108 protein-coding genes (1 of these 108 only partly in view) are annotated in these 111,051 nt (G+C 66.9%); 50 read left to right on the plus strand and 58 right to left on the minus strand.

Annotation, left to right across the window (positions count from 1 at the left end):
- Positions 1-204: 204 nt before the first annotated feature.
- The 3 genes from AC5P78_RS09730 to gspH are packed head-to-tail and all read right to left on the minus strand — an operon-like array spanning position 205 to position 1,621.
- Entirely contained in the window at positions 205-819 is a 615-nt protein-coding gene (locus tag AC5P78_RS09730) for a prepilin-type N-terminal cleavage/methylation domain-containing protein (protein ID WP_076740072.1), read from the minus strand.
- Positions 816-1,166 (minus strand): type II secretion system minor pseudopilin GspI, encoded by a 351-nt coding sequence (gspI, locus tag AC5P78_RS09735; RefSeq protein ID WP_171974439.1) that lies wholly within the window; start codon positions 1,164-1,166, stop codon positions 816-818. The genes AC5P78_RS09730 and gspI overlap by 4 nt, the downstream gene beginning before the upstream one ends.
- A gap of 8 nt (positions 1,167-1,174) precedes the next feature.
- Positions 1,175-1,621, minus strand: coding sequence for a type II secretion system minor pseudopilin GspH (gene gspH / locus AC5P78_RS09740; RefSeq protein WP_049396082.1), 447 nt, complete (start codon positions 1,619-1,621; stop codon positions 1,175-1,177).
- Between the two features lie 103 nt (positions 1,622-1,724).
- Between gspH and AC5P78_RS09745 the strand changes: the two genes are divergently transcribed.
- On the plus strand, positions 1,725-2,186 hold the full coding sequence (locus tag AC5P78_RS09745; RefSeq protein WP_183153471.1) for a general secretion pathway protein: 462 nt from the start codon (positions 1,725-1,727) through the stop codon (positions 2,184-2,186).
- Positions 2,187-2,316: 130 nt separating this feature from the next.
- On the opposite strand, the gene AC5P78_RS09750 is transcribed toward AC5P78_RS09745, so the two are convergent.
- Complete coding sequence (locus AC5P78_RS09750) at positions 2,317-2,652, minus strand: hypothetical protein (RefSeq protein WP_049396083.1); 336 nt, start codon at positions 2,650-2,652, stop codon at positions 2,317-2,319.
- 201 nt (positions 2,653-2,853) lie between these two features.
- Between AC5P78_RS09750 and AC5P78_RS09755 the strand changes: the two genes are divergently transcribed.
- The 6 genes from AC5P78_RS09755 (at position 2,854) to AC5P78_RS09780 (ending at position 9,637) form a co-directional block, all read left to right on the plus strand.
- Positions 2,854-4,470, plus strand: a complete 1,617-nt coding sequence (locus tag AC5P78_RS09755) for a ShlB/FhaC/HecB family hemolysin secretion/activation protein (RefSeq protein ID WP_049470199.1) — start codon at positions 2,854-2,856, stop codon at positions 4,468-4,470.
- 38 nt (positions 4,471-4,508) lie between these two features.
- A complete protein-coding gene (locus AC5P78_RS09760; protein ID WP_414498339.1) occupies positions 4,509-6,293 on the plus strand; it encodes a DUF2341 domain-containing protein in 1,785 nt (594 codons plus the stop codon).
- Positions 6,294-6,303: 10 nt separating this feature from the next.
- On the plus strand, positions 6,304-6,717 hold the full coding sequence (locus AC5P78_RS09765; RefSeq protein WP_005409874.1) for an ExbD/TolR family protein: 414 nt from the start codon (positions 6,304-6,306) through the stop codon (positions 6,715-6,717).
- Between the two features lie 39 nt (positions 6,718-6,756).
- Positions 6,757-7,422, plus strand: coding sequence for a cell envelope integrity protein TolA (tolA, locus tag AC5P78_RS09770; RefSeq protein ID WP_005409873.1), 666 nt, complete (start codon positions 6,757-6,759; stop codon positions 7,420-7,422).
- Between the two features lie 42 nt (positions 7,423-7,464).
- Positions 7,465-9,210, plus strand: a complete 1,746-nt coding sequence (locus AC5P78_RS09775; protein ID WP_414498340.1) for a putative porin — start codon at positions 7,465-7,467, stop codon at positions 9,208-9,210.
- 97 nt (positions 9,211-9,307) lie between these two features.
- Positions 9,308-9,637: a hypothetical protein gene (locus tag AC5P78_RS09780; protein WP_005409871.1), complete on the plus strand. Its 330-nt coding sequence runs from the start codon at positions 9,308-9,310 to the stop codon at positions 9,635-9,637.
- 42 nt (positions 9,638-9,679) lie between these two features.
- On the opposite strand, the gene AC5P78_RS09785 is transcribed toward AC5P78_RS09780, so the two are convergent.
- The 4 genes from AC5P78_RS09785 to AC5P78_RS09800 all read right to left on the minus strand — a co-directional run bounded on the left by AC5P78_RS09785 (position 9,680) and on the right by AC5P78_RS09800 (position 12,477).
- On the minus strand, positions 9,680-10,078 hold the full coding sequence (locus AC5P78_RS09785; protein WP_414498348.1) for an OsmC family protein: 399 nt from the start codon (positions 10,076-10,078) through the stop codon (positions 9,680-9,682).
- 84 nt (positions 10,079-10,162) lie between these two features.
- Positions 10,163-10,804 carry a hydrolase gene (locus AC5P78_RS09790; protein WP_065183962.1) on the minus strand — a complete coding sequence of 214 codons (642 nt, stop codon included), beginning with the start codon at positions 10,802-10,804 and terminating at the stop codon, positions 10,163-10,165.
- 53 nt (positions 10,805-10,857) lie between these two features.
- Entirely contained in the window at positions 10,858-11,538 is a 681-nt protein-coding gene (locus tag AC5P78_RS09795) for a hydrolase (protein WP_005409868.1), read from the minus strand.
- A 72-nt stretch (positions 11,539-11,610) separates the two neighbouring features.
- Positions 11,611-12,477 carry a pirin family protein gene (locus AC5P78_RS09800; protein ID WP_005409867.1) on the minus strand — a complete coding sequence of 289 codons (867 nt, stop codon included), beginning with the start codon at positions 12,475-12,477 and terminating at the stop codon, positions 11,611-11,613.
- 151 nt (positions 12,478-12,628) lie between these two features.
- Between AC5P78_RS09800 and AC5P78_RS09805 the strand changes: the two genes are divergently transcribed.
- From AC5P78_RS09805 to AC5P78_RS09855, 11 genes are all read left to right on the plus strand, one after another.
- Positions 12,629-13,555 (plus strand): LysR family transcriptional regulator, encoded by a 927-nt coding sequence (locus tag AC5P78_RS09805; protein ID WP_024956507.1) that lies wholly within the window; start codon positions 12,629-12,631, stop codon positions 13,553-13,555.
- Positions 13,556-13,740: 185 nt separating this feature from the next.
- Positions 13,741-14,244 carry an RNA polymerase sigma factor gene (locus AC5P78_RS09810; RefSeq protein ID WP_044570308.1) on the plus strand — a complete coding sequence of 168 codons (504 nt, stop codon included), beginning with the start codon at positions 13,741-13,743 and terminating at the stop codon, positions 14,242-14,244.
- Between the two features lie 82 nt (positions 14,245-14,326).
- Positions 14,327-15,283: a FecR family protein gene (locus tag AC5P78_RS09815; protein WP_414498342.1), complete on the plus strand. Its 957-nt coding sequence runs from the start codon at positions 14,327-14,329 to the stop codon at positions 15,281-15,283.
- Positions 15,284-15,465: 182 nt separating this feature from the next.
- Entirely contained in the window at positions 15,466-18,588 is a 3,123-nt protein-coding gene (locus tag AC5P78_RS09820) for a TonB-dependent receptor (RefSeq protein ID WP_414498343.1), read from the plus strand.
- A gap of 53 nt (positions 18,589-18,641) precedes the next feature.
- Complete coding sequence (locus AC5P78_RS09825; RefSeq protein ID WP_024956511.1) at positions 18,642-19,406, plus strand: Slam-dependent surface lipoprotein; 765 nt, start codon at positions 18,642-18,644, stop codon at positions 19,404-19,406.
- Between the two features lie 90 nt (positions 19,407-19,496).
- A complete protein-coding gene (locus AC5P78_RS09830) occupies positions 19,497-20,951 on the plus strand; it encodes a surface lipoprotein assembly modifier (RefSeq protein ID WP_049396090.1) in 1,455 nt (484 codons plus the stop codon).
- 136 nt (positions 20,952-21,087) lie between these two features.
- A complete protein-coding gene (locus AC5P78_RS09835) occupies positions 21,088-21,492 on the plus strand; it encodes a response regulator (RefSeq protein WP_024956513.1) in 405 nt (134 codons plus the stop codon).
- Positions 21,493-21,501: 9 nt separating this feature from the next.
- Positions 21,502-23,097: a sensor histidine kinase gene (locus AC5P78_RS09840; protein ID WP_005409859.1), complete on the plus strand. Its 1,596-nt coding sequence runs from the start codon at positions 21,502-21,504 to the stop codon at positions 23,095-23,097.
- A 70-nt stretch (positions 23,098-23,167) separates the two neighbouring features.
- A complete protein-coding gene (locus AC5P78_RS09845; protein WP_185695252.1) occupies positions 23,168-23,509 on the plus strand; it encodes a type II toxin-antitoxin system prevent-host-death family antitoxin in 342 nt (113 codons plus the stop codon).
- Between the two features lie 3 nt (positions 23,510-23,512).
- On the plus strand, positions 23,513-24,139 hold the full coding sequence (locus tag AC5P78_RS09850; protein WP_033835046.1) for an ATPase: 627 nt from the start codon (positions 23,513-23,515) through the stop codon (positions 24,137-24,139).
- 105 nt (positions 24,140-24,244) lie between these two features.
- Complete coding sequence (locus AC5P78_RS09855) at positions 24,245-24,859, plus strand: hypothetical protein (RefSeq protein WP_111189716.1); 615 nt, start codon at positions 24,245-24,247, stop codon at positions 24,857-24,859.
- Positions 24,860-24,943: 84 nt separating this feature from the next.
- Here AC5P78_RS09855 and proP read toward each other — a convergent pair whose 3' ends face one another.
- A complete protein-coding gene (gene proP, locus AC5P78_RS09860) occupies positions 24,944-26,431 on the minus strand; it encodes a glycine betaine/L-proline transporter ProP (RefSeq protein ID WP_044570299.1) in 1,488 nt (495 codons plus the stop codon).
- 480 nt (positions 26,432-26,911) lie between these two features.
- Between proP and AC5P78_RS09865 the strand changes: the two genes are divergently transcribed.
- The 3 genes from AC5P78_RS09865 to AC5P78_RS09875 all read left to right on the plus strand — a co-directional run bounded on the left by AC5P78_RS09865 (position 26,912) and on the right by AC5P78_RS09875 (position 30,105).
- Entirely contained in the window at positions 26,912-27,328 is a 417-nt protein-coding gene (locus tag AC5P78_RS09865) for a host attachment family protein (protein ID WP_005409854.1), read from the plus strand.
- Positions 27,329-27,333: 5 nt separating this feature from the next.
- Positions 27,334-27,657: a thioredoxin family protein gene (locus AC5P78_RS09870; protein ID WP_099484671.1), complete on the plus strand. Its 324-nt coding sequence runs from the start codon at positions 27,334-27,336 to the stop codon at positions 27,655-27,657.
- Between the two features lie 96 nt (positions 27,658-27,753).
- Complete coding sequence (locus tag AC5P78_RS09875; RefSeq protein WP_414498349.1) at positions 27,754-30,105, plus strand: GH92 family glycosyl hydrolase; 2,352 nt, start codon at positions 27,754-27,756, stop codon at positions 30,103-30,105.
- 75 nt (positions 30,106-30,180) lie between these two features.
- On the opposite strand, the gene AC5P78_RS09880 is transcribed toward AC5P78_RS09875, so the two are convergent.
- Together AC5P78_RS09880 and AC5P78_RS09885 are read right to left on the minus strand one after the other, a co-directional pair.
- Positions 30,181-31,560 (minus strand): sensor histidine kinase, encoded by a 1,380-nt coding sequence (locus AC5P78_RS09880; RefSeq protein WP_495217194.1) that lies wholly within the window; start codon positions 31,558-31,560, stop codon positions 30,181-30,183.
- The gene (locus AC5P78_RS09885; RefSeq protein ID WP_005413615.1) at positions 31,553-32,227 is read right to left on the minus strand and encodes a response regulator; all 675 of its coding nucleotides are present in this window, start codon (positions 32,225-32,227) and stop codon (positions 31,553-31,555) included. The genes AC5P78_RS09880 and AC5P78_RS09885 overlap by 8 nt, the downstream gene beginning before the upstream one ends.
- Positions 32,228-32,289: 62 nt before the next feature.
- Between AC5P78_RS09885 and AC5P78_RS09890 the strand changes: the two genes are divergently transcribed.
- From AC5P78_RS09890 to AC5P78_RS09900, 3 genes are read left to right on the plus strand one after another with little or no spacing between them, the layout of a single operon-like run.
- Complete coding sequence (locus tag AC5P78_RS09890) at positions 32,290-33,537, plus strand: TolC family protein (protein ID WP_099527436.1); 1,248 nt, start codon at positions 32,290-32,292, stop codon at positions 33,535-33,537.
- Positions 33,534-34,706: an efflux RND transporter periplasmic adaptor subunit gene (locus tag AC5P78_RS09895; RefSeq protein ID WP_495217195.1), complete on the plus strand. Its 1,173-nt coding sequence runs from the start codon at positions 33,534-33,536 to the stop codon at positions 34,704-34,706. The genes AC5P78_RS09890 and AC5P78_RS09895 overlap by 4 nt, the downstream gene beginning before the upstream one ends.
- The gene (locus AC5P78_RS09900) at positions 34,703-37,780 is read left to right on the plus strand and encodes an efflux RND transporter permease subunit (RefSeq protein ID WP_099527437.1); all 3,078 of its coding nucleotides are present in this window, start codon (positions 34,703-34,705) and stop codon (positions 37,778-37,780) included. The genes AC5P78_RS09895 and AC5P78_RS09900 overlap by 4 nt, the downstream gene beginning before the upstream one ends.
- 100 nt (positions 37,781-37,880) lie before the next feature.
- On the opposite strand, the gene AC5P78_RS09905 is transcribed toward AC5P78_RS09900, so the two are convergent.
- Complete coding sequence (locus tag AC5P78_RS09905) at positions 37,881-38,624, minus strand: SDR family oxidoreductase (RefSeq protein WP_062607191.1); 744 nt, start codon at positions 38,622-38,624, stop codon at positions 37,881-37,883.
- Positions 38,625-38,730: 106 nt separating this feature from the next.
- On the opposite strand from AC5P78_RS09905, the gene AC5P78_RS09910 reads away from it, so the two are divergent.
- A complete protein-coding gene (locus tag AC5P78_RS09910) occupies positions 38,731-39,672 on the plus strand; it encodes a LysR family transcriptional regulator (protein ID WP_414498345.1) in 942 nt (313 codons plus the stop codon).
- 135 nt (positions 39,673-39,807) lie between these two features.
- On the opposite strand, the gene AC5P78_RS09915 is transcribed toward AC5P78_RS09910, so the two are convergent.
- From AC5P78_RS09915 to dkgB, 8 genes are all read right to left on the minus strand, one after another.
- Entirely contained in the window at positions 39,808-41,175 is a 1,368-nt protein-coding gene (locus AC5P78_RS09915; protein WP_024956526.1) for a heavy metal sensor histidine kinase, read from the minus strand.
- Positions 41,172-41,870, minus strand: coding sequence for a heavy metal response regulator transcription factor (locus AC5P78_RS09920; protein ID WP_012480412.1), 699 nt, complete (start codon positions 41,868-41,870; stop codon positions 41,172-41,174). Before AC5P78_RS09920 ends, AC5P78_RS09915 begins: the two co-directional genes overlap by 4 nt.
- A gap of 45 nt (positions 41,871-41,915) precedes the next feature.
- Positions 41,916-42,800 carry a copper homeostasis membrane protein CopD gene (gene copD, locus AC5P78_RS09925; RefSeq protein WP_062607187.1) on the minus strand — a complete coding sequence of 295 codons (885 nt, stop codon included), beginning with the start codon at positions 42,798-42,800 and terminating at the stop codon, positions 41,916-41,918.
- Between the two features lie 10 nt (positions 42,801-42,810).
- Positions 42,811-43,188 carry a copper homeostasis periplasmic binding protein CopC gene (copC, locus tag AC5P78_RS09930; protein ID WP_012480410.1) on the minus strand — a complete coding sequence of 126 codons (378 nt, stop codon included), beginning with the start codon at positions 43,186-43,188 and terminating at the stop codon, positions 42,811-42,813.
- A 126-nt stretch (positions 43,189-43,314) separates the two neighbouring features.
- A complete protein-coding gene (locus AC5P78_RS09935; protein WP_012480409.1) occupies positions 43,315-43,638 on the minus strand; it encodes a MoaF-related domain-containing protein in 324 nt (107 codons plus the stop codon).
- The gene (locus AC5P78_RS09940) at positions 43,635-44,573 is read right to left on the minus strand and encodes a cyclase family protein (protein WP_005413604.1); all 939 of its coding nucleotides are present in this window, start codon (positions 44,571-44,573) and stop codon (positions 43,635-43,637) included. The genes AC5P78_RS09935 and AC5P78_RS09940 overlap by 4 nt, the downstream gene beginning before the upstream one ends.
- 19 nt (positions 44,574-44,592) lie before the next feature.
- A complete protein-coding gene (locus AC5P78_RS09945; RefSeq protein WP_062607185.1) occupies positions 44,593-45,540 on the minus strand; it encodes a TIGR03571 family LLM class oxidoreductase in 948 nt (315 codons plus the stop codon).
- An 11-nt stretch (positions 45,541-45,551) separates the two neighbouring features.
- On the minus strand, positions 45,552-46,355 hold the full coding sequence (gene dkgB / locus AC5P78_RS09950; protein ID WP_099561431.1) for a 2,5-didehydrogluconate reductase DkgB: 804 nt from the start codon (positions 46,353-46,355) through the stop codon (positions 45,552-45,554).
- Positions 46,356-46,473: 118 nt separating this feature from the next.
- Between dkgB and AC5P78_RS09955 the strand changes: the two genes are divergently transcribed.
- Positions 46,474-47,376 (plus strand): LysR substrate-binding domain-containing protein, encoded by a 903-nt coding sequence (locus AC5P78_RS09955; protein ID WP_495217196.1) that lies wholly within the window; start codon positions 46,474-46,476, stop codon positions 47,374-47,376.
- Between the two features lie 166 nt (positions 47,377-47,542).
- On the opposite strand, the gene AC5P78_RS09960 is transcribed toward AC5P78_RS09955, so the two are convergent.
- Complete coding sequence (locus AC5P78_RS09960; protein WP_049469593.1) at positions 47,543-48,016, minus strand: MerC domain-containing protein; 474 nt, start codon at positions 48,014-48,016, stop codon at positions 47,543-47,545.
- Positions 48,017-48,048: 32 nt separating this feature from the next.
- On the opposite strand from AC5P78_RS09960, the gene AC5P78_RS09965 reads away from it, so the two are divergent.
- The 8 genes from AC5P78_RS09965 to AC5P78_RS10000 all read left to right on the plus strand — a co-directional run bounded on the left by AC5P78_RS09965 (position 48,049) and on the right by AC5P78_RS10000 (position 54,680).
- Positions 48,049-48,582: a ZrgA family zinc uptake protein gene (locus AC5P78_RS09965; RefSeq protein ID WP_099523628.1), complete on the plus strand. Its 534-nt coding sequence runs from the start codon at positions 48,049-48,051 to the stop codon at positions 48,580-48,582.
- Complete coding sequence (locus AC5P78_RS09970) at positions 48,579-49,274, plus strand: ATP-binding cassette domain-containing protein (protein ID WP_012480404.1); 696 nt, start codon at positions 48,579-48,581, stop codon at positions 49,272-49,274. The genes AC5P78_RS09965 and AC5P78_RS09970 overlap by 4 nt, the downstream gene beginning before the upstream one ends.
- Positions 49,267-50,520 (plus strand): ABC transporter permease, encoded by a 1,254-nt coding sequence (locus tag AC5P78_RS09975; RefSeq protein ID WP_049396101.1) that lies wholly within the window; start codon positions 49,267-49,269, stop codon positions 50,518-50,520. Before AC5P78_RS09970 ends, AC5P78_RS09975 begins: the two co-directional genes overlap by 8 nt.
- 2 nt (positions 50,521-50,522) lie before the next feature.
- Positions 50,523-51,074, plus strand: a complete 552-nt coding sequence (locus AC5P78_RS09980; protein WP_044570292.1) for a DUF3299 domain-containing protein — start codon at positions 50,523-50,525, stop codon at positions 51,072-51,074.
- The gene (locus tag AC5P78_RS09985) at positions 51,064-51,684 is read left to right on the plus strand and encodes a DUF3299 domain-containing protein (protein ID WP_065183953.1); all 621 of its coding nucleotides are present in this window, start codon (positions 51,064-51,066) and stop codon (positions 51,682-51,684) included. Before AC5P78_RS09980 ends, AC5P78_RS09985 begins: the two co-directional genes overlap by 11 nt.
- The gene (locus AC5P78_RS09990) at positions 51,684-52,430 is read left to right on the plus strand and encodes a hypothetical protein (protein WP_414498347.1); all 747 of its coding nucleotides are present in this window, start codon (positions 51,684-51,686) and stop codon (positions 52,428-52,430) included. The genes AC5P78_RS09985 and AC5P78_RS09990 overlap by 1 nt, the downstream gene beginning before the upstream one ends.
- A gap of 152 nt (positions 52,431-52,582) precedes the next feature.
- A complete protein-coding gene (locus AC5P78_RS09995; RefSeq protein ID WP_227415388.1) occupies positions 52,583-54,115 on the plus strand; it encodes an MFS transporter in 1,533 nt (510 codons plus the stop codon).
- A 4-nt stretch (positions 54,116-54,119) separates the two neighbouring features.
- Complete coding sequence (locus AC5P78_RS10000) at positions 54,120-54,680, plus strand: TetR/AcrR family transcriptional regulator (RefSeq protein ID WP_099523638.1); 561 nt, start codon at positions 54,120-54,122, stop codon at positions 54,678-54,680.
- Positions 54,681-55,344: 664 nt separating this feature from the next.
- Here the strand turns inward: AC5P78_RS10000 and AC5P78_RS10005 are convergent.
- Positions 55,345-56,241 carry an AraC family transcriptional regulator gene (locus AC5P78_RS10005; RefSeq protein ID WP_138969964.1) on the minus strand — a complete coding sequence of 299 codons (897 nt, stop codon included), beginning with the start codon at positions 56,239-56,241 and terminating at the stop codon, positions 55,345-55,347.
- A gap of 106 nt (positions 56,242-56,347) precedes the next feature.
- Between AC5P78_RS10005 and AC5P78_RS10010 the strand changes: the two genes are divergently transcribed.
- Positions 56,348-56,884, plus strand: coding sequence for a carboxymuconolactone decarboxylase family protein (locus AC5P78_RS10010; RefSeq protein WP_088429952.1), 537 nt, complete (start codon positions 56,348-56,350; stop codon positions 56,882-56,884).
- Positions 56,885-57,649: 765 nt separating this feature from the next.
- Here AC5P78_RS10010 and fdhD read toward each other — a convergent pair.
- Positions 57,650-58,489, minus strand: a complete 840-nt coding sequence (fdhD, locus tag AC5P78_RS10015; RefSeq protein ID WP_111198326.1) for a formate dehydrogenase accessory sulfurtransferase FdhD — start codon at positions 58,487-58,489, stop codon at positions 57,650-57,652.
- A gap of 244 nt (positions 58,490-58,733) precedes the next feature.
- On the opposite strand from fdhD, the gene AC5P78_RS10020 reads away from it, so the two are divergent.
- Positions 58,734-61,016: an FdhF/YdeP family oxidoreductase gene (locus tag AC5P78_RS10020; protein WP_201861989.1), complete on the plus strand. Its 2,283-nt coding sequence runs from the start codon at positions 58,734-58,736 to the stop codon at positions 61,014-61,016.
- A gap of 18 nt (positions 61,017-61,034) precedes the next feature.
- Here AC5P78_RS10020 and AC5P78_RS10025 read toward each other — a convergent pair whose 3' ends face one another.
- Positions 61,035-62,036 carry a DUF4034 domain-containing protein gene (locus AC5P78_RS10025; protein WP_241899067.1) on the minus strand — a complete coding sequence of 334 codons (1,002 nt, stop codon included), beginning with the start codon at positions 62,034-62,036 and terminating at the stop codon, positions 61,035-61,037.
- Positions 62,037-62,688: 652 nt separating this feature from the next.
- Between AC5P78_RS10025 and AC5P78_RS10030 the strand changes: the two genes are divergently transcribed.
- Positions 62,689-63,225 carry a DUF411 domain-containing protein gene (locus AC5P78_RS10030; protein ID WP_019659812.1) on the plus strand — a complete coding sequence of 179 codons (537 nt, stop codon included), beginning with the start codon at positions 62,689-62,691 and terminating at the stop codon, positions 63,223-63,225.
- A 122-nt stretch (positions 63,226-63,347) separates the two neighbouring features.
- On the opposite strand, the gene blaL1 is transcribed toward AC5P78_RS10030, so the two are convergent.
- The 4 genes from blaL1 to AC5P78_RS10050 all read right to left on the minus strand — a co-directional run bounded on the left by blaL1 (position 63,348) and on the right by AC5P78_RS10050 (position 68,189).
- Entirely contained in the window at positions 63,348-64,220 is an 873-nt protein-coding gene (gene blaL1, locus AC5P78_RS10035; RefSeq protein WP_043033597.1) for a L1 family subclass B3 metallo-beta-lactamase, read from the minus strand.
- A gap of 95 nt (positions 64,221-64,315) precedes the next feature.
- Positions 64,316-66,745: a TonB-dependent receptor gene (locus AC5P78_RS10040; protein WP_414498189.1), complete on the minus strand. Its 2,430-nt coding sequence runs from the start codon at positions 66,743-66,745 to the stop codon at positions 64,316-64,318.
- A 71-nt stretch (positions 66,746-66,816) separates the two neighbouring features.
- The gene (locus AC5P78_RS10045) at positions 66,817-67,668 is read right to left on the minus strand and encodes a FecR family protein (protein ID WP_049395957.1); all 852 of its coding nucleotides are present in this window, start codon (positions 67,666-67,668) and stop codon (positions 66,817-66,819) included.
- On the minus strand, positions 67,665-68,189 hold the full coding sequence (locus AC5P78_RS10050) for an RNA polymerase sigma factor (RefSeq protein WP_012480387.1): 525 nt from the start codon (positions 68,187-68,189) through the stop codon (positions 67,665-67,667). Before AC5P78_RS10050 ends, AC5P78_RS10045 begins: the two co-directional genes overlap by 4 nt.
- Before the next feature lie 204 nt (positions 68,190-68,393).
- Here AC5P78_RS10050 and AC5P78_RS10055 point away from each other — a divergent pair, with 204 nt between their 5' ends.
- From AC5P78_RS10055 to AC5P78_RS10070, 4 genes are all read left to right on the plus strand, one after another.
- The gene (locus AC5P78_RS10055) at positions 68,394-68,660 is read left to right on the plus strand and encodes a hypothetical protein (RefSeq protein ID WP_005409816.1); all 267 of its coding nucleotides are present in this window, start codon (positions 68,394-68,396) and stop codon (positions 68,658-68,660) included.
- Positions 68,661-68,669: 9 nt separating this feature from the next.
- A complete protein-coding gene (locus tag AC5P78_RS10060) occupies positions 68,670-69,842 on the plus strand; it encodes a low temperature requirement protein A (RefSeq protein WP_414498190.1) in 1,173 nt (390 codons plus the stop codon).
- A gap of 87 nt (positions 69,843-69,929) precedes the next feature.
- Positions 69,930-70,364 carry an EamA family transporter gene (locus tag AC5P78_RS10065; protein ID WP_414498191.1) on the plus strand — a complete coding sequence of 145 codons (435 nt, stop codon included), beginning with the start codon at positions 69,930-69,932 and terminating at the stop codon, positions 70,362-70,364.
- Positions 70,365-70,397: 33 nt separating this feature from the next.
- Positions 70,398-70,790 (plus strand): DUF3224 domain-containing protein, encoded by a 393-nt coding sequence (locus AC5P78_RS10070; RefSeq protein WP_005409813.1) that lies wholly within the window; start codon positions 70,398-70,400, stop codon positions 70,788-70,790.
- Here AC5P78_RS10070 and AC5P78_RS10075 read toward each other — a convergent pair.
- The 7 genes from AC5P78_RS10075 to pip all read right to left on the minus strand — a co-directional run bounded on the left by AC5P78_RS10075 (position 70,787) and on the right by pip (position 78,486).
- The gene (locus tag AC5P78_RS10075) at positions 70,787-71,302 is read right to left on the minus strand and encodes a DUF1697 domain-containing protein (RefSeq protein WP_012480383.1); all 516 of its coding nucleotides are present in this window, start codon (positions 71,300-71,302) and stop codon (positions 70,787-70,789) included. The genes AC5P78_RS10070 and AC5P78_RS10075 overlap by 4 nt on opposite strands.
- On the minus strand, positions 71,299-71,940 hold the full coding sequence (locus AC5P78_RS10080) for a response regulator transcription factor (protein ID WP_012480382.1): 642 nt from the start codon (positions 71,938-71,940) through the stop codon (positions 71,299-71,301). The genes AC5P78_RS10075 and AC5P78_RS10080 overlap by 4 nt, the downstream gene beginning before the upstream one ends.
- Entirely contained in the window at positions 71,933-72,988 is a 1,056-nt protein-coding gene (locus AC5P78_RS10085) for a sensor histidine kinase (RefSeq protein ID WP_099561429.1), read from the minus strand. The genes AC5P78_RS10080 and AC5P78_RS10085 overlap by 8 nt, the downstream gene beginning before the upstream one ends.
- Before the next feature lie 234 nt (positions 72,989-73,222).
- Entirely contained in the window at positions 73,223-73,960 is a 738-nt protein-coding gene (locus AC5P78_RS10090; protein WP_049448085.1) for an MgtC/SapB family protein, read from the minus strand.
- 31 nt (positions 73,961-73,991) lie between these two features.
- Complete coding sequence (mgtA, locus tag AC5P78_RS10095) at positions 73,992-76,751, minus strand: magnesium-translocating P-type ATPase (protein ID WP_099498295.1); 2,760 nt, start codon at positions 76,749-76,751, stop codon at positions 73,992-73,994.
- Between the two features lie 63 nt (positions 76,752-76,814).
- Positions 76,815-77,114: a hypothetical protein gene (locus AC5P78_RS10100; RefSeq protein ID WP_005409807.1), complete on the minus strand. Its 300-nt coding sequence runs from the start codon at positions 77,112-77,114 to the stop codon at positions 76,815-76,817.
- Positions 77,115-77,538: 424 nt separating this feature from the next.
- Positions 77,539-78,486 (minus strand): prolyl aminopeptidase, encoded by a 948-nt coding sequence (gene pip, locus AC5P78_RS10105; protein ID WP_138969966.1) that lies wholly within the window; start codon positions 78,484-78,486, stop codon positions 77,539-77,541.
- A gap of 113 nt (positions 78,487-78,599) precedes the next feature.
- On the opposite strand from pip, the gene AC5P78_RS10110 reads away from it, so the two are divergent.
- Positions 78,600-79,265, plus strand: coding sequence for a TraX family protein (locus tag AC5P78_RS10110; RefSeq protein ID WP_005409805.1), 666 nt, complete (start codon positions 78,600-78,602; stop codon positions 79,263-79,265).
- Positions 79,266-79,422: 157 nt separating this feature from the next.
- On the opposite strand, the gene AC5P78_RS10115 is transcribed toward AC5P78_RS10110, so the two are convergent.
- The gene (locus tag AC5P78_RS10115; RefSeq protein ID WP_012480377.1) at positions 79,423-81,615 is read right to left on the minus strand and encodes a TonB-dependent receptor; all 2,193 of its coding nucleotides are present in this window, start codon (positions 81,613-81,615) and stop codon (positions 79,423-79,425) included.
- A gap of 259 nt (positions 81,616-81,874) precedes the next feature.
- Here AC5P78_RS10115 and AC5P78_RS10120 point away from each other — a divergent pair, with 259 nt between their 5' ends.
- Entirely contained in the window at positions 81,875-82,459 is a 585-nt protein-coding gene (locus AC5P78_RS10120; protein ID WP_044570285.1) for a TetR/AcrR family transcriptional regulator, read from the plus strand.
- Positions 82,460-82,563: 104 nt separating this feature from the next.
- Positions 82,564-83,652, plus strand: coding sequence for a DNA glycosylase AlkZ-like family protein (locus AC5P78_RS10125; RefSeq protein ID WP_012480375.1), 1,089 nt, complete (start codon positions 82,564-82,566; stop codon positions 83,650-83,652).
- A gap of 96 nt (positions 83,653-83,748) precedes the next feature.
- Here the strand turns inward: AC5P78_RS10125 and AC5P78_RS10130 are convergent, their stop codons facing one another.
- From AC5P78_RS10130 to AC5P78_RS10145, 4 genes are all read right to left on the minus strand, one after another.
- Positions 83,749-84,675, minus strand: a complete 927-nt coding sequence (locus tag AC5P78_RS10130; protein ID WP_012480374.1) for an ABC transporter six-transmembrane domain-containing protein — start codon at positions 84,673-84,675, stop codon at positions 83,749-83,751.
- Positions 84,676-84,830: 155 nt separating this feature from the next.
- Entirely contained in the window at positions 84,831-85,907 is a 1,077-nt protein-coding gene (locus AC5P78_RS10135; protein WP_005413562.1) for an ATP-binding protein, read from the minus strand.
- Positions 85,908-85,911: 4 nt separating this feature from the next.
- Positions 85,912-86,628 carry a response regulator gene (locus tag AC5P78_RS10140; protein ID WP_032963270.1) on the minus strand — a complete coding sequence of 239 codons (717 nt, stop codon included), beginning with the start codon at positions 86,626-86,628 and terminating at the stop codon, positions 85,912-85,914.
- Positions 86,629-86,675: 47 nt separating this feature from the next.
- Positions 86,676-87,140 (minus strand): hypothetical protein, encoded by a 465-nt coding sequence (locus tag AC5P78_RS10145; RefSeq protein ID WP_049395962.1) that lies wholly within the window; start codon positions 87,138-87,140, stop codon positions 86,676-86,678.
- A 329-nt stretch (positions 87,141-87,469) separates the two neighbouring features.
- Here AC5P78_RS10145 and AC5P78_RS10150 point away from each other — a divergent pair, with 329 nt between their 5' ends.
- Both AC5P78_RS10150 and AC5P78_RS10155 read left to right on the plus strand, forming a co-directional pair.
- The gene (locus AC5P78_RS10150) at positions 87,470-88,651 is read left to right on the plus strand and encodes an efflux RND transporter periplasmic adaptor subunit (protein WP_043033373.1); all 1,182 of its coding nucleotides are present in this window, start codon (positions 87,470-87,472) and stop codon (positions 88,649-88,651) included.
- Between the two features lie 2 nt (positions 88,652-88,653).
- Complete coding sequence (locus AC5P78_RS10155) at positions 88,654-90,597, plus strand: MacB family efflux pump subunit (RefSeq protein ID WP_414498192.1); 1,944 nt, start codon at positions 88,654-88,656, stop codon at positions 90,595-90,597.
- 117 nt (positions 90,598-90,714) lie between these two features.
- Here the strand turns inward: AC5P78_RS10155 and AC5P78_RS10160 are convergent, their stop codons facing one another.
- From AC5P78_RS10160 to AC5P78_RS10170, 3 genes are all read right to left on the minus strand, one after another.
- Positions 90,715-91,308 (minus strand): mechanosensitive ion channel domain-containing protein, encoded by a 594-nt coding sequence (locus AC5P78_RS10160; protein ID WP_414498193.1) that lies wholly within the window; start codon positions 91,306-91,308, stop codon positions 90,715-90,717.
- Positions 91,309-91,313: 5 nt separating this feature from the next.
- A complete protein-coding gene (locus AC5P78_RS10165; protein WP_012480369.1) occupies positions 91,314-92,180 on the minus strand; it encodes a glucose 1-dehydrogenase in 867 nt (288 codons plus the stop codon).
- A gap of 100 nt (positions 92,181-92,280) precedes the next feature.
- Positions 92,281-92,664 (minus strand): sensory rhodopsin transducer, encoded by a 384-nt coding sequence (locus AC5P78_RS10170; RefSeq protein ID WP_005409793.1) that lies wholly within the window; start codon positions 92,662-92,664, stop codon positions 92,281-92,283.
- A gap of 59 nt (positions 92,665-92,723) precedes the next feature.
- On the opposite strand from AC5P78_RS10170, the gene AC5P78_RS10175 reads away from it, so the two are divergent.
- Positions 92,724-93,710: a TIGR03885 family FMN-dependent LLM class oxidoreductase gene (locus AC5P78_RS10175; RefSeq protein ID WP_012480368.1), complete on the plus strand. Its 987-nt coding sequence runs from the start codon at positions 92,724-92,726 to the stop codon at positions 93,708-93,710.
- Here AC5P78_RS10175 and AC5P78_RS10180 read toward each other — a convergent pair.
- Complete coding sequence (locus AC5P78_RS10180; RefSeq protein WP_012480367.1) at positions 93,680-95,266, minus strand: alpha-amylase family glycosyl hydrolase; 1,587 nt, start codon at positions 95,264-95,266, stop codon at positions 93,680-93,682. The genes AC5P78_RS10175 and AC5P78_RS10180 overlap by 31 nt on opposite strands.
- A gap of 161 nt (positions 95,267-95,427) precedes the next feature.
- Between AC5P78_RS10180 and xth the strand changes: the two genes are divergently transcribed.
- Positions 95,428-96,219 carry an exodeoxyribonuclease III gene (xth, locus tag AC5P78_RS10185; RefSeq protein ID WP_005413552.1) on the plus strand — a complete coding sequence of 264 codons (792 nt, stop codon included), beginning with the start codon at positions 95,428-95,430 and terminating at the stop codon, positions 96,217-96,219.
- Here xth and AC5P78_RS10190 read toward each other — a convergent pair whose 3' ends face one another.
- The 8 genes from AC5P78_RS10190 to AC5P78_RS10225 form a co-directional block, all read right to left on the minus strand.
- Positions 96,220-97,938 (minus strand): sensor domain-containing diguanylate cyclase, encoded by a 1,719-nt coding sequence (locus AC5P78_RS10190; protein WP_005413551.1) that lies wholly within the window; start codon positions 97,936-97,938, stop codon positions 96,220-96,222.
- Positions 97,939-98,058: 120 nt separating this feature from the next.
- Positions 98,059-98,253, minus strand: coding sequence for a hypothetical protein (locus AC5P78_RS10195; protein WP_044570268.1), 195 nt, complete (start codon positions 98,251-98,253; stop codon positions 98,059-98,061).
- On the minus strand, positions 98,253-98,888 hold the full coding sequence (locus AC5P78_RS10200; RefSeq protein WP_111118067.1) for a DNA-3-methyladenine glycosylase: 636 nt from the start codon (positions 98,886-98,888) through the stop codon (positions 98,253-98,255). Before AC5P78_RS10200 ends, AC5P78_RS10195 begins: the two co-directional genes overlap by 1 nt.
- Positions 98,889-98,960: 72 nt before the next feature.
- Complete coding sequence (locus AC5P78_RS10205) at positions 98,961-99,920, minus strand: cation diffusion facilitator family transporter (protein WP_076740035.1); 960 nt, start codon at positions 99,918-99,920, stop codon at positions 98,961-98,963.
- Between the two features lie 69 nt (positions 99,921-99,989).
- The gene (locus tag AC5P78_RS10210) at positions 99,990-100,574 is read right to left on the minus strand and encodes an AprI/Inh family metalloprotease inhibitor (protein ID WP_044570265.1); all 585 of its coding nucleotides are present in this window, start codon (positions 100,572-100,574) and stop codon (positions 99,990-99,992) included.
- A 211-nt stretch (positions 100,575-100,785) separates the two neighbouring features.
- The gene (locus AC5P78_RS10215) at positions 100,786-101,043 is read right to left on the minus strand and encodes a hypothetical protein (protein WP_005409784.1); all 258 of its coding nucleotides are present in this window, start codon (positions 101,041-101,043) and stop codon (positions 100,786-100,788) included.
- On the minus strand, positions 101,040-102,392 hold the full coding sequence (locus tag AC5P78_RS10220) for a TFIIB-type zinc ribbon-containing protein (protein WP_495217197.1): 1,353 nt from the start codon (positions 102,390-102,392) through the stop codon (positions 101,040-101,042). The genes AC5P78_RS10215 and AC5P78_RS10220 overlap by 4 nt, the downstream gene beginning before the upstream one ends.
- A gap of 20 nt (positions 102,393-102,412) precedes the next feature.
- Complete coding sequence (locus AC5P78_RS10225; RefSeq protein WP_099527455.1) at positions 102,413-103,552, minus strand: SPFH domain-containing protein; 1,140 nt, start codon at positions 103,550-103,552, stop codon at positions 102,413-102,415.
- 222 nt (positions 103,553-103,774) lie between these two features.
- On the opposite strand from AC5P78_RS10225, the gene AC5P78_RS10230 reads away from it, so the two are divergent.
- Positions 103,775-105,187 (plus strand): ComEC/Rec2 family competence protein, encoded by a 1,413-nt coding sequence (locus tag AC5P78_RS10230; RefSeq protein WP_146256387.1) that lies wholly within the window; start codon positions 103,775-103,777, stop codon positions 105,185-105,187.
- Between the two features lie 16 nt (positions 105,188-105,203).
- Here AC5P78_RS10230 and AC5P78_RS10235 read toward each other — a convergent pair whose 3' ends face one another.
- The 6 genes from AC5P78_RS10235 to AC5P78_RS10260 form a co-directional block, all read right to left on the minus strand.
- Positions 105,204-106,496: a transporter gene (locus tag AC5P78_RS10235; protein ID WP_414498195.1), complete on the minus strand. Its 1,293-nt coding sequence runs from the start codon at positions 106,494-106,496 to the stop codon at positions 105,204-105,206.
- A gap of 46 nt (positions 106,497-106,542) precedes the next feature.
- Positions 106,543-107,292, minus strand: coding sequence for a hypothetical protein (locus AC5P78_RS10240; RefSeq protein WP_044571387.1), 750 nt, complete (start codon positions 107,290-107,292; stop codon positions 106,543-106,545).
- A gap of 12 nt (positions 107,293-107,304) precedes the next feature.
- Positions 107,305-108,009: a C39 family peptidase gene (locus AC5P78_RS10245; RefSeq protein WP_012480358.1), complete on the minus strand. Its 705-nt coding sequence runs from the start codon at positions 108,007-108,009 to the stop codon at positions 107,305-107,307.
- A 99-nt stretch (positions 108,010-108,108) separates the two neighbouring features.
- Positions 108,109-109,425, minus strand: coding sequence for a FapB/FapC family functional amyloid domain-containing protein (locus AC5P78_RS10250; protein WP_005409778.1), 1,317 nt, complete (start codon positions 109,423-109,425; stop codon positions 108,109-108,111).
- Positions 109,426-109,468: 43 nt separating this feature from the next.
- Positions 109,469-110,086, minus strand: coding sequence for a FapB/FapC family functional amyloid domain-containing protein (locus AC5P78_RS10255; protein ID WP_012480357.1), 618 nt, complete (start codon positions 110,084-110,086; stop codon positions 109,469-109,471).
- Positions 110,083-110,613 (minus strand): FapA family amyloid fibril periplasmic chaperone, encoded by a 531-nt coding sequence (locus tag AC5P78_RS10260; protein WP_044570262.1) that lies wholly within the window; start codon positions 110,611-110,613, stop codon positions 110,083-110,085. The genes AC5P78_RS10255 and AC5P78_RS10260 overlap by 4 nt, the downstream gene beginning before the upstream one ends.
- 396 nt (positions 110,614-111,009) lie before the next feature.
- On the opposite strand from AC5P78_RS10260, the gene AC5P78_RS10265 reads away from it, so the two are divergent.
- Positions 111,010-111,051: the 5' end (the start) of a sigma-54 dependent transcriptional regulator gene (locus tag AC5P78_RS10265; protein ID WP_060380358.1), read on the plus strand. It continues 1,314 nt past the right edge of the window; only the first 42 of its 1,356 coding nucleotides appear in the window; the start codon lies at positions 111,010-111,012; its stop codon lies off the right edge, out of view.

The following is a 111,051-nucleotide window of genomic DNA, read 5'->3' on the forward strand; positions in this document are numbered from 1 at the left end:
AGCCTCAGTGCCGACCAACGGTCGGCACCCACCAGGGCAGGCCGGGCAGTAGAAGCCGCTCGGCAGTAGATCCACGCCATGCGTGGATGGCTGGGCCAGCCTCAGTGCCGACCAACGGTCGGCACCCACCAGGGCAGGCCCGGCAGTAGAAGCCGCTCGGCAGTAAATCCACGCCATGCGTGGATGCTTTGCCTGGAAGGAATTCTAAAGCTCCAGCACCCGCCGGTAACTCAACGGCCCACGCCCATCGCGCAGTCCCAACCGCAGCTCGAGTCCGGTGGCCGGTAGCACTTCGCCGTCGCTGGGCAACATCGCCCACCCGGCGCCCGGCTGCCAGGCGCGTACCTCGAATCGCTGCACATCCTGCGCCACCGCGATCCCCTTTGACGGATCCGGTGCGGGCAAGGGGTAGCGATCCGTCGCAGCGCCACTGGCCCGCCACAGCGTGCTTCCCTGTCGCCACCAGCGAACACGTTGCCAGCGCAACCCGTCGCTGCCCAAGCTGCGGGTGATCTCCAGCGCGAAGCTTCCATCCGGATGCCGTTCGCTCACCAGTGAAGGGGGTAGCAGGCGCTGAGGCTGATCCGCCGGGCGCACTGCGCCGTTCATCAGCGCGTCGTCGGCACGCATCTCGATGTCGCGCTGGAACTGCTGCAGCACGCGCAGCGCCGTCGTGGTCTCGGCATCGGCCCGGCGCAGGCGTTGGTCGCTGCTGGCCAAGCTGTCCAGCGCACGCCAGCAGATCAGTGCCAGCACGCCCATGATGGTGATCGCGATCATCACCTCGATCAGGGTGAAACCTGCTGCGGAATGCTTCATTGCGCCGCCGTCCACGGCAGCTGCATCCGCGCCAGCGATTGCCGCGGCGCATCTTCGGCCACCACGCTGAGTTCCAGTTGTGGCTGTCCGTCACTCCCTGTGCCGATATGCTGCAGCACCAGGAAACTGCTGCGCCCCTGCACGCAGCGCTGCCGTGCATCCTGCGGCGGCTGCCCGGCCAGGCGCAGCTCCTGCCAGCGGTCCTGCGCACACATCAGTGCCAGCCGACGGTCGCGCAGGCGCGATTGATCATCGGTCGCCACCGCCACCGAACGCATCACCGCCGCCAGCGCAATCGAAACGATCGCCAATGCGATCAGCACTTCGATCAGGGTGAACCCGCGCATGTTCCGCTTCACTGCACGACCTGCAACTGTCCGCTGCCATCATCACGAAGACGCAGCTGGCGACCCTGCAACGACAGCCTCAGCTCCCACGCCACGCCGATCCACTCCGGGCTCAGTTCAATCGGCGTGGTCGGTTGCACCGCGATACCCGCCGGTTGCCATTGCTGCGGACGCAGAAGGTCATCGCGCTGCACGTCAACCCAGCGGGTGCCCTCGCGGCGGCTGAAGCGGTAGCCGGCGGCGTCGGCCTGCCAGCGCAGGGGGCGGCCATCGATGCGCGCCTCGTCGCGCGCCACCTGCAGGCGCTGCGCCAGCCGTTCAGCTTCCTGTCGCAGCTGCCGGCCCGGGTCGAGCAGGCTGCCCAGGCCCAGGCCGATGCCCGCCGTGCAGATGCCGATGATCACCAGCACCACCATCAGTTCCAGCAGGGTGAAACCACGCGGCACGTGCTGCATCGACGTTGCCTCCTGTCCAGGTCGATGCCTGCCAGCGTAGGCCTGCATGATGAAACAAAAGCGTCAGCGGCAGCTGCTAGCGTGGGCAGACACGAACGTGGCGATGGTGCGGAACATGGATGGCAGGTGCTGGGATCGCAATCGCATACTGACCCTGCTGGCGGCGACGCTGCTGCTGGCGGTGGTGGCCTATTGGGGCGTGACCCTGTCTGCGGTGACACCGACGGCGGCGGCCAGCGAAACGCACGCAGAGGCCCCTGCACGCCCCCTGTTCGATGCAGTGGCCAGCCTGCCGCTGGTGCGGTTGCTGTCCCCCGGTGCGGTGCAGACCGAGGTGGTCGTGCTGGGCGTGATGGCCGGCGACCACGCGCCACTGGCGCTGCTTTCGGTGGATGGCCGTCCTGCCGAAGCCTACGTGCCGGGCCAGCGGTTGGGGCCCTGCACGGTTCTCGCCAGCATCAGCGCCAACGCGGTGGAGCTGAACCAGGCGGGGCAGTTGCGCAGCCTGCCGGTGCCTGGGCTGCCGCCCGTGCCGAGCGATGGCATCGTGCCCGCGGCACCGTAGTGCCGAGCCTACGCTCGGCTGCGTCTGGAAGAACAGTCGAGCCTGGCTCGACTCTACAGAATCCTGCCGAGCGATAGCTCGACCCTTCAAATCCTGCCAGGCGTGGGCTCGGCCCTACGGCCGCGCAGGCTCATCGCGCCGGACGCTGCGGTACCACCGAACGACCAAAGGCATCGCCCATGCGCTGTCGCGTGCCTTCGAGGTTGTACTGCATCAGCTGGTTGCCCGGCTGCCGCATCAGCCGTTCGGCCTCCGGCAATGCCGGTGACTTCGCTGCTTTCGATGCCGGCGCCAACTTGCGCTGCAGGCAGTCCCAGGCCGGAATGCGCTCGCCATTGACCTGTACTTCGATGCAGGGCGCGGCGTCTTCCTGCTTCTTCGCCTCGTCGGCGCGCACCGGGGCCAACACCAGCAGCAAGGCAAGGGCGAGGGCAGCGCGCAGTTCCACCATCAGTGATTCACGCATCTCGAATCTTCCGCAGCAATCGACGTTCTGCAATGAAGACGTGTGGAGAAGGCAGGGTCCGCCTGCGTACGTTGCGGTGCCGTCAAAAGATGACAGTGCTGTCACAAAACTGTTGGCGGTTTTGACGCGACGTACACGTCCTGTTGGTAGACCCACGCGCCGCTCCATGGCCCTTTCCTTCGATACGACGCGATGCCTTCGATGACTCCTGTTCCGTGCCGAGCCGTCCGCCTCCCGCTGCGCCTGCATCCGCTGGTGCTGGCCCTGGCGGCGCTGCCGCTGCCGCTGTTCGCGCAGGAGGCGGCACCCGCGCCCAGCGTGAACATCAATGAGTACATCGTGCGCGGCAACACCGTGCTCGATCCGCGCCAGATCGAACGCGCGGTCGAGCCCTTCCTCGGTCCGGGAAAGACCCTGGCCGATGTCGAGAAGGCACGCGATGCCGTCAATGCGCTGTACCAGCAGGCGGGGTACCAGTCGGTCTACGTGGAGTTGCCCGAGCAGCAGGTCAGTGGCGGCGTGGTGCTGCTGAAGGTACAGCAGACACCGATTGGCCAGCTGCGGGTCGTGGGGACGAAGCACGAATCGCCCGAACGCATCCGCGAACGCGTACCGGCACTTGCCGAGGGCAAGGTGCCGGACTTCGACCAGGCGCAGAAGGAACTGACCGCACTGAATGAGGGCGGGCGTCGCCAGGTGATGCCGCTGGTGCGCGAAGGCCAGGTGCCGGGCACGATGGATGTGGACCTGCAGGTCGAAGAGAAGTCGCCGTGGCGTGCCAGCGCGTCACTCAACAACGACCACAGCGCCGACACCGAGAAGCTGCGCCTGAGTGCGTCGCTGGCCTACGACAACCTGTGGAAGCGGGGGCACAGCGCCAACATCGGCGTGTACCTGGCGCCGGAAGATACAAAGCAGGCCAAGGTGTTCTCGGCCTCGTACACGATGCCGTTCGAAGGCACGCCGTGGAGCCTGGAAGGTTCCGGCTACAAGTCCGACAGCCGCGTGCTGAACGCGGGCGGACAGGTCGGTACCGGCACCGGAACCAATGTGATCGGCAACGGCCATTCGATCGGTCTCAAACTCAACTATCGACTGGCCGGCAGCAGCCAGTGGTGGCGCCAGCTCAGCCTCGGCGTGGACTTCAAGGACACCGAGGAAGACACGCAGATGGGCAAGGAGAGCCTGAAGACGCCGCTGAAGTACGCGCCGATCACCCTGGGGTTTGTCGGTGTGCGCCAGGGCGAGCAGGATCAGTTGAGTATCAATACGCAGCTGGTGGCCGGTACCCGTCGGCTGTTCGGCTATGGCAGTGATGCCATCGGGTTCGGGCAGAAGCGCTACTGGGCAGACCCCAGTTTTGTCGCGTTCAAGGCGGAAGTCGCCAACACGCACACGTTCAGCAGCGACTGGCAGTGGTATGCACGCGGCTCGTTGCAGGTGACCGATGCGCCGCTGGTGTCGGCAGAGCAGTTCGCCGCTGGTGGCATGTACACCGTGCGCGGCTATCTGTCGGCCGAGGCGATCGGCGATTACGGCGGCCTGGCCAGCCTGGAATGGCGCACGCCTGCGTGGTCGCTGTGGAGCGGCACCGACCTGCGTGTCTACAGCTTTGCCGACGCGGCCTACCTGCGCCTGCGCCAGCCGCTGCCCGAACAGCGCGACAAGTACAACCTGGCCTCGGTCGGTCTGGGCGCGCAGCTGCGCCTGGGTGAACACCTCCAACTGCGCCTGGACTACGCCTGGCCGTATGCCGATGGCCCGGTCACGCGCAAGGACGACCCACGCCTGCATTTCAACATCAGCACCAGTTACTGACCCTTCCCTTGAACATGCGTTCTCCGGAGACCCTTCGCATGGACCGTTTGCTTTCCCGAGTGTTGTTGCTGCTGGCCGCGCTGGTTGCGCTGCCGGTCGCTGCGGCCGATGCCAATTGGTGGCAGGCCGAATGGAAGTACCGCAAGCCGATCACTGTCGACGCCGGCCCGCAGGGCGCGGGCCTGGCCGGTGATCCGGGTCGCACGCCGCTGCTGCTGCGCCTGCACACCGGCAACTTCGGCTTCGACGGCACCCAGGATGCGGGCAACGACCTGCGCTTTGTCTCGGGTGATGGCCGCACCGTGCTGGCCCACCAGATCGAACAGTTCGATCCCAAGCTGGGCCTGGCCCTGGTCTGGGTGGACGTGCCGGCGGTCAGCGCTGCGGCACCGCAGACGATCTGGATGTACTACGGCAATGAAAAGGCCCCCGCCAGCGGCAACGGCCAGCAGGTGTTCGATCCGGACTATACGCTGGTCTACCACTTCGCCGAGGCCAATGCGCCGGCACGCGACGCCACCGCTTATGGCAACAATGCCGGTGCCGTGGTGCCGCCATCGGAAGGCTCGGTGATCGGCCGCGGCGTTCAGTTGGGTGCAGCCCCGCTGCCGCTGCCGGCCAGCGCATCGCTTGCGCAGGAGGCGGGCGCGCCGCTCACTGTTTCGGCCTGGATCAAGCCAGGCAGCAACAACGCTGCACAGGCGATCTACGCGCGTCGCGACGGTGCGTCCGAACTGGTGCTGGGTATCGAAAACCGGGTGCCGTTCGTGCAGCTCAATGGCCAGCGCAGCACGCTGGCGCAGCCGATTCCGGAAGGGCAGTGGGCGCATGTCGCGCTGACCGCAGAGAAGGGTGCACTGCAGTTGTACCTCAATGGCCGCGTGGTCGCCCAGCTGAGCGGCGAGCTGCCGGCGCTGACCACCGCGCCGGTGGTGGGCGCCGATGCGCCGGGCGCGGTGCAGCCGCTGGCCAGCTTCGAAGGCGCGCTGGATGAGCTGCGTATTTCGCGCGTGGCACGACCGGCCGCGCTGCTGCTGGCCGATGCCACTGCGCAGGGCGCCGACTCGCGCCTGATCAGCTACGGCGCCGACGAACAGTCCGCCGGGCAGAGCCACTTCGCCTTCATCCTCAAGGCGATGCCGTTCGACGCCTGGGTGGTGGTCGCCATCCTCGGCCTGATGATGCTGCTGTCGTGGGCGATCATGATCGCCAAGGGGCGGCACTTCGGCCGTACCAGCAAGGCCAATGCAGTGTTCACCGAGAGCTTCGGCAAGCTGTCGGGTGTGCCGCTGCGCACCCTGTCCGACATGGACCGCCAGGGAAAGGCACCCACCGCGATGCACGACGGTTCGCTGTGGCGCATCTACCAGGTGGCCATCGATGAAATGCAGCAGCGCCACCAGCGCGACGGCAATAGTGGTTATCTCAGTGGCGCCACCATTGCGGCGATCCGCGCCTCGATGGATGCGGTGATGGTGCGCGAGCAGGAAGCGATGGCGCGGCGCATGAACTGGCTGTCGACCACCATCGAAGGCGCGCCGTACGTGGGCCTGTTCGGTACCGTGATCGGCATCATGCTGGTGTTCGTGGTGGCGGCAATGGCTGGCGCGGTGGACATCAATTCGGTGGCGCCCGGCATGGCGGCGGCGCTGCTGTGTACCGCTGCCGGCCTCGGCGTCGCGATCCCGGCGCTGTTCGGCTACAACTACCTGGGCGCGCGTGCCGAAGCGATCGGTGCGGACATGGCAGTGTTCATCGACGAGTTCGCCGCGCGCCTGGCCGAAGAGCAGGACGGGCGCGGCCCGGCCGCGGTCCAAGGCTGAGGGGCGCACCATGGGCCAGAAGGCGAAGTTCGGCATCAAGAAGCGCGAGAAGGGTATCAACGTGACGCCCTTCGTCGACGTGCTGCTGGTGGTGCTGGTGATCTTCATCCTGACCAGCAACGCCTCCATCCCCGGCATCGAGGTCAACCTGCCGAAGGCCAGCAACAGCGTCGCGCTGGAGAAGCCGAAGACCAAGGCGATCACCATCGACCCCAGTGGACAGGTGTTCCTGGATGCCTACCCGGTGACGATGGCCGAACTGGAAGACCGGCTGCGCACCGAGCGCGCGACCACGCCGGATTTCCCGGTGATCGTGCGCGGTGATGCGCAGGTGCAGTACGCCCGCGTGGTCGAGGTGCTGGACCTGCTGCGGCGGCTGGAGCTGGCCCAGGTCGGCCTGGTCACCGGCAAGGCGCAGGGCTGAGGCATGACGGCCCATCAACCCCCTCGGCCGGAGCCCGGCATGCGCGGCCGCCAGTTGCTGGTGACCGTCGCGCTGGTGCTGGCCGCGTTGCTGGTGCTCGGCATCGCCGTGTGGTGGATGCTGTTCAGGGACACTGCCAGTACCCGTCGGCCGGTGGTGCAGCCGCCGATGCTGGCGCTGCCGCCGCCCCCTCCGCCGCCGCCGCCACCACCGGAAAAGCCGCCGGAACCCGAAACGCCGCCGGAAGAGACCATTCCCGAGCCGGAGCCGCTGGATCAGCCGACGCCGGCCGAAGAGCCGACCCCGACTCCGGACAATGCCGACCCGGTAACGATGAATGCCGATGCGCAGGCCGGTGGTGACAACTTCGGTATCCAGTCCGGCAGTGGCGGCGGTTCGTCCGGCGTTGGCCGTGGTGGCGCCGGCAACGCTACCTACGGCCGCTACCTGGGCTACCTGATGCAGCAGGCGATCTCGCGCGATGACAAGGTCAAGCGCCTGGCGTTCCAGCTGCAGGTGAATGTGTGGCTGGCCAACGATGGCCGCCTGGAAAAGGTCGAGCTGGTGCGCGGCAGTGGCAACGAGGAGGCCGACGCGGCCGTGCTCGATGCGCTGCGACGCATCGGCAAGGTCGACCAGGCACCGCCGCCGTCGCTCGATTTCCCCGCCCGCGTGCTGATCCAGGGCCGCCGGCCCGGGGCCTGATTCCCGACCTCCGTGATTTCCCTTCTTTCGATGAGAACCATGATGAACGACCACGTCCGCGCACGAACCGACTCCCGCCGCCCGCGGCCGGCCCGACGGGCGCTGCTGTGCTGCGCCGTGCTGCTCAGCCTGGCCGCCCCGGCCGGTGCGATGGCCGCCGAAACGACCATGGTCAAGCTGATCAAGGGCCTGATCGCCAGCGGTGCGCTGAAGCCCGAAGACGGCCAGGCATTGCTGGTGCAGGCGGAGGCTGAAGCAGCGGCCGCACAGCGCACTGCAGCCACGGGCAGCACCGCGGCGAGCGGTGGCGTGGCCCTGGAGGCTGGCGACGTGCGCGTGCCCTACGTCCCGCAGAGCGTGCGCGACGGCATTCGTGACGAAGTGCGCCAGGATGTGATGGCGCAGGCCAGGTCGGAAGGCTGGGCGGCACCGAACGAAGTGGCCGAATGGACCAAGCGCATCAAGGTCACTGGTGACATGCGCGTGCGCAGCGAGTCGCGCTTCTTCTCCGAACGCAACAGCGACATCGTGAGCAACTGGTCGTCGATCAATTCCGGCAACGGCTTCGACACCAACACCAACACCAACCTGCAGCTGCCGCCACTGCTGAACACCCGCCAGGACCGCCGCAACCTGTGGCGCATCCGCGCCCGCCTGGGCATCGAGGCAACCATTGGCCAGCACACCACGGCCGGCGTGCGCCTGGCCAGCGGCAGCAGCAATGGCCCGGTGTCGACCACCGAGCAGCTGGGTGGCGGCCTGAGCAAGAAGGACGTGTGGCTGGACCAGGCCTGGCTGGCCTACAGCCCGGCTGACTGGGTGACGGTGCGCGGCGGCCGCTTCGGCAATCCGTTCTGGACCAGCGACACGCTGTTCTCCAACGACCTCAACTTCGATGGCCTGGCCGCGAACCTGAAGTATGACTTCGACGATGGCGACCTCGACCTGTTCGGCAACCTCGCGGTGGTGCCGCTGGAGTACACCTCCGACAGCTCGCCGAGCCAGAGCAAGGTCAAGACTCCGAACGAGAACAAGTGGCTGTCCGGTGCCCAGGTAGGTGTGAACTGGCGCTTCAATGACGAGAATACGTTGCGCGCTGCATTGGGCTACTACGACTTCAAGAACATCAGCGGCCGCCTGTCCTCACCGTGCGCCCTGTACGCGGGTGCGGTGGGCTGTGACACCGACTGGTCGCGCCCGGCGTTCATGCAGAAGGGCAACACCCTGATGCTGATCCGCGACATCGCGCGCAATCCGCTGGACCCGGCCAACACGCCGACCCCGCAGTACGTCGGCCTGGCCTCGGCCTTCCGCCTGGCTACCTTGAACCTGCGTTGGGACACGCAGCTGGCACAGGGCGTCGGTCTGCGCCTGGACGGCGATTACATCCGCAACCTGGCCTACGACAAGCAGGCCATGTTCAGCCGCGCCCAGAACGGCATCGTCAACAACTACGGCGCCGGCGGTACCGCCAGCATCGACACCTTCCGCAGCGGCGACACCGCCTGGATGGTGCAGGCCACCTTCGGAGCCACCGAGCTGAAGGAGAAGGGTCAGTGGCAGGCGCTGCTGGGCTACAAGCACATCGAGGCCGATGCGCTGCCGGACGCCTACAACGATCCGAACTTCCACCTGGGCGGTACCAACGCCCGCGGCTACTACGTGGGCGGTGCCTACGCGCTGGACGCGCGCAGCTGGATCAGCGGCAAGTGGATGGCGGCCAAGGAAGTGTCCGGTGCGCCGCTGTCGATCGACGTGTTCCAGCTGGAGTTCAACACCGGCTTCTGAGTGGCGGCGTGATGCGGATCACGTAGTGCGTGGCGGGGGCGCAGCGATGCGCCCGTCTAAGGAAAGGAGACCACGCGTTGTTCAAAAGGAGGAGTGGATGAGCCGTCGCAAGCTGTTCGAGAGTCCCGAACCGTCCAGCCAGATGCTGGGTGTTGGGCCGGCCTATGTTTCCGTCGAGGGCCTGCGCCAGCACCTGGCCGAGTTCCTGCTGTATGCAGGCCGGCCGGTGGTGATCATGCGCGGGCGCAGCGAGGTGGGCTATTTCCTGCCGGCGCGCTGCTGGCGCCAGCGTGACGATGATCCGCTGGCCGCCGCTGCCGCCGACCAGCTGCTGGATGCGGCCGGTTTCCAGGCCGAAGACATCCAGCAGGTGGAGCAGGAATTCAACGCGATGCGCCAGCGCACCGTGCTGCATTCACGGCGCTGAGCTTTCGCCTCTACAGTAGATCCACGCCATGCGTGGATGGGGTTACGCTGCAGCCCCACGCTCACTGGTGATGCGCACACCCTCGCGCATCACCAGGGTCACCGGGGTCTTTTCCACCACCTCCAGCAACCGCTGCCACTGCGCATCGCTCAGCTCGGCGCTGGCATGCAGCACGCGGTGCACATGGAAGCGACCATCCGCGTCACGTTCCGAACGCAGCTCGGCATGGAACTCGCCCAGTTCCCAGCCCTTGCGCTGCGCGTACATGCGCAGGGTGATGGCGGTGCACGCCGCCAGCGAGGCCAGGTACAGGTCGAACGGTGCGAAGCCCTTGCCCTGGCCGCCCAACGAGGCGGGCTCGTCCGCATCCACGGCGAATGTGCCATTGCTGATGTGGTGCAGGTAGTTGTCGGCGGTTGAAACAATGCGTGCGTAGGCCATCACGTTCTCCATCTGTCTGTGGCGTCGAGCCATGTTCCACTGCTCCAAAAGGCGGCGCCGGCCAGGACCGGCGCCGCCATCCAATCACTCGGTACGATCGTACGAGAACTGGATGCCTGCCGTACCACCGGTTTCAATGAAGAGGTTCATGAAGGCCGGCACCGTTTCCGAACGGGCCCAGTCGCGCTGCAGCTCGCAGAACAGCTGCGGCACGCTGATCAGCTGGCCACCACCCTGTTCGATGCGGCGCAGCGCCGCATCGTGCGCGACCAGCGAGGTGCCGCCGACGGCGTCGACCACCACATACACCTCATAGCCTTCCTTCAACGCATCCAGGGCCGGGAAAGTCAGGCACGCCTCGGTCCACAGCGCGGTCATGATCAGCTTGCGGCGGCCGGTGGCTTCCACCGCCTTGCGGAACTCGACGTCCTCCCAGGAGTTGATGGTGGTGCGGTCGTAGGTGGGGTAGTCACCCAGTACCTTGCGCAGCTGCGGAATCGGCGGCTTGTTCAGGCCGGTCTTGACGTTCACCGTCGAATGCACGATCGGCAAACCATAGGCGACGGCGGCTTTCGCGGTGCCGACGATGTTGTTGACCAGCAGCTGGCGGTCCATCGAGGCGATGGAGTTCACCTGCACCGGCTGGTAGTCGATGATGATGAAGGCGGAATTCTGCGGGGTCAGCAGATGATCGCTGACCGGGTCGCGGATCGGTTCACTGGACATGGTGGGTCTCCTGTTCAGGGGGGGAGCCGGCGACTGGCCGGCACGAAGGCCACTCAGCTGCGCTGCGAATCCAGCTGTTCGTGGTTCTTCTGCACGTCCTGCGCCTTCAGGTAGCTTTCGATCAGCAGCTGGTAGTTCGGGAAGATCTTCGTGTAGACCTCGGCCCACTGCTGGGCATCGTCGCGGTTCCAGGTGCGCTGGATCTCCGAGGCCACCGCGGCGGTGTCCATCGGCACCACGCCGGCCTGCACCACGCGGGCCAGGGTGATCTCCTCGGCCATCTTCGAGTAGGTGCCAGACGCGTCGATGACCGCGAACACCTGGTAGCCATCGGCAACGGCGGCGATCGACGGGAAGGCCATGCACACGCTGGTGATGGTGCCGGCAATGATCAGCTGCTTGCGGCCGGTGGCCTTCACCGCGGCAACGAATTCCGGGTTGTCCCAGGCGTTGATCTCACCCTTGCGTGCCACGTACTGGGCATGCGGGGCCGCGTCGTGGATCTCCGGGATCAGCGGGCCGTTCGGGCCCTGCGGAACAGAGGCGGTGGTGATCACTGGCATCTTTGCCAGCGTGGCCATCTTCGCCAGCGCGGTGGCGTGGGCGCGCACGCTGGTGAACGGCATGTCACCGATGGTCTGGAACAGGCCGCTCTGATGGTCGATCAGCAGCATCGCGGCGTTGTCCGGATCGATCACCGGGCGGGCACCGTTGAAGTTGGCGGGGGTACTCATGGTCAGTCTCCTGGAGAAGGTGGGCGATGGCCCGGAAGGTGCGGCGGGCCAATGCCCGCCGCATTGAAACGATCAGTGCGCGATCTGGCCGAAGCGGCCGCTGTTGAAGTCGTTGACCGCCTGCGCGATCTCGGCTTGGCTGTTCATCACGAACGGGCCATAGCCCACCACCGGCTCGTCGATCGGTTCACCGCTGAGCAGCAGCACGGTGGCGTCGCTGTCGGCGTCGACGAACACGTCCTCGCCGCTGCGGTCGAAGGTGACCAGCTGTGCCTCGCCGACCGGCTGGCCGCCGTTGATCCGCACCGTGCCCTTCAGCACCACCAGCGCCAGCGTGCGGCCATCGGCCACCGGCAGTTCGGCGTGGTGGCCCTGCCGCAGGCGGATGTCCCAGACATCCATCGGCGTGTGGGTGCGGGCCGGGCCGGCATGACCGTCGAAGCGACCGGCGATGACACGCACCCGGCCGGCGCCTTCAGGCAGTTCAACCGAGGGGATCTGTGCGTCGAGCAGGGTCTGGTAGCCCGGTGCACCCATCTTGTCCTGCGCCGGCAGGTTCACCCACAGCTGGACCATGTCCAGCGTGCCGCCGCGCTTGCTGAACTCCGGTGTGTGGAACTCCTCGTGGAGGATGCCGGAGGCCGCGGTCATCCACTGCACGTCACCCGGGCCGATGGTGCCGCCGGCGCCGGTTGAATCGCGGTGGGCGACCTCGCCCTCATAGACGATGGTGACGGTCTCGAAACCGCGATGCGGATGCTGGCCGACCCCGCGCGGGGTATCGCTGGGGGCGAAGGTATAAGGGCCGGCGTAGTCCAGCAGCAGGAACGGGCTCAGGTGCTGGCCGTGGGTGTTGTAGGAAAACATCGAGCGGGCGGGGAATCCGTCGCCCACCCAGTGCGGGCGCGGGGCGCTGTAGGTACCGGTGACACGCTTCATGGCGATCTCCTGGCCGGGGCTGCCGGCCGCTGTTCTTCGTTGCAGGAGACGATATCGCCGCGACAATTGGGCCGGTAGACGCCAATATTTGCCGTCATAGTCCTATCTGGTGAACAATGGGTGCGCGCCTTGCGCCACAGGAGATCGCCCCGTGTTCATCGCTGATATCCGCCGTTGCGACCTCAACGACCTGTTCTACTTCGCCATGGTGGTCGAGCACGGCGGCTTCTCGCAGGCCGGTCGGGCGCTGGCCATGCCGAAGTCGAAACTGAGCCGGCGCATCGCGCTGCTGGAGGAACGGTTGGGCGTGCGCCTGATCCAGCGCTCGACCCGGCGTTTCTCGGTCACCGAGGTCGGCCAGGACTACTACCGCCACTGCAAGGCGATGCTGGTCGAAGCCGAAGCAGCCGAAGAAGCGATTGCGATGTCGCGCGCCGAGCCGCGCGGCACGATCCGCCTGGCGTGCCCGATCGCGATCCTGCACGCGCGCATCGGCCCGATGCTGGCCGACTTCCTGGCCCAGCACCCGCAGGTGACGGTGCAGCTGGACGCCACCAACCGGCGCGTCGACGTGGTGGGCGAGGGTGTGGACGTGGCGATTCGGGTGCGGCCGCCGCCACTGGAGGACAGCGACCTGGTGGTACGCGTGCTGGCGCGTCGCGTCTGGTGTACCAGTGCCAGTCCGGCGCTGCTGCAGCGGCTGGGCACGCCGCAGGTGCCGGCCGACCTGGCGATGATGCCGACCGTCGATCTGGCATCGCCCAGCCAGCAGCATGTATGGGAATACACCGGGCCGGGCGACGTGCTGGCCAGCGTGCATCATCGCCCGCGGCTGGTCAGCGATGACATGATTGCGTTGCGCACCGCTGCGGTGGCCGGGGTGGGGTTGCTGATGCTGCCGCGGATGATGATCAGTGACGAACTGGCCAGTGGCGCGCTGGTGCCGGTGCTGCCGGAGTGGGTGCCCAAGCACGGCATCGTGCACGCGGTGTTCCCGTCGCGACGCGGCCTGTTGCCGGCGGTGCGTGCACTGATCGATTACCTCGCCGAACGCTTCGAGGCGCTGGAGGAACCCTAGCTCTTCCATCCACGCATGGCGTGGATCTACTGGATCCGCCACCGCCTGGTAGATCCACGCCATGCGTGGATGATCCTGGTGCCGCGCGACGGGCCTTCGCTTGCCGCCTGCGGCCGTGCAGCCCACAATCCACGTCCGGACCGTCGCCATCACGCCCATCATTCCCCGGTCCGGCCTTGGCACCTATGTCTCCCAATGCCCTGGCGCTGGTCGAGCTGCTGATCCGCGAGCGCCGTGCGTTGTCTCGCTTCATCGCGCGCTATCTCGACCCGGCCAGTACCGAGGACACCCTGCAGAACCTGTACCTGAAGGCCAGCAGCGTGCCCGGCGATCCGCCCATCCTGGAGCCGCGCGGCTATCTGTACCGGATGGCCTACCATCACGCGCTCAACCGCAGCCAGTCCGACGCCCGCGAGCGGCGTGCCATGGCCGAGTACGCCCTCGACATGGCCGAGGCGGGCCACGACGGCGAGGCGCAGGCGCTGGACCAGGCACAACTGCGCGAGATCACCCGGACCATCCTCGCGCTGCCGGCGCAGGTGCGTGAGTGCTTCGTGCTCAACCGCTACCTGGGCCTGAGCGAGCGCGAAATCGCCGCCCGGCTGGGTATCTCCAAGAGCCTGGTCGGCAAGCACGTGCTGCGCGCGGCGCTGTTGATCCAGCAGCACCAGCAGGGACTGCATCGATGAGCGGCGATTGCCGTGGGCAGATCGCGCCCGCCGTTGTCACAACAGGAAGGCGCACCCGTTCGTGGTGCGGCAGGCCACAACCATGACCACGTCCGAACCCTCGCCGCGTCAGGCCAGGCAGGCGTTGCGCTGGGTGATCCAGTGCAGTGCAGGCCCGCTGCCGGAACGCCAGCAACGAGCCCTGCAGCGCTGGCTGCAGGCCGATCCGCGCCATGCGCTGGCCTGGCGCCAGCAGCAGGCCTTCTGGCAAGGGTTGGATGCCGCGGGGCCCGACGTGCTGGCCGCGCTGCCCGGGTTGACGGCTGATCGCCAAGGGTTGCGCCCGATCGCACCGCGTCGGCGCCTGCCGTGGCTGCTGGCCAGTGCAGCCGCAGTGGTGCTGATGGTTGCCGCTGCGCCACACGCGCTGTTGCTGGCACACAGTGACCTGCGCAGCAGCGATGCACCGCGCGTGGTGCAGCTGGAGGACGGCAGCACCGCCGTACTCGATGCGGGTACCGCATTGGCGGTTGCGTTCGATGGCCAGCAGCGGCACCTGCGCCTGCTGCGCGGCCAGGCCTGGTTCCAGGTGGCGCATGAGCAGCGACCGTTCCAGGTCGAGGCCGGCGGTGGCCAGATCCGTGACATCGGCACCGCCTTCAGCGTGTCGATGCAGGACACCACGGTCGTGACCCAGGTCAGTGAGGGCGTAGTGGATGTGCACCCTGGCGATGGCAGCGTACAGCGCCTGCATGCCGGGCAGTCACGCGTGTTCCGTGACGGTCGCTGGCTGCAGCCAATGCAGCTGGAAGATGCCGAGACCATGGCGCCGTGGCGGCGTGGCGAGGTAGTGATCGACGATCAGCCCGCCGCGCAGGCCATCGCCGATCTGGCGCGCTACCGCCGTGCCCCGGTCTGGGTACTGGGCGGGCAGGGCGCAAGCGTACGGGTCAGTGGCCTGTTCCACCTGCAGCAACCGGAGACGGCCATCGACGCGGTGGCCGCGGAGGCAGGACTGCGCGTGCAGCGCTTGCCCGGCGGCGCGCTGGTGCTGTGGTGAGGCCCGCCCAGCACCTGGATGAACGGGTCGCATGAAAAAAACATGAAAGAACCGTGGGCAACTGCAGTGCCCCGCTGTCTATAGAGGTATAGCCAGAGCGAAACACCGTTTCTCCTCAAGCCAGACATGCCGCCGGCACCGGATGTGCCCGTGGTTCCGCCACGCTTGAGGAGTTCCCGTCCATGCCGTCCACGGCATCCGCCTGTCATCGTCGCGCCACCGCTCTGGCCCTGGCTGTTTCCACCGCATTGCTGCCGCTGGCCTGGGTGCCGGCCTTGCAGGCGCAGCCGGCGATCGTCGCGCCGGTGCGGCAGTACACCATTCCGGAGCAGCCGCTGGCTGATGCCGTACGCGCCTTTGGCCGCCAGGCCGATGTGCAGGTGGTGTTCCGCAGCGACCTGGTGGAAGGCCGCCGCTCCAGCGCAGTGAAGGGTGAGTACAGCCAGATGCAGGCGCTGCAGCAGCTGTTGCGCGGCAGCGGCGTGCGTGCACAGCGCGGCATGGACGGTACCTGGAGCCTGCGGGCCGCAGCGGAGGCGGGTGAAGGGGAAGGGGTGCGGGTGACCGAAACACTGGACGTGGCCGGTCGCCTTCAGTCGGAAGGGGGTGAGGCCCGCGATCGGCGTGGCTACGACGATGTGTTCGCGCTGGACATGACCACGGCGTATTCGGGGCGCGACCGGGTGGAGCGTTACCGTGGCTCCAATCCGGCCGACGTGGTCAAGGATCTGGTCGGTGTGTTCAGTGGCGATGCGCGCAACAGCGGCGCGCTGGACGTCAACATCCGTGGCATCCAGGGGCCCGGGCGGGTGCCGGTCAGCATCGACGGCGGCGAACAGGCGCTCACGGTCTGGCGTGGCTACAACGGCGTCAGCAACCGCAACTACATCGATCCCAACCTGATTGGTGGCATCCAGGTCATCAAGGGGCCAGGGCTGGTGCGTGATGTGCACAGCGGGATCGGTGGCGCGCTGGTGATCAAGACCATCGACGTCGATGACGTCGTCGCTGCCGGCGAGCGCTTCGGCGGGGAGCTGAAGATCGAAGGCAGCAGCAATGCGGTGGCACCGCGCCTGCCGCGGCTGCACACCGGCGAGGACTACCGCACCGTGCCGGGTTTCCCGCAGGGCTCGCCGAACTCACCCTACGACGACCGCACCCTGGTGGTGCCGGTGAAGTCGCGCAGTGGCAACAATCCCTTCGATGGCGAGGACCAGGCCTGGCGCCTGGCGCTGGGCGTGCGTGGCGACAACGTCGACCTGATGGCCGCCTACGCCTGGCGCAAGCGCGGCAACTACTTCTCCGGGACCCAGGGCAGCGCCTACTACGAACAGGACCAGCGCGAGCAGTTCGAGTACCAGGGCATCGACTACATCACCACGCTGGCGCGCTACTTCAAGCCCGGCGATGAAGTGCCCAATACCTCCAGCGAACAGGAGTCCTGGCTGGTCAAAGGCAGCTGGCAGATCAACGATGACCAGCAGTTGAAGGCGACCTGGCGGCGCACGCTGTCGCACTACGGCGAGATCATGCCGTCTCGCATCCTGTCGGCCCCCGACTACGGCCGCATCCAGTGGCCGCTCAGCCGGGTCGATTCGGATGCGTGGAACCTGGAATACCGTTTCCAGCCCGCCGGCAGTCGTTGGCTGGACCTGTACGCCAACCTGTGGCGCACGGAAACGGAAAGCGATACCTACAGCGCTGGCGGCTTCCCGAACTTCGCAGTGGGTAATCCGGCATGGAATCCGGACGCCAGCCCGATCCTGCGCAATACCGCGCTGGCCAACGCGCGCAATGACCGCACCGGCCTGATCCTGAGCAACCGCTTCGCGCTGCATTCGACCTTGGACCTGACCGTGGGCGGCAACTGGCAGTACGAGAAGCTGGGGTCCCGCGATCTGTACTTCGGCACCACCGATGGCTGGCGCATGTTCCCGCGTGCCGGGCGCCGCCAGGAGGGTGAAGGCTACCTGACCCTGGAGTGGCGGCCGGTCGAATTCCTCACCCTCAATGCAGGCGTGCGCTACAGCCGCTACTGGGCCTTCGACGATTTCCTCGAGGCGCACCCCGAGCTGCTCACCAAGGGCGTAGGTGGCAAGGAAGCGCAGTACACCGTGAACGAATTGCCGCCCCGTCCCGCCAATCTGCAGGCCCGCATCGACGCGTTGGAAGCACGCCGCGCAGTATGGGAAAAGCGCGGCATGGGCTGGTTCATCGACGACAGCATCCGTGCGTTGCTGGCACCGTACGAGACGCCGCGTCCGGTCCGGTACACGCGGCCCTGGCTGCCCGATGCCGATGGCAACTACACCCGCGCCGGCAATCCCTGCCTCAATGGCGAAGTGGCGGCCATTCCCGGCGTGCAGCCGGTGTTCGCCGGCAGCGACCAGGTCTGCAACATCGGCAACAGCGTACAGTCGCAGCCGGTCGATGGACGCAACAGCCGCCGCCGCGACCATGCCTGGCTGCCGACCTTCTCGGCCACTGCACACCTGTCCCCGGCCGCCCGTGCCTACGTGCGTTACAGCGAAGCGGTGCGCTTCCCGAGCATGTTCGAAAGCACCATCGCCTTCTCCGGCAGCCTCAATCCGCTGCATGCGCTCAAGCCCGAGCACGCCTACAACTACGAGGTGGGCTACGTGCACAACCTGTCGGCCCTGTTCGGCAACACCGCCGATGCCGACGTCAAGCTGGCGTACTACGTGCACAAGACCCGTGACGTGATCGAACGCGATGGCAACTTCCTGTTCGACAACATCGACAAGCAGACCATCCGTGGCATCGAACTGCAGGCCCGCTTCGACAATCGGCGCTTCTTCACCGATCTGGGCATCACCCGCACGCTGGAAAACGAGGTGTGTGACGAGAGCACGGCGGTGCTCCTGGACGCGAACCGCGGCCTGGTTCCGAACTGCGTGCAGGATGGTTTCGTCGGTGGCTACCTGCTGACCCAGGCCATCCCCAAGCTGTCGATCAACGGGTCGCTGGGCACCCGCCTGTTCGATGAGCGCCTGGAGCTGGGCAGCCGCATCGTGCACTACCAGCGGCACGAGAACCCTGACCTGCAGGCCTACCGTGATCGCCTGCTGAGCGGCGGCAGCGGCCTGCTCTGGCAGAACGTGCCGTTCACCTGGGGAAACATCACCACTGTCGATGCCTATGCGCGCTGGCGCTTCAACGAACATGCCAGCGTCGAACTGGTCGGCAGCAACCTCGGCAACCGCTACTACGTCGATCCAGCCACGCGGTCCACGCTGCCAGCCCCGGGTCGCACCCTGAAGCTCGGCGTCACCGCGCGCTTCTGATCTCCCACCTTCAAGCGTTGTACCCGTAGTTCCCTCAACCAAGGAGCAATACCATGAAAATGATCTCCCGTTCGGTGCTCGCCGTTGCCGCCTCGCTGGCTCTGGTCGGTGCCGCGCATGCTGCCGATATCGTCGGTGCCGCCAGTGCCAGGACCGATGCCGAGCTGTACGTGGCGGTTGGCGAATCGCAGGTCAATGGCGGCCCGCACCGCGCTGGCAAGGCCGGCATCGGTGTCGGTACCGTGTCCCAGGCCAAGCCGGTGGACTTCCAGGGCCTGAGCGCCTACTCGGCACCCACCACCGTCAATGGCGTGACGGTACGTACCCTGGCCATGCCGATCACCGGCGCACCGGGCAGCCACGCCGGCATGGGCCACTTCAACTTCGTCAAGGTCGGCAGTGGTGATGTCTGGTTTGGCGAATGGTCCAAGGATGGCGCCGCCGGTGGCTTCAACAACCGCCAGGTCTACTTCGTTGGCGACCGCGCCGGCACCACGCTGCCCGCCGGCGTGGCGTCCTACACCGTGGCCGGCCTGAACAAGTTCAACGGCAGCAACCTGCTGAGCGGCACCTTCGACGCCGACTTCGGCGCCGGCACCCTGGATGGTGCGCTGTCCGGCAATGGCCTGACCCTGGCCATCGTTGCCAACATCAACAGTGCCGATGCATCGTTCGCCGGTTCGGCCAACGTCAATGGCAGCGTCAACGGCACCACCCAGGGCCAGTTCTTCGGCGCCAACGCCGCCACCCTGGCCGGCATCGCCACCTTCGCCGGCAACAGCCAGTACGACACCGCCTTCGGCGGCAGCAAGAACTGATTGCCACGCCCCTGACGGGGCAGGGCAGGGACAAGCCGCGATCCGCCAGTCCCTGCTTCGGCCCGCTGCATGCATCACCACGGATCGACCATGCGCCATCCCATCTTCCTTGTGATCCTGTTGCTGGCGGCTGCCGATGTGCGCGCCCAGCAGGATGATCTTCGTCGTGTGCTGGAGCAGGGCAGCGAGCTGCGCCACCAGCAGCAGGACCAGCAGCGCCTGCAGCAGGCCGAGTCGGCGCGACCGACCATCACCATCGACGGTCAGACCCTGCGCGTGGAGCGCACGGTCGACGATCTGGGCCAGGCGCTGTACCTGTCGCTGCAGCATCAGCAATGGGGCGCAGCGCAGCGCTTCCTGGACGAATACATCGAACTGCCCGGCCACGACCCGATGCTGCGCCACTACGCGCAGGGCGGCCTGGCGCGGGTGGCCGGCAATCACCACCGCGCGGCCAACGAGTACGAAGCACTGCTGGCGGCGCAGCCGGATTTCCTGCCGGCCCGCCTTGAGCTTGCACGTGTCCATGCCGAGGACCAGCGCGACCGCGATGCGGAGGCGTTGTTCACGGCCATCGCCGGTGGCATCAATGCCGACGACCCCACTACCGCAGGTGTACGCGGACGGGTGGACGCCTACCTGGCCGCACTGCAGGCGCGCAGGCGTTGGAAAGGAGCGCTGGCAGCCGGCCCGGCATGGAGCGACAACATCAACCGCAGCTCGGCCAGCCGCACCTGCCTGTTCGGAGTGGGCGACACCTGCATCATCCAGCGCAATCTTCCCGATGCCCAGCGCGCCATGGGCCTGGACTACGACGGCAACCTGGAGCGTCGCTGGGCACTGGCCGGTCATCACGGCGTCTATGTGCGCGGGCTTGCGTTCGGCCAGGCATGGCGCGGGCATAGCGCCTACAACGAGCTCAATGCGAGCGTGCAGGCGGGCTATAGCTGGCGCAGCGCTCGGCATACCCTGCAGATCGCGCCGAGCTATGACTACCAGAGCCTGGGCAACCGGGCCCTGCAGGGCGGCAGCGGGCTGCATGGCGAATGGCAATATGCATTGGATGCGCGCAGCCTGCTCAGGCTGGAGGCCGACTGGAAGCGCCAGCGCTATCGCCAGCGCGGCCTGGCCGCCAATTACGACGGTGAGCTGGCCGCGGTGTATGCCACCTGGTTCCGTGCGCTCAACCCGCGCTGGACCCTCTTTGCCGGGCTGGACCTGAGTGACAGCCGCGCCGCCAATCCGGCCAACGGTTACCGCCAGCGTGGACTGCGCCTGGGGGCGGCGCGCCAGTGGACGGGCACCACCGCCACCGTGTTCGTGTCGTTGCGCGAGCGCGACTACGATGCGTGGAGCCCGCTGCTGGAGGCGCGGCGTGAGGACAGCGAACAGAACCTGATTGCTGTCGTGCGCAGCGAGCACCTGGCGGTGGCCGGGCTGGTACCCAGCCTGAGCCTGCGCTACGCGCGCATCGACAGCAACGTCGGCTGGCTGTACAGCCACGACCGCAGCCTGCTCAGCCTGAAATGGGAACGGGCCTTCTGAACGCGCCGCTGCGCTGCCACGGTGAACGCGCCGTGGCCGCGATCTTCATTCATCATCACGCGCTCTTGTAGCCCGTTTCGCGCATCCTTCGGGTGTTGCGGCAGAGCTGGGCCGCGTGTATCGAGGAGCGCCGGTCGTGTTGGAAGCGGGCAACAAACCAGAGGGCCTGAAAGGGCTGCGTGTACTGGTGGCGGAGGATGAATTCGCCATCGCGATGTTTCTGGTCGACTATCTGGAGCTGAAAGGCGCACAGGTGGTGGGGCCTGCCGGTGACCTGCAGGCGCTGGGGCGGCTGGTCGATACCCATCCCATCGATGTGGCATTGCTGGACATCAACCTGGGCGGTGAGCAGGTCTATCCGCTGGCCGATCGGCTGGCCGAGACGGGTATCCCCTTCCTGCTGACCTCCGGTTACGACGACAACCTGCCCAGCCGCTTTGCCAGCGCGCCGCGCTGTACCAAGCCTTATCACATCGAAGCGCTGGTGCAGCAGCTGGCCGCGCTGGTGGCGGCGCCGCAGGTCTCTGCGGGCATTGCCTGATTGCGCGGCATGTCGCGCCGTCCTGAAGACATCCACGCCGCCAAGCTGCGTGGCCAGATGCCACCTGCACCGCAGCTGCATGTGCGCCACGATGGCATGGCCGCGCGCATCGCCCGCCACGACTGGTCATCCACGCCGTTGGGTGCCTGCGAGCAGTGGCCGCCCCACCTGCGCGCCACCGTCGACCTGATGCTGGCCCATGGTTTCCCGATGATCGTGCTGTGGGGTGAGCAGCTGGTGCAGCTCTACAACGATGGCTATGCCGAGATTCTGGCCGACAAGCATCCCGGCGGGCTCGGCCAGCCGACCCGCGAGTGCTGGCCCGAGGTCTGGCATATCAATGGGCCCATCTACCAGCGCGTCTGGCAGGGCGAAACCATCACCTACGAGGACAAACTCTATCCCCTGGCGCGACGCGGGCGGTTGGAGGATGTCTGGTTCACCATTACCTACAGCCCGATCCGTGGCGAGGAAGGGCGCATCAACGGCGTGCTCGTGACCATGTTCGAGACCACAGCGGCGCATGTGGCCCAATCGGCACGCGAGCGCGAAGAGCAGAAGCGGCGGGAGGCGGACCGGCGCCTGGCATTGGCCTTCAAGGTGCTGCCGGTGGGCGTCTGCATTGTCGACACCGAAGGGCGCCTGCAGCTGTCCAACGACCAGATGCGTGCCTACCTGCCCAGCGGCAAGGTGCCCTCCACGGATGAGGTGAACCTGCATCGCTGGCGTGGCTGGCATGCGGACGGCAGCGCCATCGGGCCGGAGGATTTCGCCATCGCCCGTGCGATGCGCGGCGAGACCGTGGTGCCGGGGCTGGAGTTCCAGTATCTGCATGACGATGGACGCGCGCGCTGGACCCGGGTCGCGGCCGCGCCCCTGCGCGATGGCGACGGTGAGGTCAGCGGCGTATTTGCCATCGCCGTGGACATCGACGATCTCAAGCGTGCCACCGAGCGCCAGTCTGTATTGCTGGCCGAACTGCAGCACCGGGTGCGCAACATCATGTCCACCATCCATGCCATTGCCTGGCGGACCCGCGAGTCGGTCAGCAGCGTGGATGAATACGCTGAACGGTTGTGCGGGCGACTGATGTCGCTGGCGCGCACGCAGAGCCTGCTGACCCGCGGCGCCAATGCCGGGGTCTGCCTGCGTGGCATGCTCGATGAGGAGATCGCGGCGCAGACGCCGGCAGCGGCGGCCTACCGCCTGCAGGGCGAGGATGTGCTGCTGCCGCCGAAGGCGGCCGAAGTACTGTCCCTGGCGATCCACGAGCTGGCGAGCAATGCCCTGCGGCATGGCGCACTGACCCATGAGGATGGTCGGATCGAGGTGACCTGGGATCTGCAGGTTCAGGCCGGCCAGCCATGGCTGGGTCTGCACTGGTGCGAGCGCCATGCCGAAGTGGAGGACTGGGAGCAGCCCCGGCAGCGTGGCCTTGGCCGGGCGCTGATCGAGCAGCGCGTGCCCTACGAACTCGCCGGCAGCGGCGAGCTGCGCTTTGGCCCGCAGGGCCTGGATGCCTGGATCCGCTTTCCGCTGCGCGAGCGAGACAGCCTGCTGCAGACCGACGCTCCCGGCGCGGCGGCGGGCGGTTCCGGCAGGTAAAAGTCCATTTATCCCCAATTGGGCCAAATTGGGCATAATGGCCTCAACTGTCCCCGTCTGGAGCCGTGCCATGACCCTGCCGCTGGATCTGCCTGGCCTCGAAAAGGCCCCCGCGTCGTCGGTGAAGACCCGTGGCTGGCCGAGCCTGATGCGCACCGTGCGCGAGAAGCAGGCGCTGGTCATCACCAACCACAACCACCCCGAAGCGGTGATCGTGGACATCCGCACCTACCAGGAACTGCTGGCCAAGGCCGCTGGCGGCGATGCCGGCGAGCGCAGCGAAGAACTGCTGCGCCTGCGCGGTGAGTTTGACCAGACCCTGGCCAGCCTGCAGCGCGGGGAGGGGCTGGGCAAGGTGCTGGGCCAGCCGATCCGCCGCGGTCGCAAGGTCACCCCCGGCCGTCCGCTCTGACCGATGGGGCGGATCCTGGTGCTTGCCGGCGTCAATGGCGCCGGCAAGAGTTCGCTGCTGGGTACCTGGCTGGAAGCCGAAGGGCTGGGCTGGTTCAACCCAGATTCGTTCACCCGGCGCCTGGTGGAGGCCGGCTGGCCGCTGCCCGATGCCAATGCGGAGGCCTGGCAGGAAGGCACCCGCCGCCTGCGCCAGGCCATGGCTGATGGCACGGACTTCGCCTTCGAGACCACGCTGGGCGGCAACACCATTCCAGGCCTGCTGCGCGAGGCCTGTGAGCAGCATCATGTGGCGGTATGGTTCTGCGGCCTGTCCAGCGTCGAGCTGCACATCGCCCGCGTCGCTGCGCGGGTAGCGGCCGGTGGCCACGATATTCCGGTGGAGAAGATCCACGCCCGCTTCGATTCGGCGCGCGAGAACCTGCTGGACCTGCTGCCACACCTGGCCGAGCTGCATGTCTACGACAACAGCGCTCCCGCCGACGCCGACGGCTGCGTCGAGCCGCTGCCGGTGCTGGCAATGGCGCATGGCCAGCTGCAGTACCCGGTCTCGGTGGCCGAGCTGCTGCATACGCCGGATTGGGCCAAGCCCATCGTGATGCGTGCGATGGAATTGAACACCTCGGATTAGAGCCACGCCATATGTGGATACCTTTCACACATCGCGCGAAACCGCGCCGTGTACGACTGCCACCGGAGCTGCGGTTAGACTGACCGCACACTCAAGGAGGATGACATGCACGGACCTGCGACGTTCCGCTTCAGTTCTATCTGCCTGGTGCTTGCCGCGCTCGCGCTGTCCTGCATGCCGACGATGGCCGCGTCGCCTGCAGCCAAGCGACCATCGCCGCCCAGCCTGGTGCAGGCCTTCCACGCCGCCGAAGCCAACCTGCGGCTGATTCCCGGCGGCGACATTGAATCCGGCTTCCGCCCGGTTTGGACCGCTGTTGCCGATCTCGATGGTGATGGCCGTGCCGAGGTCGTGTATTTCTACACGTCCGACTATTCCGGCGGCAGCTTCGCCCAAAGCAACGTTGTTGCGGTGATGACGGCGCTGACGGCAAACGATCCGCGCGGCCGGGAGAACCCGGACAGCCTGTCGCCGGTGGAAGCAGAGGACTATGCCGCCATCCGCAGGTATGGCTATGCTGACGACGCGGCTGAACAGATTCCAGGCGCCATCCGTGCCATCCGCATCCAGGGTGATCGCATCGTTGTCGATTTCACTGTCAGTGCCGGCGCGACGGTCTGCGAATGGAAGAGCCCGAACCGCCACGTCTGTCCGCCGGACGGAAACTACACATGGACGCTGCGTTGGACGCCGGGGAAGCTGACTCACATCAGGAAATAGCGCCAGGGAGTGCCGGGCGTATTCGCCCGGCGCCACTGGCCCCGTAGGTCCACGCCAAGCGGGGACCGCGTTCTGCGGCCGGCCTCAGGCCGGCTTCACCTGCTCAGGCTCCGCAGCCTCCGGCAGTGGTGGCAAGGTCGGGTCCACCGTTACCGGTACATCGCTCTTCAACAACGCAGCGGCTTCCCTGTCGCTGCCCACTGCCGGCGGTGAGCCACGCAGCGGCAGGCCGGCGGTCTCCTTCACGAACAGCATGGTCACCAGCCCGATCACCGCCGCGCCCATCAGGTAATAGGCCGGCACCAGCGGGTCGCCGGTACGTTCCACCAGCCACGCGGTCACCAGTGGCGTGGTGCCACCGAACAGCGACACCGACACGTTGAATGCGATCGACAGCGCGCTGTAGCGCACCGGCGTATAGAACAGCGCCGGCAGCGTGGACGGCATCGAACTGGTGAAGCACACCAGTGCCAGGCCCAGCAGCATCAGGCCAAGGAAGATCAGCCCGTCGTTGCCGCTGCCGACCAGCAGCAGGCACGGAATCGCCAGCACCAGCAGCGCGATGCAGGCACCAATGATCATCGGTCGGCGGCCCAGCCTGTCACTGAACAACCCGCCGACGATGTTCAGCGGCATCATCACCAGCATCACGATGATGATCAGCAGCAGGCCCTTGCTCTCGGCATAGCCCATGGTGACGCTGAGGTAGCTGGGCATGTAGGTCAGCAGCATGTAGTCGGTGACGTTGAACACCAGCACCAGGCCCATGCACACCAGCAGTTGGCGACCATGCACCTGGAACAGTGCGCCCAGCCCCGGCCGGTCGTGCTCGCGCTTCTCGGCTTCTTCGGCGAACGCGCGGAACGCCGGGGTTTCCTCCAGCTTCATGCGCATGTACAGGCCGAGCAGGCCCAACGGGCCGGCCACCAGGAATGGAATGCGCCAGCCCCAGTCCAGCATCTGCTCGCTGCTCAGCAGCATGTGCAGCGCAGTGACGGTACCGGCGCCTGCGATGTAGCCGCCCAGCGTGCCGAACTCCAGCCAGCTGCCCATCAACCCACGGTTGCGGTCGGTGGAATACTCGGCGATGAAGGTGGCCGCACCGCCGTACTCGCCACCGGTGGAGAAGCCCTGCACCACGCGCGCCAGCAGCAACAGCACCGGCGCCCAGATGCCGATGCGCTCGTAGGACGGAATCAGGCCGATGGCAAACGTGCCCAGCGCCATCAGGATCATGGTGAACGCCAGCACTTTCTGGCGGCCGTAGCGATCCCCCAGCGGGCCGAACACAAGGCCGCCGAGCGGACGCACCAGGAACGCCACGGTAAAGGTGGCGAAGGCGGCGATCACCTGTGCGGTGGGGTTGCTGGACGGGAAGAACACCTGGCCGATGGTGACGGCCAGATAGCCGTAGACACCGAAGTCGAACCACTCCATGGCATTGCCGAGTGCGGCGGCACCGACGGCGCGCTTGAGCATGGGCGTATCGACGACGGTGATCTCATCGACCTTCAGATGGCGGCGGCGTTTGAACCAGCCGAAATGGGCATGTGCATCGGGGGTGTCCTGCATGGGGGCTCCCTGGGAGGTTTGAAATGGAGAAAACGGCGGCATGCGTGGATGCACGCGCACGGCGAGGCACCGCCGTGTCGGCGGAAGCACGGCAACGGGACCACGACGGCCGCGCGGTCAGCGGCGGGGAATCACAGCGATGCGGGGGATGCAGGCGAAGTGCCTGCGGGCGTCATCCGCCAGGATCCAGCGCGAGGCGATGGATGGGCGGAGCAGGAACATGCGTGGCAAGCGGAGCGCCGGTCGGCAGTGCTTTCCACGTAACAGGTGCGCCCGTCACGTAGTGGGTCGTGTCGATCATCCGTTCATCATAACGGCACGCGCGTGAGCGTGCAGCGAAGCGCAGTTGTCTGCACGCTGTGTTCCATCATGCCTGTTCATCTGCAAAGCAATGATGACGTGCGTTGAACGGAATCTGGTCGTGCTGCTCACATGCCGCCCTCTACGTTGTGGGCGAACGCAACAGAGAAGGAGCATCGCATGACCCGTCGCATTCCCGAAGGTACGCTTGTGGTTGTCGCCGATGGCGGTTCGGCCCGTGTATTCACCAATGTCGGCAGCGATCACCAGCTCGCCTTGAAGCAGGAAGGCGAACTGCGCCTGCAGGACATCAGCGAGCAGGGTGTATCCGGGCAGGGGCCTGCGGGTGCAGTGCCGAAGGACATGTCGGTATCCCAGCTCAACGAGGCGACGTTCGCCAAGCAGGTGGCGGAACAGCTCAATGAGGATGCGTTGAAGAACCGCTATGCACACCTGGTGTTGATCGCTGATCCGACCACGCTGGGACGCATCCGTCCGCTGCTGCACAAGGAAACCCAGGCCCGCCTGCTGGGCGACATCGCCAAGGACCTGACCAACGCGCCGTTGGCGGATATCCAGAAGGCGCTGGCGGCGTAGCGCGGATGCCATTCATGCGCGATCACCTGTCGGCGGAGCCCGACCGCTTCGATGTGGAGGCGCAGGTCGGCTGGCTGCTTCTCGAGTTTGGCGCGCCCTGGTGTGGCCACTGCCAGGCCGCGCAGCCCGCGTTGCAGGCCTTTGTCGAAGCGAACGATCTGCCGCACTGGAAGATCGAGGATGGCAAGGGCAGGCCCCTGGGCCGAGCGTTCAAAGTGAAGCTGTGGCCGACGGTGGTGCTGCTGCACGATGGAGACGAGGTCGCGCGGGTAGTGAGGCCGCTGGACAGCGCGGATCTCATGTCGTTGCAGGGCGCGCTTCCCGATTGAGGAGTGAACCGGGCGTTGCACGCGGGGCAGTCGCACTGCAGCATGCGGCGTGACAGGCCCGGTGCTAGCATCCGGCTATCACCTGAATCGATCCAAATTCCGATGCCCACGGTGGACCGTCGTCTCCTGATCGCTGTCGCCGCCACGGCGATGCTCGCTTCCGGGCTGGCTTCGGCCGCGCCTGCCAGAACCGCCGCCGACAAGGCCTACGCATCGGTGGACCCGTTCATCGGCACCGGTGGCGAAGGTCACACCTATCCGGGTGCGACGGTACCGTTCGGCATGGTCCAGCTCAGCCCGGATACGCGTATCCAGCCGCGCGAGAAGGCCTACGGCTGGGCGGCCGGCTACCGCTACGACGACAGCAGCATCGTCGGCTTCTCGCACACCCATTTTTCCGGCACTGGCCATTCCGATCTGGGCGACATCCTGCTGATGCCGTTCACCGGCAGTCCCGGCCTGGAGCGTGGCGATCCCGAGAAGCCGCGCAGCGGCTATGCCTCCCGCTTCCGCCATGATGACGAGAAAGCGGAGCCGGGCTACTACGCGGTCACGTTGGACGATTACAAGGTGCGTGCCGAGCTGACCACCAGTACCCGCGTGGGCGTGCATCGCTATGCGTTCCCCAAGGGCACCGACGCCAAGGTGCTGCTGGACATGCGCACCAGCATGTACGACTACCCGGGCAAGGTGCTGTGGTCGCGGGTGCGGGTGCGTGCCGACGGCACGGTGACCGGCTTCCGCGAGACGCGCGGCTGGGCGCCGGGCCGCCAGCTGTATTTCGCGATGCGCTTCTCGCGCCCGCTGGCCGGGCATGAGCTGCACAACACCGAGCAGGACATCGTCTACAAGGGCTTCCCGCCGCCGGGCGAGAAGGATCCGTCCCAGCGCGCACAGATCGAGGGCCGTCAGCTGGTCGGTACCTTCGCATTCGGCAAGCTGGACGCACCGCTGGTGGTCAAGGTTGCCATCTCGCCGGTCAGCGAGGCCGGCGCCATTGCCAACCTCGACGCGGAAGTGGCCGACTTCGATTTCGACCGCGTGCGTGCGCAGGCGAAACAGGAATGGACGCAGGCGCTGTCGGTGCTCGACATCGATGCACCCGAGCACGCTCGCCGCAGCGCCTATACCGCGCTGTACCACACACTGTTGGGGCCGACGCTGTTCATGGATGCCGATGGCCAGTATCGCGGTTCGGACAATGCCGTGCACAAGGCCGATGGTTTCACGAATTATTCGACTTTCTCGCTGTGGGATACCTACCGTGCGTTGCACCCGTTGCTGACCCTGGTGCAGCCGGAGAAGCGCAACAGCGACTTCGTCAATTCGATGCTGGCCCACCATGAGCACAGCCCCTACGGCATGCTGCCGGTGTGGTCGTTCCATGGCCTGGAAGACTGGTGCATGATCGGCTACCACGCCGTGCCGGTGATCGCCGACGCCTACGTGAAGGGCATTCGTGGCTTCGACGCCGACAAGGCGCTGAAGGCGATGGTCGAGACCGCCAATTACGGCCCCTATGACGGTATCGCACAGTACCGCGAGCTGGGCTACGTACCGATCGACGAGGAAGGTGAAGCGGCCAGCAAGACGCTGGAATACGCCTTCGATGACTGGACCATCGCACGCATGGCGCAGGCGATGGGCAAGGGCGATATCGCGGCGACCTTCGACAAGCGCGCGGCCAACTGGCGCAATGCGTTCGACAAAGACACCGGCTTCATGCGCGCACGCAAGCGCGACGGCAGTTTCCGCACCCCGTTCGACCCCAGCGCCAGCGGCTACGGAACCGACTACACCGAGGGCAACGCTTGGCAGTATTCCTGGTATGTGCCGCAGGACGTGGCCGGGCTGGCGGCAGCGCACGGTGGCAGCGACAAGCTGCTCGCGCGCTTGGACGAGGTGTTCAACGCCAAGGTGGATCCGTCCATCTTCGAGCACATGGAAGACATCACCGGGCTGATCGGCTGGTACGCACATGGCAACGAACCCAGCCACCATGTGGCCTACCTGTACTCGTACGCTGGCCAGCCGTGGCGCACCCAGGCGCGCCTGAAGCAGATCATGGACACCCAGTACGCCGACCGTCCGGATGGCTTGGCCGGCAACGATGACGTCGGCCAGATGTCGGCGTGGTATGTGTTCACCGCGCTGGGCTTCTACCCGGTGGCACCGGGCTCGGGCGAGTACATCCTGGGTCGCCCGTTCCTGCCGAAGACCGCGATGCGCCTGCCCAACGGCAAGACGTTCACCATCGTGGCCGATGGCCTGGATGACAGGCACACCTATGTGGGCAGCGTGAGCCTCAACGGCAAGCCGCTGCAGCGCACCTTCCTGCGCCACGACGAGATCCTGGCCGGTGGCGAGCTGCGCTTCAGCATGCAGGCCGAGCCGAACAAGGACTGGCCGGGGCAGGGCGCGCAGGCGCCGTACTCGATGAGCCGGTGATGCGGGGCGGCGCCGTCCTGCCGCCGCCATTGCCCCGCACCTGGTAGGTGCCAACCTCGGTTGGCACGCGGGAGGTCAGCGGAAACGGAACCGCAACCCCACCCGCGCGCCACCGATCGGGGCGGTATCAATCATCAGGATCGCGCCATGTCGCTGCGCGATCTCGGCCACAATCGCCAACCCCAGCCCGCAGCCATCGCCTTCGCTGCTGGCCCGGTAGAAGCGTTCCGTGACGCGCGTGCGTTCGGCTTCGGCAATGCCGGCGCCGTCATCGTCAACCCATGCCTGCACGCCTTCGGCCTCCTGCCGAACGCCGAGGGTGATTACGCCGGGCACGGCACCGTAGCGCAGCGCGTTGTCCAGCAGGTTGCCCAACGCTTCGCGCAGCAGCTGCGGATCGCCCTGCACCTGCACGCCGTCGTCTGGCCCCTCGTAGCCCAGGTCAACGCCCGCCGCCAACGCACGGTCGGCGTAGCGCTCCACCACCCCGCGTGCCAACGCAGCCAGGTCCATCGGTTGCAGTGGCAGTGCGCTGCCATGCGGATCTTCCGAGCGGCTGAGCATCAGCAGCTGGTTGACCAGATGCTGCAAGCGGGCCAGCCCGGCCAGCGTGCCGGACAGCGCCAGCTGCTGGGCCTGCGGGTCGTGCTGGCGCAATGAACTCTCCAGTTCCACCTGCATCGCCGCCAAGGGCGTGCGCAGCTGGTGCGCGGAATTGCTGACAAAGCGCCGCTGCGCATCCTGCATCGAGTCCAGACGCTGCAGCAGCGCGTTGTAGGCCTCTACCGCCGGCCACAGTTCGCGCGGTGCCTCCTGCGCGGGGTCCAACGGTGCCAACGGATCCGGCCGCGGGCTGGCCAGCTTCCGCGCAACCAGGTTGGCATGGCGAGCGGCAGCGCCTGTACCGGACCAGGCCAGCCACGCCGCCAGTGCCAGGATCGCGGCCTGGAAGGGAACGCTGGTCAGCAGCAGCTTGCGCTCCAGCCGGTGGCGTTTGCGAAGCGTCTCAGCCACGCGCAGCCGGATGTCATGGCCCGGTCCGGCGCTGACCACCACCTCGACCATGCGCACGGCCTGACCACGCAGCTGCGCATCATAGTAGACCGCGTCGTCACTGTTGGCGGACGTCGCCGGGCGGGGCAGGGCTTCGGGCAGGTCGCCATACAGACGCCCACCCTCGGCATCGACTACCTCGCCATGCACTTCGTCGGCGGTGTCCCAGCTGAACATGCGCGAGACGGCTGGGGTGATCTCGATCGAAGCACGACCATCCTGCACCGTCACCAGCTCGGACAACGACATCGCCGAATCCAGCAGCCAGCGGTCGTAGACCTGCCCGGCATAGAACCGGGCCAGCGCAAATGAACCCACTGCGCTGCACAGCAGCAGTACCAGCAGCGGTAGCCAAAGGCGCCTGAGCAGCAGGCCACGCAGGCTGTGCACGCGCTCAGTCACCCACGGCCTCCAGCCGGTATCCAAGCCCACGCAGCATGCGGATGCCGACGCCGGCGCGCGCCTGTTCCAGCTTGCGGCGCAGGCGGCTGACATGCACCTCGATCACCGACAGGTTGGCCTCGTGGTCCCAGCTGTACAGCGCATCGAACAGGCGCTGCTTGGTGACGGTGCGGCCGGGATGCTGCATCAGTGCCTCGACCAGCGACAGTTCGCGCGCGGTCAACTCGATGCGCTGGCCTTCAACCTGCACTTCATTGCGGATGCTGTCGAAGCACAACCGGCCCAGCCGTTTCTGCGCCGGTGCATCGCTGCGGCGGCGCGACAGTGCACGCAGGCGGGCTTCCAGCTCACCGAGTGCGAACGGCTTGGCCAGGTAGTCGTCGCCACCGCGGTCGAGGCCGAGGATGCGGTCCTCCACACCATCGCGCGCGGTCAGGATCAGTACCGGCAGGGTGGCGCCGTCGTTGCGCAGGCGCGAGAGCAGGTCCAGGCCATCGACGTCGGGCAATGAAAGGTCCAGCACCATCACGTCATACGGTGCGCTGGCCAATGCCGCCGGCGCGTGCAGTCCACGCGAGAGGTGGTCGCACAGATGACCGGCACCCTGCAGGGCGCGGATCAGTCCATCGGCCAGAGCGGCGTCGTCTTCGATCAGCAGGATTCGCATTGCAAGCTTCGTGCAAGGTTGGGGCAAGTTTGGCGCAAGTGCATCACCTTACCGTGACGTGCATGAATTTCTCCTCTCGTCTAGCGGCCGTGCTGGCCACGCTTCTGTGCGCGCCTGCGGCTTCGGCGCTGTCCCTGCAGGAAGCGCAGCGCGCAATGGAAGCACACAACCCGGACCTGCGCGCGGCGGCACTGGAGCTGCGCGGTGTGCAGGGCGATGCGCAGACGGCGGCATTACGCCCGGGCACCGAGCTGTCGATCGGCACCAGCAAGATCAGCCCCAAGCATGGTATCGGCCCTGGGCGCTGGCAGGACAAGCGGGTGGACAGCACCGTGGGCCTGGGCTGGACCTGGGAACGTGGTGGCAAGCGCGCACTGCGCATCCGCCAGGCCGACGCGCTGCTGGAAGTGGCCGGGCTGGAGATGCTCGATACTCGGCGCCGCCAGCAAGTGGCGCTGCATGAAACCTATTTCGGCCTGAAGGGCGCGCAGGAGCGGGCGCAGATTGCCGAGGCCAACCGCCAGAGTTCGGCCGAGCAGATGGCGGCGGCGGACAAGCAGGTCGCGACAGGGGCGATGGCACCGGTGGATCGCGCGCGGCTGGCGGTGGACGATCTCGCCGTAGCCGACGCGGCGCGCGAGGCGGCCCTGGATCTGCGCGATGCACGGCATGCGCTGGGGCTGCTGCTCGGCCGCGACGACAGCCATGACCTCAGCGCCGATGATCCGTGGCCAGACCCCGCGGGCAGGGTGGATACGCGTGCGTTCGACCCGCAGCAGCGTGCCGATCTGCGCGCGGCACGTTCGCGCCTGGCCGCGGCCGACGCCGGTGTGGCGCTGGCGCGCAGCGAGCGCCAGCGCGACATCCAGCTGGGTGTGGAGGCCGAGCGCGAGCCGACCGACATCAGCGGTGTCACCTGGGGTGTGTCATTGACCATTCCGCTCGGCGGCCCGTCACGTGCACGCGGCGCGATCCAGCGTGCCGAGGCCGACCGTGACAGCGCCGCGCTGGAGCTGCAGGTACTGCAGCGCGAAGCACGCGCCGGGCTGGACCAGCTACAGGCCAGCGCGCAGTCCGCCGCACAGCGCCGCAGCGACTATGAGGGACTGCAGTCCGACGCCGCACGCAAGGCGGTGCAGGGCATCGAACTGGCCTACCGGCGCGGCGCCGCCAGCCTGACCGATCTGCTGGATGCGCGCCGCAGCTGGCGCGAGTTCGAGACCGCGCTGATCGATGCGCGTGCCGACCATGCCATTGCCCTGGCGCGCTGGGAAGCGGCCACATCCGTTGCTGAAGGAGAGTCCCGATGAAGTCCCCCGTCGCCCATCGCCCGCGGGCGCGACACGGCGTGCTGCCGGCCTTGCTGGCGCTGGCCCTGCTGGGCGGCTGCGGCCGTGAGCCGGCGTCCTACACCGAGGATGCGCCGCAGATCAGTGCCGGCCAGATCCAGTTTCCTGCCGGCAGCCGCCAGCTGGACGTGCTGCGCAGCGAGGCGGTGACCGCCGGCGCCAGCGCCAGCCTGCAGCTGCCGGGCCGGGTGGTCTGGGACGAGACCCGTTCCAGTGCACTGCGCACGCCGTTGCCGGGGCAGGTGGCGCGCATCGAGGCGCAGCCGGGCCAGAAAGTGAAGGCCGGCCAATTGATTGCCTGGATCACCTCGCCCGAGTTCGGCCAGGCCCAGGCGGAGGGCGTGCGTGGCCGCGCCGAGCTGCAGCAGGCGCGCAAGGAGCTGGAGCGCACCCGCGAGCTGCATGCGGCGGGTGTGGCGTCGGGCCGCGAACTGGACGAGGCCGAGGCCAACTTCGCCGGCAGCCAGGCCGATCATGCGCGTGCAACCGCCTTCGCCAAGGCATATGGCAACGGCCAGCGCGTCGACCAGCGCCTGCCGCTGCGCGCGCCGATCGATGGCGTGCTGGTGGAGCGACGGATGAGCCCGGGCATGGCGGTCAGCCCGGACAGCGAACAGCCGTTGGCGGTGATTGGTGATCCGGACCGCCTGTGGTTGCTGCTGGATGCTCCTGAGAGCCTGGCCGGACGCATGAAGGCGGGCATGCAGGTGAGCGTACCCGGTGCCGATGGCCAACTGCTGCAGGCGACCCTGCAGCACGTGGATGACTTCGTCGACAGCGAACGCCGCGTGGTGCAGGCGCGCGCCGAGCTGGACAACCGCGCACGCGGCTTCAAGGCGGGGCAGTACGTGCGCGCCCAGGTGGCGTTGCCGGCCGACGGCGGTGTCTCGCTGCCCGATGCGGCCGTGCTGCTGATCGACGGCAAGCAGGTGGTGTTCGTGGAGGAGGACAAGGGACGCTACGTGCGCCATGCCGTGCATGCCGAGGAACTGGGCGATGGCCGGCTGTGGGTGCGTGACGGCCTGGCGGTTGGCAGCAGGGTGGAGGTCGAGGGCGGCCTGCTGTTGCAGCAGCTGGTCGACAGCGCGCCAGCCGCCGCCAGCACCGGCGCGGGGCACGCCGCGCCATGATCGATCGCCTGATTGCCTATTGCCTGCGCCAGCCCTTGATGGTGATGCTGGCGCTGCTGTTGTTCATCGGCGCTGGCATTGCCGCGTTCCGCGTGCTGCCGGTGGAGGCCTTCCCGGACGTCTCCGATACTCAGGTGACGGTGGTGTCACTGCACCCCGGCCGCGCCGCCGAAGAGGTGGAACGCGAAGTGACGATGCCGCTGGAAGTGGCCTTGTCCGGCATTCCGCATTCGGTGCGGGTGTTCTCGCATACGCAGTTCGGCCTGTCGATGATCATCCTGACCTTCGACGACAAGGCCGATGACTACTTCGCGCGCCAGCAGGTGCTGGAGCGCCTGCAGGGCGTGGAGCTGCCGGAAGGGGTGACCCCGGAACTGGAGGCGATGAGCTCGGCGGTAGGCGAGATCTACCGCTACGTGCTCAAGGGCCCGCACATGACGCCGACCCAGCTGCGCACCGTGCAGGAATGGACGATGGAGCGCAGCCTGCGCACCGTGCCGGGCGTGGCCGATGTGATCAGCTTCGGCGGCTTCGCGCGCACGTTCCAGGTCAAGCCGGACCTCGACAAGCTGCGTGACCGCGGCATCAGCCTGGGTGAGTTCGCCGAGGCGCTGGAAAAGGGCAGCTCCAATGCCGGCGGCGGCTACGTGGAACGCGGGCAGCAGCAGTTCCTGATCCGCGGCGTCGGTCTGATGCGCTCGCCCGCCGACATCGGCAATGTGGTCGTGGAGCAGCGCGGGGGCACGCCGATCCTGGTGCGCGACCTGGCCGGCATCGCCGACGCCGGCCTGCCCCGGCAGGGCCTGGTCGGCCAGGACGGCAATGACGATGCGGTGTTCGGCATGGTGCTGATGCGCAAGGGCGAGAATCCGTCCGACGTGCTCGACGCCCTGCATGCGCGTATCGCCGAGATCGAGGCCAATCAGCTGCCGCACGGGGTCAGCATCGAGCCGTTCTACGACCGCTCGTGGCTGGTCTCGACCACGCTGAAAACCGTCTTCAGCAACCTGCTGGAAGGCGCGGTGCTGGTGTTCCTGGTGCTGTGGCTGTTCCTGTACAACGCCCGCGCCGCACTGATCGTGGCGGCGATGATGCCGCTTGCGCTGCTGTCGACCTTCCTCGGCCTGCACCTGTGGGGCGTGCCGGCCAACCTGCTGTCGTTGGGTGCGATGGACTTCGGCATCATCATCGACGGCGCGGTGATCGTCACCGAGCACATCGTTTCGCGATTGTCGAAGCTGCCCCCTGCGGCCGACCGGAAGACACGGTTCTCGACCATTCTTTCAGCCGCATCGGAAGTGGGGCGGCCGACGTTTTTCTCGATGTTGATCATCATCGCCGCACACATCCCGATCTTCACCCTGCAGCGCCAGGAAGGCCGCATGTTCGCGCCGATGGCGTACTCGGTGACCTCGGCCCTGATCGGTGCGTTGATCCTGGCGCTGACCGTGGTGCCACTGTTCTGCTACTGGTGGTTGCGGCGCGACCGCATGCGCGACGGCAATCCGCTGATGGACCGCCTGACCGGCTGGTACCGGCCGATCCTGGAGCGCGCTCTGGCTCGCCCGCGTGCGGTGGTACTTACCGCGGTTGCGCTGCTGGTCGGCACGCTCGCGCTGGGCACGCGGCTGGGTTCGGAGTTCCTGCCCGAGCTGGACGAGGGCTCGATCTGGCTGACCGCCACGCTTGACCCCAGCACCAGCCTGGCCGAGGCGCAGCAGCAGTCGCGGCGCATCCGTGAGCTGGTCGGCACCTTCCCGCAGGTATCGACGGTGGTGGCCAAACTGGGGCGCCCGGAAGACGGCTCCGATGCCAAGGGCGCGAACCAGATCGAGGCGCTGGTGGCGTTGAAGCCGGAGAAGGAATGGCCGAAGGGCGTGGACAAGCGGCAGCTGGTCAGCGACCTGCAGCGCACGCTGGAGCAGCGTATTCCAGGGCCGGAGTTCTCGATCTCGCAGCCGGTGCGCGACAACATCCTGGAGAGCATCTCGCAGATCAAGGGCCAGGTGGTGATCAAGGTCAGCGGCTCGGATCTGGATGTACTCAACCAGCAGGCGCAGGCGATCCTGGGCCAGGTGCGTAGCGTGGAGGGCGTAGAGAGCGCCTTCATCGACCGTGACGGCTCACTGCCGCAGCTGCAGATCGAAATCGACCGCGACCGTGCTGCGCGCTATGGCTTGAACGTGCGCGACATCGACGAGGTGATCGAGACCGCACTGGGCGGGCGCCAGGTCGGCGAACTGTGGGAAGGTGACCGCAGGTTCCCGATCACGTTGCGCCTGGACGACGCCGACCGCGACCTGCAGCGGCTGCGCACGGTGCCGGTCGGCATCGGCGATGGGCACACGGTGACACTGTCCGACGTGGCCGACTTCCGCATGGCCAGCGGCGCGATCAACATCTCGCGCGAGAACGCACAGCGGGTCAAGGCGGTGAGCATCTTCATCGCCGGCCGCGACATGGGCAGCGTGGTGGCCGACATGCGCAAGCGCGTGGACGCCAGCGTGCAGTTGCCGGAAGGCTACCGGCTGGAATGGTCCGGGGAGTTCGAGAACCAGCAACGTGCGATGAAACGGCTGGGCTGGGTGATCCCGCTGTCGGTGCTGATCATCTTCGTGTTGCTGTTCGATGCCTTCAAGGACATCAGCAGCGCCGCGCTGATCCTGGCCAACGTGCCACTGGCGATGATCGGCGGCATTCTCGCCCTGTGGTTGACTGGGATTCCACTGTCGGTGTCGGCGGCGATCGGCTTCATCGCGTTGTTCGGGCAGGCGGTCTTGAACGGGGTGGTGATGCTCAGCCGCTTCGCCCAGCTGCGCGAGCAGGGCATGGACCTGCTGCAGTCGGTGGTGCAGGGCTCGCTGCAGCGCCTGCGCACGGTGCTGATGACCGCACTGCTGGCGATGTTCGGCCTGCTGCCGATGGCGACCTCGCATGCCATTGGCGCCGAGACCCAGAAGCCGCTGGCGGTGGTGGTGATCGGTGGCCTGCTGTCGGCGATGCTGCTGACCCTGCTGGTACTGCCCACGCTGTACTACTGGGTGCATCACCGCCGCGAGGCCCGCACGGGCTGACGGCGATATCCGGCTCTCCGCCCGGTAGAGGCCAACCTTGGTTGGCAGACGGCGAAGCGCCCACCAAGGTGGGCGACTACCGGTGTGCGATGGCCGCGAACTACACCATCCCGCCATTGGCGCGCAGCACCTGGCCGTTGATCCATCCGCCATCGGCACCGGCCAGGAAGGCAACCGCACCGGCGATGTCCTCCGGCGTACCCAGCCGCTCCAAGGGGTTCATCTTCGCCAGCCGCTCGATCAGTTCCGGCGACTTGCCGTCCAGGAACAGGTCGGTGGCGGTCGGGCCGGGCGCCACTGCATTCACGGTGATGTTGCGCCCGCGCAGCTCCTTGCTGAGGATCGCGCCCATCGTCTCCACCGCCGCCTTGCTGGCGGCATACACGCTGTAGTTCTCCAGCTTGATGCCAACCACGCTGGTGGACAGGGTGATCAGGCGGCCACCGTCGCGCACCCGTCGCGCGCTCTCGCGCAGCACGTTGAAGGCGCCTTTCAGGTTGATCCCGATCACCCTCTCGAACAGGGCGTCGTCGGTATCGGCCAATGGTGCCAGCTGCAACACGCCGGCACTGTTCACCACTACGTCTATACCGCCGAAGCGCGCCTCGATGGCATCGAACAGCTGCCGCACCGCCTGCGGATCGGCGACATCGGCCTGCAGCGCGATGGCCTGCGCGCCGGCCGCGCTGAGTTCGGCCGCCAAGGCTTCGGCGTCGTCGCGGCGGCCCGCATAGTTGATCGCGACCGCGTGGCCTTCAGCCGCCAGGCGGCGGGAGATGGCGGCGCCGATGCCACGGGAGCCGCCGGTGACCAGGGCGACAGAGCGGGCGGGGGAGAGGGTCATGGTGGCTTCCACTGGGGCGCGCCGAAGTGGCACAGGGCCATCTTCGCGAGATTGTCCTTTCGAATAATCCTGCACAATCCGTCAACATCATCCGGACAGCCGAACAATGGATCGTTTCACGGCCATGCGCGCCTTCGTCCGTATCGTCGAGCGCCGCAGCTTCACCCGGGCCTCCGAGGACCTGGGCCTGCCGCGGGCCACGGTGACCGACGCGATCAAGGCGCTGGAACAGCGGCTGGGCGTGCGCCTGCTGCACCGGACCACCCGGCTGGTGGTGCCGACGCTGGAAGGCGAGGCCTTCTATGGCCGTTGCCTGCGCCTGATCGCCGACATGGACGATGCCGAGGCTGCGTTCCGTGATGCCCCGCCACGCGGGCCGCTGCGCATTGAAGTACATGGCACGCTGGGCCGGCACCTGCTGTTTCCGCACCTGCCGGAATTCCTGCGGCGCTACCCGGAGATCGAGCTGGACGTCAGTGAAGGCGACCGCTATGTCGACCTGCTGCGCGAAGGCGTGGATGCGGCGTTGCGGGTGGGGACGCTGGCCGACAGCGATCTGGCGGCGCGCCGGTTGACGATGCTGCGCGAGGTCACGGTGGCCGCGCCGGGTTATGTGCAGGCGCACGGCCTGCCCGATACCATTGAATCGCTGGAGCAAGGCCATCAGATGATCGGCTACCGCTCCAGCGCCACCGGCCAGCTGATCCCCCTGGAGTTCCAGCAGGCGGGACAGGTGCGCTACGTGCCGCTGCAGGCGCGGGTGCGTGTTTCCGGCGCGGATGCATTCCTTGGGGCCGCGTTGGCGGGCCTGGGCATCATCCAGGCGCCGCGCTACCGGATGGACCCGTATATCGCGCGCGGGCAGCTGGTCGAGCTGTTGCCTGAGACGCCGCCGACGCCAAGCCCGTTGAGTCTGGTCTACCCGCGCAACCGCACGCCGTCGCCACGCTTGCGGGTGTTCATCGACTGGGTGGCCGGGGTGTTCGAGCAGACCGGGGTTGCCGGCCAGCGGCCGGCACTACCGACCAGGGGCGCGCGTGCTGGGTAGTGCCGGCCGCTGACCGGCAGCACCGAAGCAACGTTCCTGAGACGCTGCCATGGGCTGGCTGTGCAGGGTAGTGCCGGCCGCTGGCCGGCAACTGCAATGCGCTTGATGTACCGGGGTACCGGCCAGCGGTCGGCACTACCGGGCGGCGGCGCCCGGCAGCACCAGCTCGAACACGGTGCCGGTGTCATCCGACACAACACTCACACTACCGCCATGGGCCTGTGCAATCGCGCGGGTGATCGCCAGCCCCAGTCCGGCACCTTCGTGGCGGCCGCGCTCGCCGCGGTAGAAGCGATCGAACAGGCGCGGCAGCGCTTCGGCGGCAATCGGCGTGCCAAGGTTGTGCACGCTGACCCTGCACACGCCATCGGCCTCGATCAGCCGCACCCGTACTTCGCTGCCCACGGCTGCGTGCTTCAACGCGTTGGACAGCAGGTTGGCGATCGCGCGGTGCAGCATCAGGCGGTTGCCTTCCACGCTCGCCACACCGTCGCGGCGCAGGGTCAACTGCCGGTCCTCGGCCAGCAGGTCGTAGAACTCGAGCAGCGAATCCACCACCCCATCCAGCGCCACCAGCTCGCGTGAGGGCAGCGCGCCCGGCGCCTCGGCCTGCGCCAGGTACAGCAGGTCGCCCACGGTCTGCGCCAGCTGCTGCAGTTCCTCGGCACACGACGCAAGCGTCTCGCGGTAGGCCTCGTTGCTGCGCGGGTGCGCCAGCACCACCTGCACCTGGGTCAGCATGTTGGTGATCGGGGTGCGCAACTCGTGGGCGAGATCACCGGAGAACTCGGTCAGCCGCGCGAAGTCCTGCTGCAGGCGTGCCAGCATGCCGTTGAGGGTCTGCGCCAACTGCTCCAGTTCGGCCGGTGCACTGCGCGCGCTCAGGCGGCGCTGCAGGCGACCGGCGGTGATCTGCCTGGCCTCATCGGCCAGCGTGCGCAGCGGCCGCAGCGTACGCCGCACCACATAACCGCCGAGCAGGCTGCTGGCCACGGCGGCGCCGATGATCGCGATCGCCAGCAGGTGGCGGAAGCGCTGCAGGAAATCGGCATGGCGGTCGTCATCGATGGCCAGCAGGGTGACCAGCGGGCTGCCGTCGGCCAGGGTCTGGCGCAGGTGCAGGGCATGCATGCAGCGGCCATCGGCGAGGATCCAGTCGTGCCGCCGTGGCGCGGCGTCGATCGGCTGGCCGCGTGCATGCTCGCGCAGCAGTGCCGGTGCGGTCGAGAACAGCACCGCGCCACGCCCATCAACAACGTGGAAGGCGATATCCGGATGATGGCCCAGCGCCTCTGCCAAGCGCTTCCCGCGTGCGGACGCAGGTCCGTTATCGGCGAGGTCACGGATCAACGCGACCTTGTTTTCCAGTTCGACGAAGTCCTGGGCGACCAGGTCGTGGCGGGCACTGACATAGATCGCCACGCCCAACGCGGCCAGCACCAGCGTGGCCACGATGGCGAACAGCAGCGTCAGCCGCACCGCGATGGAACGGCGCAGGCTCATCCGCTGTGCACTGCACCGTCGTCCGGCGCCTCCAGCACATAGCCCATGCCGCGCACGGTGACGATCAGCTTGGCATCGAAGTCATCGTCGATCTTCGCGCGCAGGCGGCGGATCGCCACGTCGATCACGTTGGTGTCGCTGTCGAAATTCATGTCCCACACCTGCGAAGCGATCAACGAGCGCGGCAGCACTTCGCCACGTCGGCGCGCCAGCAGCTCCAGCAGGGTGTATTCCTTCTGGCTGAGGGTGATGCGCTGGCCGCCGCGTTCAACCCGGCGGCGCAGGGTGTCCACCACCAGGTCGGCGATGACGATGCGCTCGGCCTGCGGCTGCGCCTGGCCGCGACGCAGCAGGGTGCGTACCCGCGCCAGCAGCTCGGCGAAGGCGAATGGCTTGGCCAGGTAGTCGTCGGCGCCCAGCTCAAGGCCCTGCACGCGGTCGGCGATGCTGCTGCGCGCGGTCAGGAACAGTACCGGCACCTGCCAGCCGGCCTCGCGCAGCCGCGACAGCACGTTCCAGCCATCCAGGCCGGGCAGCATCACGTCGAGGATGACCAGCTGGTACTCGCCGCTGCCGGCCAGGTGCAGCCCGTCGACGCCGTTGCAGGCGAGATCGACCACGTAGCCGGCCTCGATCAGCCCCTGGCGCAGGTAGTTGCCGGTCTTGGGTTCGTCTTCGACGATCAGCAGTTTCATGATGCGCCCATCATCGCAGCTTGGGCCCGTACCGGAACGGATTGATCATGCCAGTGGGTCCAGCGTGCCAAGCACCGCGACGCAGGCCAGCACCAGCAGCGCCAGCAGCGATTCGCAGGCCAGGCTTTGGCGGAGCGAGCGCAGCGGCCTGGGTTGCCAGCCGCCACGGATGGAGACCGCCAGCGCCGGCACCAGCCGCCAGCGATGCAGCGCGGCCAGGCCCAGCATGCCACCGACCAGGGCGAGTTTGAGCAGCAGCCAGCGTCCGTGCGCGGCGCCGGTCAGGGTCTGTATGGAACCGCCGAGATCGACATAGGTATAGGTGCCGGTCATCGCCAGCAGGGCGACGATGATCGTGCCGGGCAGGGCGAAGCTGTGGGCGGCCTGCCACAGCTCGCGGGTGCGTTCTCGCAGGCGCAGGCCCTGCGGACGCAGCGCCAGCTGCAGGATGGCGGCGATCGCGCCGACCCAGGCGCCGGCGGCCAGAAGGTGCACGATGCCGGCCACCAGCCGCATCGTGCCACCGAATCCATCGCCGGCGGCGGCATGGCCGTTCCAGGACAGGCTGGCCAATGCCGTGGCGGACAATGCGAGCAGGGCCAGGCGGCGCAGGCCCCGCAGCGGCGTGGCGGCTGCCAGCAGGGGCAGCATCGCCAGCACCGCCACGGTGCGCAGCAGGCCGGCTTCACCTACCGGCGTGCCGGTGAGGAACCAGTGCGCCGTTGCTGGGTCGATGTCGGCCGGCGCGATGCCGAGCACACCGGACAACCGGGTGATGGCATCGGTGACCACCACGGCCAACGCGATCAGGGCGAGCGCCAGCGGGACGCCGCGTGGCAACCCCGGACGGACGAACAGCATCCGCCCGAACAGCAGCATCAGCACCAGGTACAGCGCCAGCCGCAGCGCATACGGCGAGAGCTCGGCCACGACGGCAGCCTTACTTCACGGTGAAGCGGTAGTTGCCGGTGATCGGGTGGCTGTCCTGGCCGACCGCGCGCCATTGCAGTGCGTAGCTGCCGGCGGGCAGCGGCTTGGCGAAGCGCGCACGCAGCGTGTGCCCATCTTCGGAGAGGTCCTGCGCGGTGGTGGGCATGGCCATCTTCATGCGGCCATGGTCCATGCTCAGTTCGATGCGGGTGGCACGCGGCATCACCTTCTCACTGAACTGCAGCGTGATCTCGGTCGCCGGGGCTATGGTGGCGTCGGCGGCCGGCGTCGAACGCACCAGGCTGGGATGGGCCAGGGCCAGCGGCGCAACCGCGAGGCCAGACAGGAGAAGCGCGAGGGTGGCAGAGCGGCGAAGGGAACGGGTCATGCGCGGGACACCTGTGGAAGAAGTGGCCCTCAGGGTGGAGGGCAGCGCCTTTCGCTGCCCTGACCCGAACATTACCGATCTGTAATGTTCCGTCCACGCACAGGTGGTGCCGGCAGCTGGCCAGCGTCACAGTGCTGCCAACGGCCCTTGCATGCGATGGAAACTGCCATCGGTGGCGGTGAACCAGGCCAGCGAACGCCCGCCGACGAAGTCATCGACATGCACGACCGTTGCGCCATCGGCTTCCTGCCACGAAAGGGCATAGACCCCTTCGCTGATCTGTTGCCACTCGCAGGCGGCTTCGCCCTGCGCACCGGCATAGGCGCCGGAGAGGATGGCGTACTGCACGTGGCGGCCATCGGCGCTGTAGACATTGTCGGCGGCCAGGCCGTCATAGCTGACGCGGAAGCGGCGGCCGGCGAACAACGGCAAGGCGGGAGCTGTGTTCATCGGATCGCCACCGGATTGATGTTGACCTGGGTCGAGCCGACGTAGAGGGGCTGGCCGAGCACGAACAGGAATTCCCAGGCCTTGTCGCGCACCAGGGCACGGCTGTCGATCAGCTCCAGGTTGTAGATGCCGCGCTTGGCCAGCATGTACTGGTTGATCGGGAACTCCTCGGCACCGTTCGGGTTCGGGTAGACCTCCGAGGCCCAGGTGTCGCCACCGAAGGCGACGATGCCCTGGTCGGCCAGCCACTTCGCGGCCTCCATGCCGATACCCGGCTCCACTTCCAGGAACTGCGTGTTGTCCTTGCCGATCAGTTCCAGCCAACCGGTGTTGAACAGCACCACGTCGCCCTTGCGCAGGCTCAGGCCCTGCTTCTTCAGCACGGCCTGGATGTCGGCCACGGTGAACTCGGTGCCGCCGGGCACGATCGCCTTGCCGTAGTACGCGGTCATGTCCAGCACGACGCCGCGGGTGACCATCGGCGGCACCTTCTCGACGCCGAGCTTGCGTACGCCGTCCACGGTGACGAAGTCGGCGGCCTTGTTGCCGTTGTAGTAGACGTTGTCGATGCCGATATGGCCGATGCCGTTGAGCTGGGTGCCAACGCCGGTCCAGGCGTTCACCAGTTCATCGTTGAAGGTGAACTTGTTGGGGCCCAGCGACTTGCCGGCCTGCTGGCCGACCTGCACGTTGTACAGGCGGAAGCTGCGGTGGCGGAACGCGGGCAGGTTCTTGTCCACCGGCACCGCCAGCGGATAGGTCTTGCCGGTCCTGACCAGCGAGACCGCGTGCTTGACCACGTCAGCGGTGAGCAGGTTGGCCGCGCCGATCTCGTCGTTGGCGCCGTAGGCAGAGGGATACCACTCCTCGGCGGTGGCCTGGAAGGACAGCGGCAGGGTGGCCAGCGCAAGCGCGGCCAGGGTCTTCATCTTCATGGCAAAGCTCCGGTAACTGTCAGGCCGTCGCGGTGGCGCCGGCATGGGCCGGGAAGTGCGGCAGCACGTACTCGGCGATTTCGTGGAAGGTTTCGGCCAACGGCCGTTCGTTGCGGCGGAACTGCAGGCCGATGTGGTCGACACCGGCCGCCTGCATGGCGTGCAGCTCGGCCAGCAGGGCGATGCGGCCGCCACGCAGGCCGAAGCGCCAGCGCTGCAGGGGGGCGTCGGCATCGTCCACCAGGTCCAGGTGGATGAAGCTGGCATACGGCTTGTTGCCGGCCACGGCGCGCCACGCCGCCACGCGTTGCGCATGGTCCTGCGGCGCGCCCGGGTAGGCCAGGCAGCCATCCATGTGCTGGCCGATCCATGCTGGTTGCTGTTGGGCCAGGCCGGCCACGAACAACGGCAGGGCCGGGCCATCGGCGGGCAGCACGACCAGGCCCTGCGGCAGGTGCGCGGCGGCGCCTTCGCGCAGCAATGCGATCTGCTCGCGGAAACGGCTGCCACGGCTGTCGAAGTCGCGACCGAACAGCGGGTACTCCACCGGGCGGTCGCCACTGGCCACGCCCAGCAACAGGCGGTCGCCGCTCAGCCGCTGCACGCTGCGCGCCGACTTCAGGGTCAGCAAGGGCTCACGGATCGGCAGCACCACCGCACCGGTGCCCAGCAGGATGTCATTGGTGATGCCGGCCAGGTAGCCGAGGTAACTGAATACCTCGAACACCTGCGCCGCATCGCCGAAGGCCGGGTCGTACACCGGCACGTCGCGTACCCACAGCGCACGGAAGCCGAGGCGGTCGGCCAACCGTGCCAGTTCCGCATGGCGCTGCAGGTCCGGTTCACCGGGCAGGCGTCGCGCGGCGCGTCGTGCCTGTTCGCCCAGCGGCGTCCAGTCATTGTCCAGCGGTGCTTCGATGCCGATGCTGAAACCACCGGCCTGCAGCCGCGCCAACGCACTGCCCATGGCCAGGCTCCTCAGTCCCAGGCCGGGGCCAGGCCCGGCGGATCGACTTCGCGGCCGTTGCGGTCAAGTGCAGCGATCGCGGCCATGTCATCGGCATCCAGGTGCAGGTCCTGGGCGAGCAGGTTGCTGGCCAGATTCTCGCGCTTGGTCGAGGACGGAATGACCGAGTAACCCCGCTGCAGCGCCCACGCCAGCGCGACCTGGGCCACGGTGGCCTGGTGCTTGTCGGCGATGGCGGCCAGCACCGGATCCTTCAGTACCTTGCCGTAGGCCAGGGTCATGTAGGAGGTCACGGTGATGCCCTGGTCCTGCAGGAAGGCGGTCAGTGCCGGGTTCTGCAGGTACGGGCTCAGTTCGATCTGGTTGGTGGCGATCTCGGCGGCACCGACCACCTCGATGGCCTGCCGGGTCAGCTCGATGTTGAAGTTGGACACACCGATCTGGCGGGTCAGGCCCAGCGTCTTGGCTTCGGCCAGCGCGGTCATGTACTCGCGCAGTTCAACGCCATTGCCCGGCGCCGGCCAGTGGATCAGCAACAGGTCGACGTAGTCGGTGCGCAGCTTGGCCAGGCTGTCGCGCAGGCTCGGGATCAGCTTGTCGGCGGCGTAGTTGTCCACCCAGATCTTGGTGGTCAGGAACAGCTGGTCGCGCGGGACGCCGGATTCGGCGATGGCCTGGCCGACTTCGGCTTCGTTGCCGTAGATCTGCGCGGTATCGACCGCACGGTAGCCAACGTCGAGGGCGTTGCGCACCGAGTCGATGACGGTCTGGCCGGTCAGGCGGAAGGTGCCGACGCCAAAGGAAGGAACGCTCATGATGGACTCCAGGGACTTCGTTGAGAGCCGGTGGGCTCGGGACAGGGCGAAGTGTGGGCGCTTTACATTTGTTGATTAAGCCGTGTATACGGGAAACGCTTTTGCGCCGAGGTAAAAAATGAAAACCACCCTGGATGAGCTGAAGGCCTTCGTGGCCGTGGTCGACAGCGGTTCGATCACGGCGGCGGCCGAGGCGCTGGAACTGACCATCTCTGCCACCAGCCGCACCCTGGCGCGGCTGGAGGACAAGCTGCAGACCACGCTGCTGCGACGGACCACGCGGCGGCTGGAACTGACCGAGGAAGGCGCGGCGTTCCTGGAGTACGCGCGCACGATCCTGGCCACGGTGGACGAGGCCGAGGAACAGATGGCCGCGCGGCGGCTGCAGCCGGTCGGGCGCCTGCGCGTGGACGCCGCCACGCCGTTCATGCTGCACGTGATCGTGCCGCTGCTTGAGGGGTTCCGTGAGCGCTACCCGCAGGTGGAGCTGGAGCTGAATTCCAATGAAGGCATCACCGACCTGATCGAGAAGCGCACCGACGTAGCGTTCCGCATCGGCGTGCTGCGCGACTCGACCCTGCATGCGCGGCCGATCGGCCACAGCCGCATCCGGGTGGTGGCCAGCCCCGAATACCTGCGCCGCCACGGCACGCCCACGCGCGTGGAGCAGCTGCGCGAGCACGACCTGCTGGGCTTCACCCAGCCCAGTTCGTTGAACGAATGGCCGCTGCAGGATGCCGATGGTGGGCCTTTCGTGATCGAGCCGGCGATCGCTTCATCCAGTGGCGAGAGACTGCGGCAGATGGCGGTGGCCGGGCTGGGCATCGCCTGCCTGTCCGACTTCCTGACCCGCCAGGACCGGCGCGAAGGCCGCCTGGTGCAGCTGTTCGCCAGGCAGACGCAGGAAGTGCGGCAGCCGATCAACGCGGTGTACTACCGCAACACCGCGCTGGCCGCCCGCATCACCTGTTTCGTCGACCACGTGACGCAGACGCTCGGCCAGCGTCCGTTCGACGAATAGAGATCGGTAGAGCCGGCCGCTGGCCGGCTGCCGGGTCCTTGGGGCTGCCGGCCAGCGGCCGGCACTACCAAATGCGTATCACCTGATGCGTGGCCCACGTACGGATGGGTAGAGCCGGCCGCTGGCCGGCTGCCGGGTCCCCGGGGCTGCCGGCCAGCGGCCGGTGTCAGCGGGTGCGCAGCGCGCGCCGGTTGCCGATGTGCGCGCATGCCAGCAGCACGCCACCACTGGCTGTCGCCACGCCATGCCAGAGCAGCGATTCCTTCAGCGGCAGGTACAGCGAGGCCGACAGCAGCAGGATGGTGCCGGCGCAGGCCAGCCGCACCGGCCGCCAGCGCCCGTGCCGGTGCACCCCGGCCGAGGTACTCGCCAAGGCCAGCGACGAGGCCAGCAGCGCGAACAGCCATTCCCAGCGCGACATCATCAACAGCAATGTCATCGCGCCATGGCCGGGATGCTGGAACGAGCGCAGCGCCATCATCGCAGCCGGCACGAAGGCCAGCAGCAGGGGCAGGGCGATGCAGTGGGCGGCGCAGGCCAGGGACAGCCAGGCCCCGGCAAGATCGAAGCGGGGGTGCCAGCGTGCCGAAGTTGGCGGCTGGGCCAGGGCCCTTGCGGGCGTCGTGGGGATGTGGTCCATAATGTTACATAGTAACAATTGGAGCCTCCCCCATGAAGCGTTCTGCTGCTCTTTTCCTGCTGCTGGCTGCCAGTGCCGCGCAGGCCCATGACATCCGCCAGCACGCACCGCACGTGCACGGCCAGGCGACCGTCGATGTTGCGCTTGACCGGCAGACGCTGGAGTTCGCCCTGCAGGCCCCCGGCATCGGCATCCTCGATTACGAGCGACCGCCGGCCAATGCAGCCGAGCAGGCCGCGCTGGCACGGGCTACGACAGTGCTGAAGGGCGGCAGCTGGGTCACCTTGCCCACCGCCGCAGGCTGCCGCCTTTCAGGCAACGATGCCAAGGCCGAGGGATTCGACGCGACGGCCGCCGCGCCGCCGCCGGGACAGCACCGTCACGCAGGTTTCAGCGCAACGCTGCAGTACCACTGTGCCAAACCTGCCGCGCTGCGCGCCATCGTCGTGCGCCTGCCCGTACTGTTCCCGGGTCTGCACGAAGTCATCGTCAACAGCGCAACCGCCAACGGCCAGAATCGCAGCGTGCTGACGCCCGACAGCCTGCGCGTGGTGCTGGCACCGTGAGCGCGGCACCGGTGATCTCGCTGGAAGACGTGCAGTTCGGCTACGGCATGCAGCGGGTGCTGGACATCCCGCGATTATGGGTCGAGCAGGGCAGCAGCGTATTGCTGCGGGGAATCAGCGGTGGCGGCAAAAGCACCCTGCTGGGCCTGCTGGCAGGCGTGCTGCTGCCTGGCAAGGGCCGTGTCGAGGTGGCCGGCCAGGCGCTGCAGGACATGGGAGGCGCGGCGCGGGATCGCTTCCGCGCCGACCAGCTGGGCGTGATCTTCCAGCAGTTCAACCTGCTGCCGTTCCTCAGCGTGCGCGACAACATTGCGCTGGGCCTGCGCTTTTCGCGCCTGCGCAGCGCGCGCATCAGTGGGCCGTTGGATGCCGAGATCGCCCGCCTGCTGCAGGCCCTGCAGCTCAACCCTGAGCTTATGCAGCGGCGCGCAGGTACGCTCAGTGTTGGCCAGCAACAACGCGTGGCGGCAGCACGTGCCCTGATCGGTCGTCCGGCATTGCTGCTGGCCGATGAGCCCACCTCGGCGCTTGACCGTGAAGCGGCAACCGCGTTCCTGAAGCTGATGTCCGCGCAGTGCCAGGCGGCCGGCACCACGGTGCTGGTGGTCAGCCATGACGACAGCCTGCAGCCGTTGTTCGACCGCACGATTGCCCTGTCTCAGATCAACCAGGCAGGTGCCGGCCATGCTTGAGCTTGCCTGGGCCAGCCTGCGCAGCCGTGCGTTGAGCGTGGGCCTGACCGTGCTGGTCATCACCCTCAGCGTGGTGCTGTTGCTGGGCGTCGAGCGCGTGCGCACGCAGGCACACGAAGGCTTCGCCAGCACGGTGTCGGGCACCGACCTGATCGTCGGTGCGCGTTCGGGGCCGGTGAACCTGCTGCTGTACTCGGTGTTCCATATCGGTGACCCGACCAACAACGTGTCCTGGCAGTCCTACCAGGAGCTGTCCGCGTTGCCGCAGGTGAAGTGGGCGGTGCCACTTTCGCTGGGCGATTCGTGGCGCGGCTACCGCGTGGTCGGTACCAGCGATGGCTATTTCGAGCACTACCGCTATGGCGCCGGGCACGCGCTTGCGTTCGCGGACGGACGGCCGTTCGATGATCTGTATGACGTGGTGATCGGTGCCGAGGTGGCGCGCGCGCAGAAGGTCGGCCTCGGTGACCAGATCGTGCTGGCACACGGCACCGGCGCGGTCACGCTGGCCACGCATGCCGACAAGCCATTCCGTGTTGCCGGCATCCTGCAGCGCACCGGCACGCCGGTGGATTCGTCGCTGCTGGTTTCGCTGCCGGCGATCGAAGCGATCCATGTCGACTGGCGATCCGGCGTGCAGCTGCGCAGCCAGCGCGTCAGCGCCGAGCAGGCGCGCCACCTGGACCTGACTCCGACCAGCATCACCGCCTTCATGCTCGGACTGAATTCGCGCATCGCCACGTTCTCGGTACAGCGCAGGATCAACGAGTATCCGGACGAGGCGATGCTGGCGATCCTGCCCGGCGTGACCCTGCAGCAGCTGTGGCAGTCACTGGGCACCGCCGAGCGGGCGTTGCAGCTGATCAGTGCGATGGTGGTACTGCTGGGCATGGTCTCGCTGGTGGCGCTGCTGGTCTCGACCCTGCAGGAGCGGCGGCGTGAGATGGCCATCCTGCGTGCCACCGGCGCGCGACCGGGTTACATCGCTGGCCTGCTGGTGGTGGAGGCGGTGGCGACCAGTGCGGTGGCCTGCGTGCTGGCCCTGTCGCTGCTGGTGGTCGCCAGCATTGCCGGGCGCGGCTGGGTACTGGCCACCTTCGGCCTGTCGATCACCCATGTCTGGCCGGATGGCCGCGAGCTGGCGTGGGTGGCAGGCGTGCTGGCGATCAGTGCGGCGGCTGGGCTGGTCCCGGCGTTGCTCGCTTACCGGAGCACCTTGGCCGATGGCCTTTCACCGGGAGGCTGAGCATGCGCTGGATGCTGTCGCTGCCGATGGTACTGGCCCTGGTTGCCTGCGAGCGGCCGGTGGATACCGGTGTGCAGGCCCTGCCACCCGCGCCGGTTGTCGACCGCGCTGACGCTGCGGATGCGGCAGAGCAGGAGCTGGACTGGCTGCAGATGATGCCCAAGGACGAGCTGGCCGCGCTGGAACGCGGCGAGGGCCCGGAAGTCGAACACAACGGCAACCGGCGCATGCCGCAGTTCGGCACCTTCCGCACCGTGGACACGGTACTGCAGCGGCCGGTGCGCCTGCCGGGCTACGTGGTACCACTGGCCAACGCGCAGGACGGGCGGCTGACCGAATTCCTGTTCGTGCCGTACTACGGCGCCTGCATCCACGTGCCACCACCGCCGCCGAACCAGATCGTGCACGTGGTGCTGCCGCGGCCGATCGACATGCCTGACATGTATTCGCCGTTCTTCCTGGCCGGCACCTTGCATGCCGAACGCTTGGACGACGATCTGGCCGGTTCGGCCTACACCATGCGTGACGCACAGCTGAGGCCGTATGAACCGTAGTCACCTGTTGCTGGCGTTGGGATGCCTGTGGTTGGCGGGCTGCACGGCGCCTGGCGGCGATGCGGTGGGGGTCACGCCGCAGGACAAACCGGCGCCCTCCGCCACGGCCGAAGCCCCCATCGACCGTTGGGATGCGTTGCGGCCCGACGAGGTCACCTATCAGCGCCCGCCGCCGCAGATCGGCCTGTCACGCGGTGGCATGGATGATGTGGGCAGGCTGATCGACGACACCGGCTCAGGCACGCCGCCGGGGCAGGAGATCGACCATTCCAGCCCGGATCGCGCCAAGCAGTTCGGCTCTTCGCGCGTGGTCGATGCTGTCGATGGTCGCACGGTGGATCTGGATGGCTACGTGGTACCGCTCGGCACCAACGATGCAGGATTGGTGGATGAACTGCTGTTCGTGCCGTTCTACGGCGCGTGCATCCACGTGCCGCCACCACCACCGAACCAGATCATCCACGTGACCCTGGCGACACCGATCGCGCTGGGCGATCTGTGGGATCCGTACCGGCTTGCCGGCCGCCTGCGGGTGAAGCGTTTCGACGCGGACATCGCCAGCGCGTCCTACGATGCCGCGGCAGCCACGCTGACGGTAATCCGCAACTGATGCGCAGGCGATGGATCATGGCTGCCGGGGTGCTGCTGGGCGGGGTGGTGCTGCTGCTGTGGTGGCAGCGGCAGCGCGCACCCGTCGCGCCGCCTGCGGTCGCGTTTCCGGCACCTGCGTCCGGCGCCAGCCAGCGCATCGAACAGCGCCTGGGTGACGACCACGCGTTTCGCAACGACGTGCTGTTCCTGCTCGCGGCAACATTGCGTGACCGCTGCCAGCCGGCGCAGGCGGGAGTGCTGGCGCGCATGGCCAATCGTGCATCGCTGCCGGTGCTGGCGGCAGTCAGCGCGGTGACCCAGCAGGATCCAACGCTGGACCGGCCGATCTACCAGTACATCCAGCATCGCGCCGATGCGACGCCGTGCGGGCAGACGCTGCAGATGCCGTTGGCCGGTGGGCGCCGCATGGCCGTGGACATCGAACAGTACGCACGCACGTTTCCGGACAGCTACTTCGACCCGCAACGCAGCAGCGAACCGCGGGATTTCGGCGGACTGTCGTTGCAGCAGCGCGCCGGCAACGCCTGCAACAGCGTGGTGTATTCGGTGCTGCCGCTGGGTGGCACCGACTGGCGGTGCAGCAGCCTGCGCGCGAACGCCCGTGCGCGCGTGCGCGGGCTGTGCGAGGACGAACTGCGGCGCCAGCATGGGGGCATCGGCGGCGAACTGGACGCCGCCGTGGGGCAGGGCATGCAGGCGGCCGTGGTATCGGCCATCGCCGCGCTGCCGGAAGACTGCCGGTGAGCGTCTGCCAGTAGAGCCAGGCCATGCCTGGCTGGCGGCCCCGTCGAGCATGCCTGCCTCTACAAAAACTGAATCGGCTGGCTCCGACGACCATAACTGTACAGGACATCCTGTATAGTTATGGTCGTAATCCACCCCCACCAGGTTCTCCCATGGCTTTGTCCCAGCCCTTGGCCGGTGCTCCGGCCTTGTCGCGTGCCCGCCGCTGGGCACTGTTGTTTACCGTCGCCGCTGGCCTGCTGCTGGTTACGCTCGACAACTCCGTGCTCTACACCGCACTGCCGACGCTGACCGAGGAACTCTCGGCCAGTGCCGGACAGGCGCTGTGGATCATCAACGCCTATCCGCTGGTGATGGCCGGCCTGCTGCTGGGTGCGGGCACGCTGGGCGACCGCATCGGCCATCGCCGTATGTTCCTGATCGGCCTGGTGGTGTTCGGCGTCGCGTCGCTGGCAGCGGCATTCGCCGACACCGCAGCGCAGCTGATTGCCGCACGCGCGTTCCTGGCGGTCGGTGCCGCAGCGATGATGCCGGCCACGTTGGCGCTGATCGGCCTGAGCTTCCACGAAGAGCGCGAACGCAACATCGCCATCGCGATCTGGGGTTCGGTGGCCATCGTCGGTGCGGCGCTCGGCCCGATCATTGGCGGTTGGTTGCTGCAGCACTTCTGGTGGGGCTCGGTGTTCCTGATCAACGTGCCGGTGGTGGTGGTCGCGTTCGTGGCCACGTTGCTGCTGGCGCCGGAAGGACAGCGTGACACCTCGCGGCCCTGGGACCTTGTGTCCTCGGTGCTGGCATTGGCGGCACTGTCCGGCCTGGTGCTGGCGATCAAGTCGCTGATCGCTACGCCGCCGTCGTATGCGCTGGGCGCGGGCGCTCTGCTGTTGGCCGTCATCAGCGGTGCGGCGTTCGCGCGCCGCCAGCAGCAGCTGCCGTACCCGCTGCTGGACTTTGCGATCTTCCGCAATCCTGCGTTCCTGGCCGGCACGCTGTCGGCGGTGTTCACCCTGTTCGCGATGGCCGGCCTGCAGCTGGTCACCACCCAGCGCTTCCAGCTGGTTGCAGGCTTCACGCCGCTGCAGGCGGGCCTGCTGGTCTCGGTGGCGGCACTGGGCAGCCTTCCGAGCGCGCTGCTGGGCGGCAGCATCCTGCACCGGGTGGGCCTGCGCCCGCTGATCTGTGGTGGCCTGGCCGCAGGTGCGCTGGGCGTCGGCGTGGTGGCGTTCGGCTTTCCGCACGGCCTTGGCTGGGTGGTGGCTGGCATGGCCATCACCGGCTTCGGCATGGGTTCGGCCATCTCGGTGGCATCCACCGCCATCCTCAACAATGTGCCGGCACACCGCGCAGGCATGGCCTCGTCGGTCGAAGAGGTGTCCTACGAATTCGGCGGCCTGCTGGCGGTGGCGATGCTGGGCAGCCTGAGCGCAGCGATGTACAGCGCGTTCCTGCCGGTCTCGGCAGACATGCCCGCGCTTGCCCGCGAGGGTTTCACCCAGGCGCTGCATGTCGCGCGCGAGAGCGGGCAGGGTGAGTGGTTCGCACTGGCTGCGGCCGCGTATGACCGTGGCTACCAGATCGTGCTGCTGGTGATCACGGCGGTGTTGGCGCTGGGCGCGACGATCCTGGCGCGCCTGCTGCGCAGCCGCGTTGGCAGCCGCGAGGGTGCGGCCGATCGCGTAAAATGAAGCGATGAGAACCAGCAAGCGCGACCGCATCCTCGACGCCGCCGTCAACGTGATCAATCGTGACGGCGTGCGTGCGGTGACCTTCGAGTCGGTGGCGGCCGAGGCCAAGCTGACCCGTGGCGGCCTGCTGTACCACTTCCCGTCGCGCGAGGCGCTGCTGCGCGGCATCGACGAGCACCTGGTGCAGGCCTGGGAAACGTCGATGGAAACGCTGCTGGGCAAGCGCGCGGATGAAGCGACGGCACTGGAGCGTTACCAGACCTTCGTGCGTGTCTCGGCGCAGAGTGCCACCCGTGCCGAACTGATGTTCATGCTCGAATCGGCGGACCCGGACGCCGATGAGCGTCCGTGGGGACCGGCGGTGCGGCGTTGGGCGCCGCTGCCGCCGGAGGCGGGTGCAGCGGAAGACAGCGCCGCGCTCGACAATTTCGTGGCGCGACTGGCCGCCGATGGCCTGTGGATCTACGAGGCGATGTACGAAGGCCAGCTGGACGAAGGCGTGCGCGCCCGTGTTGCCGAGCGCATCGCCGGGTTGTTGGCGAAGTCTGACGGAACCTCCAGTTGAGCGGCCCGCCGGCGCGCAGACATCACCCGTGGTAGAGCCGACCGCTGGTCGGCTGCCCTTCGGTCAGGCCACGAAAATGCGCTTCGGTAGAGTCGACTGTCAGTCGACTGCCCTTCGGTCAGACAACGAAAACCCCGCGCTTCGCGCGCTGGTCGACTGACAGTCGACTCTACCCCTCGCGCGTCTGCCCAGCCTGGCCCCCAGCCGCTTGCGGAACGCCTTCGACAGCGAGAATGACGGAACGCCCAGTTGAGCGGCCAGCCGGCGCGCAGACATCGCCCGTGGTAGAGCCGCCCGCTGGTCGGCTGCCCTTCGGTCAGGCCACGAAAATGCGCTTCGGTAGAGTCGACTGTTAGTCGACTGCTCTTCAATCAGACAACCAAAACCCCGCGCTTCGCGCGATAGTCGACTGACAGTCGACTCTACCCCTCGCGCGTCTGCCCAGCCTGGCCCCCAGCCGCTTGCGGAACGCCTTCGACAGCGAGAATGACGGAACGTCCAGTTGAGCGGCCCGCCGGCGCGCAGACATTGCCCGTGGTAGAGCCGACCGCTGGTCGGCTGCCCTTCGGTCAGGCCGCGAAAATGCGCTTCGGTAGAGTCGACTTTCAGTCGACTGCTCTTCGGTCAGACAACGAAAACCCCGCGCTTCGCGCGACAATCGACTCTACCCCTCGCGCGTCTGCCCAGCCTGCGCGGCGCTCGCGGCCAGCCACGCCCTCGGCGATGCTCCCAGCCGCTTGCGGAACGCCTTCGACAGGGAGGCGGTATCGGCAAACCCCAGCTCGATCGCCACTTGCTTGACCGCCACGCCTGCCCGCAGCTGCGCGCAGGCCAGGCTCAGCCGCCAGTCCAGCAGATAAGCGGCCGGCGTCGCCTGCATCACCTCCTTGAACACCGCCGCGAACGCGCTGCGTGACATGCCGGCAGTCGCAGCCATGCGCGGCAGCGTCCAATCGTCTTGCGGCGCCTGGTGCATCGCCACCAGCGTACGGGCCAGCCGCGCATCGGACAGCCCGCGCATCAGCCCATGGCTGACGCCCGCCGCATCCGGGTGGTCCACCACCCAGCGCAGGATCTGGATCAGCGCCACCTCGAACAGGCGGTTGGTCAGCAGCCGTGAACCGCAGCGCTGGCGATCGGCCTCGGCGAACAGCAGGTGCAGGGTGTCATCCAGTTCGCCGATCGCCGCCAGCGGCACCACCATCACCGGTGGCAGCGACTGCACGATCGGATTGCGCGCGCCGCCATCGAAGTCCAGCGTGGCGCAGATGAAATCCGGGCCATCCAGCGGTGCATTGAAGAACACATGGTGCAGCGGCTGCGGATACAGCAGCAGGCTGGGTGTGTCGATCTTCAACCGGGGCAGCGCGATATCGCCCCCGGGATGGCGGACCTCCATTTCACCCTGGCGCAGGATGTGCAGGAAGGCACGACCAGGCTGCGGCTCGAAGACGTGGCGTCCGCACAGCGGACCACTGTGGAACAGCGCGGCCTGCACCCGGAAGCGTTCCAACAGGGAGGAGAGGCGGTCGGGTGCGGAAGCGTCGGCGGACACGTTCATGGATGAATGGACAACATGTGTGGTCTATTGCGCCTGATTCGTCCGGGGAGTCTACCTAGGATGAGCGGGTCGTCCAATTCCGGGCGCTTTCCCAAGGAGATCCACCATGTCCCGTGTCCCCCTGATCGATGCCGCCAAAACCACCGCCGACCGTCAGGCCCTGCTGGGCCAGGTCCACGCCGCCTTCGGCGCCACCCCGGCCATGTTCCGCGCCGTGGCCAATTCGCCGGCCGCGCTGCAGAGCATGTGGGGTGCGTTCGGCGCGCTGGGCGGCGGTCGCCTGTCGCCGCTGTTGGGCGAGCAGATCGCCGTGGCCATCGCCAACCGCAATGCCTGCGAGTACTGCCTCGCCGCGCACACCGCGCTGGGCCGCAAGGCCGGCGCCAGCGGCGAGCAGATGGCCGCCGCGCAGATCGGCCAGTCCAACGACCCGGCTACCGCCGCTGCACTGGACTTCGCGCTGAAGGTGGTCGAGCAACGAGCGCAGATTGCCGATGGCGATGTGCAGGCGTTGCGTGCGGCTGGCTTCGATGATGAGCAGATCGTTGAGATCCTCGCCCACGTCGCGCTCAACCTGTTCACCAACTACGTCAACGTAGCATTCGACGTCCCGGTGGACTTCCCGAAGGTCGCGCTGCGCTGAGATCTGGCCTGGCCCGGGTGGCAGCGGTCGCCCGGGCCGGTCTGAATGGAGCCGACCGGGTAGACGGGTAGAGTCGACTGTCAGTCGACTATCGCGCGCAGCGCGGGGTTTTCGGGGGGTCTGAACGAAGAGCAGTCGACTGACAGTCGACTCTACAACGCAGCGTTCGACGTGCCGGTGGACTTCCCGAAGGTGGCGCTGCGCTGAGATCTGGCCTGGCCCGGGTGGCAGTGGTCGCCCGGGCCGGTCTGATTGGAGCCGACCGGGTAGAGTCGACTGTCAGTCGACTATCGCGCGCAGCGCGGGGTTTCCGGGGGGTCTGAACGAAGAGCAGTCGACTCTACAACGCAGCGTTACTTGCCGGTGGACTTCCCGAAGGTCGCGCTGCGCTGAGATTCGGTTCGGCCCGGGTGGCAGCGGGCCGCCCGGGCCGGTCTGAATGGAGCCGACCGGGTAGAGTCGACTGTCAGTCGACTATCGCGCGCAGCGCGGGGTTTTCGGGGGTCTGAACGAGGAGCAGTCGACTGACAGTTGACTCTACAACGCAGCGTTTGACGTGCCGGTGGACTTCCCGAAGGTCGCGCTGCGCTGAGACCTGGCCTGGCCCGGGTGGCAGTGGTCGCCCGGGCCGGTCTGAATGGAGCCGACCGGGTAGAGTCGACTGTCAGTCGACTATCGCGCGCAGCGCGGGGTTTTCGGGGGGGCTGAACGAAGAGCAGTCGACTGACAGTCGACTCTACCCAGTCGACGACTACCCAGTCGACGCTAAATGTCGTCTGCCTGCAGCCGCTCGGGATGGGTATACACATTGAACCCGCTCTCCCGTGCAAACCCGACCAGGCACAGGCCGGCGCTGCGGGCCAGGTCGATCGCCAGCGCGGTCGGCGCCGAAACCGCCGCCAGCACGCTGGCTCCCGCACGCGCTGCCTTGCTCACCATTTCGTAGCTGGCACGGCTGGAAATCACCAGCAACCCACCGTCGATGGCGTGCTCGTTGTGATGCAGGGCGCCGATCAGCTTGTCCAGTGCATTGTGGCGACCCACGTCCTCGCGTACCCAACCGATGCGCCCACTGGCGTCGGCCCAGGCCGCGGCGTGGATCGAACCGCTTGCCGCATTCATCGGCTGGTGCTGCGCCAAGGTCGCCACCGCCCGCTGCAGGGCGGTGGCGGAATAGCTGCGGCGTTCGCGGATCTGCGGCAGCGGTCGCAGCACTTCCTCCAGCTGGCGCGTGCCGCACAGGCCGCAGCCACCACGGCCGGGCAGCAGGCGCCCATTGGCGGGGTCCAGGCCGGCACCGGGTGCCTCCTCGGCCACGGTCATCTGCAGTTCGATGCCTTCCAGCTGTGGGCGGATGTCGATCGACAGCAGCTGCGAGGGCGTAGCAATCAGTCCCTCGCTGAGCGAGAACCCAAGCGCAAAGTCCTCCAGGTCGCAGGGCGTGGCCATCATCACCGCGAAGGCGGCGTCGTTGTAACGCAGCGCCACCGGCACTTCCTCGGCCACCACGTCGACCAGGGGCTGTCGCCCCTCGCTGCGCCAGCGCTGCAACGGGCGCTGGGCCGTGCCGGCAGGCGGGGTGTGCGGTGGGGTCGAATCAGGCATGCAGCGCGTCCGGACAAGGGAGATACGCAGGTGGTGGACCACCCACGCCATCGAGAATAGCGCAGTGGCCATGCGCTGACGCAGGTGTAACCGTTGTCATGGCAGGCTGCGCTGAAAACAGCGCGCACCCACTGGCGAAGCCGTGCAGGCCGTGTTTGACTGTGGGGCTGGCTGTGCGTCCGAAAGCGCCGCCGGACCGCGTTGTGCCCATTGTTGCCGCGTTCCTCCCGTCAGGTTCCCGAACATGTCCGAGCAGAAGCCGCCGCGTTACAAGCCCTACAACCAGCCCGCCGGTGGTTGGGGTGCCGCCGGAGCCACCGCCAAGGTGTTGCTGCAGCAGAGTGTGATCGGCAAGGGGTCGAAGGCGTTGCTGGCGATGAACCAGCCCGGTGGCTTCAAGTGCCCCAGCTGCGCGTTCCCCGATGCCGACGAACGCAAGAAGCTGGAGTTCTGCGAGAACGGCGCGAAGGCACTGGCCTGGGAAGCCACCCAGTTCCGTGCCGGTCGTGAGCTGTTCGCCCGGCATACCGTTACCGAGCTGATGGCGCAGACCGACTACTGGCTGGAGATGCAGGGCCGGTTGACCGAGCCGATGCGCTACGACGCGGCCACCGATCACTACGTGCCGTGCAGCTGGGACGATGCCTTCGCACTGATCGGCCGCCACCTGCAGGCGCTGGACAGCCCGCACCAGGCCGAGTTCTATACCTCCGGACGCACGCCCAACGAAGCGGCGTTCCTGTATTCGATCTTCGTGCGCGAGTTCGGCACCAATAATTTTCCGGACTGCTCGAACATGTGCCACGAGCCGACCAGCCGCGGCCTGCCGCCGGCCATCGGGGTGGGCAAGGGCACCATCGTGCTGCAGGATTTCGAGCACGCCGAGGCGATCTTCGTGATCGGCCAGAACACCGGCACCAATTCACCGCGGATGATGAGCAACCTGGTCGAGGCGCGCAAACGCGGCATTCCGATCGTGGCGGTCAACCCGATGCCCGAGCGCGCGCTGATCCGCTTCGCCGAGCCGCAGGACATGGTGCAGATGGCCACGTTCGGTTCGACCGAGATCACCAGCGAGTTCGTGCACATCCGCATCGGCGGCGACCTGGCCCTGATCAAGGGCATGATGAAGGTGATGTTCGAGCGCGAGGCGCAGGGTGAGCGTGTGCTCGACCATGCCTTCCTCGCCGAACACACGGTGGGCCTGGAGCCGCTGCGCGAAGACGTGATGGCGCAGGACTGGGACCAGATCGTGCAGGTTTCCGGCATTTCGCAGGCGCAGATCCGTCGCTGTGCGGAGATCTACATCCGCTCCAATGCCACCGTGATCTGCTACGGCATGGGGCTGACCCAGCACCAGTACGGCTCGCGCCTGCTGCAGCAGGTCGCCAACCTGCTGTTGCTGCGTGGCAACTTCGGCAAGCCCGGTGCTGGCATCGGGCCGATCCGGGGCCATTCCAATGTGCAGGGCGACCGCACCGTCGGCATCGACGAGAAGCCCAAGCCGGCCTATCTCGACCGCGTGCAGCAGGTGTTCGGCTTCGACCCGCCGCGTGAGCATGGCCACCATGTGGTCGAATCCATCGAGGCGATGCTGGACGGCAGCGCCAGGGTGTTCATCGGCCTGGGTGGCAACTTCATTCATGCCGTGCCCGATACGCCGCGCGCGTACGAGGCAATGCGTGGGCTGGACCTGACCGTGGGGATCGCCACCAAGCTCAACCGTGGGCACCTGGTTCATGGCCGCGATGCGCTGATCCTGCCGGTGGTGGCGCGCTCGGAGCGCATCGTCACGCCGGCCGGCGAGCAGTTCGTCACCATCGAAGACGCGATGTCCAATGTGACCGCCTCGCGCGGCGTGCTCGAACCGGTCAGCGCCGATGTGTTGCCCGAGGTCGAAATCGTCTGCCGCATGGCGCTGGCCACACTGCCCGACAGCAGGGTTGACTGGGCCGGCTGCATGCACGACTACGCACCCATCCGCGAGCTGATTGCTGCGGTGTATCCGGAGATCTACACCGGCTTCAACGAGCGCATCCGGCAGCCACACGGTTTCCATCTGGACATTCCGCCGCGCCGCCGGGTGTGGCCCACGCCGAATGGCAAGGCCAACATCCTGGTAATGCCCGGCCTGGACGTGGACGACCCCGTACATGACCCGGACATGCTGCGGTTGGCCACGGTGCGCTCGCACGATCAGTACAACACCACCATCTACAGCTACAACGACCGCTACCGCGGCGTGTACAACGATCGCATGGTGCTGTTCATGAACATCGAGGACCGGCTGGCGCGCGGGCTGGACAAGGAGGCGCGGGTCAGCCTGGAGACGATCAGCGGTGATGGCGTGCAGCGGCGCATCGAGGGCCTGACCGTACTGGACTACCCGATGCCGCGCGGCGCGCTGGCCGGCTACTACCCCGAACTGAACCCGTTGTTGCCGCTGGACTACTACGACCGCCTCAGCGGCACGCCGGCGGCCAAGTCGATCCCGGTGCGGATGCGGGCGATGGCGGCGGTCGCCTAGCAGTGGATGAATCCAGTCCTATGGGCCTTCGGCATGTGGGTTGGGTTCATCCAGAGCAAAGGAACAACGGAAATAGTTGGCCGTATCCCGCCAAGCGCCAACGATCGGTTCCTGGATCTGCGCCAGCAGTTCACGGGCCTTGACGGGATCATTGGCCTGGCAGGCGAAGTACGCGAATGATTGCAGGTTCCATGGCGAGGGATAACGTGACAGCACGTCTTCGAAGCCGCGTTTCATGGTCGGCCAGTTCACTTTCGAATCGGTGAACAAACGGTCCTCGTACTCCCGCTGCGAGGCGACCCAGTAGATACGGGCGTACAGCATGTATTGGTCCTGCGGTGGGGCCGCGGCCATGACCCTGCGAGCATAGGCTTCCAGGCCAGCCGGATCGCCGCCCCACTTCGGAGCGAAATAGCGCACGGCAGCAAAGTAGAGCGGGAAGTAGCCCGGATAGCGCGCGATGCCTTCGTCATGCAATGCGAAGAAGCGGTCTGCATCCCAACTCTGTTCGATCGCCCGGTGTTCCATCGACTCGTACCAGTGCGGGTCCGTGCTGGCGATGTCCTTGTGCTTCAGCAGGTAGTCAACGGCCTGCTGCTGCAGCGCCTTGAACGGTGCCCAGTCCTCTTCCTTCACCGTATTTGCATAGCCGGGGCCGCGGATGCTCCAGCCTTGGCGGCTGAGCATCTCAGCCATGGCCAGGTGCGCCGACGGCGACCTGGGGTAGCGCGAGATCCACGCCTGCACGAGCTTCTCGCGACCCTGCCAGTAGGCCGGGTCACGGTTGCTCATGCTGAAGACATAGCCGATGCCTACGTAGTACGCCGAAAGCTTCCAGACACCACTGCTGAAGTAGCGATCCGTATCCCGGTAACGATTGGCGAGTTGCTCCAGTCTGGCGAAATCCTGCTTCTCCAGCAGTTGCTGTGCCTGCCGGGAGACTTCAGCGCGTTCGCTTGCTTCATCTTCGCTTGGTTCTTCGGCGTGGGTGATGGTCGCGCACGACAACAGCAGCACCACAAGCAGTGTTCGCATGAATCCTTTCATGAGGGGAACTCCGTGTCGGGGACAGGGGCGGGGGCGTGGCAAGGCAGGGTGGCACGATTGCCATCTCGCCATAGCAATGGGCATCGCGCAAGTCGACCGCGTGGTTGTCAAGCTGTCAGGGTCGTTGCCAGCCCACTGAGGGCGCCTGCATCGGCTATCATCGGCGGGTGAACCTGCCTGGCCTGCTGCTGCGTTGGATGCTGCTTGTCGCCCTGGTGCTGAATGCACCGGCGCTGGCGCTTGCCTCGTCTTCGTACGGCGGATCGGCCAATCAGGATCACTGCGCTGCACCGCACGCGGCCGCGATGGCGGCAGCCGGCTGCTGCGATGATACGGCCCCGGCGGCCTGCCAGAGCGGTGAGTGTGAATGCCCGCCGGCCTGTCTTGGCATGCTGGCCACGTTGAGCGGAACGCTAGCCTCGCCGTGGCGCGAGGCGCCTGTAGCCGCCCGTTCCCAGCAACGCGCATCGCCGCCGATGCCGGACCCGTTGCGTCCCCCCATCGTGTGATTTCCTGCAGGCGCTCAAGCGCCTGCCATGGCTGCTCGACTTTTTCTCGACTCTGCCCGCGCCTTCGATGCGCGGGCGGCGGGCTACGTTGCCCGCCTCTGCAAAGGAATCACTCAATGAACCGTACTCTCTCCCTCGGCCTGCTGCTGGGCACCGTGCTGGCCACGACCGCCTGCGCTCGTGCCGCCGAAGAATCCTCCGCGGCACCGGTCGCCAGCGAAGCACCGGCACCGGCCCAGGCCAGCCCGGCCAAGATCGATCCAGCCTTGCCGGTCGCCATCGTGCACAAGACCGCCAGCTGCGGTTGCTGCGGCATCTGGGTCGACCACCTGAAGGCCGCCGGCTTCCAGGTCGATGTGCGCGACACCGATGACATGAATCCAATCAAGGTCCGCTTGGGCGTGCCGGTCGGCAAGGCCTCCTGCCATACCGCCGAGATCGGCGGTTACGTGGTCGAGGGTCACATCCCGGCCGAGGACATCAAGCGCCTGCTGGCCGAACGCCCGGCCGCGCGCGGGCTGGTGCTGCCCGGCATGCCGGCCGGTTCGCCGGGCATGGAAATGCCGGATGGCTACGTGCAGCCGTACACCGTCGAGCTGGTGCGCACCGACGGCAGCACCGAGCCGTTTGCCCAGCACGGGCAAGGTGGCTGACAGCCAGTGGTGGTGCCGGTCGGTCTGACCGGCACCTTTCCTCGCGGCCGACTTGCTCTTTACAGAGTCGAGCCGTGCTCGACTGCTCTGCGGCTCCGTCGAGCAAGCTCGACGCTACAGAATCAGCGGGTCCCGGCCGTTTCCCTGGCCAACTGCGCGTCGAACTTCTTCTCGGCCGCATCCGCGTAGGCGTTGCACGTCAGTGCCTCGGCGCTGGCCTTGCTGCCGGCGGCATAGTTCCAGTTGCTGGCGCCCGGATGCGGGGTGAGCAGCAGATCGCAGGGCAGCGCCCGTACCGTTGCGAAGCTGCGCTTGTAGTCCTCGATCAAGCGCGGATAACGGGGATTGCCCTTCAGCTGGTAACCCGGTGCACTCAGGCTGTCGGCGTAGGCGATGCGCACCGGCTTCCCATCGCGGGTGTCGGTCCAAGTCCAGGCGGTGCTGCCCGGGGTGTGCCCCGGCATGAAGTGCGCGGTGAATGCGATGCCGCCCACCGTGACCACTTCGCCATCCATGATGATGCGGTCGGCGCTGGCCGGCGGATAGGTGATGCCGTCGCCAAAGTGCAGGTCGTTGCTGCCGCCGCGCGCCAGCAGCACCGCCGTTTCTGCATTGGCCGCCACATGCGCGCCGGTGCGACGCTTGAGCTCGGCGACCGGGCCGGCGTGGTCGGCATGCGCATGGCTGAGCAGGATCAATCGCAGGTCCTGCGGGGCCACGCCGCGCAGCTTCATGTTGTCCAGCAGGTGACCGGCCATCTGTGGCATGCCGCCATCCAGCAGTACTGCGCCCTCGGCGGTCTGCACCAGCAGCGCGGTCAGGTCCTCGGTGCCGATCTGCCAGGTGTGGTCGGCAACCTGCAGCGGCGCCATCGGCTGCAGCCAGGACGCATCCACGGTATAGGCCCGCAGTTGTGGCAGCGGTGCCTCGGCGGCGCTGGCGTGGACGGCCGGAAGAGCGACGGCCAGGGCGAAGGCGAGCAGGGTAAAACGCATGATCCACGTCCGCTTGAAGGAGGCCCAGAAACTAGCATGGGCCTCCTTCATCGCGTCTCGCATAGATTTCATGGCTCCCATAAGGACGCCATGGATCAGTACCGGTACTGCCATCCCAGCGTCAGCACCCGGCCGCGGCCGGAGAAATAGCTCGGGTTCGACGGCGTGGTCTGCGAGTAGTAGCTGATGTACTGCCTGTCCGCCAGGTTCTGCACGCCCAGCGTGAAGGCATGCTTGTCCAGCGTATAGCGCGCGACCAGATCCACGGTGGTGTAACCCTTGAACTCGGCCACCTGCGCGCCACGCAGGTCGAAGTCGCGGTCGAAGGCGTGACTGGCCTGCAGGCGGGTGCTCAGCTGCGGCGTCCAGCTCTGTTCCCAGAACGCAGTCAGCCGGTTCGGCGCGATGTTCACACCAGCCAGGTCGCTGTCGAGGCGACCGTCAACGTCGGCGTCGTAGCGGCCGTTGGCGCGTGCATAGCCCAGTCCGAGGCGGCTATTGCCCAACCGCAGGCGAAGGTTGCTTTCAAAGCCTTCCACGCGGGTGGCCTGGCGCTGCACCGCATAGGCATCGATGCCCGGATCGTAGATCAGCACCGAGCCCAGCTTGGATTCGGAGGTGTAGTAGGCAATGTCACCGCTGAAGCGGCCATCGTCGTACTCCAGGCCGATCTCGCGGTTGTCCGACACCACCGGTGACAGGTCGACGAGGCTGTCCACGCGTTGTCCGTCGCGGTTGATCGCGCGCAGCACGCGGCCGACGTCGGCCACGGTGTAGCCTTCCGAATACGAGGCGTAGGCGTTGAGGCGATCGTTGATGTACCAGACCGCGCCGAAGTTGGGCAGGGTCTCGCTCATGGTCGGCTTGCCGCCGGCCACCTTGCGTGCGCCGTAGCGGGGCAGGGTGGTGTAGTCACCCACTTCCAGCTCGCCCTTTTCGTAACGCAGGCCGCCGGACAGCATCAGGTGATCGGTCGGCCACCAGTGCAGCTGCAGCAGCGGTGACAGGCTCTGGTAGGTGGTCTGCGGCACCCAGTTCATGCCACTGGCCAGCAGCACCTGGTGGGTGCGGTCGCGCAGGCCGTCCAGGCCCAGGGTCACGTCCAGCGTGGTGTCGGCGATGCGGCTCCAGCTCTGGGTCAGCTTGAAGCCGCGCTTGTCCGATTCGTTCTGGGTCTGGTCCCAGGCGGCATTGGCGCCGGTGTTGCCCCAAGGATCCCATTGGCTGGCACCGTAGCGGCCTTCGAAATCGACCGCGAAGGCCTGCGCCTGGAAACGGCCGCCGAGCAGGTCGGCGGCGCTGTAGTCCACCGTCAGCGAACGCGAGCGGTTCATCGGCGGATCGAGCGGCGTATCGCCGGGAACCGAAATGGTCGGGCGACCGGTCCGGTAGTCACCGTTGATGGCCAGGTAGTTGTCCAGCCCGCGCAGTTCATAGCGGTTGGCCATGACCTGCAGGCGGTGGCCGTCGGCAATGTTCCAGCCCAGCTTGGCGAATACGTTCGATGAGGTCGAGTCCATCAGCTCGCCCTGCGCGTTGGTGCCGATCGATCGGCCCTCGCCGTCGTGGTAAAGGCCCTGCTTCTCATAGGCCAGGCCGGCGACCAGGTCGAACTGCTCGCCGCGCACGCCCACCAGGGCCGAGCCGCGCTGGCCATTGTCGTCGTGGCGGCTGGGCAGGGCAGCGCTGTAGCTGACATTGGTGTCGAGCAGGAACGCACCCGGCTCACTGGGCGCACTGCGGGTGATGATGTTGACGATGCCGCCGGTACCGCCGATGCCCTGCAGCGCGTTGGCACCGTGGATGACCTCGATGCGTTCGATCATCGCCGGGTCGATGGTGTGCGAATCACGCGAGCCATCGCGCAGCGGCGTGGACTGCGGCACGCCGTCGACCATGTACAGGATGCCGCGGCCGCGCATGGTTTCGCCGTAGTTGGACATCTTCTCGCGCGCCGGGGCAAACGCCGGGATCTGCGACGACAGCACCCGCGACACATCCGAGCCCAATGCCAGCTGCTGGGCGATGTCCTCGCGGGTCAGCACCGTGATGGTATTGGGCATGGCGGTCTCGCCCTGCGGCATGCGCGCGGTCGAGGCCGAGACCGTGACGCGGGCCAGCGACGTCGTCGTGGCGGATGACGGCGCCGATGATGCGGCCCGGGCCGGGGTGCGCGGCTTCGCCGGCGCTGGCGCGGCACTCACCACGAACACCCCTGGCGAACGTTCCTGCATCGCCAGGCCTTGGCCTGCCAGCAGCCGCTGCAGGGCCTCACGCGGGGTGTAGCGGCCATCAACAGCCGGGGCGCTGCGGCCGCTCACGCTGTCGGCGGCGAACAACAGCTGGATGCCACTCTGCCGCGCCAACGCAGTGAGCGAGGCCTGCAACGGGCCGGCCGGCAGGTGCAGCTCGACGGGCGCGGATGCAGCGGTCTGCGCCATGGCGGGCAGGGCCGCACACAGGCAGGCAGCGAGCAGGGTGGGGGTCAGCCGTCGCAGGGCGGCAGGCGGAACAGGGCGGGTCATGCGGGGGTCCTTCGGAAGGGTTCAAGCACTTGCCGGATGGGACGGCGCGCAACCCACCCTCGGTGTGGCATTCAATCGCGGGCGCGCAGATGCAGGCTGCCATCGGAAGCGGTGTGCACCTGTACCGGCAGGATCTCGGGCAGCAGCGCGAGTACGGTTTCGGCGCGGTCGGCATCGAAGACGCCTGATACCTGCAGCGGCCCCAGTACCGGGTCGTCCAGCACGATGGGACGGTCGTGATAGCGCTGCAGGATGCGCAGCACCTCGGCCAACGGCATGCGGTCGAACTGCAACCGCCCACGGGTCCAGTCGGCTCGATCCGGGTCCACCGCTTCCGGCGGAGACAACGATCCTGGCTGGGCCAGCACACGCTGCCCCGGCTTCAGGCGCTGCTCGGCGCCCCCGCCGTCCACACGCACGCCCACCTCGCCGCGCCACAGGGTTACCTCGCTGAGGCTACCCTGCCGGTCAACGTCGAACACCGTGCCGTAGTTGCGCACATGCACCGCCCCGGCCTCGACCTCGAACGGGCGCCAGGTCGAGTGCCGCACCTGGAAACGGGCCTGGCCCTGCACCAGCACCACCTGCCGCGAGCGGATGTGCCTGCGAACCTGCAGATGGGTACCGGCGTCGAGCAGCAGATGGCTGCCATCGGGCAGGCGGATGCCGCGGCGTTCGCCCACCGCGCTCCGATAGTCGTGCACCTGCCATGCCGGGTCGGCAATGAACACGCCCGTGGCCGTGATCAGCAGCAGCGGCAGGACGATCTTCGCCGCACGTCCACCGCGACGACGCTGCAGCGCATCCGCGCTGGGCATGGGGAAGCGTTCCTTCAGGGCATCGCGATGCTGGTCCAGCACCTGGTCGGTGGTTGCGGGTTGGACCGGCGGTTGCGGTGTGGACGGCGGCGGTTGTGGGCTCATCGCAGGCCAGCCGACCGTTGGCAATCGACCATGGCCAGGCGCAGGTGGCGCTCCACCGCCTTCTGGCCGATACCCATGCGGCGGGCAACCTCAGCCTGTGGCAGTTCGTGGATCTTGTGCAGGATGAAGACCTGCTGGCGGCGGCAGGGCATGCGTTCGATGGTGGCGCCCAATCGTTGCAGTGCCTGTTGTCCCTGCGCCTGCTGCTCAGGCCCGGGGCGCGGGCAGGCGTCATCGGGCAGCTCGGCACGCGCCTCCACCCAGTGCCGGCGCAGATCCTCGGCGCGGCAGCGATCCACCGCCGTATCGTGCGCGATCCGCCGCAGCAGCGCGATGGGTTGCCGTGCATCGTAGGCGGCCGGGCGTTCCAGCAGGCGCACGCAGACATCGTGCACCACCTCACGAGCCAACCCCGGCGAGCGGAAACGGCGGCGCAGGTACTCCACCAGTTCCTCGTAATGGCGCACCAGCGAGGACACCAGCGGCAGCGCGGGAGGGGGTAGGGAAGGCAGCTGGGACATCCGGACCGGAAGCAAGGGCAAGGGGCGCGCGCGGGGGAGGGCATCCCTGCGCGATGACGCAATACTAATGGGAACCGTTCGCGTTTGTCATGTGGGGCGCGGGTCGGGGATTGTTCGTCGGAACTGGAAAGTGAAACCACGATCATCGTCTGGAGCGCAGAATCGGCCGCGGCTAGCCTGCAAGCAGGCTCAAGGAGATGGACCATGCACGTGCTTCTGGTGATGGTGGGTGGGGTGTTGTTGTTGGGGGTATTCCTGCTCTTCGGGCGGCTGTGGAGCGTAGGCCAGTCACAGTTGCCCACGGCCCTGCTCGCGTTCATCGCCACCTGGCTGCTGGTGACGCTGGCCAACATGTGGGTGGGCGTGAGCAAGGCGGACTACGCCGTGCGGGAAGAACTGCCGATCCTGCTGCTGGTGTTCGCGGTGCCGGCCCTGCTGGCTGGACTGCTGTACTGGCGACTGGCGCGCTGAAGGACGGCCATGAGCACACGACTGAGACCGCCTGCCCTGCGCCAGCGCGATGGCCACCACGCCCGCGTGACCTACGAAGAGCTGTTCTTTGATCTGGTCTACGTCTTTGCGGTTACCCAGCTCAGCCACCATCTGCTGCATCACCTGGACCTGATCGGGGTGATGCAGACGCTGGTGCTGTGGTTCGCGGTCTGGCTGGGCTGGCAGTACGCCTGCTGGGTCAGCAACTGGTTCGATCCCGAGGCGCCACGCATCCGCAGCCTGCTGTTCGTCACCATGTTGCTGGCGCTGTTGATGTCCTCGTCCATTCCCGAGGCCTTCGCTGAACGCGCCTGGGTCTTCGCGGGGGCGTACGCCACCATGCAGGTCGGGCGCACGGCGTTCGTGCTGCTGGAGGTCGGTCGCAGCCATCCGTTGGCGCCCAATTTCCGACGCATGCTGGCGTGGGTGAGCGTGTCGGCCTGCTTCTGGCTGGCGGGCGCCGCCGCCGAGGGCAATCTGCGCCTGGCGTTGTGGGCGGTGGCGGTGGCCTGCGAATACATCTCGCCGATGTTCGGTTTCGCGTTTCCGGGCCTGGGCCGGTCGCACACCCGCGAGTGGACCATCGAAGGCGGGCACCTGGCCGAGCGTTGCCAGCTGTTCGTCATCGTCGCACTCGGCGAGACGCTGCTGGCTACCGGTGGCGTGCTCAGCGAGGTCGAGCAGTGGAGTGCTGCGGTGGTGTCTGCGGTGCTCGCCACCTTCGCCGGCACCATCGCCATGTGGTGGCTGTATTTCGGCATCTCCAGCCGCGACGCCACCGCGGCGATCACCCATTCCGAGGACCCCGGGCGGATGGGCGCCAATTTCCACTACGTGCATGCGTTGCTGATCGCCGGCATCATCGCCACCGCGGTGGGCAACGACCTGGTGATGGATCACCCGGAAGCGGCGGTGACGCCGGTATATGCAACGGTGCTGGTCGCCGGGCCGTTGATCTATCTGCTGGGCAGCGCCCTCTACAAGCGCGTTGTGTACGGGCGCGCCCCGTATTCGCATCTGTTCGGTGCCGTGGCGCTGGTCGTGTTGGGCGTGGTCTTGCCGCACACCCATCTGTTGGCCGCTGGCTGGCTGACCAGTGCGGTGCTGCTGGCCGTGGGGTTGATGGATACGCGGTTGAAGCGTCGCCTGAAGCGGGCGTGATCCGCACGCGTCGCTGCCGTGCTTGCGCGGGCGGGCAATGGGAGTAGCGTGGGCAGTGGGTGCTCTGGGAACCGGGAGTGGCACAGCATGCAGAACGTTCCGCAGTGGCTGGTCTGGGCCGGCCTGTCAGCCTGTTTCGCCGCGCTGACCGCGCTGTTCGCCAAGGTGGGCGTCAAAGGCGTCGACTCGGATCTGGCCATGGGCATCCGCACCCTGGTGGTGGCGGCGGTGATCCTGCCGCTGGTGGTGGTTAACGGCAAGTGGTCCAATCCGTTGCTGCTGCCCGGGCGCACGCAGCTGTTCCTGGTGCTGTCGGCGCTGGCCACGGGTGCGTCGTGGCTGTTCTACTTCCGCGCGCTGCAGAGTGGTGAGCTGGCCAAGGTGGCAGTGGTCGACAAATTCAGCGTGGTGCTGGTGATCGTGCTCGCCTATCTGTTGCTGGGTGAACGTCCGACCCTGCGGGAATGGAGCGGCATCGGCCTGGTGCTGGCCGGGGTGATCGTACTGGCGACGAAGAAGTAGCAGCGTTCAAACCCATCGACGAGGGAGAGCAGGATGCAGGGCGAAGCGCGCGGTACCTTTGAAGTGAACCTGCTGCCGATCAGTGGCAACGACGGCCCGATCGGGGTGATGTCGATCGACAAGGTCTTCCATGGTGACCTGCAGGGCAGCAGTGTCGGCCAGATGCTGGCCTTCCGCAGCCCGGTGCAGGGCTCGGCCGGCTACGTGGCGATGGAGCGGGTGACGGCCACGCTGGCCGGGCGCCACGGTGGGTTCACCCTGCAGCACAACGGCTTGATGACCCGTGGCACGCCGCAGCTGAGCGTGGTGGTGGTACCCGATTCCGGCAGCGACGGGCTGCTCGGCCTGGCCGGCACGCTGGAGATCACCATCAGCGAGGGCCGCCATGACTACCGGTTGCTCTACAGCCTTCCGGAAGAACCCTAGCGGAGTTCCGCTGCCATCGTCGCGAGCCGGGCGACGGTGTTGAGGTTGCGCGCCGTGCCCTGTGCCGCGCCGGGAATGCGCAGGCGCGAGTCGGCCATGCCGGCGCCGTAGTGGATGAAGATCTCGCGCGTGCCGAGTGCGAGCTGTTCGTCGCGCCGGCCGGTCACGCCGTCCAGCGGGTCGGCGGGCAGGCTGCCGTCGAGGAACAGGGCGACCACACGGTTGCCGGCCGCCTGCGCAAACGGATTGCGTGCCACCACGCCGGCAATCTCGTTGGCCGAGCGCACCAGCACGCCCACCGGCTTGCCGGCATAGGCCTGGAGCCGCTGGCCGAGGGCCTGGCGCACGCCTGTTTCGTCGAGCGAGCTGCGCAACACCACGTTGCCGCTGGCGATGTACGTGCGGACATCGGCGAAGCCTGCGTCCTCACACATCGCCACCAGTTCGCGCATCGGCAGCTTGCCGGTGCCGCCGACGTTGACCGCGCGCAGCAAGGCGACGTGGACGTTCATGGCGTCCCCGCCTGCAGGCGGTCATACATGCGTACCAGGTCAACCAGGGTGCGCGCGCCCATCTTGCGCATCACCTGCGCGCGGCGCACCTTCACCGTGATCTCGCTCACCCCGAGGTCGCCGGCGATCTGCTTGTTGAGCCGGCCGCGTACCACGCCATCGACCACCTCGCGCTCGCCGGCGTTGAGGGTGTCCCAGCGCAGTTGCAGCGCGCCGAGTGCCTCGCCGTCGCGGCGGCGCTGGCGGTCGATCTCGATGCCCTTGTGGATGGCATCGAGCAGCTCCTGGTCACGGAAGGGCTTGGTCAGGAACTCGATGGCACCGTCCTTGATCGCGTTGACGCCCATCGCGATGTCGCCGTGGCCGGTGATGAATACCACCGGCAGCTGCAGGCCGAGGCTGCCCATCGTGCGATGGAACTCCAGCCCACTCTGGCCGGGCATGCGCACGTCCAGCACCAGGCACGCTGGCGCGTCTTCCAGGTCGTGTTCGAGGAAGGCCTGGGTGGAGGTGAAGGCCCGCACCTGCAGGCCCATCGAGGCCAGCAGGTCTTCCAGTGCGGCGCGCACCGACGGGTCGTCGTCGACCACGTAGACGATGGGCGCTGGATCGATGGCTGGGGCAGCGGGCTTACGCATGTTGAACGTCCGAGGCAATGGGCAGGTCGAACACGAAGCAGGCACCGCCGCCTGCTGGTCGTTCGGCGCGGATCTGGCCGTCATTGGCTTCGATCATCGAACGGCTCAGGCTGAGGCCCAGGCCGAGCCCATGTGATTTGGTGGTCCAGAATGCATCGAATACTCGCTCGGGATGATCGGCGGGCAGGCCGACACCACGGTCGCGCACGCTGAGACTGACCCGCTGACCGTCACGCCGGGTCAGCAGCGACAGTCGCCGGTCCGCAGCAGGGACTGGCTCCATCGCGTCCACCGCATTGAGGATCAGGTTGCCGATCACCTGCTGCACCTGCACGCGGTCGGCGTGTACCGGCGGCAGGTCGGCGTCCAGCAGCAGCGCCACCGCCACGCCGTGCTGGTCCAGCTCGCTGCGCGACAGCGCCAGCATTTCCTCCACCGCCTGATTCAGGTCGAAGGCGCGTCGTTCCGGTGCCGCGCCCTGGGTCAGGCACCGGATGCGGGCGATCACGTCACCGGCGCGGTGCGCGTCGGCCAGGATGCGGGCCACGGTCTGCCGGGCCTTGTCCACGTTCGGAGGGTCCTGTGCCAGCCAGCGCTGGCAGGCTTCGGCGCTGCTGGCGATGGCGGCCAGTGGCTGGTTGACTTCATGGGCGATGGAGGTGGTGAGCTCGCCTACGGTGGAGGCGCGTGCCACCCTGAGCAGGCGGCCCTGCGCTTCCTGCACGGCGGCCTTGGCCGCTTCCATGTTCAGGGCGAGATAGGTGGTGATGCCGATCACCAGCATGCCGATCACCGAGTTGACCAGGCCGATGCGGTAGGTGCCGAAGCGGGTCAGGAAGAAGCTGAGGGCGGTCAGCGCGATGCAGGCGATGGCCAGGGTGATCAGCCCGCGCGCGCTCAGCACGCGCGACGCCGCGAGGATGACCGCTGCGTAGAAGCAGGCCGCAGCGACGGCGTAATCGGTGACGGTGTCGATCAGGAAGATCGCCGCCATCACGACGATCAGGGCCAGCAGCACCAGCGGGCGGCGGGGCGACAGCGATGGCATCGGGGAAGCTCCCGGGCGTGGGCGGAAAGGATAGCAAAGCCGGCATTGGTGGATGCCGACCTGTGCCGGCGTGCTCTTGTGCTGTGGGTGCCGGCTCCTGGTAGGTGGCGACCGTTGGTCGGCACAGCAATTGAATGGCGGGGCGATGAGGGTTTGTGCCGACCAACGGTCGGCACCCACCAAAGCGATGCACGGTGCTTCGGAGATCACGAGGTTGCCGGCCAGCGGCCGGCACTACTCCTCCAGGCTGGCGTTCCAGAAGCCCTGCAGCACACCGGGCGTGGTCGCCAGGGTGGCCAGCACGGCATCGAGCTCACCGGCATCCACCGTGGTGGCATACAGCACCGCTTCGATCTCCACGTCGCGCTCGCCGAACGGGCGCTGGTCCACCGCGCGCACCGGGTACTGTGCCTGCTCAAGCAGCAGCAACAGCTGGTCCAGCACCTCGGCCTGCTGCTCGCGCTGGCAGACCACGTTGATCGCATAGGTCGCCTCGCTGAACGCTTCCGGCAGTGGCTGCCGCTGGATGCGGTTCACCACCGGCCGCAGCAGGGTGTTGGCGGCCAGCACGAAGACGGCGGCTAGGACCGCTTCCGGCAGCAGCTTGATACCTGCACATGCTCCCACCGCTGCCGATCCCCACAGGGTGGCGGCGGTGTTCAGGCCGGACACCTGCGCGCCGTCCTTCATGATCGCGCCGGCGCCGAGGAAGCCGACGCCGGAGATCACATAGGCCACCACATGCAGCGGCGAGGGTGGTCCGCCATACAGGTCATGGAAGCGCACGGCCAGGTCGACGAACACCGCCGCGCCCACCGCCACCAGCGTATTGGTACGCAGGCCGGCGGTGCGTTGGCGCAGCTGCCGTTCCAGGCCGATGGCCGTGCCCAGCACGAACGCCACCGACAGGCTGATCAGCGAACTCAGGGTTGCGCCGGCGTTGAACGCCGGCAGGTTCGGATTGATGTCCATTGTGATTCTCCCTGGACAAGGCGGCGGGCGCTTACTGCCAGCCGTAACGACGGATGTAGAACCGCTTCAGCGCAGTGGTCAGCACCGCATAGCCGAATAGGATCGCCACCAGGAACGGCCAGTAGCCGGCCGGCAGCGCCTGCAGCTTGAAGTAGCCGGCCAGCGGGCTCATCGGCAGGGCCACGCCAATGGCCATGATCAGGCCGGTCATCAGCAGCAGTGGAGGCGCGGCGATGCTCTGCAGGAACGGCAGCTTCGGCGTACGGATCATGTGCACGATCAGGGTCTGGGTGAGCAGGCCGACCACGAACCAGCCGGACTGGAACAGGCCCTGGTCGGCCGGCGTGCGCGCATCGAACACGTACCACATCAGCGCGAAACAGGTCAGGTCGAAGATCGAGCTGATCGGCCCGAAGAACACCATGAAGCGGCCGATGTCCGCCGGGTTCCACTTCAGTGGCTTGCGCACCAGCTCCTCGTCCACGTTGTCGAACGGGATGGCGATCTGCGAGATGTCGTACAGCAGATTCTGCACCAGCAGCTGCAGCGGCAGCATCGGCAGGAACGGCAGGAAGGCCGAGGCCACCAGCACCGAGAACACATTGCCGAAGTTGGAACTGGCGGTCATGCGGATGTATTTCAGCATGTTGTTGAACGTGCGCCGGCCCTGGATGACGCCTTCTTCCAGCACCATCAGGTTCTTTTCCAGCAGGATGATGTCGGCCGCCTCCTTGGCGATGTCCACCGCGCTGTCCACGCTGATGCCGATGTCGGCTGCGCGCAGCGCCGGTGCATCGTTGATGCCGTCGCCGAGGAAGCCGACCACCTTGCCCTGCGCGCGCAGCTCGCGTACCAGCCGCTCCTTGTGCAGCGGCGTCAGCCGGGCAAACACGCGATGGTGGTGCAGCGCCCGCGACAGCGCGCCGTCGTCCATGCGCTCGATCTGCGGGCCGGTCAGGATGGTGTCCGCGTCCAGCCCCACCTGTGCGCAGACACGGGCGGTCACCAGTTCGTTGTCGCCAGTGAAGACCTTGACCTCGACACCGTGTGCGGTCAGCGCCTGCAGCGCCTGCGCAGCGGACTCCTTCGGCGGGTCCAGGAAGGCCACGTAGCCGACCAGGGTCAGCCCGCACTCGTCCGCTTGCGAGTAGGCGCTCTGACTGGCCGCGGTCTCCTTCATCGCCACCGCCACCACGCGCAGGCCCTGCTCGTTCAGTTCCTCGGTGGTCTGCCGCACGCGGGCCAGGCGGTGCTCGTCCAGTGGCATGTCCTGGCCGTTCTCGCGAACGGTGCTGCACACCGCCAGCATCTCTTCCACCGCGCCCTTGCAGATCAGCTCATGGTGGTCCTCGCGCTCGGACACCACCACCGACATGCGGCGGCGCTCGAAATCGAACGGGATCTCATCCACCTTGTGGTAGTCCTGCGACAGCCGCAGCGAACTCTGCAGCTCCACGTGCTCCAGCACCGCGCGATCCAGGAGGTTGATCAGCCCGGTCTGGAAGTGGCTGTTGAGGTAAGCGAACTTCAGCACGTCTTCCGAATCGTGGCCGAACACATCGGTGTGACGCTCCAGTGCGATCCTATCCTGGGTGAGGGTGCCGGTCTTGTCGGTGCACAGCACTTCCATGGCGCCGAAGTTCTGGATCGCATCCAGGCGCTTGACGATCACCTTGCGCCGCGACAGCAGCACCGCACCCTTGGCCAGGGTGGAGGTGACGATCATCGGCAGCATCTCCGGCGTCAGGCCCACCGCCACCGACAGCGCGAACAGAAACGCCTCGGTCCAGTCACCCTTGGTCCAGCCGTTGATCAGCAGCACGAACGGCACCATCACCAGCGCGAAGCGGATCAGCAGCCAGCTGACACTGTTGACGCCGGCCTGGAATGCGGTCGGCGCACGGTCGGTGGCGGCGCTGCGCTGGGCCAACGTGCCGAAGTAGGTGCGGTTGCCGGTGGCCAGCACCACGGCGGTGGCCGTTCCGGACACCACATTGGTGCCCATGAACAGCAGGTTGTGCTGTTCCAGCAGGCCGGCCAGGCCGTCGCCCGGGTGCGCGAACTTCTCTACCGGCAGCGATTCGCCGGTCATCGCGGCCTGGGCGACGAACAGGTCCTTGGCGGTCAGCACGCGGCAATCGGCCGGAATCATGTCGCCTGCCGACAGCACGATGTGGTCGCCGGGCACCAGCTCACGGATCGGCAGGTCCAGCAGGCGCGCCGGACGGCGGCTGTGCAGGTGCGCACCGAAGTACTGGTCAGCCACATCGGCGGCTTCGGTACCCGGATTGCGGCGCAGCACGCGTGCGGTATTACCGACCAGTGCCTTCAGTCGTTCGGCGGCACGGTTCGAACGCCCCTCCTGCACGAAGCGGATCAGCGTGGACAGCAGCACCATCGCACCGATCACCACGGTGGCCTTGATGTCCTCGGTCAGCCAGGACACCGCCGCCAGCACGGTCAGCAGCAGATTGAACGGATTGCGGTAGCACTGCCACAGGTGCCGCCACCACGGCAGCGGCTTTTCGTGATCCACCTCGTTGGGGCCAAGCGTGGCCAGCCGTTCCTCGGCCTCATGCGGGCTGAGGCCGTCGGCGTGCGATTCCAGCGTGGCCAGCAGCTCGGCTTCCTCCTGCTGGGCGAGGGTGACCAGGCCGGTGGTAAGCGCGAACGGCGCAGCTTCGGCGCTGCCCGGGCCGAATCCAGCTTCGGGCATCGCACGGCGGCGGAACAGGTTGCCTGCGCGACGGCTGCGCAGGAAGGCATTGAACCAGGCGTTGAGCAGGCTCATGGGACTCTCCTCGAATGTCAGAGCCGGCCGCGGCCGGAACACGAACGGAACGGTTGGAACAGGTCAGGCGTGGCGCATCGCCAGCACCGCCGGCGACCACGGCTGCATGTGCAGGCGCTGGCTGCCGCCGATGCACAGCGGCTTCATGGCATCGCGCAGGGGGTAGGGCAGATGACGCAGCACGGTGATGCGCTCGCTGATCGGCAGCAGCGACAGCGCATCGGCCACCACGCGCGGCGAACCGAGCGACAGCGAACGGGCGAACATCACGGGGCCGTGTTGCAACAGTTGGCTGCGCAGGCCGGCAACATCGCGCTCGCCGATCAGGCGGCGCAGGGTGATGTAGAGGATCTTGTAGGACATGGGGGCGATCTCCAGGCAAGCGGCGCCTGGCGGTCCCCCGTCACTCAGGCAGGCAGGGACCGGCGGGCAGGCGCCAGGAACAGGCGGATTGCGGGCATCGGGGGCGCGGTGCGCCCGGCAGGGTCGGGGTCCATCTGCGTCTCCAGGAGGGGAGGGTGCCGGCCAGGATTGCCCTGGCCAATGGCGCTATTGTCCGCCCCTGAATGGGGCTGGCCTAGAGGCTCGTGGGTTAGCTGGGCTATACCTTGGTATTGCCGGGTGGTGTGACTGGCACCTGATACCCGGCCCCGTAGAGTCGACTGTGAATCGACTATCGCGCGCAGCGCGGGCCTCGAAGCAGTGTCGCCAACTGCAGTCGACTCACAGTCGACGCTACTACCTCGCACGGTGGGATGCCGGCCAGCGGCCGGCACTACCCACCTGTTCAGAAGCGGTCGGCAAAGGCATCTGTCGCGCGCACGAGCGCATCGACCGTGGCCGGCTCGTTGGCGCTGTGGCCGGAGGTCACCATCTCCAGGCGCGCTTCCGGCCACGCCTTGGCCAGGTCCCACGCGCTGCGCGGCGGACAGATGATGTCGTAGCGTCCCTGCACGATCACGCCGGGCAGGTGGCGGATGCGATCAATGTTGCGCAGCAGCTGGTCCGGTTCCAGGAAGATGCCGTTGCGGAAGTAGTGCGCTTCGATGCGGGCCTTGGCCAGCGTATCCAGCGGATCATCGGTGGATTGCGCATCCACGTCGTGCTGCAGGGTGGCGGCATTGTCTTCCCAGCCCAGCCAGGACTGTGCGGCTTTGATGCGGATCGCTTCATCCGGGCCATCCATGCGCGTCCAGTAGGCCGCGATCATGTCGCCACGCTCGGCTTCGGGAATGTAGGCCTCATAACGGTCCCAGCGCTCCGGGAAGATCCAGCGCGCACCGCCATCGGCCTCGGCGAACCAGCGGTTCTCCATTTCGCGGCCGAGGAACACGCCACGCACGATCAGGCCGGTGGCGCGCTCGGGATGCGCCTGCGCGTAGGCCAGTGACAGGGTCGAACCCCAGGAGCCGCCATAGACCAGCCAGCGTTCGATGCCCAGATGCTCACGCACCTTCTCGATATCGGCCACCAGGTCCTGCGTAGTGTTGTCGCGCAGCTCGCCGAACGGCGTGGAACGGCCGCTGCCGCGCTGGTCGATCAACACGATGCGGTAGCGCGTCGGGTCGAAGAAGCGGCGATGGGTCGGCGAGATACCGGCGCCCGGGCCGCCGTGCAGGTACACCACCGGAATGCCCTCGGGCGTGCCGCACTCTTCTACATGTAGCGTGTGCAGATCGCTCACCTTCAGGGTGAACTCGCGGTAGGGTTCGATGGCGGGGTACAGGGTGCGCATGGCGGGCATCTCACAAGCAGGGTGGCCAGCATAGCGCCGCCACCTGCGGCTTGCAGCGGTGGCCTCCTGCGCGGCGCTGGAAATGCGCTGGCCGATGCGCATAAGCTTCCGCGATGCAAGCGACCACGACCGGGACGTCCACGTTCAACCTCACCCTCGGCAGCGGCGCGCGCGAGCTGCTGAAGTGGATCGCGCTGCTGGCCATGACCGGCGACCACGTGGCCAAGGTGGTCTTCGGGGGCTACGTGCCGGTGGTCAGCGAACTGGGGCGTATCGCCTTCCCGCTGTTCGCGCTGGTGATGGCCTGCAACCTGGCCCAGCCGGGCGCCGACCTGCGCAAATCGATCCGCCGGCTGGCGCTATGGGGGCTGATTGCGCAGCCATTGCACGCACTGGCGTTCGGTTCCTGGCTGCCGCTCAACATCCTGCTCACCTTCACCTTGGCAGTGGTGGCCGTGCATGCGTTTGCGAACAATCGGCCTGTGCTGCTGTTGCTGGCTGCCGGCGTGCTGCCGATGTTCGTGGACTACCAGTGGGCCGGTGTTGGCGCTGTGCTGCTGGCCTGGATCGCGTTCCGGCATCGGGCGTGGTGGCTGTTGCTGGTTGGGCTTGCAGCGGTGTGCGGGGTCAACCACAACGGCTGGGCACTGCTGGCTGTTCCGGTGGTCGTGCTGGCGACGCGGGTGCCGTGGCGACTGCCGCGCTGGCGCTGGGTGTTCTATGGGTACTACGTGGGGCATCTGGCGGTGCTGGCGGTGGTGGCGCGCGTGCTTTCGTGATCAGTGCGTGCGTGGTCGTGCCTTGTGTCGGTAGATCCACGCCAGGCGTGGATGCGTTTGGCGGATCACCATGGAACCCAGCCAGGCATGGCCTGGCTCTACAGTTTCCGGCAGATCCACGCCATGCGTGGATCCCGTTGACAGTTTGTCGCCCGGCTCAGAAGTCCATCGTCGCAGAGAGCAACACCGTCCTCGGTGCACCCAGCGCCAGGCTTGAAAGCAACGGCATGCCCCAGTACGCCTTGTTGGTCACGTTGTTCACGCTGGCGCGCAGCGCAAGCGGTCGACCCGCCACGGTGGTGCTGTAGCGCGCCCCGACATCGAACAACGTACGCCCCGGCACCGACAGACTATTGTCGGCACTGATGTACTGCTTCGACATCGCCGTGGCATTGCCGGTCAAGGTGAGGCCCTGCAAGGTCGGCACATCCCATTCCATGCCCAGCTTGGCCTGCCGCTGCGCCACGGCGGTGGCTATGCGTCCTTCATTCACGCCGCCGGCCGTGCGGGTCAGCTTCGGCTGCACATAGGCCACGCCACCGAGCAGGCGCACGCCGTCCATCGGTGCGCCGAAGAAGCCCCATTCCACCCCGCGGTTACGTTGTTCGCTACCAAGCGAGAAGATGTTCGTGATCGGATCGGTGTAGCTGCTCGGTCGCTTGATCTCGTACACGCTGAAGGTGTGCGCGAAGCTGCCCAGGTCCAGCTTCAGGCCCAGCTCCTTCTGCTTGGTGCGGAACGGTGCGAACACATCGCCGGCGTTGGCTGCGGTCATCGGCGCGGTAGCACCCTGGCTGAGGCCTTCGACGTAGTTGGTGTAGAGGGAGAGCGTGTCGGTGGCCTTCACCAGCAATGCAGCCGCAGGGGTGGTCGCGCTCTTGTCGTAGCGCGAGGTGCGCGCACTGGTAGCGACGCTGAAGGTCTCGCTGACCACCTGCTGGCGACGCACACCCAGCGTCAACTGCACGCGGTCATCGGAGAAGGACAGGGTGTTGGCGAAGCCGAGGCTGTCCAGCGTCAGCTCGGTATGCGAGATGTGCGGTGCCATGAACGGCGCGGCCGGTCCCCACACCGGGTTGTACAGATTGGTGGTCCAGTCCCAGCCGGGTACGCTGCGCCGGCCGTAGTCGTTCTGGGTGTGCTGGTAGTGGGTCACGTTGGCGGCCCACTGGTGGCCGACGCTGCCGGTGTGGAAGGAACCGCGCAGGCCGGCATCTCCGGACTGCTTCTTGATGTCGAAGGCGAGCTGGCCGATCACCGTGGTGAAGTCGCCAGCCGGATTGAGGATCTGCGCGCTGATCGAACCGTTGTAGCGGTAGTCGGTCTTGCTGGTGCCGTAGGCCAGATAGGCCATCAGGCTATCGTTGATATCCAGTTCGCCGCGCAGCATTGCGCCCTTGTCCTGGCTGTCCACGTAGGCCCAGTCCGGGTTGATCAGCGTATCGCCACGCGGCGGCCGCGGAATGGCCACGCCCGGTGCCAGGCCGACGCCACGTGCCGGGCCGTCCACGCGATCGTCGGCGCTGTACAGATCGGCCGACAGCCGCGCACGTTCGCCGCGCCAGTCCAGTGCCAGCGAACCGAGCTGTACCTTCTTGCGCTGCTTGCCGACGGCGCCGTCACCATCACGGTAGGCAAAGTTGAAGCGGATGCCGAACTGCTTGTCGGCACCGAGGCGGCGACCCATATCCACATGGGTGCCGAACTGCGCGTCGGAGGCGAAGTTGGCACTGACCCGCAGCAATGGCAGCTCACCCGCACGCTTGGGCACCAGGTTGACGCTGCCACCGACCGAGCCGCCCGGCGGCATGCCGTTGAGCAGCGCAGACGGTCCCTTCAGCACCTCGATGCGCTCGAACATTTCCGGCGAGGTGCGGTAGTAGGGCGCCATGCCGCTGAGGCCATTGAACGTGGTGTCGCTGGTGTTGGAGGCAAAGCCTCGGATCGCGTAGTTCTCGCTCCACGCACCGGTGACGCCGTTGCTGAACACCGTAGGGTCGGTGGCGGCGATGACGTCGGTCAGGTCCTTGGCCTGGCGATCACGGATGAAGGACTCGGTGTAGCTGACCGTACTGAACGGCGTGTCCATGAAGTCCTTGTCGCCGAGCAGGCCGACGCGGCTGCCGGCGGCCACTTGCCCGCCCGCATAGTCCGCAGTGACCCGGCGCTGTTCCTGCACCTGCACCGAGGGCAGGGTGGACGGTGCAGTGTCGGCCAGGGCGGCAAACGAGGCCAGCAGCCCTAACGCCAAGGCGGACACCCGATAACGCAGGTGCATGCCCGGCGGATGCATCAGGCCTGAGAATGCGGCAGCACGATGCTGTGCAGAAGTGAAGTTGTAAACGGTCATGCCAGAGTCCTGTGAATCGCAGGCGCGAGCGCGCCTGGCGCGCTGCCGACGGCAAGCACGGGGAGAGGGCGCAGCGCAGGGTTGTTGGCTGGGTGGGGACCTGGCGGGAGGTGAGCCATGGGCTCGATCACGGGCAGCGTGCTGGACGCCTTCCGAATTAGTTGAGTAAGTTAAACTAAATCAATCGAAGCGGACAAGAGGGTCCCTTTACTGGCACCCTCAGCAGGGTATGGACGCGCACCGTAAGAGCAGGCACCGTATGAGCACGCACCCCGATCCAACGGCGCCGAGCCGTGGCCGCCCGCCCACCATCACCCCGGAGCGCCTGGCCGACATCGGCATCCGTCTGGGCCTGCCCAACCTGACCATGGCCAACGTGGCCGCCGAACTGGCGGTGACCCAGGCAGCGCTGTACAAGCGCGTAGCCAACTTGGAGGCGTTGAAGCGCCTGGTGGCGGAGGCGGTGTTCCAGCGCTGGCAGATTCCTCGCGCGTCGGTCGACGCACCGGGTGGGCTGGAGGCCTACCTGATGGGGTTCGTGCAGTCACTGTGCGAAGTGGTGAAGGCGCATCCCGGGCTACCGCCCTACCTGCTGCGGCGCACGGTGGCGACCGCGCCGATGCTGGAAAAGATCGCATCGCACCAGGCGCACGTGGCCGAGGTGTTCGGCCTGCCGGTGGACAAGGCGCGCTGGCTGCTGGCCACGATCGCGTTCTACTGCATCGCCGGCGCCGACACGATCTACGCGATTGCGGACGACGAGGAGGGGCAGGTGATCACCGAGTTCAAGCAGGGCATGCGGGCGTTGGTGATCGGTTCGCTGGAGGTATCGCGGCTTCGGTAGATCCACGCCATGAGTGGATGATCGTGGCCGTTCACCATGACGCCAGCCAGGCATGGCCTGGCTCTACTGGACGGATCGCGTAGTGTCGAGAATACAATGCGGCTATGCCTGCCACGCCCACTCTCGATGATCTTCGCCGCTACGCGGTGGCGCGCACCCTGTTCAAGCCGACCACGCTGCTGACCGCGATCCGGCGGCTGGGCTTCGTGCAGGCCGACCCGATCCGGGCACCCGCTCGCGCGCAGGACCTGACCCTGCGCCACCGGGTGAAGGACTACCGCGCGGGCGATCTTGAGCGCCGCTACACGCGTCTGCCGGTGGAAGAGGATTGCCTGGTGAACTACGGCTTCCTGCCGCGCGAGCATCTGGCGCTGATGCACCCACGGGTTTCCAAGCGCGAGTGGGATGCCGAGACCCATCGCCGTGCGGCCGATGTGCTGGCCTTTGTGCGCGAGCGTGGCAGCGTGCACCCACGCGAGGTCGACCAGGCGTTCGCGCATGGGCGGGTGACCAACTACTGGGGCGGCACCAGCAATGCCAGTACCCATCTGCTGGACGGCATGCACTACCGCGGCCTGCTGCGCGTGCAACGGCGCGACAGCGGTACGCGCATCTACGCGGTGGCCGATCATGCCGAGCCCGATTCCAGCGAACAGGCGCAGATCGAACGTGCTGCCGCCCTGATCGATCTGGTGGTGCGCAAGTACGCACCGCTGCCTTCGGCCGGCCTGACCTATCTGGTGCGCCTGCTGGGCCATGGCGCTCCGCACCTGGCCGAGCAGACCCGCAAGGCATTGGCACTGGCCAAGCAGCAGCTGGCCAGCTGCACGTTGGAGGGCACCACCTGGTACTGGCCGGCGGACGAAAATCCGCGCTCGCGCCGCCATGCGCCGGACGAACAGGTGCGCCTGCTGGCGCCGTTCGATCCGGTGGTGTGGGACCGCCGCCGTTTCGAGTTGCTGTGGGATTGGGTGTACAAGTTCGAGGCGTACACGCCTGCACCGAAGCGCCAGTATGGCTACTACGCACTGCCGGTGTTGTGGCACGACCAGGTGGTGGGCTGGGCCAACCTGAGCATGCGCGAAGGTGAGTTGGTGTCGAACGTGGGCTATGCCGGCAAGTCGCTGGCCCGCGACAAGGTATTTCGTGGCGCGCTGGACGACGAGCTGCAGCGCATGGCGGAGTTCCTGTAGCGCCGAGCGGCGCATGGGTAGCCATCGCGCCCGGTAGTCGCCAACCTTGGTTGGCGCTGGCTTCCATCGGTGCCCACCAAGGTGGGCATCTACCGGTCAAGCGGCGTCCTTGTGGTCCGCATCGTCCATGCCGGGGCTGACTCGCCGGCCGATGTCCTTCAGCCGCGCGAGCTGATCCACCATCGACGGTGCATCGTCCAGGCTGCCGGCGAAAGTCCACAGATAGGTCATCACCGCATAGACGTGACCGGGGGTAACGCCATCGGTGGTGGCAAGGCGGCCGATGGTCAGTGCGAACAGGGCCGCTGCCGTCGCGCCGACGGCCAGCACGGCGCCGGCTTCGCGATCGGAGAGCAGGATGCGCAGGCGTGACAGCGTGGTGTAGTGACGGCGCAAAACCGAGGGACTGACCCGGTCCACCAGTCGGATTTCCTGTTCCAGGCGGTTGTTGAGGCGCCCATGCAACTGCTCGTTGCGACGCGCGAACGACGGCAGCAGCAGGAGAGCACCGAACAGCGCGAGGAGAGCGGCTCCACCGACCAGCGGTTCAATTGCGAGCAGCATGACCGCAGCGCCAAACATGGATACCAGTGCGGTGGCGATGATCGGCACGTGCTTTTCGAAGAAGTCGACGAACTCGCGGGCCAGAACGACGCGGGCCGCCGAAGTGGAGGTGGCCTGGCCCAAACGGCGCTGCGCCTGCACCACGTTCACTGCCAGATCGGCATAGATGCGGGTAAACGTCCGGGTATCGACCGCACGGCGGGCGGCACCGACCAACCAGAACAGCAGCACTACGCCGGCGTAGGAGATGGCATGGCCGATGTTGCCGCGGATGATGGCATCCACCGCGAAGCCGGCGAACAGCGGATAGGCCAGCAGCAGCGCGTTTTCCAGTGCCACCAGCGAGAACGTGCCGGTGAGCTGCCAGGGGTAGGTGCGCAGGATGGCCTTCAGGGTGGCGGCCGCATTCTGCTGGCCGATGCTGCCGGCGGCGGCCGCTGGATCGTGGGGGTGTTTCATGGAATGCCTGGGTGGGTCGGGGGTAGAGTCGACTGTTGGTCGACTGCTCTTTGCGAACTGCTGGAAGAACCCGCGCTTGCGCGCGCAAGTCGCCTGACAGTCGACTCTACCCAGGCAGTTCCGGCATTTCGGGCTTTCCAGGGCAGCGATGGCCCTCAACGACGCGCGTGCACCGGCCAGCGGATCTCGAACGCGCTACCACCGCGTTCGGTCGCCCTGCATCGCGCCGTTCCGTGATGGGCCACGGCAATCGCGCGCACCACCGCCAGGCCAAGCCCGGAGCCACCGCTCTGCCGTGAGCGCGACACATCGGTGCGCTGGAAGGCTTCGAAAATGCTGTCGCGCAGGTCGTCCGGCACACCGGGGCCACCATCCTCAACGGTCACGGTGCAATGGCCTTCGGCCAGCGTGACGCGAACCCGGAGGGGGCAGGGGATGGCATGGCGTCGTGCATTCTCCAGCAGCGCCAGCACCGCCTGGCGGATGCGTGCCGGATCGCAGTCGGCAAGCGACGGCCGTGCATCCAATGTCACCGAGAATCCACTCTCGGTCAGCGCCTCGGACATCGCTTCGACCACCGCCGCCACCTGCACGCTGACATCGCTGCGCTGCAGGCGCAGATCCAGGTGACCGCTTTCGGCAAGGCTCACCACGCGCAGGTCTTCGATGATGCGGGTCAGGCCCTCCAGCTGGGTGAGCATGCTGTTGAACTGCTCCGGCCCGGGCTCGAACACGCCTTCGGCGATGCCCTGCAGGCGGCCGCGCAGGATGGTCATCGGCGTGCGCAGTTCGTGTGCGATCGCTGCATTCCAGAACACGCGGTTCTCGGACATCCGGCTGAGCCGCTCGGCCATGGAGTTGAAGTCGCTGACCAGTGTGGCGGCCTCGGCCATCGAGGTGTCGCCGCCGCGCGCACGCGCCTCAAGATCACCGCTGGCGACGCGACGCAGGCTTTCGGCCACCGAGTTCAGCGGGGTGATGATGCGCCGGGTCAGGCGCGAGGCGATCAACGTGGCCAGTGCCACCACCACGGTGGCGGTCAGGCCGATCCACAGCCACTCCAGCCCTGACGGCATGATGGTTTCCGGCTCGTCATACCAGCGTGGATAGAACACCTCCATGAGGTAATAGAACAGGTAGAAACCGCTGATCGACAGTACGGTCGAGCACAGCGATGCGACCGTGATGGATAGCGTGATCTGGCGCCCGATGCTCTTGCCTTTGCGGTTCATCGGTTCAGTCCAGGAAGCGGTAGCCGACACCGCGGATGGTGGCGGGAATGCCGATGATGCCGACGTCCTCGAGCTTGCGGCGCAGCTTGCTGACGTGGCTGTCCACGGTGCGCTCCTGCGCATCGCCTTCCGGCAGGCAGGTCTGGAGAAGATCCAGCCGGCTGTGCACCATGCGCGGTGCGCGCGCCATGTGCACCAGCAGACGGAACTCGGTGAGTGTGAAATTCAAAGCATGCACGTGGTCATCGGTGCGCACGGTGACCTCATGGCTGCGCAGGTCGATCTCGAATGGCCCCTGCCGGATCAGCCCGTTGGGTTCTTCTGCCATGGGCTTCGCGCTACGGCGCAGCACCGCCTGGATGCGGGCGACGATCTCGGCCGGATTGAACGGCTTGGCCACATAGTCGTCGGCGCCGACGCGCAGGCCAGTGAGCTTGTCCACGTCCTGGTCCAGTGCGGTGAGCATGATCACCGGGGTGTTGCCGCGCCGGCGCAGCTCACTCAGGACCTGCCAGCCATCCAACTTCGGCATCTGCACGTCGAGCAGGACCAGGTCGGGGCGCAGCTGGCGGTGGCTGGCGAGGGCGGCTTCGCCATCGGCGGCGCGGGCGCTGCGCAACCCGGAGCGGGCCAGGTAGGCGCCGAGAATGTCAGCAATTTCGCCTTCATCCTCGGCAATCAGCACCAGGGGCGCCTGGTGCGTGCGTGCATCGGTCTTCATTGAACGCTGCAGTTTCCAGTGCGAGATGGGGAGTGCCGGCGGCGGTGTCATCGTGGCCGTTCCAGGGTCTGTGCTTCTTCGTGGGCGGCCCAGGCGAGGGTGGCCAGCACCAGCGTGTGCTGCAGGGCGGGCGCCAGCGTTGCGGTCCCGCGCAGGTGCTGTGCGAGCAGGGCCGATACGGCCGCAGGCAGCTTGCTCCACCGTGATTGCATGCCCGTTGCGTCCACCCGGTCCTGCAAGCGGCGGGCCATGCGGACCAGGGCCCACAGGCGCAGGGCAAGCAACGTCGCCACCAGGACCGCTGCTATCCCTGCAGGCATGAGACTCAGGCCAGCGCTGGAGGCGGACCAGGCCGCGAAGCCGATCAGCACCAGCGACGCCAGGGTGCCCGTGCGCGCCGAATGGGCGGGGCCTTCGCTGCGGAAGCACACAAGCGCGGCGGCACCGGCGCCCGCGAGCAGGGGCGGCGCCGGGTTCGCGCTGGCAAGCATCCAGGCGCTGGTCGACGCCATTACCAGTGCAAGCAGCCACGGCGAAGGCGCGCACCAGGCGAGGTAGGCGCGGCGAACATCGATGGGAGGCAGGTCAGGAAACGGGAGGGACACGGCGGGAACGCAGTCGGCGAGGCCGACAAGGCTAGGGGCCGTTGATGGAGACTTGGTCGAGATTGTGTCGAGATTTCATGGACGCGATCCGTGCCGTTCAGGAGCGGACGCCGTGCCTGAACGGATGTGCGGCCTCCATGCAATCTCCACAGTGGCTCCAAGAAACATCCACCACCACCTCCCAGACTGCGGCTTCTGCGGTCACATCCGGTGGCTGCGTGCATGCGAGCCTTCCGATGAACAACCGCAGGACCTGGATCATTGCCGCAATCGTTGCGCTTCTTGCAGGCGGCACCGGCTGGTGGCTGTTCGCCGAAAGTGATGATGCCGCGCTGATCACGGCCCCGGCAAGGGTGGCGGACCTGGAAAGGACCGTGCAGGCCGTTGGCCGGGTCAACCCCAAGGAACTGGTGGCGGTGGGTGCGCAGGTATCGGGCCAGGTCAAGCGCCTGCATGTGGTGTTGGGCCAGCGTGTGCACGCTGGTGATCTGATTGCCGAAGTGGATTCGCAGCCGCAGCGCATCGCCCTGCGCAGCGCCGAAGCGGCTGCCAATGCGCTGCGTGCCCAGCATGCCGCCAGCCTGGCGCGCTACGCCCAGGCCATCCGCGTGCATGAGCGCCAGTCGCAGCTGGTGGCGTCTCGGCTGGTCTCGCAGGAAGGTTTCGAGTCCGCGCGGGTGGCGCGCGAAGCGGCGCGCTCTGACGTCGCAGCGCTGCAGGCCCAGATCGAGCAGGCGCTGACCCAGGTGGAAACGGCGCGGATCAACCTGGGCTACACCCGCATCGTCTCACCTTCCGATGGCTACATCGTGGCCATCGTCACCAAGGCCGGGCAGACGCTGAACTCGATGCAGACCACGCCGACCATCGTAATGCTGGCACAGATGGACACGATGACGGTTCGCACCGAGATCGCGGAGGCCGACGTGGAGCTGATCGCGCCTGGCCAACCCCTGTGGTTCTCTACGCTGGGGCCGGGCGGACGCCGCTACGAATCGCATCTGCAGCAGCTTGAACCTGCGCCATCGTCGATTGCCGATGTGGCCACCGGCAACACGGGTGGATCGGCGCAGACGCCGAAGGCGGTGTACTACGCCGGGCTGTTTGACGTACCCAATCCAGGCCTGAAACTGAAGCCGTCGATGACGGTGAAGGTGACGATCCAGCTGGCGCGCGCCGCCAACGCGCTGCAGGTGCCGTTGACAGCAGTGTCCGAGAGCGATGACAAGGCGGGCAACCGCGCGACTGTACAGGTGATCGACGCCAAGGGCCGTGCCCGCGAGCGCGCGGTGACGACCGGCCTGCGCACAGCTACTGCGGTGCAGATCCTGTCCGGCCTCAAGGCAGGCGAGAACGTGGTGGTCGGGCAGGCGCCCAGTGGCGCGGAAGCCGAGCCCACCAGCCTGCTGGGGATGTGAGCATGGCCGACGCGCTGCTGGAACTGCATGGCGTATCGCGCGCCTACCGCTCGGCCGCCGGCGAGGTGGTGGTGTTGAAGGACGTGTCGCTGCGCATCGCGGCGGGCGAGTTCATCGCCATCATCGGCCCGTCCGGTTCGGGAAAATCCACGCTGATGAACATCCTGGGCTGCCTGGACCGGCCAACCGAAGGCAGCTACCGCGTGCACGGCGCCGCAACCGAGCAGATGTCGCCCGATGAACTGGCGCACCTGCGTCGCGATCATTTCGGCTTCATCTTCCAGCGCTACAACCTGATGGAGAACCTGAGCGCCACCGAGAACGTGGCCTTGCCCGCCGTCTATGCCGGGGTGGAGGCCGATGCGCGCACCACGCGTGCCCGCCTGCTGCTGGAAACGCTTGGCCTGGGCGAGCGCACCACGAACCGGCCCAGCCAGCTGTCCGGCGGCCAGCAGCAGCGCGTTTCCATTGCGCGTTCGCTGATGAACGGCGGCGCCATCGTGCTGGCCGACGAGCCGACCGGCGCGCTGGATCATGCCAGCGGCAGTCAGGTGATGGTCGAACTCAAGCGCCTGCATGCGCAGGGCCATACCGTGATCCTGGTGACCCATGATGCGGCGATTGCCGCGCACGCTTCACGCGTGATCGAGATCGCGGACGGCCGGGTCGTATCCGACCGTGGTACGGGTGATCCTGCGGTTGCACGCAAGGCCGTCGCGCCCGAGCGCAGCACGGAACCGGGCGCCGAGCGCCGCGCGCGCCTGGATGCGACCAGGGAAGCGGCACGGATGGCGGTACGTTCGATGCTGGCCCATCGCCTGCGCACCTTGCTGACCATGCTGGGCATCATCATCGGCGTGGCTGCGGTGGTGACCGTGGTCGCGTTGGGCAAGGGCGCACAGGCGCAGGTCGAGTCACAGATCAACGAACTGGGTGCCAGTACGCTGGAGATCTTCCCGGGTGCGGATTTCGGCGACCCGCGCTCGGCCGAGATCGAAACGCTGGTCGTGGACGATGCCGATCACCTGGCCGCATTGAGTTACGTAGACAGCGTAAGCCCCAACCTGAGCAGCTCGGTGGCCGCTCTGCAGGGCAACCGGCGCGCCAACACACAGGTGCTTGGCGTGGGCGCTGATCTACCCCGTGTGCGCGGGCTGCGCCTGAAGGCGGGCCGGTTCTTCACCGATGCCGAGGTGGAGGCGCATCGCGCGGTGGCCGTGCTCGACCAGAAGGCGGCCAAAGCACTGTTCAACGGCAATCCGATCGGCGGCACGGTACTGCTGGGCGGCATGCCGGTGGACGTGATCGGTGTGGTGGGTGCCAGTGCATTCGCAGGCGGCGCGACGCCCACGGTCTACGTGCCTTACACCTCGGCGGCCTCGCGCCTGCTTGGCAGCCAGCGGCTGGAGAGCATCACCGTACGCGTGCGCGATGACGTATCAACCCGTGCAGCTGAGGCCTCGCTGGGTGCGGAACTGCAGCGGCTGCATGGGCGCCGCGATTTCTTCATCTACAACTCGGACCAGATCCGCAAGGCGGTGATGAAATCCAGCCAGACCATGGCGGCGCTGGTCTCGGCGATTGCGGCGGTGGCGCTGGTGGTCGGAGGCGTGGGCGTGATGAACATAATGCTGGTGTCGGTGAAGGAGCGCGTGCGCGAGATCGGTGTGCGGCTGGCAGTGGGGGCCCGGCAGGGCGACATCCTGCGCCAGTTCCTGATCGAGGCCATGCTGATCTGCCTGTTCGGTGGGGTGCTGGGCGTGTTGTCCGCGTTGGGCGTGGGGGCCTTGTCCAGTCTGCTGTCACTGGGCGTGCCGTTCCTGTTCACGCCTGGGCCGGTGCTCGCCGCGCTGGCATGTTCGTCTGCAATCGGGCTGGGTTTCGGCTACTTCCCGGCCCGCAATGCCGCGCAGCTGGACCCGATCCAAGCATTGGCGGCGGAGTAGGCTCGCCTGCTATGGCACGTGTAAAGCCGAACCCACGCTCGGCTGCTCTCCGTTCAGACCGCGATGCGCCCTGCGCCGCGCGCAGCGAGCCGAGCATGGACTCGGCGCTACAGCGACTCAGCGCGCCTTGCCTTTGATCGGCACGCTTCCTGGCAGCTGCGCATAGCCGCTGTCGCCCCAGTGCCGGGTGATGCGCTGGAAGAACAACGAGTTGGGCACGCGCAGCAGGCAACCGCGCGCGCCTTCGCCACGATCACTCAGCGTGGTGTAGATCAGGTTGATGTCCACCACCTGGCCGCACAGGCCCGGCTTGTCCACGCTTTCCATCACTTCGATGGTGTCATTGATGCGGAACGGGCGCGTGGCGACGATCAGGAACGAACAGAACAGGTTGGACAACACGCTCCACGCGGCAAAGAACGCCACCGCGCCGACCGCCATGAACCCGGTCAGCGCGGTCCACAGCACCGAGCGCGAAACGCCCAGCCGCTCCAGTATCAGCAGCGCAGCCGCCAGATACAGCAGCAAGGCACCGCCGCGGCGCAGGCCCACATGAAGCTCTGGAGCCAGCCTGCCGCGCTGCCGGGCCTGCACCAGCAGCCACGCCAGCGCACGCACCATCACCCATGCGACGCCGAGGATGGCCAGCACCTCGGCCACCGGCACAACCACGGTCAGCCAGTCCTCGATCCAGGCAGGCAATCCGGTCATGGAGGCTACAGCGTCGCCGCGCCGCCAGAAATGGTCAGCAGTGCACCAGAGGTATAACTGGCGCTGTCCGAAGCCAGCATCACATAGGCCGATGCCAGTTCGGCTGGCTGGCCGGGGCGGCCGAACGGCGTCTGCGAGCCGAACTGCTCGACCTCCTCGGCGGCCATGCCTGCCGGAATGAACGGCGTCCAGATCGGGCCGGGCAGCACCGCATTGACGCGGATCTGGTGCTCGGCCAGCAGGCCCGCCAGCCCCAGCGTCAGGTTGGCCACCGCGCCCTTGGTTGCGGAGTACGGAAGGATGTTCGGGGTCGGTCGCTTGGAATTGACCGATGCGGTGTTGATGATCGCGCCGCCACCGCGCAGGTGCGGGACGCACAACCGGGTCAGATTGAACACGGCATGGACATTGGTATCGAACGTCCGCTTCCAGTCATCCAGGGTGATGTCGTCGAAGTGCTCGTAGTAGCGCTGGTAGGCCGCGTTGTTGACCAGGATGTCGAGACCGTCCAGCTCGCTGGCCACGCGGTCGACCAGCGAGCGCGCCTGTGCCGGGTCGCTGATGTCACACGGCACCAGTACGGCTTTGCGCCCGGCCTGTTCGATCTGCTGCTGCACATGGCGGGCATCGTCCTGCTCACCATCGAGGAACGCGATGGCAACGTCGGCGCCTTCGCGCGCAAAGGCGATGGCCACGGCTGCGCCGATGCCGCTGTCACCGCCGGTGATCAGTGCCTTTTTGCCCTGCAACAAGCCATGGCCGCGGTAGCTGTCTTCGCCGTGGTCCGGACGCGGTTGCATCTGCGCGGTCTTGCCGGGGAAGGATTGCTGTTGGGCGGGGAAGGGCGGGCGTGGGTAGTCGGGCAGGGCCATCGTCACTCTCCGGAAGGAAACCGGCGCCAGTCTCCCTCCATACGGGTAAACGGCCGGAGGGCGCGGTGTCGTTGCAGCGTGGACGCCTGCGCGGAGGACTTCACAACGGATGGGCGATCGTGGTCATGATGCTGTTGGCCGGTTGCCGTGAATCCAGCCGCGTGTGCTGCACGATGATCGGCTGGTCGGATTCAACGAGGGTGGCAAAGCCGGTGCCGCGCGGCACCGGCGCCGGATCCTGCAGGTCGTTGAAGCGCAGGTGACAGGTGCGTCGCGCCGGCACGGTGACCCTGTAGGGGCCCACCGGATCACGGTCTTCGAAGTAGAGGGTCAGCGTGACATGCGCGGGCTCGTCGCCGGCATTGAGTACGCAGCAGGTTTCGTGACTCTGCATCTCCGGTGACGGGCCGTTGCTCCAGGCTGGAATGTAGCCCTCGGCGATAGCCCAGCGTCGATGCCCGATGCAGGAAGCGTTCGTTTCCATGACGCGGTTTTAGCTGGAGGGGTGTTGCCATCGTGTCCAGTCCCCGCACGGAATCCGTGATGACCATCGGCTACCACGCATCGCATGAGCAGTTCCCGCCCGCCACCTTGCTGGGCCTGGCGCTGCGCGCCGAACAGGCGGGATTCGAGGCCGTGATGTGCTCGGACCATTTCCATCCATGGACGACTGCGCAAGGGCAGTCCGGCCACAGCTGGGTGTGGGCCGGTGCGCTGGCGGTGCAGAGCGCGTTGACCCTGGGCATGGTGACCTGCCCGATGCTGCGCCAGCACCCGGCATTGGTGGCACAGGCAGCGGCGACGCTGGAGCAGCTGGCGCCGGGCCGGATCTGGCTGGCGCTGGGTACCGGCGAGGCCCTGAACGAGCGCATCACCGGCCAGGCGTGGCCAGCCAAGCGCGAGCGGCAGAAGGCACTGCGCGATGCGGCCGAGGTGATGCGGCGGCTGTGGGGTGGCGAGCACGTCGACCACGACGGTGGCTTCCAGGTGCGCCAGGCACGGCTCTACAGTCGCCCGGCGCTTCCCCTGCCGCTGCTGGGTGCAGCGGTCACGGAGGAGACTGCACGTTGGATGGGGGGCTGGGCCGATGGTCTGATCACCATCAGCCAACCGCTGGCGCAGTTACAGCGTGTGGTGGCAGCGTTCGAGGCAGGCGGTGGCAGGGGCAAGCCGATGTACCTGCAGGCCAAGCTCTCCTACGCGCGCGCCGAACAGGCGGCGCTGGAAGGTGCGATGGAGCAGTGGAGTGCCAACGTGCTGTCGCCGGAACTGGCCGAAGGCCTGGACCAGCCCGAACAGTTCGAAGCACAGGCCCGATCGGTCAGCGCCGAGATGGTGCGCCAGCACGTGCATGTCTCGGCAGACCTGGGCCAGCATCGGGCCTGGCTGCAGGAGCTGCAGGGAATGGGGTTCGATCGCATCTACCTGCACAACGTGAACCGCGAGCAGGAACGCTTCATCGATGACTTCGCCGAACACGTGCTGCCCGCGCTGCGCACTCAGGCACCTTCGGCAGCCAGCCACGTATAGCCGTGGCCCTCCAGGTAACAGCGGCGACCCTGCAGCTTGGCGCCGTGGCCCACCAGCGTGTTCAGCGGACCGCGCAGGGGTACGTCCACCTCGACCGGCTCGTCGCCGAAGTTGATCAGTGCCAGTGCCTGATGGGGTGCCTCACCGTAGCGGAGCATCAGCAGCGCAGGTGAGGGCGGGTCGAGCGTGTGAGGACCCTGCTGCAGCGCGGGATGTGCATTGCGCTGCTGCAGCAGCTCGCGCACCCGCAGCAGCAGTGAACCTGGCGTCGCGCGTTGCGCCTCGACGTTCACCGTGCGGTAACCGTAGGGGCCGTCTGCCGGTGGCGCGCGCCAGGCATGCCGCGGTTCTTCGGTGAACCCAGCCCCTGGGCCGTTATGCCAGTGCATCGGCATGCGCACGGCATTGCGCTCGGGCAGTTCCAGGCAATCACCGAGGCCGATCTCTTCGCCATAGCGGATCACCGGCACCTGGCCCAGCGACAGCAGCGCCGCCCAGGCCATGGCCTGCCATGCGATGTCGCCCTCCAGCATCGGTGCCAGCCGGCGGCGGATGCCACGGCCATAGATGCGCATGCCACGCTCAGGGGCGAAGCGTTCCATCACCGCTTCGCGCTCATCCGGCTCCAACTGCTCAAGGTCCAGTTCATCATTGTTGCGCAGCCAGGCAATGCGTGTGTCCGGCGGCGCGTGCGGGCCGTACTCGGCCATGACCCGCGCCACTTCGCTGGCATCGCCACGTGCCAGTGCGAGGAAGAAATGATTGTTGAGGTGGAAATCCAGCAGGTGCGAAAGCCGCCGCCCGTGGCACAGGAAGTCACCGTAGTGGGACGCGCGGACATCCGCTTCGCCGATCAGTGGCAGCCCTGGTTGCTGCGCGTCTGCCGTGGCGCGCATCGCCTCCAGCAGCCACAGCCCACCGTCGCGCGGGTCGGCGTGGCGGGCGCGCTTGACCATGTACGGAACGGCGTCCACGCGGAAGCCGGCCACGCCGCGCTGCAGCCAGAACGTCATTACCCGCAGCAGTTCCTCGCGTACCGGCGCATGGGCCAGGTCGAGGTCTGGCTCGTGCCGGTAGAACATGTGCCGGTTGAACGCGCCGGCCTCGGCATCCCATGTCCAGACAGCGGTCTCGATCGGCGGGAACATCGGCTGCAGGCCGTCGTCAGGCATGTGGTCGCTCCACAGGTACCAGCGGCGCCAGGCCGGGTCGCCCTGCTGTGCGGCGACGAACCACTGGTGCGCGCTGGCGGTGTGCTGCATCACCAGTTCGACGATGATGCCGATGCCGCGCAGGTCGGCCGCATCGACCAGGCGCTGGAAGGCGGTCTCGTCGCCCAGGCGTGGATCGATGCGGTAGTGATCGGTGACATCGTAGCCGCCATCACGGCCGGCGTTGCAGTAGAACGGCAGCAGCCACACATGGCTGATGCCGAGCCACTGCAGGTAGTCCAGCTTTTCGGTGATGCCATCCAGGGTGCCCCAGCCGCGGCCTTGGCTGTCGCGGAACAGATACGGGTCGACCTGGTAGATCGCGCGCAGCGGACGCACCGCCATGGGGCTTCTCCGGCACTGTTCACGGGTGACCAGCCTGCTGTGCGCCGTGGCAGCGGTTCGTGAACCGAATGGCACCGCATCATGACGTGGCATCCACGGCCCGTGCATGCCCGGGCGCGCAGAGTGAATGCTCGTCCCGCTGCGCCGAGGAACCTTTATCCATGCCCCGCCGCAAAACGCTTCGTATTGCGACGTTCAACGTCAACGGCATCGGCACGCGCCTGCCGCAGCTGCTGGACTGGCTGCACAGGGAATCGCCGGACGTGGTTGCCCTGCAGGAACTGAAGGCGACCGACGCCGCGTTTCCCGCTGCGGCATTGGAAGAGGCCGGCTACGGTGCGCTCTGGCAGGGTGAGGCGCGCTGGAACGGCGTGGCGCTGCTGGCCCGGGGCACCATGCCGGTCGAGAGCCGCCGCCGATTGCCGGGCGAACCCAAGGATACGCAGAGTCGCTACCTGGAGGCGGCGGTGCACGGCGTCATCGTGGGTGCCCTCTACCTGCCCAACGGCAACCCGCAGCCCGGACCCAAGTTCGACTACAAGCTGCGCTGGATGGAACGCCTGATCCGGCATGCACGCAGCCTGGTCGAGCTGCCGCACCCGGCGCTGCTGCTGGGTGATTTCAACGTGATTCCCACAGACGCCGATGTCTATGATCCCAAGGCCTGGCGGCGCGATGCGCTGTTCCAGCCCGAGGTTCGCGATGCCTTCGAGCGGCTGCTCGCGCAGGGCTGGACCGATGCGCTGCGGAAGGTGCACGGCGACGCCACGATCTATACCTTCTGGGACTATTTCCGCCAGCATGCCGAGCGCGACCGTGGGCTGCGCATCGATCATCTGCTGTTGAATCCCGTACTGGCGGAACGACTGAAGGATGCGGGCGTCGACCGTTGGGTGCGGCTGCAGGAAAAGGCCAGCGACCACGCACCGGCTTGGGTGACGGTGCGTGCGTGATCAACGCGCGGCAGGGTCTTCGCGTCGCTCCCGACGCACGCGCGCGCGGGTTCGGTACAGGCGGCTGTCCGCCTTCTGGATGGTGTCGGCCACGGGCTCACCGGCCGTGTTGATGGCCGCGCCCATCGAGAACGCGCTGGGCGAAAGCGCGGCGTGGTCCTGGTACCAGTGCTCGAGTTCGCTTAGGCGGCCATTCGCTGGCGCGACCAGCACTACCATGAACTCGTCGCCACCCAGCCGTACCACGGTCTCGTCCTTGCCCAGCGGCGAGCGCAGGAAGGTGGCGAACTCGACCAGCACGGCATCGCCACGGCGGTGGCCCTGGGTGTCGTTGATGTGCTTGAAATGGTCCAGATCGAACATCACGCAGGCCCAGCGCTCGTCAATCAGTTCATCCAGCCGGTGCAGGTAACGCCGGTTGTAGCACTGCGTGAGCGGATCCTTGAAGGACATGTCGCGCAGCTGCTGCTCCTGCATCCTCAGCGCGGTGACGTCCTGTGCATGCCCCAGCACGTAGGGCGGGCTGGCTTCGTTGTCGAGCACGTTGTGGTACGCCCAGTAGTGGCGCGTACCATCGGCGGCAATCAGCTCGATCACGCCAGCGTCGGTGTGGTTTGCCTGGATCCGGGCGAGGTAGGCCCTGAAGCCTTCGCGTTTTTCCGGCGGCATCAAGTCACACAGGCTGCGCCCGATCATCTGGCTTTCCTCGAAGCCCAGTGACTGCACCGCCGCCGGATTCACCGAGGTCAATGTGCCGTCCAGCGTGTGGGTGCAGATCAGGCCCAGGCTGTAGTGGAACAGCCGACGGTAGCGGGTTTCGCTCGCTTCCAGCGCGTCCAGCGCGGCTCGTTCGTCCGTGATGTCCTGGATTGCCCCGACCAGGCGCGGATGGCCGTCGACCTGTTGCCGGCTGCCGACCACCCGGGTCCAGATCGCGCGCCCGTCGGCCGTGGTCATCGGCAGCTGTACTTCCCAGGATGTTCCCTCGTCGATGCAGCGCTGTACCGCCGCCTGGATGATATTGCGGCTGTCCTCGCGATAGAACGAGAGTGCGGTCTCCAACGTGGGCGTGAAGTTGCTGCGTACGCCATGCAACTGCTTGGTTTCCCGTGTCCAGCGCACCTCGTTGGTCAGCAGGTCCATCTCCCAGCCGCCTACCCGTGCGGCACGGTTGGTACGCTCCAGGAAGTCCTCACTGCGTTTCAGCTCGCGATGCAGCGCCTTGGCCTGGCCAACCTGCGCCATGAGGGTGCTGCGCTGTTCCAGCACCTGGGTAGTGACCCGAGCCAGATGCACCATCAGTTCACGCTGGGAGGGTGACAGCACACCGGGCATCGGGTCGAGCAGGCACAGCGTGCCGATGCGTGCGCCGTGCGTCGACCCCAGGGGAATGCCGGCGTAGTGGCGGATGCGCGGCCCACCGGTGACCAGCGGATTGGTGGAAAAGCGTGGGTCCTGGCGCGCATCGGGAATCTCGAACAGCTCGTCCTGGCGTATGGCATGGGTGCAGAAGGAGATCTCGCGGGCGGTCTCGCTGACGCCCTCCAGGCCGATGTTGGCCTTGAACCATTGGCGGTCTTCGGCCACCACGGTGATCAGGCCCATGGTCAGGCCGGTCGCGGCGCGGGCCGCGGCAACGATGGCATCGAACACCGGCTCCGGTGGCGTATCCAACAGGTGCAGTCGTTCGATTTCGAGCAGTCGTTCGGCTTCGTCCATGGCGCTTTTCAGGGCTGGGTGGCGAGGGCGGTTGCGGCGGCTGGCTGGCGCTACGCTAGTGTGCGCGCCGTTATGTATCGCCACGGCGGGGTGATGCCGATGTGAGGTGGGCGCGCCGGCTCAGTGCCGTTGGAGCGAGGCCTGCAAGGCGGTGGCCAGTGCAGCGTCTCCGGATACCAGATCCTGCCAGCGCAGTGTGATGCCCTTGCGTCGCCCCTTCTCAACCAGCTTGAGTCCCTCAGGGGCCACGGTGAGAGTGTAGGGTTGGCCGTCGATGTGCAGTTCGCGGCGCAGTGGCTTGTCGAGCGGGGTCATTATCGTTTCCTCGCTGGGGCGGAAGCGCGACGTGGCTGGATCGATACGTGACGATGATCACGGATGTGCCAACGCCAGGGGAAATCAACAGCGCGGGTGATGCCGATGCGGGGCCCGACCACTGGATCCTCCGGCGGCGGCACGCCATCGCTGGCGATGACAATGCCGTGGTTGCCGGTCACCAGATCAGCGCCGTCGAAACTGCGGTCCAGCCCGAAGGCCTGCGAGAGCTTGCCGGGGCCGCTGGCCAGATCGTGATCCCGGCGCGCGGCGGGGCGCAGTTCGCGCATGCGCTCCAGGCCCACCAGCGGCTCGATGGCCCGCAGCAGCACCGCCACGCCTTCACCCACTTCGCCGCAGACAACGTTGCTGCCCCAGTGCATGCCGTAAGTGAAGTAGACATACAGGTGGCCGGCCTCGCCGAACATGCTGGCCGTGCGCGGGGTCTGCCCGCGATAGGAGTGTGCGGCCGGATCGACACTGCCCGCGTAGGCTTCGACTTCAACGATGCGACCGGCCCGGCCATCGTCACGGACGAGGAGTTTGTTGAGCAGCTCGGGCGCAACCTCGACGGGCGGGCGCCGATAGAAGCTGCGGGGGAGGATCTGAAGAGCGGCGGGCAACCAATCCGGCACGGTAGAGGCAGGCTCGGGAAAACGGTGATGGCACTGTGGCACCAGACAGGTGAAACGGGCGCAGACGCAGTGTCATTCCTGCGCAGGCGGAACGGCCAGTGCCGCGCGGCGGGAGGCATAGACCTCGGGTGTCTGCGGCTTGATGAACAGTGCCACCAGTTCCGGATACTCGCGCTTCACGGCTGATTCGATGCGGGTGATGCACGCCTCGATCTGCGGTGTCTTCCGGTCATCCTCGAACTCGGCGCTGAGCATGGCCACGACCTGTTCGGGGCCCATCTGCATGGTGGTCACGCCATTTGCGCGGCGCAGGTCCGGATCGGTTTCCGCCACGGCCATGATCCGCTCGGCCACGGCCGGGTGGGCCGGCTCACCCACCAGCAGTCCCTTGGTTTCGCGTGCGAGAAGAAAGGCGGTGGCGGCAAGCACGCCAGCGATGCACAGCGACGCCACACCATCAAGCACCGGCATGTCCAGGACCTGGGCAGCCGCGAGCCCGATCAGCGCGAAACCCAGGCCCAGCAGGGCCGCGCTATCCTCCAGCAGCACGGTGAAGGTGGACGGGTCCTTGCTGCGACGGAAGGCTTCGAAGTAGCCCAGTTTGCCCTTGGTACGCCGGAACTCCCGTAGCGCGATCCACCATGAAGCCCCCTCGAACAGGATGGAGATGCCCAGCACGCTGTAGCTCAACGCGTGGTTGGTGGCCGGCTCCGGCCGGCGGATGTGCTGGATGCCCTCGTAGGCCGAAACACCGGCGCCGGCGGCGAACACCAGCAGGGCGACGATGAAGCTCCAGAAGTACAGCTCGCGGCCGTAGCCGAACGGATGCACGGGGTCTGGCGCCTTGCCGGCGCGGCGCAGGCCGTACAAGAGCAGGAGTTCATTCAATGTGTCGACCAGCGAATGCACGCCCTCACTGAGCATGGCCGAGCTGCCGGAGATGCCGGCAGCAATGAACTTGGCGATGGCGATGGCCAGGTTGCCCGCGAGGGCGGCGTAGATGACCAGACGGGAACCGGTGGGAGCGGACATTTCGGCGGCGGGGTGAGGCGGATCCCTGATCTTCCTGATCAGCGCGTGCCTACTGTGTGCACGGTGCGATCAGCGCCCCTTGGGATTGAGGTACAAACGCGCCCCATCCGATTCACGGTAGCCCGTCCAGCGCCCACCACCTGACGCGCGGAAGCGCCCGAACACGGTGTTGCTGGTGTCGGTGAGCAGCAGCTGATTGCCCGACAGTACCCAACGGTTGGCCGAGAAGAAGCCATCCGGGCAGCCGGCGGGCACGTAGGCACTGTAGCCGCCGAACCACTCGATGTTCTTCAGCTCGATGGAGCAGGTGTTGCCGTTCTCCTGGCCCAGCGTCCAGCTGCCGAACAGATCGCTGTCGCGCACATCGCGGCCGCCACGGTGGCGGTCGTGGCCCGAGTCGTCGTTGTCGTCGTGGAAACCGAAGCCCACGTCGATCTCTTTGCTTTCGCTGCGTGACTCGGACTGCGAGCTGCCGCTGGTGGTGGTCTGGGTGGTCACCGCGCCACTGCTCTGGGTCTGGGTGCTGCTGGATTGCGTGGTCTGGTCGGTGTGGGTGGTCTGTTCGCCGAAGCCGAACGAGGCGTCCTGGGCAAGGGCGGGCAGGGCCAGGAAGTACAACGCCGGCAGGCAGCTACGGGCAAGCAGGGCAGCCATCGCAGGATCCTCGGAAGGGTGGATCGCGCGAGTATCGAACCGGTGGGGTGGGAGACGGTGTGAGGGCGCGCCCTGAGGCAAGCCAGCCAGGAACAGGTGCTGTCCGCCGAAGGGTAGTGCCGGCCGCTGGCCGGCTCCCCTTTGACGCCCAGAGTCCGAAGGAATGCCGGCCAGCGGCCGGGCACTTCCCGCAGCCAGGCATGGCCTGGCGCTACGGGTCGGGTTTCACCCTCACCACCCGTTTCCGGTACTCGTACACGTTGTCACCGCGGATGCGCTTCTCTTCGGTGCCGGTGACCCGGCCCACCTGCTGGTCTGAACCGGTCACGGGCTGTGCCTCGATTTCGGTCTCGTGCTCGAAGGAATGCGATTTGTCGGTGTTGCGGTAATAGCGGTACAGCGCCCAGTACAGCGCGGTTGCGCCGGCTGGACCTGCCGCCAACAGCCAGAGGCCACTGTCGTCGCTCATGTCGATGCTACCAGGAAGGCAATTGCGAGGGCTTCAATGACGGTGCCGGTGGCCAGTGCCGCCAGCAGCATCTTCCATTGCTGCACGGGCACGCTGCCCATGGTTTCGCCGGTACGGCCGTTCACCGCGATGTAGTGCAGCATGCCGCCGTTCTTTCCGGGCTGGTGGTAGGAGTACAACCACACCGGCAGGTACATCGACACCCAGCGGGTGCCATGCACCTCCAGCTGTTCCTGCTCCCAGCGCACGCCACGGTTGTAGCGCTTCACCGAACCTTCCACCTGCGCGCGGGCAATCGACAGTAGCTGGTCTTCCAGCCGCGGCCGCAGCTTTTCCACATCCAGGTTGCGCTTCTCCGAAGTGAAGCCGGCCAGATAGGACGCGTTCCACTTCACCGCGTTCTTGGTGTCGAACGGCAGGATGGTGTTGATGATGTTGTTGGTGTTGGCGCGGGTGTCCAGATTGCCGCGCTCGGCCGAGGATTCCAGCGGCAGGTCATCAACGGTGAAATCGACCTGGCGTTCGACCTGGTAGACATCGGCGTCGTAGAGGGTGCGCTTGTTCTTCTCGCTGCCCACCGTGTACTCGCGCGTCTTGATCTCGCCCTTGCCGGCCACGGCCGCGCTGACATTGCTGTCGACGATCATGTAGGGGAGGAACACGCCCACCACGTTTTCCGGGGTGAACTGGTCCTTGAACGCTTTCAGCGCGAACATCCGGCGCTTGTCGACGAACTGGCGGATGCGCGCGACCGCGTCGTCCTTCTTGATATGGAAGGGCAGCACTGCATCAGGTACCGCGCCATTGCTGATCTGTTCATTGACGCCGAATACGTGGCGACACCAGTGGCAGCGCGCCGTCATCGTGCTTTCGGTATTGACCGTGACTTCGGCGCCGCAGCCGGTGCACTTGAACGTCATCAACGCCGAGGTGTCGGCATCGATGTCGCGTGCGCCGGACGCGATGACGGTGCCGCGCAGCTGGTCGATGGCTTCGCCCAGCCCGAATTCCTCCTCGACCCGCGCGCCATGCCATTCGTGACGGCAGTACAGGCAGACGAGGATGTCGGTGCCGGCCTTGGGCCGGATGTCGGTGGCGCCGCACTTCGGGCAGCGGTTGAGGCCGTCCTTCAGCTCGCTGGCCGAGGTATCGATGGCCACGGGATCGGGCGCTTCCACTTCATCGCGGATCGCCTGCGGCAGCTTCGAAGTGTCCAGCGGGAAGCTGCCGGGCAGGGGAGGGACGTCCTGCGGCGAACCGGGCCCATCCAACGACGCCGTCGGCAGGGGCGGCGGCGTCGCGGGCGCGGATCCGGGCAGCGGCGGTGGGCCGTTTCGGGGATCGGACATGTCGGTTGTGCGTCCTGCTGTTACAGGCCCAGTGCCTTGGCCTTGAGCGCGTCGTAATCGCTCTGGGTGATCAAGCCCAGGTCCAGCATTTCCTTGGCCTTCTTCAGCTTGGCGACCGGATCGTCGGCAGCCGGGGTGGCCGGCTGCTGCATGCCGCCGACACCGAACATGCCCGAGGCCATGCCGACACCGACCAGGCCCGCCGCACCGCCGTTCTCGCCGGCCGACTGGATGCCCTGGGCGACGCTGGCCTGCAGGTTGGAATTGCCGCGCGAACCGGACAGCGCATCGGCGCGCTGCACGGTCTTCAGCAGTTCGCGGGTGTTGGCGTCGTACTCGATCGAGACGATGGCGGTCTTGACGATGGCCAGGCCGCGGTCGGACTTCCACTGGTAACCTTGCTCGACGGCGGCCGACAGGCTCTGCGCGAAGCCCAGCGAGTCCTGCTGCAGCTTGGTGATGCGGTTGCCCTTGCCCGGATCGTTGGTATACAGGCTGAAGGCCGGGGCCAGCGAACCGACCACTTCATTGAACAGCTGGCTGGCAGCGGCGTTGTCCAGATCGGTGAAGTCGAACACCTGGCCCGGCCGCAGGTAGCTGGCCGGTACGAAATTCTTCACGAACAGGATCGGGTCGACGATCTTCAGAGTGTACGAACCGCGGGTGATCGCACCGACCTGGGTATTGAGGAAACCGTCGTCCCAGTAGATTTCCGACTGGGTGCCGAAGCGGTTGTCCGGCAGTTCCTTCAGCGAGACGAAGTAGGCCGCCTGCTGCGAACCCGGCTGGCCGCCGAACTTGAAACGCTCCCAGCTCTGCTTGATGAAGGTGCTGACCAGGCCGTCGCCGGCGAAGATCGACTGCGAGTTCAGATCGTCGGAGCGCCACTCGTAGCCACCCGGTTCGGCGACGAACGCGGTGATCGCGCCGTCCTGGAACAGCAGCAGGCCGTAGCCTTCGGGCACGATGATTTTCGAGCCGTTGGTGATGATGTTGGACGAGCCGCTGGTGTTGGAGCCGCGGCCGGCATTGGTGCCCTGCGGCACCGCCGCGAACAGGGCGGCCGTGGACGGCAGGCCCGCCGGCACGGTGTAGAAGTCCTTCCACTGGTCGGCCAGCACACCGCCAACCGCACCCTTCACCGCCTGTACCAGACCCATGTCCAACTCCCTGTGATTCGAGGGCAGGCACCATGCCTGCCGAGCTGGACTGAATATAGCAGTGGCCGGGGGCGGCTGTGGTGCCGGCAGGTGAATGGGCGCCACGGGGCCCCGGTAATAGTCCTGACGTTGATTCCGCCGCCGACTCCGGGCCTAATCGGAGGAGGGGCAATGACGTCCCAGCCGACGCTGTGTCGGGCCTGGCCAAGGAGGGTGCAGAGCATGCCGCGCTACAAATCCGAGGAACGCAGTGCACAGTACTACGCACTCTTCGAGCCGACTGACATTCTGGAAAATGGGCGCTGGAACCTTGACGCTCCGGTTCTGATTGATGCGATGCCCGTCGCATCGGCCGAGTCATTTGCCACGATGGACGAGGCACCGGATAACGTCGACTTTCTTCTACTGAGCGTCGACGCGCGTGAGGTTGAAGACTACGAGCTGAGCGATGAAGAGTATGCGCGTGGCGAAGACGCTTGGTGCCTAATCACTCTTTCCAACCGCAACTTCGCCGGCGCCATCTCTGTGCGGACACTTCCAATTGGTGATGGCTCTGGTGAGGGAAGTAGGCCTGAAAGACTCTACATGTCCGTGCAGAAGGACGAGACAGGACGCGCGGCGACCTCGAGCAATAACCTGCGCTCCTTTCTGAGTGAGGCTGCCGAGACGTCGCAGGTCGAGGCAGCGCTTCGTAGCGTCGATGTGTCGCTGCATGGCGTTGCGGTCTACGACGTCGGGCAGGCCAACTTCAATGCCCTTGTGGATCAATACGAACATCCTCGTCTTTTCTTTGATTTTGGCCGGCCCATATACATAAAAGGCTTCAGCTCTCCAGCATTGGATAACTTCAATCCTCTGGTCTTCAGCAAGTCGTGGAAATCCAACGAGCCAGTGGTCCTGTCTCATTTGGATCAGGATCATTGGCATTTCGCATTCAAGTCTGGTGTGGCTCGCTGGGACAAGAGCAAGGGTGCCTGGATAGTGAATCCTGTATACCGTCGTACGGCTCGGGAAAGGCCATGGGTTGTCCGCTTGCCGCCATCGACGGTGGCCCTGGGTGCAAGTCACCTCCACCTTCTTTTGTCTCTCAAAGGCAGGAGACTGGCTGGAGGGGCGAGCGCGCTTCACATCTGGAACAGTAATTGGCCGGATATCAGTGTTGGCTCTGTGGTGATCCATCGATGCAATCCGGGCCCGAATACGCCCAACACGCCTGCATATCTGAAGAACAACACTTCCCTGGCGCTAAGAGTGGAATCCGATCATGCGCGCGTTCTGCTGACCGGTGACGCTGACTATCCATCCATTCCGTCATCTGCCAAGCAGGATCTCACCGGAATGGTAGCTCCTCACCACGGCGGTGAGGTTACTGCGAACAGCACGCCAGCAGGGGTCGGCCCAGGTCGAATGGTATTTTCAACATTCAATGGTGCGTATCCCGGCAATCCATCCTCCCAATCATCGTCAGAAGCTCAATTGGCTGGCTGGATCGTGACACAGACCAATTGGCGCTCCTATTGCAGCAGATGCCAGAAGCAGCACGGGCATAAGTACATACCTTTGCTCGCAGCTCCACCTCGATGCGGCTGTACCCACGTGGAACATGCGCAGATATGCATGCCCACAGGTCCGTGACACTTCAAGTGCGCCCTTACAACATGTACGGAATCTTGAACGCCAGCGTGAAATCCGGCGCATCCGGGGTCAGCCCGATGCCCAGCAGCGTCACCAGCGTGGTGTGCTGGTTCAACGCATATGTCACGCCCAGGTTCAGGGATGCCGCATTGGCATCACTGCCGATCACCTTCATCCACTTGCCGCCCTGGAAGCGGGTGGAGGCGCGGGCGCTGATGCGGTCACTGAAGGACAGGCTCAGGCTGGTCCGCTCGTTGAACGCAAAGGCCACGCCTGCGCCGAAGTACACCGAGCCACCCAGCTTCACGTCGCCCGGATTGACCGTGTCCGGATTGCTGTCGATGTCGTTGAATCCGCGCGGGATGGAGTGCACATAGCCGATGTTGGCGAACAGGATGGCCGGGTCGGCGGTCTTCACCATCGACAGGCCGAGGTTGGCCTGCCATACGCCGTTGCCCGTGGGCTGCTCGCGCGGCACGGCGAAGCGGATGTAGTCATCGTCATCGCGCTCGATCACCTTCCAGTCCAGACCGTAGGGTGCGCGTCCGGTGGGGGCGGTGACGCCGGCCGTGAGCACGGTCTCCGGGCGCCAGCCGCGTTCGCCGAACAGCCGGTAGTTCGCGCTCAGGACAATGTCGCCCAGGCCGTTGCCGTTGGTCTGCTCCTGCGCGATGGCAGCTGCTGCACCGCCGGCGCCGCCTTTCTGGTACACGGTGCGCCGCGCCAGGTAGGGCACATCCAGGTTGAGCGTCAGGTTCGGGCTGACGCCCCAGCGGGCCGCCACGTTGTAGGTCAGCGAGTCGGACTCCACGTTCTCGATGGCGATATTGCCGAGGAAGATGGCGTCCAACGCGAGGAAGCCGTTGAGGGTGAGCTGCTTGCGGTCGTAGCGTGCGTAGGTGAGGCTGTTCTCGATGGTGAAGCGGCGCGAGAACAGGGCCGATTGCTGCTGCTTCACATCGTCCACGCTGCGCCGCGACTCCTGCCTGGCCTGTTGTGCTTCTGCGGCGGTACTGGCGTAACCCTCGCTGCTCGGTGGAGCCGCGGCGGCCGCTGCCTGCGCCAATGGCGCGGCCGGTGGGGTCGAGGCTGGGCCAACCCGCCCGCCCAGGCGCGCCTGCATGGCCTGCACCTGCATGTCCAGCTCGCGCAACCGCCGCACTTCCTGTGCGTAGTTGGCCTTCAGCTGTTCCAGCTGGTTGGCCAGGGCCTGCACGTCGGCGCCATCATCCGGCGTCGTCGGTGCGGCAAGGGCGGTGCCCGCCAGCGCCGCCAGCGCCAACGGGGTGATCCTCATCAGGGTGTGCATGATCGTGTCCTGCGTTGTGGAGCGTTTCCCCCAATGCCAGGCCCTGCTACTGGCCCGGCCCCATGCCGCGGTTCAACGCAATCGCCTGGGCCACGTTCTGGCTCAACGGCAGGTTGCCGCCCGCGGTGTTCCTCACCAGTTCCAGCCGCAGCTGGTTGCTGGCCGCCTGGCCGTCACCGGCCAGGGCAATACCCTGGCCGACACTGCCATTGCGTATCCATTGCTGCACCAGTCCCTGGCCGTCCACCTGCAGCATCAGGCGTGCCTGGTTGCCGTCCAGCACAGCACTGGCACTGATACCGGCCTGCTGTGCGCTGGCCGAGTGAGCGCCGTCGGATGTGGCTGCGGGCACGGCACCGCCGCGCACCACCAGCGTGGTGACGTTGCGCGCGACATTGCCATCGCCGGCCACCTGCACGCTCTGCACCAGGCCGCTGGCGTTGGCCAGGCCGCTGCTGTCGATGCTGCGTCCGTGGGTATCGGGCAGCGGCGCATCGGCTGCCGTGACATGCACGCTGGGCTGGAAGCTGAGTTTCGGCGCGCCACCGCCACGGAAGTCCATGCCCAGGGTCAGGCCGCCCTGCAGGGTCGTGCCGTTGCTGGCCTGCCACTGCGACACCATGGTGACCCCGAACCAGGCGACGTTGTTGCCGCCCACGGTGTAGCGCCCCCGCATCAGGCTCAGCTCCGGATCGGGGATTTCCGTGAGGCCACGCCCGGTCCTGCCGTCGGCGGCCTGCAGGGGCAGGGCAGGGGCCATCAGCAGCAGAACCATCCATACGTGTTGGCGGAACATGGTCATACCTCCTCAGAACAGGTCGGCGTGGCTGAAGCCGAAGTCGACCAGTTCGGCATCGGTGATCGGCCCTTGCCGCGCGAAGAGCGCGCGGGCACTGGGCCGTTCGCTGGGTTGCAGAAGAGCGGTGTTGCGATCGAAGTCGCTGCCGATCACCACGAAGACCGCGCGCGATGGCCAGGCGGCCAGGAACTCCGGCAGCGCCAGGCTGCGGTTGCCGAGGATCGGGTCAGCCACTTCCACGATGCCGTTGCGCACCTGCTTGAGCACCACGAAATGGCGGAAACCGCGCACGTCCATCAGCACCAGTCCCGGCACGCGAAGGGTGCGCAGTCGTGTTTCATCGATGCGGTAGCCCCGGCCACGCATGCCCAGCGATTCCACGTAGCGCTTGATGTCGAGCAGGGAGAAGCCGCGTTCGGCCACCAGCGCTGGATCGGAAACCCCCATCATCCCTTCAATCACCGTCGCCTCGTCGGTCTGCAGGTGGTAGGCGTGGCGAAGGATGGTCGCCAGCGCCGCAGCCCCGCAGCTGTAGTCGGTGTGCTGGCGTACCACGTTGCGGTAGCGCCGCTCCTGCATGCTCTCCACCTTCTGCTGCAGCAGCGCTCCATTGGGCAGTACGCCACTGAAGCGCACGTCGCCCGCCCACGCAGGAACAGTGGCCAGCAGCAACAGGCAGGCCAGCAGGCACATCGAAAGACGGCAACGGATCATCACGGTCTCCGGCAGCAGGGGGGAGCCCCTGCCCCAAGGGGGAGGAGGGACAGGGGCTCCCGGGAACCCGGCCATTGGCGGACGGCCGGGGTGTTGCGCTTACTCGCCGCTGCCACCACCGCCGCCGGTGCTGGGCTGGGCGACTGCCAGGGCCAGGCTGTTGGCCTGCAGGTTGCCGGTGCCTGCAGCCACGTTCACGCCGATGTTGCCGGAGGCGCCGGAGAAGGCGCTGCCGGACAATGCCGAGGTGTTGGTGGCGTTGACGTTCACCCAGCGCGTGGTGCTGACCGTGCCGCTGAGGCTGGCATACAGGTCGGCCACGCCCAGTTCGACGAACTGGCTGGTGCCACTCTCACGCGTATCGAAGCCCAGGCCGCCCACCCCCGGCCGGTTGGGGTTCATCGTGGCGTTCTGGATCTGGTTGTCCAGGTCGATGTGGCCGGTGCTGTTGCCACCAGGGTGTGGCAGCTCGCCACTCCACGTATCCAGGTAGTAGTTGGCCATCTGGTAGGCGTTGCCGGTACCGCGGTAGGTGCCCGCGCCATAGGCCAGGGTCAGGCCGCTGACGCCGCCATGCATGCCGACCTGCACGGTATCGGTGTAGGACTGCACGAAGCCGGCGTTGCTGACCGTGTTGCCAGTGGAGACCTGGTTGGAGCTGATGCTCGACTGGGCCACCGCGGTGGTCGCGACCGAGGCCGCGAGCGCGTTCTTCTGCTCGTTGTTGTTGCCCGAGGCGATGTTCACGCCGATGTTGCCGGACGCGCCGCCGAAAGCGTTGCCGCCAAGACCTGCGGCGTTGGTGACGCCGGAGTTCATGGTGGCGTTGCCGAAGCCGGCCTGGTTGACGAACACCTCGGCGTCAGCCATGCCGAAGCTGAAGGACGCATCGGCAGCGGACAACGACGCGGCATTGTCCTGGGCATTGTTGTCGCCGGAGACCACATTGAAGCCGAGATTGCCCGATGCGCCGGCACCCACGCTGTCACCGATGGACGCACTGTTGGTGACCAGGCTGTTGCTGGTGGCGTTGTTGCTGATCGACTGGCGGTTGTCGATCACGGCAATGGCCGCCGAGTCGAGGTCGATGTCGCCGGTGATGTTCGGATCGCCGGAGAAATTGATGTCGGTGCTCAGCCGCAGGTCCTTCTCCAGGTTCACGTCGACGCCGTGGTTGTTCTTCTCCTTGCGTTCGTCGGCCTGGATGTTGCTGTGCTTCTGCACATTGACGTTGACGGTGCGGTTGCGCACGTCGTTGTCGGTGTGGTTGTGCGTATCGTTGCGGGTTTCGCTGACGGTGTGGTTGTGGTTGATGTTCGCGTTGGCGTTCTGGTTGTCCCAGCCATTGGCCGCAGCGGCGGTCGAGGCAGTGGCAATCGCCATGGCGAGCATGGTCTGTTTGACGGTCGCTTTCATGGTGCCCTCTCTCTCATCAGGTGGTGCATCGGTTGGGTGGTTGTCACGGGCGGTCCTGCACGACCAGGCCCAGTACGTTGGCCGTATCGTTGCCGTTGCCCGCGATCTGATTGAGTTGCAGGACCCCGTCGAATCCCCGCAGCGCGGTGCTGGCTACACCGGCGCTGCGGGTGCCCGTCGCGACGCCGCGACCGGTGTCGTCCCGCCCCCCTGCCAACGCGGAACCCTCGGCGGCCAAGGCCGTATCGTCGGTTTCGCGTATGCCCTGTCGGGCCAGCGTCGCGCTGACGACGTTGAGCGTCGTGTTGGCGATGCCGCTGGCCTGGTTGATGGATGCGATGCCACTGGCACCGGCCAGTGCATCACCGCCAATGTATGCAGTGGCCTGCAGCGGCCCGGACAGCACGCGGTTGCCCTGCTGCAGTTGCCGCGCATTGATCGCCACGTCGGCGCGATCGCCCTTGGCGATACCCCGCAGGTTGGCCTGCACGTTGAGGTCGCCGGCGGCCTGGTTCACGGCGATGGCGCCATTCGCCCCGGCCAGCGCGCGGCCGTCGATCCGGGCCACGTCGAGATAGGCGAGCATGCCGCTGTAGTCATCGGCCCGGGTCGCCGAGGGCGCGGCAGCGAGCAGCAGAAGCACGCCGTGCAGGGGCTTCATTTTCCACCTGCCGGGGCCGTGCCCTGCAGCGGGAACTGGGCCAGTGCGCCGCGCACGGTATCGGCGATACCGCGGGTGCTGCTGCCGACCGCACCGAGCGGCCCACTCATGGCGCCCCCCAGGCTGCTGCCGACCATGCCGTCGCCACTGCGGCCCAGCGTGCCGCCCAAGGCCTGCTGGGTGACCCGTTCAACGGTGGTTCCGCCCGGCGCCGCGATGGACGCGGCCTGGCCGGCGCCCATGCCGGCATAGTCCTCATCGCTCAACTCGTCCATGCCGGTCGTCGTGCCGCCGACCCCCAATGCGGCGGCGATCTCGCGCTGTGGCTTCGGGTCGGCTATCAGCGCCATGCCCCGTGGTGCCATGCGATAGGCCGGCCGCGCGGAGACGTCCCGCAACAGGACGATTTCGCCCGGTTGTGCCTTCACGCCCTGGCGGGCGCCCGATGCGGACGCGTCGGCGCCAACCGACAGCAGGGCTGTTGCCAGTGCTGCGGCCAGGCCGCGAATCAGGGTGGTGCCGTCCATGCCGATCTCCCGCGATGGGTGCGGCGGAACCACGCATCAACCGTGCCAACTTCGAAGTGTCCACCCGCCAACGCCGTGATCGTGCAGCACCTGACCGGGCTGCTGCCATGCTGTTACAGGCACGTCGCGGAATTGTTGGGATTTCGAAGCCCCAGGCACCGCAGGGCAAGGGCGGCGGGCGACTGTCGCATCGGTGTTACAGGTGGCGTCGCCGTCTGCAACGGTGCAGCTTCAGCCTCGAATTTCTTGACGCACTGCTCATTGCGCCGCCGTTTAGGGAAGCGCTAGGATCCGCCCAACAAAGGCCATCCCGGTGGCCGTAGAGGTCCCGGCGGGGGGCGGCACGCCGGTGATTGCCTGACAGTCCGCCGACGGTGTCCGGATGCTGGGGGAAGCATGGCAGCGGTCCCGGAGGCTTCTACGTCGCGTTGCGTGCTC

Source organism: Stenotrophomonas sp. YJH_SMC_133 (assembly GCF_059370655.1).

Excerpts from the sequence above, each read along its gene's own strand:
- AC5P78_RS09940 (WP_005413604.1), bottom strand. The coding sequence starts at position 44,573 with ATGAAGATGAAGACCCTGGCCGCGCTTGCGCTGGCCACCCTGCCGCTG.
- AC5P78_RS09825 (WP_024956511.1), top strand. The coding sequence starts at position 18,642 with ATGAAAATGATCTCCCGTTCGGTGCTCGCCGTTGCCGCCTCGCTGGCT.
- AC5P78_RS09815 (WP_414498342.1), top strand. The coding sequence starts at position 14,327 with ATGACCACGTCCGAACCCTCGCCGCGTCAGGCCAGGCAGGCGTTGCGC.
- AC5P78_RS09850 (WP_033835046.1), top strand. The coding sequence starts at position 23,513 with ATGGGGCGGATCCTGGTGCTTGCCGGCGTCAATGGCGCCGGCAAGAGT.
- gspI (WP_171974439.1), bottom strand. The coding sequence starts at position 1,166 with ATGCGCGGGTTCACCCTGATCGAAGTGCTGATCGCATTGGCGATCGTT.
- AC5P78_RS09965 (WP_099523628.1), top strand. The coding sequence starts at position 48,049 with ATGAAGCGTTCTGCTGCTCTTTTCCTGCTGCTGGCTGCCAGTGCCGCG.
- AC5P78_RS09955 (WP_495217196.1), top strand. The coding sequence starts at position 46,474 with ATGAAAACCACCCTGGATGAGCTGAAGGCCTTCGTGGCCGTGGTCGAC.
- AC5P78_RS09920 (WP_012480412.1), bottom strand. The coding sequence starts at position 41,870 with ATGAAACTGCTGATCGTCGAAGACGAACCCAAGACCGGCAACTACCTG.
- AC5P78_RS10210 (WP_044570265.1), bottom strand. The coding sequence starts at position 100,574 with ATGGCTGCCCTGCTTGCCCGTAGCTGCCTGCCGGCGTTGTACTTCCTG.
- dkgB (WP_099561431.1), bottom strand. The coding sequence starts at position 46,355 with ATGAGCGTTCCTTCCTTTGGCGTCGGCACCTTCCGCCTGACCGGCCAG.
- AC5P78_RS10230 (WP_146256387.1), top strand. The coding sequence starts at position 103,775 with ATGCCGCGCTACAAATCCGAGGAACGCAGTGCACAGTACTACGCACTC.
- AC5P78_RS10110 (WP_005409805.1), top strand. The coding sequence starts at position 78,600 with ATGCAAGCGACCACGACCGGGACGTCCACGTTCAACCTCACCCTCGGC.
- AC5P78_RS10145 (WP_049395962.1), bottom strand. The coding sequence starts at position 87,140 with ATGGCGTCGACCAGCGCCTGGATGCTTGCCAGCGCGAACCCGGCGCCG.
- AC5P78_RS10135 (WP_005413562.1), bottom strand. The coding sequence starts at position 85,907 with ATGAACCGCAAAGGCAAGAGCATCGGGCGCCAGATCACGCTATCCATC.
- AC5P78_RS09935 (WP_012480409.1), bottom strand. The coding sequence starts at position 43,638 with ATGAACACAGCTCCCGCCTTGCCGTTGTTCGCCGGCCGCCGCTTCCGC.
- AC5P78_RS09870 (WP_099484671.1), top strand. The coding sequence starts at position 27,334 with ATGCCATTCATGCGCGATCACCTGTCGGCGGAGCCCGACCGCTTCGAT.
- AC5P78_RS10245 (WP_012480358.1), bottom strand. The coding sequence starts at position 108,009 with ATGATCCGTTGCCGTCTTTCGATGTGCCTGCTGGCCTGCCTGTTGCTG.
- AC5P78_RS10240 (WP_044571387.1), bottom strand. The coding sequence starts at position 107,292 with ATGTTCCGCCAACACGTATGGATGGTTCTGCTGCTGATGGCCCCTGCC.
- AC5P78_RS09780 (WP_005409871.1), top strand. The coding sequence starts at position 9,308 with ATGAGCCGTCGCAAGCTGTTCGAGAGTCCCGAACCGTCCAGCCAGATG.
- AC5P78_RS09840 (WP_005409859.1), top strand. The coding sequence starts at position 21,502 with ATGTCGCGCCGTCCTGAAGACATCCACGCCGCCAAGCTGCGTGGCCAG.
- AC5P78_RS09820 (WP_414498343.1), top strand. The coding sequence starts at position 15,466 with ATGCCGTCCACGGCATCCGCCTGTCATCGTCGCGCCACCGCTCTGGCC.
- AC5P78_RS09750 (WP_049396083.1), bottom strand. The coding sequence starts at position 2,652 with ATGCGTGAATCACTGATGGTGGAACTGCGCGCTGCCCTCGCCCTTGCC.
- AC5P78_RS10220 (WP_495217197.1), bottom strand. The coding sequence starts at position 102,392 with ATGTCCGATCCCCGAAACGGCCCACCGCCGCTGCCCGGATCCGCGCCC.
- AC5P78_RS10170 (WP_005409793.1), bottom strand. The coding sequence starts at position 92,664 with ATGGAAACGAACGCTTCCTGCATCGGGCATCGACGCTGGGCTATCGCC.
- AC5P78_RS10260 (WP_044570262.1), bottom strand. The coding sequence starts at position 110,613 with ATGGACGGCACCACCCTGATTCGCGGCCTGGCCGCAGCACTGGCAACA.
- AC5P78_RS10045 (WP_049395957.1), bottom strand. The coding sequence starts at position 67,668 with ATGAGCCCACAACCGCCGCCGTCCACACCGCAACCGCCGGTCCAACCC.
- AC5P78_RS09995 (WP_227415388.1), top strand. The coding sequence starts at position 52,583 with ATGGCTTTGTCCCAGCCCTTGGCCGGTGCTCCGGCCTTGTCGCGTGCC.
- AC5P78_RS10120 (WP_044570285.1), top strand. The coding sequence starts at position 81,875 with ATGAGCACGCACCCCGATCCAACGGCGCCGAGCCGTGGCCGCCCGCCC.
- AC5P78_RS10090 (WP_049448085.1), bottom strand. The coding sequence starts at position 73,960 with ATGGACATCAATCCGAACCTGCCGGCGTTCAACGCCGGCGCAACCCTG.
- AC5P78_RS10085 (WP_099561429.1), bottom strand. The coding sequence starts at position 72,988 with ATGCCATCGCTGTCGCCCCGCCGCCCGCTGGTGCTGCTGGCCCTGATC.
- AC5P78_RS10130 (WP_012480374.1), bottom strand. The coding sequence starts at position 84,675 with ATGAAACACCCCCACGATCCAGCGGCCGCCGCCGGCAGCATCGGCCAG.
- AC5P78_RS09980 (WP_044570292.1), top strand. The coding sequence starts at position 50,523 with ATGCGCTGGATGCTGTCGCTGCCGATGGTACTGGCCCTGGTTGCCTGC.
- AC5P78_RS09845 (WP_185695252.1), top strand. The coding sequence starts at position 23,168 with ATGACCCTGCCGCTGGATCTGCCTGGCCTCGAAAAGGCCCCCGCGTCG.
- AC5P78_RS10070 (WP_005409813.1), top strand. The coding sequence starts at position 70,398 with ATGCAGGGCGAAGCGCGCGGTACCTTTGAAGTGAACCTGCTGCCGATC.
- pip (WP_138969966.1), bottom strand. The coding sequence starts at position 78,486 with ATGCGCACCCTGTACCCCGCCATCGAACCCTACCGCGAGTTCACCCTG.
- AC5P78_RS10150 (WP_043033373.1), top strand. The coding sequence starts at position 87,470 with ATGAACAACCGCAGGACCTGGATCATTGCCGCAATCGTTGCGCTTCTT.
- AC5P78_RS10115 (WP_012480377.1), bottom strand. The coding sequence starts at position 81,615 with ATGACCGTTTACAACTTCACTTCTGCACAGCATCGTGCTGCCGCATTC.
- AC5P78_RS09915 (WP_024956526.1), bottom strand. The coding sequence starts at position 41,175 with ATGAGCCTGCGCCGTTCCATCGCGGTGCGGCTGACGCTGCTGTTCGCC.
- AC5P78_RS09890 (WP_099527436.1), top strand. The coding sequence starts at position 32,290 with ATGAATTTCTCCTCTCGTCTAGCGGCCGTGCTGGCCACGCTTCTGTGC.
- AC5P78_RS10190 (WP_005413551.1), bottom strand. The coding sequence starts at position 97,938 with ATGGACGAAGCCGAACGACTGCTCGAAATCGAACGACTGCACCTGTTG.
- AC5P78_RS09985 (WP_065183953.1), top strand. The coding sequence starts at position 51,064 with ATGAACCGTAGTCACCTGTTGCTGGCGTTGGGATGCCTGTGGTTGGCG.
- AC5P78_RS09885 (WP_005413615.1), bottom strand. The coding sequence starts at position 32,227 with ATGCGAATCCTGCTGATCGAAGACGACGCCGCTCTGGCCGATGGACTG.
- AC5P78_RS09730 (WP_076740072.1), bottom strand. The coding sequence starts at position 819 with ATGAAGCATTCCGCAGCAGGTTTCACCCTGATCGAGGTGATGATCGCG.
- AC5P78_RS09865 (WP_005409854.1), top strand. The coding sequence starts at position 26,912 with ATGACCCGTCGCATTCCCGAAGGTACGCTTGTGGTTGTCGCCGATGGC.
- AC5P78_RS09855 (WP_111189716.1), top strand. The coding sequence starts at position 24,245 with ATGCACGGACCTGCGACGTTCCGCTTCAGTTCTATCTGCCTGGTGCTT.
- AC5P78_RS10005 (WP_138969964.1), bottom strand. The coding sequence starts at position 56,241 with ATGAACGTGTCCGCCGACGCTTCCGCACCCGACCGCCTCTCCTCCCTG.
- AC5P78_RS10010 (WP_088429952.1), top strand. The coding sequence starts at position 56,348 with ATGTCCCGTGTCCCCCTGATCGATGCCGCCAAAACCACCGCCGACCGT.
- AC5P78_RS10065 (WP_414498191.1), top strand. The coding sequence starts at position 69,930 with ATGCAGAACGTTCCGCAGTGGCTGGTCTGGGCCGGCCTGTCAGCCTGT.
- AC5P78_RS10255 (WP_012480357.1), bottom strand. The coding sequence starts at position 110,086 with ATGAAGCCCCTGCACGGCGTGCTTCTGCTGCTCGCTGCCGCGCCCTCG.
- xth (WP_005413552.1), top strand. The coding sequence starts at position 95,428 with ATGCCCCGCCGCAAAACGCTTCGTATTGCGACGTTCAACGTCAACGGC.
- AC5P78_RS10235 (WP_414498195.1), bottom strand. The coding sequence starts at position 106,496 with ATGCACACCCTGATGAGGATCACCCCGTTGGCGCTGGCGGCGCTGGCG.
- AC5P78_RS10155 (WP_414498192.1), top strand. The coding sequence starts at position 88,654 with ATGGCCGACGCGCTGCTGGAACTGCATGGCGTATCGCGCGCCTACCGC.
- AC5P78_RS09990 (WP_414498347.1), top strand. The coding sequence starts at position 51,684 with ATGCGCAGGCGATGGATCATGGCTGCCGGGGTGCTGCTGGGCGGGGTG.
- AC5P78_RS10050 (WP_012480387.1), bottom strand. The coding sequence starts at position 68,189 with ATGTCCCAGCTGCCTTCCCTACCCCCTCCCGCGCTGCCGCTGGTGTCC.
- AC5P78_RS09945 (WP_062607185.1), bottom strand. The coding sequence starts at position 45,540 with ATGGGCAGTGCGTTGGCGCGGCTGCAGGCCGGTGGTTTCAGCATCGGC.
- AC5P78_RS09765 (WP_005409874.1), top strand. The coding sequence starts at position 6,304 with ATGGGCCAGAAGGCGAAGTTCGGCATCAAGAAGCGCGAGAAGGGTATC.
- AC5P78_RS09810 (WP_044570308.1), top strand. The coding sequence starts at position 13,741 with ATGTCTCCCAATGCCCTGGCGCTGGTCGAGCTGCTGATCCGCGAGCGC.
- AC5P78_RS09745 (WP_183153471.1), top strand. The coding sequence starts at position 1,725 with ATGGTGCGGAACATGGATGGCAGGTGCTGGGATCGCAATCGCATACTG.
- AC5P78_RS10215 (WP_005409784.1), bottom strand. The coding sequence starts at position 101,043 with ATGAGCGACGACAGTGGCCTCTGGCTGTTGGCGGCAGGTCCAGCCGGC.
- AC5P78_RS10100 (WP_005409807.1), bottom strand. The coding sequence starts at position 77,114 with ATGTCCTACAAGATCCTCTACATCACCCTGCGCCGCCTGATCGGCGAG.
- blaL1 (WP_043033597.1), bottom strand. The coding sequence starts at position 64,220 with ATGCGTTTTACCCTGCTCGCCTTCGCCCTGGCCGTCGCTCTTCCGGCC.
- AC5P78_RS09800 (WP_005409867.1), bottom strand. The coding sequence starts at position 12,477 with ATGAAGCGTGTCACCGGTACCTACAGCGCCCCGCGCCCGCACTGGGTG.
- fdhD (WP_111198326.1), bottom strand. The coding sequence starts at position 58,489 with ATGCCTGATTCGACCCCACCGCACACCCCGCCTGCCGGCACGGCCCAG.
- AC5P78_RS10040 (WP_414498189.1), bottom strand. The coding sequence starts at position 66,745 with ATGACCCGCCCTGTTCCGCCTGCCGCCCTGCGACGGCTGACCCCCACC.
- AC5P78_RS10055 (WP_005409816.1), top strand. The coding sequence starts at position 68,394 with ATGCACGTGCTTCTGGTGATGGTGGGTGGGGTGTTGTTGTTGGGGGTA.
- AC5P78_RS10195 (WP_044570268.1), bottom strand. The coding sequence starts at position 98,253 with ATGACCCCGCTCGACAAGCCACTGCGCCGCGAACTGCACATCGACGGC.
- AC5P78_RS10000 (WP_099523638.1), top strand. The coding sequence starts at position 54,120 with ATGAGAACCAGCAAGCGCGACCGCATCCTCGACGCCGCCGTCAACGTG.
- AC5P78_RS10165 (WP_012480369.1), bottom strand. The coding sequence starts at position 92,180 with ATGGCCCTGCCCGACTACCCACGCCCGCCCTTCCCCGCCCAACAGCAA.
- AC5P78_RS10080 (WP_012480382.1), bottom strand. The coding sequence starts at position 71,940 with ATGCGTAAGCCCGCTGCCCCAGCCATCGATCCAGCGCCCATCGTCTAC.
- AC5P78_RS10180 (WP_012480367.1), bottom strand. The coding sequence starts at position 95,266 with ATGGCGGTGCGTCCGCTGCGCGCGATCTACCAGGTCGACCCGTATCTG.
- proP (WP_044570299.1), bottom strand. The coding sequence starts at position 26,431 with ATGCAGGACACCCCCGATGCACATGCCCATTTCGGCTGGTTCAAACGC.
- gspH (WP_049396082.1), bottom strand. The coding sequence starts at position 1,621 with ATGCAGCACGTGCCGCGTGGTTTCACCCTGCTGGAACTGATGGTGGTG.
- mgtA (WP_099498295.1), bottom strand. The coding sequence starts at position 76,751 with ATGAGCCTGCTCAACGCCTGGTTCAATGCCTTCCTGCGCAGCCGTCGC.
- AC5P78_RS10205 (WP_076740035.1), bottom strand. The coding sequence starts at position 99,920 with ATGTCCGCTCCCACCGGTTCCCGTCTGGTCATCTACGCCGCCCTCGCG.
- AC5P78_RS10075 (WP_012480383.1), bottom strand. The coding sequence starts at position 71,302 with ATGAACGTCCACGTCGCCTTGCTGCGCGCGGTCAACGTCGGCGGCACC.
- AC5P78_RS09775 (WP_414498340.1), top strand. The coding sequence starts at position 7,465 with ATGAACGACCACGTCCGCGCACGAACCGACTCCCGCCGCCCGCGGCCG.
- AC5P78_RS10030 (WP_019659812.1), top strand. The coding sequence starts at position 62,689 with ATGAACCGTACTCTCTCCCTCGGCCTGCTGCTGGGCACCGTGCTGGCC.
- AC5P78_RS09785 (WP_414498348.1), bottom strand. The coding sequence starts at position 10,078 with ATGGCCTACGCACGCATTGTTTCAACCGCCGACAACTACCTGCACCAC.
- AC5P78_RS09905 (WP_062607191.1), bottom strand. The coding sequence starts at position 38,624 with ATGACCCTCTCCCCCGCCCGCTCTGTCGCCCTGGTCACCGGCGGCTCC.
- AC5P78_RS09900 (WP_099527437.1), top strand. The coding sequence starts at position 34,703 with ATGATCGATCGCCTGATTGCCTATTGCCTGCGCCAGCCCTTGATGGTG.
- copC (WP_012480410.1), bottom strand. The coding sequence starts at position 43,188 with ATGACCCGTTCCCTTCGCCGCTCTGCCACCCTCGCGCTTCTCCTGTCT.
- AC5P78_RS10225 (WP_099527455.1), bottom strand. The coding sequence starts at position 103,552 with ATGGGTCTGGTACAGGCGGTGAAGGGTGCGGTTGGCGGTGTGCTGGCC.
- AC5P78_RS10020 (WP_201861989.1), top strand. The coding sequence starts at position 58,734 with ATGTCCGAGCAGAAGCCGCCGCGTTACAAGCCCTACAACCAGCCCGCC.
- AC5P78_RS09830 (WP_049396090.1), top strand. The coding sequence starts at position 19,497 with ATGCGCCATCCCATCTTCCTTGTGATCCTGTTGCTGGCGGCTGCCGAT.
- AC5P78_RS10160 (WP_414498193.1), bottom strand. The coding sequence starts at position 91,308 with ATGACCGGATTGCCTGCCTGGATCGAGGACTGGCTGACCGTGGTTGTG.
- AC5P78_RS09795 (WP_005409868.1), bottom strand. The coding sequence starts at position 11,538 with ATGAGTACCCCCGCCAACTTCAACGGTGCCCGCCCGGTGATCGATCCG.
- AC5P78_RS09975 (WP_049396101.1), top strand. The coding sequence starts at position 49,267 with ATGCTTGAGCTTGCCTGGGCCAGCCTGCGCAGCCGTGCGTTGAGCGTG.
- AC5P78_RS09790 (WP_065183962.1), bottom strand. The coding sequence starts at position 10,804 with ATGTCCAGTGAACCGATCCGCGACCCGGTCAGCGATCATCTGCTGACC.
- AC5P78_RS09960 (WP_049469593.1), bottom strand. The coding sequence starts at position 48,016 with ATGGACCACATCCCCACGACGCCCGCAAGGGCCCTGGCCCAGCCGCCA.
- AC5P78_RS09760 (WP_414498339.1), top strand. The coding sequence starts at position 4,509 with ATGGACCGTTTGCTTTCCCGAGTGTTGTTGCTGCTGGCCGCGCTGGTT.
- AC5P78_RS09910 (WP_414498345.1), top strand. The coding sequence starts at position 38,731 with ATGGATCGTTTCACGGCCATGCGCGCCTTCGTCCGTATCGTCGAGCGC.
- AC5P78_RS10140 (WP_032963270.1), bottom strand. The coding sequence starts at position 86,628 with ATGAAGACCGATGCACGCACGCACCAGGCGCCCCTGGTGCTGATTGCC.
- AC5P78_RS09755 (WP_049470199.1), top strand. The coding sequence starts at position 2,854 with ATGACTCCTGTTCCGTGCCGAGCCGTCCGCCTCCCGCTGCGCCTGCAT.
- tolA (WP_005409873.1), top strand. The coding sequence starts at position 6,757 with ATGCGCGGCCGCCAGTTGCTGGTGACCGTCGCGCTGGTGCTGGCCGCG.
- AC5P78_RS10250 (WP_005409778.1), bottom strand. The coding sequence starts at position 109,425 with ATGAAAGCGACCGTCAAACAGACCATGCTCGCCATGGCGATTGCCACT.
- AC5P78_RS10060 (WP_414498190.1), top strand. The coding sequence starts at position 68,670 with ATGAGCACACGACTGAGACCGCCTGCCCTGCGCCAGCGCGATGGCCAC.
- AC5P78_RS10125 (WP_012480375.1), top strand. The coding sequence starts at position 82,564 with ATGCCTGCCACGCCCACTCTCGATGATCTTCGCCGCTACGCGGTGGCG.
- AC5P78_RS10175 (WP_012480368.1), top strand. The coding sequence starts at position 92,724 with ATGACCATCGGCTACCACGCATCGCATGAGCAGTTCCCGCCCGCCACC.
- AC5P78_RS09895 (WP_495217195.1), top strand. The coding sequence starts at position 33,534 with ATGAAGTCCCCCGTCGCCCATCGCCCGCGGGCGCGACACGGCGTGCTG.